Genomic DNA, 115,343 nt, shown 5'->3' with positions numbered 1-115,343 from the left:
AAGCGTTACGGCTTCTTCCGGATTTGTTTCGCTGCCGATCTCGGTTTTTTTACTGGTGAAAAACCACGCATTTCCGTCCTCGTCTATCTGGATCGTCGTCATTGGCCGGGACTCTATTTTTTCGTTTTTGTAAGTCGTGTACATACAAAAACGAATATCCTCAGCTGCTGATTTCAGTTTTTTTACCGCTTCTTTATTCTGAAGGTCCTTTTCCATGATTGTTTTATTTAATCTTTAAGATAATATTCCCCAGCTTCAATAAAACAACTGTTCCAAAACCGGGTATGCGGTGGTATAAAACAGTGGAATCCGTCATTTCAGTCAATTACGCAGCAGTTTCTCATATTCTTTTTCAGCCAGGTTCTTTTCATCCAGGCTGCCGTAAGCCGAAAGATAATGCGTTGCAAGGCCGATTCCCCACCCAAGCATCGGGAACACCGGCCACGGAAAACCGCCTCTTCCTGCATTTGGGTAAAATGTTACCAGATAAATCAGCCACAAACCGGCATTGACAACCAGATACGTACGAAGATGCATTTTGAACGATGCTCTTTGTTTTGCTTTTCTCCAGAGAAATTCATTGCGCGGCGTTTCCATAGCTTTTTGTTTTTTGGTTAAAGTCAGCGTTTTCAGCTGCTGACATACGAATATAAAGCCGTTTTCAACGGATGAACATGCGAATCCGACGGAGTTAACAATTCATATGATGAAGAAGCAAAATGCAGCGATGAACTTTTGAATGAGCCTTCTGCATGCCTACACTTCCCACTTCTCCAGCTTGTAGGCACTGTCCCAGAACACATATTCCAGCCGTGAAGCGGTAAGGTATGCTTCGGTCATCTGCTTTCTGGTTTTTTCCGAAGCCGTTTCTGCCAGCGTATCGCAAATGGCCAATGCTTTTTCAACAGAATGCGCAAAATCCTCACCTGCATAGGCATCGATCCAGTTTTGATAAGGATTGGGTGAAACCTGGCTTTCATATATGTAATCACCGATTTTTTTGTAAATCCAGAAACAGGGCAGCAACGCGGCAACGGCTACTTCATAAGATTCAAATGCGCTTACAGCCATCAAATAACTGGTATAAGCAAAGCAGCCCGGTGCCTTTTTACCGTCATATGGAATATCATATTCTTTGAAATAACTCAAATGCAGCGCACGCTCAACCAGAATGGCATTCTGCGCAAACTGAAGAAAATCGAGCAGTTCATGGCTGCTGCCGGCACGTGTTCCTGCGGTGGCAAGCGCACGGGCAAAATCGGCAAGATAAAGGGAATCCTGAAAAATGTAGAATTTGAATTTCTCAACCGGCAAAGTGCCGTTTTTCAGTTCCTGATTAAAAGGATGGAGCTTTATTTTCTCATAGATCGGCAAAGCTTCCGTCCAGAGCTGGTCTGTAAATTTCATAAAACAAACTGCATGTTTATCGGAGAAAAAGAATGATTAAGCGGTCCCGGTCCGTGGCCGGTCTTTACATCTTTGCCGGCTTCAATTGCCTCGGAAATATATTTTTTGGCAAAAATGATCGCTTCCGGAAGTGAGTTACCCAATGCCATGTACGTTGCGATGGCCGAGGAAAGGGTGCATCCGGTCCCGTGCAGGTTACTGCTTGCAATGTAGCCGGATTCCAAAATCAAAGTTTCTTCATTTTGCCGTGCAAAAACATCGGATAACGTAGGCGCCACCAGATGTCCGCCTTTGAGCAATACCGCCTTGCAGCCTTTCCGGACCATTTCTTCGGCAGCTTCTTTCAAAAGTTCGACGGAATCAATTTTTCCGGAAATAAGAATCTGACCTTCATCCAGATTGGGCGTAATCAGATCCACGCGCGGAAACAGTTCCTTCCATAAAACGGCAATGGTTTCATTTTCTATCAGTTTTGATCCGCTTGTAGAAACCATTACAGGATCAAAAACAACAAACTCCGGCTTGTAGCGGTCCAGTATTTCCGCAATGGCTACGGCTGCTTCCACAGTGTTGATCATTCCGATTTTAACGGCATCCACAATCAGGTCTTCAAAAATTGCATCGAGCTGTTCTTTCAGGAAATCCGCCGGAACGGGATGAATGGCTTTTACACCTTGAGTATTCTGGGCCGTAAGTGCCGTAATGGCCGAAGCGCCGTATGCGCCGAGCGCTGCAATGGTTTTCAGGTCGGCCTGGATTCCGGCCCCGCCGCTGCTGTCCGATCCGGCTATGGTTAGTACTGTTGGGTATCGTTTCATGCACTTTCAGCAAATTATTTGTTGGGAAATCCTGTCTGTGGAGGTAAGTGTATTTCGGATTTGGAAGCTGCAATAATGGCTCTGAGTTCTTTGGCCGCTTCATACGGAGAAGGAGAACTGCACAGGGCCGAAATAACGGCAATTCCGTCCGCTCCATTCTGAATGGCTTCTTTTGTATTGATCGCGTTCAGGCCGCCAATGACCATCAGCGGATGCCGGCTGTTTTGCTTTGCCCAGCTGATCCCGTCCATTCCCCAAGGATTTCCGGTGTCGGTTTTGGAAGGCGTTGCAAACAGCGGACTCAGTGCGAGGTAAGAAATATTCCATGCTTCCGCTTCCTGTACATTTTCCTTTGTTTCAGCAGAAATACCGATGATCCTGCCGGCAGGAAGCACGTTTTCCAGTTCATAAAACGGCATGTCGCTTTGCCCGACATGAATGCCGTCAGCATCACAAGCCAGTGCAACTTCTATGCTGTCATTGATGATCAAAGGCACTTTGTACGGCGCAAGCAGCTCTTTCAGCCTTTTCGCCTTGTCAATGAAAGCACTTGTTGACAACGCTTTTTCCCGCAGCTGAACCAAGGTCACACCGCCTTTTACAGCTTCTTCCACAACCCAGAAAAAGTCCCGTCCCATGCATGCGGCTTCGTCTGTTACAAGATAAAGTTCCATTTGAAAACAGTTAAGATGAACTGATATGCACGAATTCAGATTGATTGAAGCAACTTACAAGGAAGTAAATTTCACCTTTGACAATTCAGCCAAATGTGCCGGTGAAATATCTGCAAGCGCGTCCAGAAAGGCGATCTGGAACGAGCCGGGCAGTTTTGCACTGCGGTAAGCCAGTTCTCCGCACACGCTCATGGCCGCTGCCGCTGATACGGCAGCGTGAAAAGGATCAGAACTTACTGCCGCAAATGCGCCGGCAAGCGCAGAAGCCGTACAGCCCATACCGGTTATTTTCGTCATCAGCGGAACGCCGCCGGAGACAAATGCAGCCTGTGTGCCGCTTACAATGACGTCCGTTTCGCCGCTTACACTGATGACCGAACCGTACTTGAGGCTCAATGCTTTTGCCGCTTCCATACTTTCCGCCGAACTTGCCGTGCTGTCCACGCCTTTCGTCTGGATGTTTGTTCCGGCAAGCGCCATGATTTCTGACGCATTTCCTCTGATAATTGTCGGAGCGGCTGTTTCAAGCAATTCTGTCAGCACGGCATTGCGGTAAGGCGTTGCGCCCGCTCCTACCGGATCCAGTATAATCGGCCTGCCCGTTTGCGCTGCTTTCCGCATGGCGAGCTTCATGCCTTTCACCCATTCCGGCGACAATGTGCCAATGTTCACGACTAATGCGCCTGCAATGGAAACCATATCCTCGGCTTCCTCCGCAGCATGCGACATAACGGGTGAAGCGCCGATGGCCAGCAAGGCATTGGCCGTAAAATTCATCACCACATAATTGGTAATGTTGTGAACAAGCGGAGCGGAAGCTCTCAGGCTGTGCAGGTTATTTGCAAGGTTAAATTCCATTCTTCGGATTTAAAAGATTGACAAACGGAACGGCAAAGAGGAAGAAGCTGCGCATACAAGATCTATTGCACGACAACTAAAAGACAAAAAAGATAGTTATTACCTTGATATTGCTTTTTCCTACGACAGTATAAACTGTTTCAGGTTCAAAGGGTATGAATCTCAGTCCTTTTTGGACACCCCCAAAGCCATTCTTACCGGCGAATGTAGTAGTTTTGGGCGATTAATAAAAAATTCGGAAGACCGGAAAACCATATTATAGTATAATCCACTCACCTGATAATGATTAAAGCTGCCATATTCGATATGGACGGGTTGCTGATTGATTCGGAACCCATCTGGACACAAGCCGCGCGTGACGTCATGCGGAAAGTAAATTTTGATCTGACTGATGCGCTCAAACAGCAGACAACCGGCTTGTCGGTGAAGCTGTTCCTTGATTTCTGCCATCAGCTGCAACCCTGGAACACGCCTTCATTTGAAGAACTGGAAAGTGAAATTCTGGAACTTGCGCATAAAAACATTCTTGCCCATGCCGTTGCCATGCCCGGCGCTATTGAAATTATTAAAGACCTGAAAGCAAAAGGACTCAAACTGGCCGTTGCTTCGGCTTCGCATATGGACCTGATCGAAGGCGTGCTTAAAAGGCTTGAAATAATCGATTATTTTGATGTATGGCATTCCGGCGAACTGGAAGAATTTACAAAACCGCATCCCGCAGTTTATCTTACAACCGCTGCCAAACTGGGTGTATTGCCCGAGGAATGCATTGCGTTTGAAGATTCTCATGCCGGCCTCCGCGCAGCGCATGCCGCGGGAATGATCACGATTTCGGTTCCGGCCATGGAAGTATACGAACATTCCAAATTCAATCTGGCGCATTATAAAATTCCTTCGCTGGAAAAATATGTGCTCAGCGAAATGTCGGGCGTACCGCAGAACGTACTGGAAAACGAATAGCAAATTTCTGAATACCGGATTTAAATGGTCGGATTACGACATTTCAGCATCATGATCATGCTCAGGATAACGGTGATTATCCTGAGCGTTATTGCCGTAGCATGGCTGGCTTCAGGACATACCAACAGCATGCTTATTTATGTTCTGGGTGCCATTTTTATTTTCGTGCAGGGTTCGCTGCTTTATCAGTACGTAACGAATGTCAACAGAAAACTGACTTACTTTCTGGAATCTGTCCGTTATTCCGATTTTACAATCAATTTCCGTTCGGATAATAAAATGGGCAGGACCTTTAAAGAACTGAACCAGCAGTTCAATGAAGTTTTACACGCATTTCGTCAGGCGCGGGCCGAAAAAGAAGCCAATCTTCAGTATCTGAACACCATTGTGCAGCATATCGGAACCGGGCTCATCACTTTTGACAGCACCGGACAAGTGAATCTGATCAACAATGCGGCATTGCGTATGCTCGGCATTTACAGGCTGCATCAGCTTGGCGAACTGAAAGACAAACATCCGAGGCTTTTTGAACTGCTTTCGAATCTGGACAGCGGCGTACGTGAACTGTACCGGACTCCTTCGGATCAGCCTCTTGCCCTGCAGGGCGCATCCATTCAGCTGCGGGGAATGTGGGTCAGAATTGTTGTTCTGCAAAATATCCAGACCGAACTTCAGCAGCAGGAAGTGGAATCCTGGCAAAACCTGACGAGGGTGCTGCGCCATGAAATCATGAATTCCATGACACCGATCGTTTCGCTTGTCGGAACCATGAGACTGATTGTAAATGAAGACATTGAAAAATCCACGACGGATCAGGAAGCAGTAAATGACCTTAAGGAAGCTTTGCATACCCTTGAAAAAAGAAGCAAGGGCATGATGCAGTTTGTGAATGCATACCGGGATTTCACTACTTTGCCAAAGCCTGTTTTTGCCAACCTTAACGTTTCGGAACTTTTGCATGAAGTTCTTCAGCTTCTGCAAACGGATCTGACTCAGTCCAAGGTTTTATGGAAACTTTCTGTAAAGCCCGAAACGCTGATCGTAAAAGCCGACGCAAGCCAGATTCAGCAGGTGCTGATCAATCTCATCAAAAATGCGTCCGAAGCATTTTCCAGCCAGACTAACCGCCTCATAACTTTGTCTGCATATCAGACGGACAATGCCGTGATGATCGAGGTGGAAGACAATGGCGACGGAATTGAACCCGAAGCCATTGAAAACATTTTTATCCCTTTTTATACCACCAAAAAAACAGGTTCCGGAATCGGGTTAAGCCTTTCGCGCCAGATTCTGCAGCAGCATAACGGACAACTGAACGTTTCTTCCGAAGTTGGAAAAGGAACTGTTTTTACACTGATGATCTGACCGGCATTTTCCAGTTTACTTTTACGAATTCTGATTGCCGGCAGCCAGTTTGCTCCTGCGGTAGCCGTAACTGAAATAAATCACCAGCCCGATTGCCAGCCAGATGACGAAAATCAGCCAGTTGGAAGATCCGAGTTCTGTCATCAGGTAAAGGTTCGTAAGAATGCCTGCCACGGGAAGAATGGAAAAATTGTGCTGATAACTCATCACGGAAAGTATCGCCCATGTAATCCAGAAAATAATCGTAAGCAGCTTGTGTTCAAATATGGCCTCTGCTGAAAGAAGACTCCACTCCTGAATTACTTCCTGTCCGTACAATAAAAGTCCCATGATGGAAAGGATAAAAAGGATCCCGACCAGGTATTTTCCATTGATGTAAGGTACGCGGAATTTGGACTGCGCAGAAATGCCTTTGTGATCCAAGTAAAGAACGCCGCCGCAAACCAGAATGAAGGCAAAAAACGTCCCGACGCTCGTCAGATCGACAAAGAAATCCATTTTGAAAAACAATGCGGGAATGCCCACGACAAAGCCCGTGACGATGGTTGCGAAAGAAGGCGTCTGATATCTGGGATGGATTTTTGAAAACCGTTTCCATAAAAGCCCGTCGCGGCTCATGGTCATCCAGATCCTCGGCTGTCCGAGCTGATACACGAGCAATGCGCTTGTGATGGCAATTACTGAACTTACCGAGATGACGCCGGCCATGAAATCAAGGCCGTTTTTCTGAAAAACAAAAGCCAGCGGGTCACTTACTTTCAGTTCCTTGTAATTCACCATTCCCGTCAGGACCAGCGTAATCAGCACGTATAAAACGGTACAAATGATCAGGCAGTAAATCATGGCTTTGGGCATATCCCTTTGCGGATCTTTGCATTCTTCTGCTGTTGTTGAAATGGAATCAAAACCGATGAATGCAAAAAATACGGCGGCAACTCCGCTTAAAACACCTTTTGCTCCGTTTGGTGCAAACGGCGACCAGTTTTCCGGTTTTACATAAAATGCGCCTGCAAGAATAACCAGCAGCACCACGCCGATTTTCAGCACGACCATAATGTTGCTGGCCGTCCGCGACTCGCGTATGCCGATGTACACAAGCGCCGTAATGAACAAGGTAACCAGTCCGGCGGGAAGATTGAGAATGACGGGAAAGTCTCCGATGCGGGGCGCCATTTCATAAGCAGACGCTGCAAAGCGCTCATACTCCGTTAACTGCGCTGCGCCTGCAAGCTGCAATTTGCTGAATGCCTCGGAGGCAGATTCCTGATTCATGGTGAGCCAGCCGGGCAGCGTTATGCCGAACCCTTTGAGCATGCTTACGAAATATTCGGACCATGAAATGGCAACCACCATGTTGGAAACGGCATACTCCAGAATAAGCGCCCAGCCGATAATCCATGCAAAAAGTTCACCGAAGGCTACGTAAGCATAAGTATAGGCACTGCCGGAAACCGGAACCGTACTTGCAAACTGAGCGTACGACAAAGCAGTAAAAACACATGCAACGGCCGTAAAAACGAATAAAAGAGATACAGCCGGTCCGCCGTTGTAACTGGCCAGCCCGATTGTACTAAATATACCTGCTCCTACAATGGCAGCAATGCCCAGCGAAACAAGATCACGCACTCCAAGTACTTTAGCCAGACTGTTTTCATTTGAGTGAGCATCTTTCAGTATTTGATCAACTGTTTTTTTACGAAAGAGAGCAGAATTTTGTTTCATGAAGTAATCGAGTTATCATAACGTCAGTAAGCAATAGTTTAGCTAAAATAGCAATATTCTGGCCGCAACTTCTTTTAAGTTGATTTTTTGTACCGCAATCCGGGAAAAACGGTTTTGTAAAAAACGGGAGCCGTCCTAGAAATGAGGAGAATACATCCGTGATCGGCTAATTCTGAAACGGATACTTTTTTCAATAACAGCTGATTCTAATTTAGCATATATTTACCCGATTTTACGCCCCTTATCTTTCTGAATAATGAAGTTTACGATACTTTTTCTCCTTGGAGCCCTGCTTTTCTATCCGCAGCTGCATGCGCAAAGCATCAAGTCCTACACAACTGCACAGGCACATTCACATAATGATTATGAAAGAAGAAAAGCTTTTTATGATGCCTATGACCAGCAATTCGGTTCGATAGAAGCGGATCTTTTTCTGGTTAATGACACGCTTTTTGTTGCGCATACTATAAAAGACATCCGTCCCGAACGCACATTCGCATCGCTCTACATGCAGCCGATCTTAAAGCAGACTGAAAAGAACGGCGGCAGTATTTATCCGCAGGAAGATGTGCCTCTTCAGTTGCTTATCGACCTGAAAACTTCGGCTGAACCGACGCTGGCCGCGCTGGTCAAAGAACTGGAACCGCACAAGCATGTTCTGGCGCCGAAAGGAACAGTCCGGATCGTTGTAAGCGGCAATGTTCCGGAACCTTCGTCATTTGAAAAATATCCTGACTTTATTTTCTTCGACGGCCGGCCGGAAATAACTTACACGCCAAAGCAGCTGGAACGCATCGGACTGATCAGTCAGGCTTTCGATAAATATTCCCGGTGGAACGGTGAAGGCCCATTGCCTGAAAAGGATAAAAAGCGGATTGTGCAGGTACTTGGCCAGACGCATGGCCTTGGAAAAAAAATGCGCATCTGGGCCACTCCGGACAATATCAACTCCTGGAAAATCATGATGACGCTGGGCGTGGATTATCTGAATACAGATAAAGTAAGGGAAATGGGCGATTATCTTCGTACTGCACCCAGGTAGCAACTCCAAATAAAACAGTACTGATCTGCAACTTTCCAGAAGCATTCAATTGCATTCGGAAAGTTATAGATTATATTGTGCTGTTTTATAAACAGTCAAAAAATGCTGCATGTCTGCTGAACAATCTGCTTCCCTTAAAAAAGTTTTAAAACCAATACATCTCTGGGCCATTGCTGTCGGACTGGTTATTTCCGGTGAATACTTTGGCTGGAACTACGGATGGGGCGTTTCCGGAACCATCGGTTTTCTTATTGCCACGCTGGTCGTAACCATTATGTATGTGACCTTTATATTCAGCTTTACCGAACTGACCACGTCCATTCCGCAGGCAGGCGGCCCGTTTTCGTATTCGCACCGGGCTTTTGGCTGGTGGGGCGGCATTATTGCCGGATATGCAACGCTGATTGAATTCCTGATTACCCCGCCGGCGATCGCCTTTGCGCTTGGCAGCTATACTCATTTTCTTTATCCATCGTTACAGGTCCTTGAAGTTGCATTAGCATGCTATGCCATTTTTATCATGATCAATTTACTGGGGATCAAGGAATCGGCTTTTTTCTCGCTGGTTGTCACCATTCTTGCCGTTGCCGAACTGCTGATTTACATCGGTATCGTTGCGCCGCATTTTTCCTATGAAACGTTCGTGACCGAGCCAATGCCGTTTGGCTGGCCGGGCGTTTTTGCAGCACTTCCGTTTGCAATCTGGTTTTATCTGGCCATAGAAGGTGTGGCCATGGTGGCGGAGGAAGTGGAAGATCCGAAACGGACGATATCGCTGGGTTACATTTACGGGATTCTTACGCTGGTTGTACTTGCACTGGCCGTCATGATCTTTACCGGCGGCGTTGCACACTGGCGTCGGCTGAGTGAAATCGATTATCCGCTTCCGGCAGCGCTGGGCATTGTTCTCGGACGTGACAACAGTCTTACGCAGCTTTTTGCAAGCCTCGGCCTTTTCGGATTGATTGCTTCCTTTCACGGCACTGTGATCGGTTATTCCAGACAGATTTTTGCACTGGCAAGAAGCGGTTATCTTCCATCGTTTCTCGGCCAGCTCAACGCCCGCTTTCAAACGCCGCACTGGGCACTGATTGCGGGAGGCATTATCGGCTGCATGGCTTTGCTGCTCGGAACTACGGACCAGGTTATCATTCTTGCTGCGCTTGGAGCCGTGGTCATGTATATAATCAGTATGGTGGCCCTGTTTGTCTTACGGAAAAAAGAACCCGAACTGGAACGGCCTTTTATGGTTCCCGGATTCCCGTTTTTTCCGTTGATTGCGCTTGTTCTGTCCACAGTCTGCCTGATTGCCATCATTTATTACAATCTGGTTCTGAGTCTCTGGTTTTTTGCAGGACTTGCCGTTGTAACCATTTTCTTCGTTGCTACCGGCCGGCATAAAACGCTTTGAAATATAGCGGAAAGTCTGATCTTGTACATGTTTGAATTGCCTTTTGCAGTTGGCGAAGTTGCTGTCTGCCTCGCGCCTGATGCTTGTCTCTCGACAAGTATGGGCAGTATTCAATAGCACGTAATTATTTTTCTGAATGCCGGAGATTTCCCGGCAACTGCCGTTGCATAGACCAGTGTACACATCCGGTATTTGATTTTTTCAGCATCCGGATATTTAACGCTGCACAATCATCTTTAGCAGCTACTTTTTCGTACATAGATTTATCTCTCATTTTCAAGGTATTATTGCTACATAATAGTAATTAATAGCTTTTCAGTTTATATTTAAAAAAGTTTTACAAATAGATTGAAATCAGTAGAATTACTTCGTTCATTATACTAAATTTGTTTTTGGATAATATACAGGTCATAAATTCATTTAACACATTTAGCCTTTTCACACCAGGCTAAGCTGAACACTATAAACCAGAATGAATATCTTAATTGTTGAGGACGATTATATCATTGCGAAACATCTTCAATATCTGCTCAACGGTTTTGGTTATGAAGCCAAAGACATTGCTTCTGACTATACAATGGCGACGGAAATGCTGAGCAATAAAGTTTTTCATCTTGCCATTCTCGATATCAACCTGAATGGTTACCAGACAGGAATTGATCTTGCGGACCATATCCGGGAAAATTACCAGATTCCATTCCTGTTTCTTTCCAGCCATGAAGACATTGCAGTAATCAATGCTGCCCTGCAGTCGGCGCCGCACGCATTTTTACAAAAACCGTTTCAGAAGATTACGGTTTACACGGCGGTGAAACTAGCGCTCAAAAATTACCGGCTGGCAGCCATTGCAGGCGAGTCGGACATGGAAGAAAAACAGGATACGACGGTCATAAAAGACGCCCTTTTCATTAAGGAAAAACACATGTTTACCAAAATTCTCCTTTCCGATATCCTTTATATCCGAAGTGACGACAACTATCTGGAACTACATACGAGCAGGAAGAAATACACGATCCGGGAAACGCTGAAGAATATGCTTAACCAGCTGCCTCCCAATTTTTTCTTCCGGGTTCACAAATCGTTCATTATCAACCTGCATGCAATTACCGGAATCAATTATGTACATGTAATTATCAACGATATAGAAATACCTATTACAAACGATAACAGAAATGAGCTGCTCAGCCGGGTAAAAACGTTTTCCTGAGCAAATTTTAATGCACTTTTGGCACTATAAACCGTTGTTTTGGACACAAACCCCAAAAAACCGGGCTTTCACCACACGAAATTATAAAAGAATAAACATAGAAGTAATTTTGCATCACGTAAACCATACCTCTATCCTCCTAATAATTCCCGGCATGATTAACCCGGACTTCTGATTCAAAAAGAAGTCCGGGCACTCAATCAAAATAATTGCAGAGATGGCATTACAAGTCAATGTTTGTCGTTACTTGTCAATGTTTGTCATTTTTTGTCATTACAAGTCATTTTTTGTCATTGTTTGGAATGATCTGATTTGTTGGGTGAAGATGCAACTAATCTATTTTTTCCTTTAAGTTGCGGGCTGTGGTTTTGTGTTTTACGGATAAAGCAGGTATTTTTTTCTTATTGATTTGAAATTGGATAAACCTGGTTCCCAGCTTTTTCTGATCTCTTTTTCAGATGTTCCGGCAATAATCTGTTTTTTTAGGTTCTCGGTTCCGGCAAGTTTATCAAAACTCCCCATTTGCTTGCTCTGGCTCATGTCAAAGAATCTCTCTTTTTCCGGGTATGCTTTGTACAATTCAATAAGCCAGTCGAGATGCAGCTTCCTGCTTTTTATGATCTGCTGCATGTCGTACTTTCTTAAATCCAGCCCGTAACATTCCTGATTTTGGTGCAAAGGCGTTTCGCTCATCCCCTTTATGCTTTGCGGCTTGAATGAAAATTCGTATTTGCCTTTCAGCAACGGCGCTCCGAGTACGGTAAAAGGCATGTAAGTACCTCTTCCCTGGCTGATGATGGTGCCTTCGAACATACAGATATGCGGATACAGCATGACGGACTGCTGCGTATTAAGATTGGGTGAAGGCATTGCAGGCAAAGTGTACGGTGTGTCGTGCGTGTAATTGGCAACTTTTACAATCCGGAGTTTACATTTCACTTTGTTGGGCAGCCAGCCTTCTCCGTTGATCATCTGTGCAAATTCCGCAATTGTCATTCCGTGTGCAATGGGTATGGCGTACATGCCGATTCCCGAATGCAGATGATCTTCCAGAACCGGGCCGTCTACAAGGAAACCATTGGGATTTGGTCTGTCGAGAATCATCATTTCCTTGTCATTTTCGGCACATGCTTCCATTACATGCCCCAGCGTATTGATATAAGTATAAAACCGGGCGCCAACATCCTGAATATCAAACATCATAATGTCCAGTGCAGCCATTTGATCCTTTGTAGGCTTTTTCAGTTTGCCGTATAATGAAATGGCGGGAATGCCGGTTTTGGGATCCACACTGTCACTTACTTTGTCTCCATTGCTCGCTGTTCCTCTGAAACCATGTTCAGGCCCGAAAATAGCAACGATATTGATTCCCATTGCCACGAGGCTGTCCACAATGGGCGTATTGCCGATTATGGAGGTTTGATTCACGACGATTCCTACCTTTTTTCCTTTCAGATAACTGATGTACTCAGAAATCTGATCTGCGCCGGTAACAAGCGTAGCTGTGTTTACCGGACGGTTCAGTGTAGAATCCGTGCCGCCGGAGCTGGTGATTACCGGGTTTTTCTGAGATGAGGAATTTACACAATTACTGTTAAGGCAAATAAAAATAGTAAGGCTGATTACTGCTGATAATGATTTCATAAGATCCGGATTGAGCTTGCTAAAATAGTTTTTTTAAGCCACGAATACACCAACTATCACGGATATTCCAACTCATCAGCATGAATGGACAGCTCAGAACAATTTCATCTGGCCGCCCTTTATAAACAATGAAGTATCCAGATCCGGCAATGTTCTGTCTTTGAAATATTTTCGGCAGGCCAGCTTGTGGAGTTGCTTTATATTTTCCGCATACGGTCCTTCGCCGGTCATACGGAGTCCGAAGCGGGAATCGTTTACCGAGCCGCCATGACATGCAGCGATCTGGCTAAGTACTTTTGCAGCGCGATCCGGGAAATGCCGGTTGATCCATTCTTCAAAAATTGCACCGACAGCGCCATTGAGCCGTACAACCGTGTAAGCAGACCATACTGCGCCATTTTCTGCAGCGGCCTGTATCATGGAAGGAATTTCATGATCATTGAGGCCGGGAATAATGGGCGCCGTCATCACACCGACTGGAATGCCGGCTTCGTGCAGCGACTTGACGATCTGCAAACGTCTTTTTGCCGTAACCGTGCGAGGTTCCAGCGCAGCGCGCAGATCTTCATTTAAAGAAGTAATGGAAATAGCGGCGTGTACAAGATTCAGCGCAGCCAGTTTTTCAAGCACGTCGATATCCCTCAGAATCAATGCATTCTTGGTAAGAACACTGACAGGATTTCTGTACCGGAGACAAATCTCAAGCAGTTGCCGTGTAAGCCTGTACGTTTTTTCTCCCGGCTGGTAACAATCGGTATTTCCGGAAAGATGAATGCTTTTAGGCTGCCAGTTTTTTGAATCAAACAGCTTTTCAAGTAATTGCGGCGCATTCTTTTTTACAATGATTTTTGTTTCAAAATCCAGTCCGGCTGAAAAGCCCCAGTATTCATGCGAATTGCGTGCGTAGCAATAAACACAGCCATGCTCACAGCCGCGGTATGGATTGACGGAATAATAATGGCCAAGATCAGGACTGTCCGAAACACTGAGCAGCGTTCTGGATTCTTCTTCAATAAACCTAGTTTTAGGATTCGGAACCGGCTCTTCCCATTGCTGCCATTCTTCGGAAATGTACTCCGTTTCCAGCTTTGAAAATCTGTTGCGGGTATTTATTCCAGCTCCCCGACCTTTCGAACCGTTATCCATATTCCAGCTTATTCCAATTGTTACAATGACAAAATGCCGGCTGTGTCCTCACAGCCGCAGCCATGCCCGTTTACAAAACAAAAATTCACGCCAGCCTGTTTAAAGCGGACGTGAATTTTTCCTGTTTTCTGACCAAAAATAATCCGGTTTACCGGATGTATCTGAAATCCTCGCCGCCTTTTAGCGAAAGCAGCACATCGTACATCAGCTGAATCACATTTTTAACGTCTTCTTTATGCACCATTTCGACGGTTGTATGCATGTATTTCAGCGGAAGCGAAATCAGGGCAGAAGCGATTCCTTCGGTTGAATAGGCAAATGAGTCCGTGTCGGTTCCTGTGGAGCGGCTTACCGCCTGGCGCTGGAACGGAATATTTTTTTCTTCCGCAACCCGGATGAGCATATCGCGAACGTTGTTCTGGACTGCCGGACCGTAGCAGATAACCGGACCGTTTCCGCTTTTAAGATCGCCCTGCTCTTTTTTATTGTACATTGGCGATTGTGTGTCGTGCGTCACATCCGTACAAATGGCCAGATCCGGTTTCAATCGGCGTGAGATCATTTCAGCACCGCGCAAGCCGATTTCCTCCTGAACCGCATTTACAACATACAGCGTAAAAGGCAGTTTTACATTATTTTCATGCAGCATACGCGCCACTTCTGCGATCATGTAGCCGCCCATGCGGTTGTCGAGCGCCCTTCCGAGATAATATTTGTCGTTCAGTTCATCGAACCCGTCTGCAAACGTGGCAACGGTACCGACGTGGATTCCCATTTCCAGCACTTCGTCTTTTTTGGCAGCACCGACATCAATGAAAAGCTCATGCACTTTCGGAACCTGGTCTTTTGCTATATCACGCACGTGAATGGCAGGCCAGCCGAAAACGCCTTTCACAACGCCTTTTGCGGTATGCAGATTAACACGCATGGATGGTGCAATGGCTGCATCCGATCCGCCGTTCCGGCGCACATGAATATAGCCGTCGTCTGTAATGTAATTTACAAACCAGGAAATTTCATCCGAATGCGCTTCAATGACCACCTTGTAATCCTGGCCCGGGTTAATTACTCCGACTGCCGTGCCGTAAACATCTATAATCGTTTCTTCAATATACGGTCGGATGTAATCCAGCCATATCTGCTGTCCGGTCGACTCAAAGCCGGTCGGAGAGGCATTGTTAAGGTATTTATAGAGAAATTCTGTGCTTTGTTCAGACATATGTGATGATTAAATTATAAATCCATGTATACGCTTGATTGATCCGTCGGGATCGTATTTCAATTTTACAAATATTTCCGAAAAGCCCAGAAAGAGCGTTTTTTCAGATATTCCAGATCGGCCTGATGCTGGTATGCCTCCCTTTCAAACGAAATATGAAGATATGCCAAATAATGTTTTCTGTGCTGCACAAGCCGGATTAAATATTCCGCAAGATACCATATGTAAAAGAGAACAATCCCCATTTCAAGCTGCTGCCGCAAATGGATCTGTTCATGGTTAATGAGAAAACGGCTTGGAGCCTTGCGTCTCAGGAAAATAAAGGGAAAAATAGCCATACCTTCCACCCACAGGAATGAAATGTTCAGCAAAAATCCTTTAAATTTCATCTTTGACAACCGGCTTGTCTTGGGTAACAAAAAATTCTGAATCAATTTATCCCGTCCTTTGTAAACAAAAATGTTGGATTGTGAAATGATCTGCTCATTTTACAATCCAACATTCGGCAACCGGCACGTATTATTCCGTAAACCGGCTGATATTCAGGACTTCAAATTCCATTAATCCGGCAGGCACCTTTATTTCGGTTGTATCCCCTACTTTTTTGCCCAGCAATCCTTTTCCTATGGGCGAGCCGACGGATATTTTACCCGTTTTCAAATCGGCTTCTTCTTCCGAAACCAGCGTATAGGTTACTTCCATACCATTTTTACGGTTCTTGATCTTTACTTTAGAAAGAACTGCGACCTGCGAATTGTCCATAGAAGATTCGTCGATCACACGGGCATTGGAAAGAATTTCTTCAAGCTTTGCAATTTTCATTTCATGCATTCCCTGCGCATCTTTGGCTGCATCATATTCTGCATTTTCACTCAGATCCCCTTTATCCCGCGCTTCTGCAATTTGTCGTGCAATATCCGTGCGGCCTTTGGTTTTCATATCATTCAGCTCATTCCTCAGCTTGTTTAATCCTTCTACCGTATAGTATGAAATTTTAGCCATGACCTTGATTAAGTTTATAAGTCCTTGATTTTGAAATATTGAATAAAAAAAAAGAACGGCTCAAAGACCGCTCTACATAAGTTGGTGTTACTTGTAGTAGCAGGCTATAAGACCTTTTCTTTTCGGCTCGTATATGATTTCATCTGCATCATAATTTTCTGTTAAGAACGACAAAAATAACAATATTTGTAAATGGTAACACCATTTTTATACAAAGCAGTAACAATCTATGCCAAATCCGTTAAGAATCATATTCATGGGAACGCCGGAATTTGCAGTCCCCAGTTTGAAAAGCCTCGTCGAAAGCAATTCTAATATAGTAGCCGTTGTAACCGTTCCGGACAAGCCCTCGGGACGCGGACAAAAACAGACTGCTTCGCCTGTTAAAGTGTATGCGCAGGAAAAAGGAATTCCTGTTCTGCAGCCTGAAAAACTGAAAAATCCGGCGTTTCTGGAAGAATTAAAATCCTATAACGCCGATCTGCAGGTCGTGGTCGCTTTCCGAATGCTGCCTGAAGTTGTCTGGAACATGCCGCCAAAAGGCACATTCAATTTGCACAGCTCACTGCTGCCGCAATACCGCGGAGCCGCGCCGATCAACTGGGCAGTTATAAACGGCGAAACGGAAACGGGTGTAACAACTTTTTTCATCGAAAAGGATATTGACACGGGAAAAATCATTTTTCAGGATAAAGAAACAATTTCTGAGGACGATGACGCGGGTTCACTGCACGACCGGCTTATGCTTAAAGGGGCTCAACTGGTTGTAAAAACGGTGAAGGCAATTGAAAACGGAAGCTTTCCGCAGGAAGCGCAGCAAGAGCCGGCCGACATTAAAATGGCTCCGAAAATATTCCGTGAAACCTGTGAAATAGACTGGAACAGACCTTCATTCGAAATCCACAATTTTGTAAGAGGACTTTCGCCATATCCTGCCGCCTGGACTGTTTTGAACGGACTTTCCTGCAAAATATTCAGAACAAAAATCGTTGAAACAGAAGAAACGGCGCAGCCGGGCGAATACCGGACAGACCATAAAACTTATCTCCGCTTTTGTACCGGTGACGGTTGGCTCTCTGTTGAAAATTTGCAGCTGGAAGGCAAAAAAAGAATGGATATCAGCGATTTTCTGAGAGGAAACAAAATTTAGAATCCAGAAAAAAGGATTGTTTTCAGATACAGCCAAATTTTACAAATTACGCGTAAAAACACAATACAGATACCTTAATGACCATCTCAATTATCGTTGCAGTTTCCGAAAATGGTGTAATCGGAAAGAACAATCAGCTTTTATGGCGCCTGCCGGATGACCTCAAACGTTTTAAGAACCTGACTCTGAACCATCCGATTATTATGGGCAGAAAAACGTTCGAGTCTATCGGGAAACCGCTTCCAGGCAGAACTTCCATTGTTGTCACACGCAATTCCGACTTTTTTCATGAAGGCATAATTGTAACCCATTCATTGGAAGAAGCTTTGCAGAAAGCCCAGGAAACGGATACAAATGAAGCTTTTATCATAGGCGGCGGTGAACTGTACCGACAGGCGCAATCCTTATCGGACAAACTTTACATTACGGAAGTCAAAACTATGATAGACGGTGATACCCGTTTTGAAATTTTACAACCTGCCGACTGGAAGGAAACCAACCGTATTTCCCATAAAGCAGACGAACGTCATAATTTCCCGTTTGAATTTGCAGATTACATCCGATGGAATAAATTATAGGTATTTTTTGTTCTGGAAATACAAGTAACAATTCTCAACAAACTTCTGATGACTGTATGCGCAGGTAAGCACGGAATTACAAGGCAAATTGGCATCATACCCACAATTCATTGAAAACAGAATTATTCCCGATTATTGAGGTTCTTTCAGAAACTTTCAAGATACCTCAACTGGACAAAAGCCGGCGCATACATGTGCTGCTTCCACATGATTACTATGACAAGCCGGAAAAACATTATCCGGTTCTTTATATGACCGATGCACAAAATCTGTTTGGTGAAGGTTCTGCGTATGGAAACTGGTACATCGATTCAAGTCTGGCTTATCTTGCAGAAGAAGATAAGGCCAATATCATCATTGTTGCGATTGATCACGGAGAAGAAAACAGAATACAGGAATTTTCACCGTACGATAATCCGCGGCTTGGAAAAGGACTTGGCTACCTGTTTTTGAAGTTTGTAACAGAAACACTGAAGCCGCATGTGGATGCAACTTACCGCACCAAACCGGAAAGACTTAATACCGGTATGGGTGGAAGCTCTGTCGGCGGATTGCTGAGTATTTATGCCGCGTTGATGTTTCCGCAAGTATTCGGAAGACTGATGATATTTTCTCCTTCGCTCTGGATTTCACAACGCATTTATTTTGATGCCATCCACTTTTTCGAACCTTTTGAAACACGTATTTATTTGTATGCCGGCGGCAAAGAAGGCACCAACATGCTTCCGAATGTAGAAAGGCTTCAGAAAACATTGCAAAATCAGGGTTTTGGCTACAGCCGCGTAAAAATCAAAACTTCCATTGATCCGGAAGGCCAGCACAACGAAGAACAATGGAGCAAGGAATTTCCCGTTGCACTCAGGTGGCTATTCTTCGAAAATTGAGCAGGATGTGATTTGGGGAAGGATGGAGAAAGGGAATTATAAGTCATTTTTGGTCATTGATTGTTTTTCTCTGCCTCTAAGATCCGCAGAAGCCATTCACCGCGGAGCGGTATCCTGTTTGTAGAAATTAAATATATGTTAATCGTAGCAACCCCGGAGGGGTTTCCTTTTGCCTGGGCCAGGCTGCTCTTCCGGAGCAAAAATGTGACAAATGTGACAAAATCCAAATCTTGCTACAAAAAGAAGGCTCTGCAGGAGCCAACATCCACCGCGGAGCGGTGGCCTGCTTGTAGAAAGTTGAATATATGTTAATCATAGCAACCCCGGAGGGGTTTCCTTTTGACATGGACAGGCTGCTCCTCCGGAGCAAAAATGTACAAATGTGACAAGTGTGACAAAATCCAAATCTTGCTACAAAAAGAAGGCTCCGCAGGAGCCAACATCTACCGCGGAGCGGTATCCTGTTTGTAGAAATTAGATATATGTTAATCGTAGCAACCCCGGAGGGGTTTCCTTTTGCCTCGGCCAGGCTGCTCCTCCGGAGCAACCATGTACAAATTTGATAAATTGAAAAACAAAAAAAGGAGAAAGGAAAAACGTATTTTCTCCTTCCTGCTTAAATCCTTTTTCCTTCCTCCTTTCTTCCCTACTCCTATTCTCCTTTCTCTTTTAAAGAATATACTGACTCAGATCACGGTTTTTGACAAGTGCAGAGAGTTTTTCAGTGACAAGTTCGGCAGTGACGACAATGTGGGAATCTGCGCCGATCATGTCCGGAATGTCATACATGAAGTCATTTAATAGTAAGCTCATTACAGTCTGCAGCCTGCGTGCACCGATATTTTCTACTTCGCTGTTTACTTCAAAAGCAATTTTGGCAATTTCACGAAGTGCTCCGTCTTCAAATTCCAGTTCAACGCCTTCGGATTCCATCATGGCCACATATTGCTTGGTAAGCGCATTTTTAGGCGTTTTCAGAATCTGGTAAAAATCCGACTCCGTCAGACTGTTCAGTTCCACGCGGATCGGGAAACGGCCTTGTAACTCTGGAATCAGATCGGATGGCTTGGAGACATGGAATGCGCCCGCTGCCACAAAAAGAATGTGATCTGTATGGATTATGCCGTGCTTGGTCGTAACCGCACTTCCTTCCACGATCGGAAGCAGATCGCGCTGAACTCCTTCACGGCTTACATCCGGCCCGCTGCCGCCCGATTTGCTGGAAGCAACTTTATCAATTTCGTCAATAAATATAATCCCGAGGTTTTCCGCTTTTTTGATCGCCTCCATTTTGACTTCATCCATATCGATAAGTTTGGACGCTTCTTCGTCAAGCAGGATTTTTCTGGCTTCTTCCACGGTTACTTTCCTTTTTTTACCGCGTCTCGGCATCATATTGCTGATCATTTCCTGAATGTTCATCATCGAAACGTCATCCACGGCACCGCCGATCATGCCTACATTCGGAGACTGATTCTGCTGCACTTCAATTTCAATCTTGCGATTATCCAGCTCCCCGTTTCTGATTTTTTCACGAAAGCGCTCTCTTGTACGCTGGTTAAGCTCTCCATCATCTTCGGGAATTGCATTGGACGAGCCATTGTCCGTTCTGACTTTGGCAACGCCGGACGCATGTACAGGCGGAATCAGCGCATCCAGGATAATATCTTCCACAGCTTGTTCAGCCTTGATCTTGACTTCTTCTTTTTTTTGCGTTCTTACCATTCCAACCGCCTGTTCCACCAGATCGCGCACCATACTTTCAACATCCCGGCCTACGTAACCCACTTCGGTAAACTTGGAAGCTTCCACTTTTACAAAAGGAGCATCGGCAATTTTGGCCAGGCGACGTGCAATTTCTGTCTTGCCGACTCCCGTCGCACCGATCATGAGTATATTGTTCGGAATAATCTCACGCTGTATGTCTTCGGGGCTGTTCATCCGCCTCCACCGGTTTCTCAATGCAATGGCCACGTTTCTTTTTGCGTCATTTTGTCCGATAATATATTGGTCAAGCTCAAAAACGATCTGACGCGGGGTCAAGCGGTCTAAGTGTTCAGTCATTGTAATTTAAATGAATACGTAACTTTATTTACAATATGTACCCCGGCAACAACAGCCCGCAGAGCAGATTGCAACTGCTTGCTGTTATTGCCGGAAACAAGGTTTTACCTCTGTATTTTATTAACGTAAAGAACTATGCCCGTACAAATTGTCATGTTTTCCTGTCTTCCGGCAAATCTTTTAGCTGTTTACTTTTTGTTAGCCGGCCTTCCATTACTTTTGTTCTCTTAACCGGTTTCTCAACTATTATATACAGTAACGCATTGTTTCCGATATGAAAAAAATCCTTTCCTTTCTCTTTCTGCTTTTTACTGCCCCGACGCTTTTTGCCCAGTCTGAAACCAATAAAAATCTTGTTGATTTTGTAAATCCTTTAATGGGAACGCAGTCCAAGTTCAGCTTGTCATCCGGCAATACGTATCCTGCTATTGCTATGCCGTGGGGAATGAATTTCTGGATGCCGCAAACCGGAAAAATGGGCGACGGATGGAGTTATATGTATGATGCTGAAAAAATACGCGGTTTCAAACAAACGCATCAGCCGAGTCCGTGGATCAACGATTACGGCCAGTTCTCCATATTGCCAATAACCGGAAAGCTGAAAATTGATGAAGAAAGCCGCGCAAGCTGGTTTTCACACAAAGCCGAAATTGCCAAGCCGCATTATTACAAGGTTTATCTCGCAGATTATGACGTAACTACCGAAATAGCACCAACGGAAAGAGCCGCGCAGTTCCGTTTTACATTTCCTGAAGCTGACAGCTCCTTCGTTCTTGTGGATGCATTCGACAAAGGATCTTACATAAAAATAATTCCTGCCGAGCGCAAGATCATTGGTTATACGACCAAAAACAGCGGCGGCGTTCCTGCCAATTTCAAGAACTACTTTGTACTTGTATTTGACAAGGCATTTACGTTTTCATCCGCGTTCCGCGGCAAGGCGCTGGCAAAAGATACGCTGGAACTGAAAGCCAGTCATACCGGAGCCGTCGTTGGTTTTAAAACAAGAAAAGGTGAAAAAGTCGGCGTGAAAGTGGCTTCGTCTTTCATCAGTCCGGAACAGGCCGAGCTTAACCTTCAGCGTGAAATCGGAAAGGACAATTTTGATGCGACCATGGCAAAAGGCCAGAAAGTATGGAACGATGAACTTTCACGGATTCAGGTGGAAGGCGACAATGTGGATCAGATCCGTACTTTTTATTCCTGTCTTTACCGCGTGCTTCTGTTCCCGAGAAAGTTCTATGAGTTTGACAAGGACAATAAAATAGTACATTACAGCCCTTATAATGGCGAAACGCGTCCGGGTTACATGTTTACGGATAACGGTTTCTGGGATACTTTCCGAGCGGTATTTCCATTTTTCACTTTAATGTACCCGACTTTGAACGCGCACATTATGGAAGGACTTGCGAATGCATACGAAGAAAGCGGTTACCTTCCGGAATGGGCAAGTCCGGGGCACCGCGATTGTATGATCGGTTCCAATTCTGCTTCACTCATTGCCGATTCGTATGTTAAAGGAATCCGTGGCTATGACATTGAAAAGCTTTATGAGGCGGTTATCAAAAATACGGAAAATGCCGGCCCGGTAAGTTCTGTCGGTCGTTTCGGACATGAATATTATAACGAGCTTGGCTATGTTCCCTATGATGTAAAGGTAAATGAAAACGTGGCCAGAACACTGGAATACGCTTATGCGGACTTTTGTATCTCGCAATTGGGCAAAGAACTCAAAAAGCCGCAAAAGGAAATTGACCTGTTCCTGAAAAGAAGCCAGAATTACAAAAATGTTTTTGACCCTGAAACCAAATGGATGCGCGGTAAAAACAAAGACGGCAAATTCCAGTCGCCGTTCAATCCTTTCAAATGGGGCGATGCATTTACAGAAGGCAACAGCATTCACTATACATGGTCTGTTTTTCAGGATGTTAAAGGACTTATCGGCCTTGTTGGCGGCAGAGAAGCTTTTGTTCAGAAACTGGATACGGTATTTACATTGCCTCCAATCTTTGACGACAGTTATTACGGTTTCCCGATCCATGAAATCCGCGAAATGCAGATCATGAACATGGGAAACTATGCACACGGAAACCAGCCGATCCAGCATATGATTTATTTGTACAACTACGCAGGTGCGCCCGACAAAGCACAATACTGGCTGCGTCAGGTGATGAACAAACTGTATCAGGCAACGCCGGACGGTTACTGCGGCGATGAAGACAACGGCCAGACTTCGGCCTGGTATGTGTTCTCTTCACTCGGTTTTTATCCGGTAACGCCGGGCACCACGCAGTATGTGATCGGCTCGCCGCTTTTCAAAAAAGCAACCATGACGATGGAAAACGGCAAAAAGTTTGTTGTGCAGGCTCCGGCAAGCAGCCAGGCCAATATGTACATCAAAGCGGCAACTCTAAACGGAAAGCCTCACGGAAATACATTTCTGGAACATGCTGACATCCTAAAGGGAGGAACAATCCAGTTTACAATGGACAGCAAACCGTCCGGAACATGGGGAACCAAGCCCGAAGCGGCTCCGTTTTCATTAACAAAATAAGAAAATGCGGCAGCCGGCAAATGGCTGCCGTCAAAATCAACAAACGATGAAATACAGAAAACTAGGACATTCGGACCTTGAAGTTTCGGTCATTACTTTCGGCGCATGGGCAGCCGGCGGCTGGATGTGGGGTGGAACGGAAAGAAGTGAGGCTGTAAAGGCTATTCAGGACTCGTTTCATGCGGGTGTTACTTCCATTGACACGGCACCCGTTTACGGTCAGGGACTCAGCGAAGAAATTGTGGGTGAAGCCATCAAGGATTTCCCGCGTGACAAAGTGCAGATCCTGACCAAATACGGCATGCGCTGGGACATTGCGAAAGGCGATCTGGCGATGCACAGCAAAAACAATGAAGGCCAGGATATTGACATTTACAAATACGCAGGCAAAGAAAGCGTCATCAAGGAATGTGAAGACAGCCTGAGAAGGCTGGGAACGGACTATATCGATCTTTACCAGATCCACTGGCATGATAAAACCACGCCGATTGAGGAAACAATGGAAGCTGTTTCCACGCTTATCGAGCAGGGAAAAGTGCGCTATGCGGGTGTCTGCAATTACGATGCGGAACTGATGAAAGAAGCTGCAAAATACATCAATCTCGTTTCCGATCAGGTTCCTTACAGCATGGTGAAGCGCGAAAACGAAGCCGAACTTGTTCCTTACTGCATGGAGAACAACAAGTCCATTCTGGCATACAGCCCGCTGGAAAGAGGCTTGCTTACCGGAAAAATGAAGCCCGGGCACCAGTTTGCTCCGGACGATCACCGCGCTTCTCTGAAATATTACAAAGATGAAAACCTGAAAAGAGTCAACAGTTTTCTGGATCAGATCAGACCGCTTGCCGATGAGAAAAATGCATCGCTCGGGCAGCTTGTGCTGCGCTGGACCGTAGAACAGCCCGGTATCACCATCGCGCTTGTAGGCGCAAGGGATTCTGCACAAGCCCTTCAGAACGCTGCCGCCATTGATATCGATTTAAGTCAGAAGGAAATCAGCTTCATAACGGAGCACCTGAACAAGCTGGAACTTGTTAATTAAGAAAGAAAAGGTAGCATCCGCTGCCTTTTCTTTTTACTATCTTTGACCATGACCGTCTTAAACAACAACAAGCCTTTACTTACATTTATGAACAAAAACATTCCTTTACTAAAAAAATACATTCCTCTTGCGCTTGGAGGCGCATTGCTGATGGCATCTGCCGGACTGATGAGCAACAGCGGTATGAATCCGGATAAAAAGCCTGAAAAGAAATTTTCTGAAGCCAGTCTGCAGGTGGATACGGTTGCAACCGGACTGACCATGCCGTGGGCTTCTGCATTGCTGCCGAATGGCGATCTGCTTGTTACCGAGCGCGGCGGCAAACTTCGTCTGGTACAAAAAGGAAAACTGGACCCGCAGGAAATTTCCGGTATTCCGGAGGTTTATTATAAAGGACAAGGCGGCCTGCTCGACATTGCGCTGCATCCGGATTACAAGTCCAATGGCTGGATCTACATCAGTTACTCTTCTCCGAAAGCGGCCGGCGAAGAAGGCGACGACAATGGCGCCAATACCGCCCTGATCCGCGCTAAATTGAAAGACCACGCATTGACGGATATTCAGCCGCTCTTCAAAGCCATACCGAATGTAAAAGCCAATGTCCATTTCGGCGGACGCATTGTTTTTGACAAAAAAGGCTATGTGTTTTTATCACTCGGCGAACGCGGTCAAAAGGAAAATTCGCAGAATCTGGGCAGAGATCAGGGAAAGGTTGTACGCTTGCACGAAGACGGAAAAATCCCGACCGACAATCCTTTTGTAAAAACCGAAGGCGCACGGCCTGAAATTTGGACTTACGGCCACCGCAACCCGCAGGGAATGATTATTCATCCGACGACCGGCGTAATCTGGGAACATGAGCACGGCCCGCAAGGCGGCGATGAACTGAATATCATTGAAAAAGGCAAGAATTACGGCTGGCCGCTGATTACTTACGGAATTGACTATGATAACAGCATTATTTCAAAAGATACCGCGCGCGCAGGTCTTGAACAGCCGGTTACTTTCTGGAGACCATCCATTGCGCCGTGCGGCATGACATTTATCAGCAATGACAAGTTCAAGGAATGGAAAGGTGATCTTATTGTTGGCTCGCTGAAATTCATGTATCTGCAGCATCTTGTTGTAAAAGGCAACAAAGTAACAAGCAGAGAAATTATTTTTGATAAAATCGGTCGTGTACGCGATGTGCGTCAGGGCTGGGACGGAAATATTTATGTCGTTCTCGAAAATTCAGGAAAAGTCGTCCGCATCAGTCCGAAAAGCTGATTGCCCAATTATTTTAATATGAAAAAGTTGCTGATGTTGTTATCTGCCGGTGTTTTTTGTTCAGCCATTATGCCCGGCCAGGACGATGAACTTGCCAAAAGCATCGAGCGGGGTAAAATGATTTATTCGGAAAACTGCATTACTTGTCACATGGGAAATGGCGAGGGCGTTCCTGCCGCTTTTCCTCCGCTGGCCAAATCGGATTACTTTATTAATGCGCCTGAAAATGCAATCAGGGCTGTAAAGTTCGGTTTAATCGGGAAAATAAAAGTCAACGGCATTGACTATGACAATATGATGCCTGATCCGGGACTTGGAAAGGATGAAATCGCCGACGTTGTCAATTACATCAGCAATTCCTGGGGAAATTCTTCCGACAAGAAAATCATAACCGAGAAAATGGTTGAAGAAACCAAAGAGAATAAGTAAACCGTTTTTTCTCATCATTTTGAAAGCAGGATTTGTCAGACGACAATCCTGTTTTTTTATTGACTTATCCTGCTCTTGTACAATTCATTCTATCTTTGATTCTTATTTTAAATAAATCTAAATAAAAACTTGTATCGCAAATATTGCTGAATCATATTTGCCGGACAATTCACTATTTAGAACAATTTAAAATTACGATGAAGCAAATCTATACTCTTCTCTTGTTCATGATGGCTGCAGGCGCCGCATTCGCCCAAAACGGAAAAATAGCCGGACAAATTACCAGTTCGGACGGAAAGCCTGCCGAACAGGTTTCGGTCGGTCTCAAAGGCAGTTCCAAAGGCGCGATATCAGATGAAAAAGGAAATTTTACAATCGAAAAGATCAAAGCCGGAAATTATACCATTCTGGTCAGTTTTGTGGGCCTGGAAACGCAGGAAAAAGACATTGAAGTAATTGCCGGCGAAACCGTGAACGTACTTTTCACGTTGTCCGAAAGTGCCAATCAATTGCAGGAAGTGATCGTAAAAAGCGGCAATCTTTATAAATCGGACCAGGTTTCGTCGAGCCTGAAACTGCTCACTCCTATTCTGGAAACGCCTCAGAACGTTCAGGTTGTAACATCCAAAGTTTTGTCCGACCAACAGGTCATCAGTATGAGCGACGGACTGATCCGGAATGTGAGCGGCGCAACGCGTGTGGAACACTGGGGCGATCTTTATGCAAACATCACCATGCGCGGTTCACAGATTCAGGCCTTTCGCAACGGATTCAACGTGGTGAGTTCCTACTGGGGACCGCTTACCGAAGACATGAGTTTTGTGGACCATATTGAATTTGTGAAAGGCCCGGCCGGATTTATGCTGGCCAACGGCGATCCGAGCGGATTGTACAATGTTGTTACCAAAAAGCCGACCGGAGAAACAAAAGGCGAATTCAACCTGACGACCGGAAGTTTTGGCCTGTACCGCGCCGCGCTGGATCTGGACGGTAAACTGAGCAAAAACGGAAAACTGCTTTACAGACTGAATGCAGCCGGACAGAACAAAAATTCACATCGTGCCTACGAATACAACAACCGTTACAGCATTGCACCCGTCATTTCCTATCAGATTGACGACAAGACCAAGTTCACCGCAGAGTACACGATGCAGTATGCTAAAATGTCAGACGTGGGTTCATTCTATGTTTTTTCACCAAAAGGCTATGCGACGCTGCCGCAGGATTTTACAGTAATGCCTCCGGGACTGGAACCGACCAGAATCAAAGACCAGAGCCTTTTCCTGAACCTTCAGCATCAGATCAGCAAAGAATGGAAAGTGACTGCGCAGGTTGCTTACCTGAATTATCAGCAGAAAGGATCAAGCATGTGGCCGAATTCCGTAGCACCGGACGGAAAAATACGGCGGGCAGTAGGCATCTGGGATGCAAAAAGTGAAATGACTTTGGCGCAGGCCTTTATCAACGGCGACGTACAAACCGGCGGCGTAAAGCACCGGATTCTGGGCGGGATTGATATCGGTTCAAAAAACTATTTCGCAGACTGGTCCCAATCGCATCCGCTGGATACATTGGGCGGTTTGTTTGATCCCTTGGCTCCGGTTTATGCCGCGCCTGCAAACGGCTACCCTGTTTTTGACCGTACCTTGAATCTGGAAGCCAGAGCTGTAAAAGGCGGCGGAACAATCGATCAGAAATATACCGGCATTTACGCACAGGATGAACTTGGCTTTGTGGATAATAAAATCCGGCTAACCGTTGCCGGCCGGTATACTTATGTCAGCCAGTCAGCTTACGGCGGAACGCCGGAAAGTGCGCATCATTTTACACCGCGCCTCGGACTGAGTGTTTCGCTTGATAACAATACAGCTCTTTATGCCTTGTATGACGAAGCTTTTCTGCCGCAATCGGGAAGACTTGCAGGCGGCGGCAATGTAAAACCGATTACCGGCAGCAACCGGGAACTGGGTGTAAAAAGAGACTGGGCTGACGGAAGGTGGAACACAACCGTTTCCATTTACCGCATTGTAAAAAACAACGAACTTACGGGCGACCCGAACAGCGGACCCAATTCCGGACTGAGTGTCGTTCTGGGACAAAAACGTGCACAAGGCGTTGAGTTTGACCTTAGAGGAACCATCGTAAAAGGGCTTAATCTTACTGCAAACTATGCTTATACCAATTCGGAAGTGACGAAAGTTACCGAAGGTGTCGCGGGCATTCAGGTCGGAGAAGTTGTTCCGGGATTTGCAAAACATACGGTAAACAGCTGGCTGAGCTATAAAGTCCAGAACGGCGCATTAAAAGGTGCCGGCATTTCTGCCGGATTTACTTACCTGGCGGACAGGGCAACAGCCAACTGGAGTCAAACAAACAGCAGCATGAACCTTCCGAATTACTTTAAACTGGACGGCGGATTGTTCTGGGAAAAAGACAAACTGCGGCTTACGCTTAATGCATTCAATATACTGGACAAATACCTTTACAGCGGCGGTTATTATCAGTGGCTGAATGCTTATTACTGGCAATCGGAAGCACCGAGAAATTACAGATTGAGCCTTGCCTACAAATTTTGAAACAAAAAAGTCCCGGAACTTGCGAGCCGGGACTTTTTACTGATATCACAAAATTCATTTTACATCCTGCAAACTTCATTTTACCAGTCCTGAGTCCCTTGCGCCAGCATAAACTGCGCTCCTTTTATAAACCTTTTACTCAGCTCATCGTACTGCACATGCACTTCCGGAACAGCATCAAATTCTTTACCGACGGTTGTAAAAGATTTCATTTCTGAATATTCCCTGTAAACGCCCAGTGCTTTCAGACCCAGCATGGCTGCGCCGACAGCACCGGTTTCCACCGTTTCATTCAGCATGACCTTTTTCCCGAAAATATCCGAAAGCATCTGCACCCAGATCGGGCTTCTTGCAAAACCGCCGTTGGCAAAAATCGTATCCGTATCTTTCATCTGCATCAGGATTTTTCCGATGCTGTAAAGGTTCAGCAGAATACCTTCCATAACGGACCTTGCAAAATGTGCTTTTCCATGCTGGATATCCAGCCCTGAAAAACCGCCGCGAACCGCTGAACTCCATAACGGCGCACGCTCACCGAGCAGATAAGGATAAAACAGCAGGCCGTCCGAGCCTGGTTTGACGGAAGATGCTTTCTCAAAAACGGCATCGTATTCTTCATTTTCAAAGAACGTATTCATCAGCCATTCAAAAATTACGGCGCCGTTGTTGGAAGGACCTCCGATTATATAGTTTTTTTCATCCAGCACATAGCAGAATGTCTGCATATAAGGATCGGAATAAGGCTGGTCCGAGCATATTCGTACGGCTGCACTTGTACCGATGGTTACAGCCATGGAACTGTTTCCGACTGCACCACTTCCCAGGTTTGCCAGGCATCCGTCGCTGGCACCCATAATCAGCGCCGTGCCTTTAGGCAGCTGAACGGCATTATTCGCAGGCAGTTTTTCGATATGGTACGGAGATACGGCACTGGAAAGCTTTTCAGACTTTATACCCAGTTTTTTCAAGGTATATTCATCCCATTTCAATTCCCGGATATTGAACATTCCGGTGGCCGAGGCAATGGAATAATCTACAACAAAATTTCCTGTCAGGCGATAAATGATGTATTCCTTGATACTCAGAAACTTGCTTGCACTCTTGTAAATTTCTGGCTGGTGGCTTTTAAGCCAGAGCAGCTTGCAGACGGGCGTCATCGCGTGAATCGGCGTTCCGTTGTTATAGTATATCTTTTTGCCGGTTACGGATGACCGGAGCTTGACGGCAATGTCGGAACTTCTGTTATCGGCCCAGATGATCAGACCCGTCAATTTTTTTCCGTTCTTGTCCAGCGCCAGCACGCCGTGCATGGCCGCACTGAAACTGATCCCGAGCAAGTCGCCTTTTTCGGTACAGGAATCAGCAACTGCTTTCAATGTTTTGCATGCGGCTTCGTAAATATCGTCCGGGTCCTGCTCACTCCAGTCGGGATGAGGATGCATCATTTCATAACTTTCACTGTGTGAGTTCAGTATTGCACCGGAAACGGAATCAAAAGCAACCGCTTTCACATTTGTTGTGCCGATATCACAACCAATAATGTAAGACATTTCTCTTTGTTTTAGTAACAGCGGCTGGCACTCGATGGCAGGCCGAACTGAAAAATTTGCACGGAAGCAAATGTATGGATTCAAACCAAGAAATGAATTTATACAGGCAAATTTTAAGTCCTTATGCCTATCCTTACAAAATGGCTGAAAAGGTGTGCTTTCAAAAAATATGCAATACTGGTATAAACTTGAACCGGATTTATTATTTTAGCGGAAACAAACGATTACGATTTACCTTTTTCTGAAACCATGTCCGAAACAACGCATACAAAATCCGGCTCGCTTCCAAGTGCAGTCTATATCATAGCTTTCATCATTCTGTTCACTATACTGGCTGTATTCGGTGATCTTTTCATCTTTATTCTGGGAACAATTGGCCTTATTGTAACATTCGCAGCATTTTACAGAGACAACAGTCATGATGCCGGCCATCACTGACCCGGTGCCATCAGCAATGACCGTCACAATAATCTAGAAATTCAACGAACGGCCAGTTCCGGAATGGATTGAAGTATTTTCCATTCGAGCTGGCCGTTCTGCCTGTTTATTGTCCAAGATTCTTCAAATACGCAGGTATCTTCCAGATCGCGGTATTCAGCTCTGAGATTTTGTTCATCCAGCAGCAGCCGCACAAAGCCGTTATAACCCAGCGCATGTCTTTTGACAACCGTTCTGACACGGCGGTCATAAAAACCGATTCTTTCAAGATCGTTCGGATCAGGCATTTTTATTTCAACCGGCAACCCGCCGTGACCCAGACAGCGGCCGTATGCAAGCGGCCCGTTTCCGTTTTTTCCCTGATTATAAATGACCAGACGGTGATCATGGCCCCAGAGCCAAATAACCGGACGCTCTGCTCCTTTCAGCAATTCCTGAATCTGTTCGCCCGGCTTTGCATAATCTTCTCGAAATGCGGAAATGTACGGATGATGGCTTAAAAACAGCAATCCGCGCTTGTCGTCCGGATCGCCGATCTTTACAACATCCCGCAGCCACTCGATCTGTTCTTTTTTTAAATGACAGTCCGGCGGTGAAATGATCTCAACGAACGGCCTTCCTACGGATGTATAACCGGTGTCCAGCCCGATGATGCGCCAATGTTCATTTTCAAGACAGAAGAAACCCGCCTGCTGTGTTTTCCGGACTTCGCCTTCCTGAATGTACATGGCCGGCAGCAAATGCTTAAAAAATGCATTGCCATTGGAATACATTTCATGGTTTCCCGACAAAGCCAGGCTTCCGGAAGCGCCGTAATACCAGGAGGCGTAAGGCGCCGTAAAGTTTGCCTCCACTTCCTGCGGACTTCCTACAAAGTAAATATCGCCCATATGGACCGTGTAATCGGGAGCATAGCGTGCAACCAGATGCGCAACTTTGTCCGATTCTTCGGTATCGCTCGCCCAGTCGGAAAGCAGGGCCAGACTGATTTCATTGCGCGACGGAACGGACGATTGTAACCTGTAAACTCCGGAATCGCCGTTTCTCGGATACGATTGATACGGATGCCTCGGACCAAAACGGCTTTTGATATAATGCCATGCAAAACCGACGAGATTGGTTTTAAAAAACTCGGAAATTACATTGGTGACTGATGAAGTGTCCTTTACATGCTTTTCGTAGAGTTCAAGCTGCGTTTTGGCGTGATTTTCCGCTTCGCTATGCCCCAGATCCAGATACTTTTTTGTTCGATCCTGTGAAGTTTCAGGCATACGTTTGTTTTTCGAAGTTTTAAGAGTGACCGGTAAATAAAATAATAACTTGACAAACGCCAATGGCTGCCAGTCAAATTTATTGCGCTTGCGGGTCCAGACTTGTAACCACGCCTTGCGTTTCATTTACTAATAATTTGATCCGGGTGTTGACAATCGCATCAGTTAGAATTACCTTTCCCGTAAATATTAACCACCAAAAACAGAACCTGATGAAACGACTGACAATTACCTGCCTTATGCTTTTTGCAATCCATTCCGCTTTCGCGCAATCCATGCTTAACAAGCAGCTTGCCGACTGGGAAAGAGCCAAAACATACACAAAAGAATATCTGGACGCCATGCCGGAAGACGGCTATGCTTACAAACCAACACCGGAAATACGCAGTTTTGCAGAACAGATGGACCACATTGCCGATGCAAACTATGCATTTATTTCAGGTGCATCCGGTAAAAAAAGCCCGATGACAAGTTCCGCAGAAAAGATGCCCGATCAGTCCAAAGCTGCTGTAACCAAAGTAGTGATGGACAGTTATGATTTTGTAATTTCCAGCCTGAAAGGAATGAGCGATGCGGATATGGCCAAAGATGTAAAGATTTTCAATATGGATATGAAAGCCGGAACTGCATTTGAGAAAGCGTTTGAGCACCAGACACATCACCGCGGACAAGCTACTGTTTACATCCGGATGAAAGGCATCAAACCGCCGCAGGAAAAATTATTCTGATTTTGCGTTGTAGAACAGAATGCTGTAAAAAGCGTTGGTTTTAACAAAAATAGCCCGGCAATCTTTTATGATCTGCCGGGCAATTTTTGTTTGTAAAAACATGATTCCTGTTTATGCCCTTCCTTTTTCCTTGATGTTGTAAAGGCCCAGTGCAAGAAAACTGTAAATCTTCATGGCAAACGGAGGCATGATAAAATCGCGGATAATTTCCTTTTTTTTCTCCGGGCCGGGCTGCGCCAAAGAAAGATATTTCATGGCATATTTCATCCTCGGCCAGTACGTATGGCCGTATTCCCTTGAAAAAAGCAACTTGTAATAATAAGATGCTATATTTTTTTTAAGCTTATCGTCATACTTGTATTTCAGTTCTTTATTGATATTGCTATAAAGCTGGATCCGGTTGAAAAGGAAATCGGCACCGTAATGATTGTCTGCAAAGCTGGCTCCTCCCCTGTTTTTACGGTAAACGGACATTACTTCATCAATGTACCCGATCGGGCCGCGTGTGGCAAACATGATATTTCTCGGGATGTCGCCGCTTGTGGAAAGGTTTGTCCATTCGGGATCGGGATTTCTGGCGAAATCTTCCCGCCGGAACATCAGGCTTGAAGTCGCAATAAAGCAAAGTTCGTCTTCACCGATCAGATCATCGACGGTTATTTCCGGCTTGGACAACGTATTGACAAGGTACGGCGGTGCGGCGTTATCATCGTAAATAACGCGGGCATTGTGATAGCAGGCGGAATAATGCGGGTTGGCGTCCAGCATTTCCACTTGCTTCTGAAGCTTGTGCGGGGAAATCAGATAATCGTCGCCGTCAAACTGCGCAATGTACTCGCCTTTTGCGGCGGCAAATGTGGACAACGCATTGTACTTTCCGTTCAGACCCAGATTTTTCGGATGCAGTATCAGCCTGATCTTGTCAGGAAACTTTTGCTGATACTCTTTTAAAATAGCAACCGTATTGTCTTTTGAGCAATCGTCGCCTACAATGATTTCAAACAGAAAAGTGGTCTGCTGCATCAGGATTGAATCCAGCATTTTTGCGACAAACTTTTCATGGTTATAGGTAACTACACAAACACTCACTTTTATCATCATCCCTTTTCATTGATTAAAGCCGTCCGGCCCGCTGCAAATCTAGTTTATTTAATTGCATATAACGGAATGCAACTATTTTCCGGTTCTTTTTGCAATGGTTTTGATACTTTTAAAAACTATTTCCTGATAAATAAGTTCTCCTGATGTTTGATCAAGAGAAAAAGCTTCACTTTTGAAACTGATTTTTAAAGCATGATAACCCATTCTGACATGCCTGAAAAGCCGCTTTACAGAGCTCCCGGCATCTTTTTACAATTTCCGAACCTTATTGCAGCAGAAAGTACACGGCACGGCGGTGTGAGCAAAGGTGCATATGCGTCACTGAACCTCGGCGGTTCAACGCAGGACAAACCCGAAAATGTAGCGGAAAACGTGCGGCGTTTTTTCAATGCTCTGCAGGTGCCACTGGAGCATGTTGCAAAATCGCATCAGATTCACGGCGATGCCATTCTGAAAGTGACGGAACCGGGCCGGTTTGAAACTTTTGATGCCTTGATAACCGATAAACCTCATGTGCAGCTCGCAGTCACGATTGCGGATTGCACCCCGATTTTAATTTTTGATCCGGTTCACAATTCTGTCGCGGCCATTCATGCCGGATGGCGCGGAACGGTCAAGCACATTGTACAAAAAACGGTGGCAGCACTTCAGAAAGAATACGGAACTGTTCCTGAACATTGCTATGCATACGTCGGCACTTGTATCGACGAATGTTCATTTGAGGTCGGTGAAGAAGTTGCAGAGCACTTTGACTCGCTGCATAAACGTCCGGACGAAACCAGCGGCAAATATTTTATTGACCTGAAACTTGCCAACCGCGATCAGCTGATCCATGCAGGTCTGAAGAATGAAAATATTGAAGTATCTGCTTACTCCACGGTTCTGCACAACAGCGATTACTTTTCATACAGACATGAAAAAGGGATTACCGGCAGAATGCTGGCAACGATCGGAATCATAACCAATGATTTTCAAACAAAAAATTCAGCTTTCTGAAAAGCTGAATTTTTTTACAAATCCTTAATCAGGGTTATTCTGCAGAAGCGGTACTGTTATCTTGTGCTTCTACGGCCTGCGGCAATGTTCCTGTCGGTTTTGAATCGGCTTTAACCGCCGTTTTAGAACTTGCTGCCGGCTTGGCTGCAACCGGTTTTGCCGGAGGTGCCACCGGAACTTTGGAAGAAGCTTCGGCTACAAGGGCAGCAACTTTCTCATGCTTATGCTTTTTACCTTCTTTTTTGTCTTTCCCTTTTAATTTCCTTTCGGCATGTTTTGCTTCTTTCTCCTTTTTTTTCTGCGTTTCCTTTTCAAACTTGACGACCTTCTTGGCAAGTTTGGCAGCCGCTTTCTCAATCGATTTCTTTATTTTCTTGGAACCGGCGGATACGGAATCAATTTTCTCTGAAAGAGATTCCGCAATGTCGAGGGTCAATTTTTTCGTAGCAGATTTCATAATTTAAGTTTGTAAGTACATTAACAATATGCCGGATACAGGGTTGATTCTTGCTTTGCAAACAGAAAAACTGCATTTTTCACATTTGCTTATAAACCTGCAATTAGCACTTATAAAGTTATAAACCCCACAATTCTGTATTATATTTATGTTATTTTATTTCTTACATACTCCCAAAAAACAATGCCTGCAGAAACGGATACATTAAACGAGTGTTTTGTACCAAACTGAGGAATTTCCAGGCATCCGTCCGATGCCGCAATGACGTCATCTTCCACGCCTTCCACTTCATTCCCGAACACAAATGCATACGAGAAATCCGGTTCCGGCACGAAGTTCTGCAGCAGAACGCTTCCTTCGGCCTGTTCCACACACCAGACCCTGTAGCCCGCGGCTTTCAGTTCCTTTACTGCGCTTAACGTATCCGGCACTTTCTCCCAATTCACAGCAAGTTCAGCACCGAGCGCGCTTCTGGTTATCTCCCGATGCGGCGGACTCTGTGTATAACCGCATAGCAAAATCCTTTCTGCACGGAAAGCATCAGCCGTCCTGAAAAAAGAACCGATGTTGTTGAGACTGCGAATATTGTCAAGTACAATTGTAAAAGGAAATTTATCTGACTCTTTAAATTCTTCGACCGTCATGCGGCCCATTTCTTCAACGCCTAATTTTCGCATGAACGTTTTTTCAACCAATTAGAGATAATAAAATTTTTATCAAAGGAACCGATCCGTTTTTATACGAAAAAATCCCTGTACGCAGCACGCACAGGGATTTTTTCGTTTCATCAAAAAACTTTATTTGATTTTGGTAATGAGTTCTACAATGTTTTTAACACCCAGTTTTTCAAAAATCCGGGCTTTATAAGTACTTACCGTAGACAATTGCAAGTTTAGTTTTTCAGCAATTTTGGCAGTACCCAAGCCTTCTTTAAGCAAATTCATTACATCCGTTTCACGCGGCGACAAGCTTACAACCGGATCCGGAAGGAATTCCCTCGGATTGATCAGCCTGTTGATATTCATCTGCTGCATGTCTTCGCTCATGTATTTTTTGTTGTTCAGAACGCTCATAACAGCTGTTTTGAACTCTTCCTCGGGAGCGTCTTTGGATAAATACCCGTCTGCACCGGCCTGAAGGTACATAAGACCATAAAGCTGCTCATCGTAACTTGAAAACATCAAGATTCTTACGCCGGGAGATTTGGCGCGAATGGTTTCAACCATTTTGGTGGTATTGCCGCCCGGAATGTTAATGTCCAGAATTAAAAGATCATATGGCTTTACTTCAAGCTCCTGAAGTAATTTGTCGAAATCGTCAACATCCGAAATAGTGGATTCCGGAATAAGTGATTTGAGGAGGTGTTTCGTACCGATTCTAACCACTGCATGGTCCTCAGCAATAAGTATGTGTTTCATGTATGGGTTTGAGTCCAATTGAATATAAAATTATCCTGGTGTCAAAGTTAAATTAATCTATCAACTTTATGTAAACAGATACATATTTTTGTTAAAGTTCCTGATCATTAAACCAGAACAATTACGACATTTCCCATCAGGAAAGTTGAATAATAAACAAAAATAGTAATCAGCGTTGTATTAAACCTAAAAAAAAACAAATTAGTATATTATTATTTATCAATCGTTACAATATAAGGGCATAAATTCTAAAAAACAGCAAAAATATATGCATTGTAACCCTTATTAATTATTACTACTATCATACACACACGTAATTCTGACTATTGCTGGCCGAGTACCGGCTTCAGCATTCATCTTTTTACAGGAAATTCAAAGCACGACCAGCCATTAGGTTTTTCTCCGGATCTCTATTTCTCTTCGGAACATCTTCAGACGCAGGCTTCAGGTGAAATATACACTTTTATGCTTTTTCGTCAAAATGCTGAACATGCTGCTGCAGTATTTCATTGTACCCGCGATCCGCAGGATAACTGGCACTCACCGCTGGCCGCTCCGTTCGGTGGAATCCAGTCTGATGGGAAATGTACTGAAAAGGAGATTACTTTCCTTCTAAACTGCATAAAAAAATGGGTGAATCTATTTTCCGGAAAAAAACTGACAATCAAAACGGCTCCTTCTGCCTATGATTTGAAAATGCATATTTTTTATCATAATTGTTACATTAGTTCTGGATTTATCCCGGATCCTGTTTATCCCGATCACTTTATACCGGTTTGTTCAATGCCTTTTGCTGAACGCATCGCTGCCGCTGAAAAACGCAGGTTAAGGAAATCTGTTGCTGCAGGGTTCGTAGCCGGGCCGGATTTTACTGTTTCCTGTGAGACCGCTTACGAATTTATTCAGGAAAGCCGCCTGCAGAAAGGCTATGCCATTTCGATTTCCTTGCTGCAGATGCAATTACTGCTGCATGTATTTCCGGATCATTTTCAGATTTTCACAGTAAAAGATACGGGCCGGATTATCGCGCTTTCACTGGCCGTCCGCGTTAACGAACGTGTTTTGTACAACTTTCTTTCAGCTGATCTTGGCAGTTACCGGCATTTCAGCCCGGCAGTGATGTTACTGGAATCCATTTACCGGTTTTGCCAGGAAAAGCAGATCAGCATGCTTGATCTCGGGATTTCTATTGACGGCACGGGCATTCACAAGCCGTCGTTAAGCCGGTTCAAACAGAATGTCGGCGGAGAAGCATGTGTAAAAATCACTTATTCACAGAAATTCTAGATCAGATGCCCAGACAGTTATTGTCCCTGTAAAACACACTGGTGCAGGTTTCAATGCCTACAATCGGCGCCATTCCGATAAAATCAAGTCGCCGGAAGCCTTTTTCAGCCAGATACTCCTTTGCCTTGTTATACCATTCCCGTTCCGAGTTATCCAAGATCAGAACGCCGTCTGGTGTGAGGTAACTGGCAGCAAACACGGCGCATTTTACCCGGTTACGACCATCGACCACAATAATGTTATAAAGATCGCCCGTTGATTTTACTGCTTTGATGTAAGGTTCACCCAAAGGCTTTTCCAGCACTTTTGCATTTGCGGGAAGCTTCGGACTGATCTGTTTAATCCAGTCAGCATCGTGTTCCACAGCCGTAATGTGCTTCACACGCGCTGCATACCATCTTGTAGAATTGCCCGATCCGTATTCAAAGACGTTGAAATGGGGCTTGACGCGGGGTTTCAGGAAAAGAATAAACGGATATGTATACCACGGAAGCGGGTCGCCGTTCGCATCCACAGACTGCTTGGAATGAAAGCTTCTGAACCAGCCGTACTGCTTTAAGGCGCCATCCAGAATCAGCTGAACACTTCCGCCCAGACCCATCCCGTTCAGGACATTCCAGGCGTTATTCTTTATTTTTTTGATCATTGTATTTCAGCCAATTGCCGGTTAATTGCCACAAACGTACGAATTAATGTATTTTTCTCTTAAAACCGAAACGATCCTTTCCGCAGCTTTTCCATCCCAAAGCGCCGGAATAATGCCTTTCTTTGCATTTCCGGCAAAAATTGCCTCAGCAAGTTTTACAACATCTTTTCTGTCCGGCCTGCTTAAAAGATAATTTGTCCCCGACTCCACCGTAACCGGCCTTTCCGTGGTTTCTCGCAGCGTCATGCACGGAATCTGCAGAAAAGTCGTTTCCTCCTGAATGCCGCCCGAATCCGTGAGTACCAAAGCTGCGTGTAAAGTAAGATTAAGAAATTCCAGGTATCCTTGCGGTTGCAGCATTTTGAGGCCTGCAATGTTCTCAAATTCCTTTTTCAAACCAGCTATTTCCATATGCTGCATGGTGCGCGGATGAACAGGAAAAACGACATTTTTATGCAAGGCCAATTCCTTTACAATTTCGAGGATCTGCTTTAACCCTTCCGTACCATCCACATTGGCCGGACGGTGCATGGTCATCAGCACGTAAGCATTCGGGGCAACGCCGATGCTTTCAGGAATATTCAGCTTTCTGATTTCCGGAAAATAATAGAGCAGTGAATCGATCATGACATTGCCTGAAAAATGAATTTTGCTTTCATCCACATTTTCTTTTTTCAGATTCACAAGCGCTGCATTTTCAGTAACGAACAAGTGATCCGAAACGGAATCCGTCATGATACGGTTGATTTCCTCCGGCATGCGCCTGTCGCCGCTTCTCAAGCCTGCTTCCACATGCGCAACGGGAATATGTTCCTTCACAGCGACCAACGCACAAGCCAGCGTAGAGTTCACGTCGCCGGCCACCAGGACCAGATCGGGTTTTTCCTTGTAAATCACTTTTTCAAATTCCAGCATAATCCCGGCTGTCTGCTGCGCGTGCGAGCCTGCGCCTATGCCCAGAAAATAATCCGGCTCAGGCATTTCGAGCTGACTGAAAAATATGCCGGACATGCGTGTGTCATAATGCTGGCCGGTGTGTACGATTTTTGAGCTGATGTCCCTGTATTTCATAAATGCCCTGTGAATCGGTGCTATTTTCATGAAATTGGGACGTGCGCCAACGATATTCAGAACTTTCAAAGATTCATCATTTAAGTTTTCAGGCCCAAGTTATAATTACTGCCGTTGTAAAGTTATCGCCAGTTATCGTTAGGCTATCTTATGCTTTTTGTCTTATTTCGCCCTGTGAACCAAGTAGTACCTCAATGGGGATTATCGTACGTCAGGGATTTAAAAGCTCCATTGTTTCTTACATCGGGGTTATTATCGGCATTTTCAATATCCTGATACTTTATAACCAGTTTCTTACGCAGGAACAACTGGGCCTTTATGCTTCCACGCTGCTTACATTTCCGGTCATTTACATGTCATTTGCGCTGCTTGGCGTTCCTTCCGTGGCCGTACGTTTTCACAGCCGGTTTCAGGATCATGCATCGCGCAGGCAGCTTTTCACTTTCATTATCGTTACGCCGCTGGCCGGGCTGGCGGCTTTTGTGATCCTTTATCTTCTGTTCAAGCCGCTTTACCTGAAATTTTATCTGGATCATTCTCCGATGCTCGTCCGGTATTATTATGTTTTCATTCCGCTGACGGTCGGTATGGTTTATCTGCTGGCGCTGGAATCCTATTCGAGGATCAATCTGCGCATTGCCGTTCCTTCCTTGATCCGGGAAGTCGGACTGCGTCTGGCCAACAGCCTTGTCGTCATTCTTTTCGGCTTCAAGATCATTTCTTTTGACACCATGGTCAATCTTACGGTCGTCAGCTATGCGCTGGCCATTGTTGCCATGCTGATTTACCTTTATTTCCAGAAACGTTTGTATACCTCGCTTGACTTCGGGTTTATAAAACATCCTGCATTTTCCGAAATGTACCGCTACGGGTTGTGGGTTTTGCTGGGCGGAGCCAGTGCAGCGCTGCTTCCGCATATCGAAAAAGTGCTTTTGCCAGCCTTTAAAGGCGGACTTGGCAATACGGCCATTTTTGACATAGCATCGCGTATCGCACTGGTTATTTCCATCCCGCGGAACAGCATTGTCATGATCAGCGCACCGATTATTTCAGAAGCGTATGGGAGAAATGATCTGGCGCATATTGATACGATTTACAAGAAATCATCGCTTAACCTTTTTATCATCGGTTCTTTCCTTTTTCTCGGAATCTGGTGCAATATCGATGCCATTTTCGGGCTTATACCCAAATCAGACATCTATTCACAAGGCAAATGGGTTGTGTTGATGGTCGGCATTTCAAGGATTGCGGATATGATGACGGGCCTGAATTCCGAGATACTGACCAATTCCCGTTTTTACCGTTTCGACATTGTTTTCATGCTTTTTTTTACGGCGCTCATTCTTTTAAGCAGCCAGTTTCTCATTCCGCTTTACGGCTACAACGGCGCAGCGGCGGCGGCACTTTTTGCAACCGTAACCTATAACGTGGTCAAACTGCTTTTTATCAAATACAAAATGGGCATTCAGCCGTTTACAACGGGCACGCTGAAAGTCATTGTTCTTGCCATGATGACTTACCTTGCGGCTTCCTTCGTGCCCGAGCCTGCAAATGGAATTCTTCCGGAATCGCTTGCGGTCATGTTTGCAAAATCACTGCTGATCACGTTCCTGTTCGGAGGCGGAATTTTGCTCTGGAATGTTTCGGAAGATATCAGCGGCGGCTTTCGCTCGGGCTGGAACCTTGTAAAAGCAAGCTTTTTGAAAATGAAATAAGGCCGGCCTTTTGCCATTTTAACTTTTACTATCTTTGGGAAAATAAAACAGCCATTTACACGCCGTTTTATCATTCAATATTTATTCCGATGTCGCTAACGCAGAAAATTGTTGCCGGTATTTTAAAACAGCCTTTCAGCTTGTATCAGCTGATGACGTATGATCGTACCAAACCGGTAAATATGGTTGTAGGCTCCATGTTTTCGCTTTACAAGGGCTGGATACATTCCGATATTGAAACGCTCAACCTGTTGAAAAAGAGTGACTGGGAAAAATATTTTGAAGAAAATTCCATTGACAGGATCCTGGCTGAGCACGTTTGGGAACATCTTACGGAAGCGGAAGGAAAACAGGCATTCCAGCATTGCTACACGTATCTCAAACCCGGCGGCTTTTTACGCGTTGCCGTTCCGGACGGCTTTAATCCGAGCGAAGAGTACATTAATTATGTCAAGCCGGGCGGCACCGGGAACGGCGCAGACGACCATAAAATCCTGTACAATTACAAGCTGATGTCCGGCTTTCTTCAGGAAATCGGGTATACGGTGAAACTGCTGGAATACTTTGATGAAAACGGACAATTTCACAAAGCGCCGTGGAAACCTGAAGACGGCATGATCCGCCGTTCCGCAGACCATGACAGCCGCAACCAGAACGGCAAACTCGGTTATACTTCGCTGATTATTGATGCTTACAAAAGCTGAAATGAGCCTGTCCGGAAACCTTGCTCCTGTCGTGCTGTTTTGCTACAATCGTCCCTGGCATCTGCGCCAGACCATCGAATCCCTGCAGCTTAATTTACTTGCTTCTCAAAGTGAACTGATTATTTATTCCGACGGCCCGAAATTGCCGCCGGATGAGCCTTTTATTGCAGACATAAGAAATTACATTGCCGACTTAAAAGGATTTAAAAGTGTAAAGGTAATTGCAGCAGAAAAAAATAACGGTCTGGCCAAATCGGTGATAAAAGGCGTGAGCGACGTTCTGGAAAAATATGAAAAAATCATTGTGCTGGAAGATGACATGCTTACTACGCCCGATTTCCTCACCTTCATGAATGAAGCGCTGCATATTTATCAGGAAAGAAAAGATATTTTTTCGGTTACTGCTTACAGCCCGCCTATCGAAGTTCCTGCCGCTTACAGGCACGATCTGTATCTCGCGCCGCGAGCAAGTTCGTGGGGATGGGGAACGTGGAAATCCAGATGGCAGCACGCGGACTGGGATGTAAATGATTTTGATTCGCTGAAAAAAGATCCGGGTAAAAAACAGGCGTTTACACAAGGCGGTGAAGACCTCTGGCCCATGCTCGCCAAGCAGCAGCTCGGCACGATTGATTCCTGGGCTATCCGCTGGACTTACAGCCAGTTCAAAAACAGCGCATACGGCGTATATCCGGTCAAATCCAAGATAAAAAACATCGGAACGGACGGAAGCGGAACCAATTTTACCTTTAAAACGGGTTATTACGAAAGTGAAATGAGCGCGGGCAAAGTCCTGTTTGATCCATTGTTACAACCGGATGCGGACGTCATCAATGCTTTTCGCCGTTATTACCAACTTCCTTTTTATTTAAAAATCAAAAACCGGATCAAATACGGGATCTGAATAAAGAAATTCAATATGTACTGGCTTCGCTATTTGCTTAAAGAACCTTATCATTCCTTGCGTACAACCTCCAGTCGTGCGTTTTTAAGGTTGCTGTTGCAGTATGGAAACAGCAAAAGGCATGTGCTTACGCCGGTACAGTTCAGCAGGTTCAAACTTAAGGTACCGGATAGTATGTCGTTTTTGTGGCAGTACAAGGAAATCTTTGCGGATGAATTCTACTTTTTCCAGGCACCGGATGCCGAACCGGTCATTCTGGACTGCGGCGCCAATGTCGGAATGAGCATTTTGTATTTCAAGGAACTATATCCGGAATCAAGAATTGTTGCATTTGAAGCCGAACCTGAAATTGCCTCTTTGCTGCGTGAAAATCTGAATGTCAATCAAATCAGCGGCGTGAACATAATTGACAAGGCAGTATGGACGGATGAAAACGGCGTCTGGTTTGGAAGCGAAGCAGCTGATTCTTCTTCCATTTTTTCGAACTCAGACAAAAAGAAAATCCCTTCAATCCGTTTAAAAGATTTTTTACTGGCAGAAAAAAGGATTGATTTTCTGAAAATAGATATTGAAGGCGCAGAGCAGCAGGTTCTTGCCGACTGCCGCGAAAACCTCGGACATGTTCAGAACCTTTTTGTTGAATTCCATTCCTACATCGGAAATCCGCAGGGACTGGCCGAAACCATCAAAATCTTTGAAGAAAACGGGTTCCGGTACTTTATTGACACCAATCAGCACCGCACACGGCCATTTGCAAACCATCGTTACCGGGGAAACGATTCCATGGATCTGCAGCTGAATATTTTTGGCTGGCGGGAATAAAAATGAACGTTACTTCAGATTATCTGGCATAAGGATTCGGCGGAAAAACATGAATCTGAAAACCTTCTTTTTTCATAACTTCCATCGTTTCCTGTGAAGGGATTTTCTTGAAAATAACAGCACAAAGCACTTGCGAAGGCATTAACGAAAGTTTGGTAAGCAGGTCATGAACGGCCAGTTTCCGTTTTATCTTGCGGAATGCCTGTGAAGAATCGTCCGCTTTTTCCTTGTTGGAAGCCGGATGGTAATAATTATTGTTGATACCCTTGAAAGCAACCATCGGAAGTCCGATCCCGTTGGCAAGCTTGTCCATTTCACGCTCGGAAAGCTTGAAAACGTAATTCCCGACCTCTTCAAAAGAATACCTGTTTTTCCAGTATTTCTGTAAAAGGGAAGTATCGAACCGGTCAAAAATGTTTCTTAGAGCCAGCAGTAAAGGCATTTTGGATATCGGATCGTGCGGCTCGATCAGTATGACGGCTTCGCGCGCAACGCGCAGCATTTCATACACGCCGAGGTACGGACGCGGAAAATGGTGATATGCTTCCTTGCAGAAAATATAATCAAAACTGTTGTCTTCAAAACTCAGCTTTTCAACGTTCTCAACCGAGTATTTTTCAAAAAATCCATGCGACTGCGATAAGGGAAGAAATGTTCCGGAAATATCCGTTGCAGTTACGTCGAGCCCTTTTCTGAAAAAATAATTGGCATCAAATCCGTAACCGTCCCCAACTGTAAGCCACGATTTTTTCTCATGCACAAACGGTTCGGTAAGATCCAGCAAGCGATGATGAATCCAGTAATTGATAGTCTTGTTTGCCTCGTCATATTCCCACAGCTCAATGGCTTTATCCTTCGCTTCCTTCGAAGCGTACTGTACATCATACCAGCCGGAATGCGCCTCATAACTCCGTTTTTCGTTGAGCATCAGATTGATTTTTCGTTGAGTATTGTTACTGAAACACTTAATTTCTGATAAAGATAGTTTGAAGCTATAAAAATCAAGTATTTGCTTAAAATTAGTTGAGATTTTTAGTTTTTACAATTTGCCCTTTGTTATAACTGTTCAAAGCTAATTGCCAGCAGCTACTTATATAACCGCAGAACTATTTAATTTTACCGCAATAAGTACATTCCAATTACCCGGAAGTGATGAAACCTTCGTTTGCAGATGTCAAAACTGAACTGTAAACCGGCCGCTCATTTCCGGACACAAGCAGTAAATTCAAATGGTGCTTCACCTGAGTACTTTTCATCTGGAAGGCGGAGCCGGCGTTGCAGCAACCCGGCTGCACAGGGCATTGCTCCGTTCGGGATTCGATTCCAATATGCTTGTACCGACAGTTCAGCAGGAAGAAAATGGCGTGCACGGACTGGCGAACACCAAATGGCAGGCACGAAAAGCATGGATGCGGTTTGTTGCGGAAAGGGCATTTTTTTTACCTTACGAAAAAGATAAAAGTGTCAGGTTTGCATTTTCGCCGGCCTTAATCGGCACTGATATCCATATGCATCCATTGGTTCAGCAAGCGGACATTATTCACCTTCACTGGATCAATTTCGGGTTCCTGTCGCTTTATTCTCTTGAAAAGCTGTTTTCACTGGGCAAACCGATTGTATGGACTTTGCATGATATGTGGACGTTTACCGGCGGCTGCCATTACAGCAAGGGATGTGAAAATTTTCTTTCGCATTGCCGTTACTGCCCGTTTCTTGCCAGGCCGGAAGCGTATGATTTGTCATTTGCACAGTTTGAACGTAAAAGATCCATGTACGGCAACGCAAAACTGGCACTTGTATCGCCAAGCCATTGGCTGGATAATATGGTAAAGAATGCCGCTTTAACCCAAAATATACAGGCTCAAAGTATTCCGAACTGCATTGATACGGATTTGTTTACTTCATTGGACAAGTCAGAAATACGTGCCAGGCTGAATTTACCGATGGATAAAAAACTGGTTCTTTTTGCCGGCGCCAACACGCAGGACCCGCGAAAGGGATTTTCCTTTTTCAAAGACGCTATTGCAAAGCTGAACCGCAATTCCATGGAAACTGAAGTGCTTGTTCTGGGTAAATCACGCCCGGAAAACTTTACCGGATTTCCGGCGAACGTTCATTATCTGGGTAAAATATCGGATCAGCAGGAACTTGTAAATGCCTACAATGCAGCGGATATGATTGCCGTTCCGTCGCTTGAAGACAATTTGCCCAATACGATTATGGAAGCAATGGCCTGCGGAACGCCGGTCGCAGGATTCAATACGGGCGGCATTCCTGAAATGATCGACCATAAAGTGAATGGCTATGTTTCAGAAGCAGGATCGTCCGATTCGCTTGCGGAAGGAATGCAATGGATTATGGATAACAATACCGGTTATTCATTGTCACGGCTTGCGCGTGAAAAAGTAATCCGCTCGTATGCAGAAAATGTTATTGCCCGCCGGTATGAGGAATTATATCAGTCTTTACTTGCACGATGAACGAGACACCGCAACTTACAATCATCACGATTACGTACAACGCAGAACGCTTTCTGGAACGGACGCTGAAAAGCGTTGAACAGGCTTTGCAAGATACAGAACGTGCATTTGAAACAGAATACCTGATTATTGACGGAAATTCAACGGACGGAACGCTGCAGATTGCCGCGAAATACAAACCGATTATTTCCCGGATCGTTTCGGAACCTGACCGCGGACTTTACGACGCCATGAACAAAGGACTTGCACGTGCGACCGGAAAATACATCTGGTTTCTGAATGCGGGTGATGAAATTTACAATGTAAATGTCCTGGAAAAGCTTTTCCTGAGTTTTGAAAGCCAGGCGGATGTGTATTACAGCGATGCCATGCTTGTCAAAGACGATGGAAGTGAAGTGGGACTCAGAAGCCGGTTCACACCGCACGATCTTCCGAAAAACCTGAAATGGCAGGATTTTGCATTCGGAATGAAAGTTTGCCATCAGGCTTTTATTGCAAAAAGAGAAATTGCGCCTTATTACGATGACCAGAATCTCAGCGCGGACATTGACTGGGAAATACAAATCCTGAAACGTTCAGATCAAGTGCAGTACCTTGATTTCCTTCTTTGCAAATATCTGATGGGCGGCATTTCTGTCAAAAATCACCGTCGCTCGCTGATGGACAGGTTTCATGTGCTGCGCAAGCATTTCGGCCTCTTTCCTGCCCTTTTCAATCATGTGCTCATTTTCCAGAGAGGGTTTCAGTTTGCCCGCCGCAATGGCCGGTATTGGTAAATAATCCAATTTTTCAAATATGGAAGAAACCCTGAAATAGCGTTATTTCTGAGATTTCTTCATTCCCGCCAACGAACACGGCAATCGTTTTTCATAAAATTATATTGTAATAAAAAAAGGGATATTAGCAAATATCTTATTACAACATTTGGTTGTTATACCAATAGAGATATATTTGTTTTATAATAAAAGCAAATAACCAAATCTAACAATTATGAAAAAATTTTTGCTACCTGTAATTTTCTGCTTGTTAAGTGCATGGCTGTCCGCTTATGGGCAGAGTGTGCAGATAACCGGAAAAGTTACATCTGACGATGAAGATTCTGCACTGCCGGGTGCTACGGTCCAGCTCAAAGGGTCCACAACAGGCACACAGACGGATGCCGACGGAACGTATTCCATCAGTGTGCCATCAAATGGTTCTGTACTTGTGTTCAGCTTTGTAGGAATGCTTTCACAGGAAATAACCGTAGGCAGCCAGACCGTCATCGACGTAAAGCTTGCAAGCGATTCGCGCAATCTGAGCGAAGTGGTTGTTACCGGTTTCGGCTCGCAGATCAAGCGCGACCTTACCGGAAACATTGCGCAGGTAAAAGGCACTGAAATCCAGAACATGCCCGTTGCGAGCGTGGATGCTGCCTTGCAGGGACGTGCGGCCGGAGTTTATGTAAACAGCGGTTCGGGAAAACTGGGTCAGGGAATTAATGTGCGTATCCGGGGTAATTCATCCATCAGCGCAAGCAGCCAGCCGTTATACGTGGTGGACGGCATGCCGATCACGACCTCGGACCTGAGCAATAACGGAGGCGCGACCAATCCTTTATCCGATATCAACTCCAATGATATTGAATCCATTGAAATACTGAAAGACGCTTCTGCAGGTGCCATTTATGGTTCCCGTGCTGCAAACGGCGTGGTGCTCATCACAACAAAACGCGGAAAAGCCGGAAAAACCAACGTAAGCATCAATTACCAGCTGGGTTCATCCAAAGCCACAAGACGCGTTGACTTCCTGAATGCTGAGCAGTATGTGAAGTTTTATACCATGGCCGCCAATAATCGTGATCGTATTGATGGCGTTGAGACAACGGATCCGGATTCTTACACCCAATACATGCTGGGTCCTGGCGGATTTCTTGAATATTACAGCCTTGGTACTTACAATACGCCAAATCAAAAGGAATATTTATGGCAGGATCAGGCATTTCAGAAAGGCCCGATGCAGCAACTCGACTTTCAGCTAAACGGCGGAACAGAAAAAACAAAGTTCTTTTTGTCAGGCCAATACCTTGATCAGAAAGGTACCATCATCGGCAACAAACTGGATCGTCTTTCAGCCCGTATGAACCTGGATCATCAGGCATATGACTGGTTGCAGATCGGATTATCCATGGGACTTGCGCGTACCAATAACAAGCGTTTGCCGGGAGATAATGCTTTTTCAAATCCATTGCAGATGGCAGCACTTACGCCGTTGACGCCGTTTACCGATCCTGAAACGGGCTTGCCTACCGGAACGCCTCCGGGCGATGTAAATGTGCCCTTGTATTTTAATCCAATGATTTCAATTCAGTATGCAAGCTATGTAGCTACTTCTTTCCGGAACCTTACCAATGCATATGCTCAGATTAACTTTACTAAAGATCTGAAATTCCGCAGTGAGCTTGGTATTGACCTTTTGAACCAGAATGAGGAAGGTTACTGGCAAAGCCAGAATATCCGCAATGTAAGCAATGCAAGCAGTGGTCTGGGTGAGAATTATGCTACTTTCGTTACCAATTACAATACCAATAACTTCATCTCCTATGACAAGATACACAATGCTCATTCCTTCGGAGCGACATTGGGTATGTCCTATCAGCAGTCGCAGACGAAGTACAGCTATATTGCAGGAACCCAGTTCCCATCGGATTCTTACAAAAAAATTGCCAGTGCCGCTACCAAATCGGACGGATCTTCAACCGAAACGAATTTCCGGTTCCTGTCTTATTTTGCACGTCTGAATTACAAGTTTTCAGATAAATACCTGTTATCAGCAAGCGCGCGTATAGATGGTTCTTCCAGGTTTGGGGTAAACTCCCGCTATGGATTTTTCCCGTCTGTATCCGCCGGCTGGGTTCTTACCGAAGAGAGCTTTCTTAAAAACAACAACATCATAAGCTTTCTTAAATTCAGAGGAAGTTACGGTTCAACGGGTAATTCGGAAATCGGTGATTTCCCGCAGTTGGGCTTGTATGCAGGAGATGCAGGTTATGCAGGAGCAGCCGGACAGCGGCCTTCACAGCTTAGCAACCCTGATCTGAGATGGGAAACCACAAAGCAAACCGATTTTGGTATTGATTTTGGATTTTTCAACAACCGAATCAATGGTGAAATTGATTATTATGTAAAAAAGACCAACGGGCTTTTACTGGAAGTAAACGTTCCAAATACAACCGGTTTCTCTACTCAGGTTGCCAACGTTGGAAAACTGGAAAACAAAGGCTTTGAACTCGTACTGAACACACAGAACCTTGTAGGCGCATTCAAATGGAACACTTCCTTCAATGTTGCAAATAACAAGAATAAGGTTGTTGACATTCAGGGACAAATCATTGAAGGAGGAATGAGGAATATGAGCCGTGTTATGGAAGGACAGCCGGTCGGTGTTTTTTATACTGTAGAGTATGCAGGTGTTGATCCTGCAAACGGAGACGCGCTTTTCTATAAAAACACACCCAATCCGGACGGAACAGTGGATCGTACAACCGTAACAAACAATGGTTATAACAGTGCTACCCGCGTAGCTGCAGGCAATCCGAACCCGAAATTTGTAGGAGGTATTACGAATACTTTCTCTTATAAAGGATTTGATCTGAACATATTTTTTAACGGCGTTGCAGGAAATAAAATCAACTTTTACGGTGTAGGCCAGTATTCTTCTGCAAACGGGATTTATGAAGATAACCAGACTGCCGATCAGCTGAATGCGTGGACGCCGCAAAATCCGAACACAAATGTTCCGGAAGCACGTTTTTACCGTGGAAATGGCAATCAGGCGTCAACACGCTATATCTATGATGGCTCCTATCTCCGCCTTCGCACAATGACATTGGGATATAACCTTCCGTCCAGCCTTGTCAGCCGTATCAAAATGGATCGCATACGCATTTATGTTTCAGCATTGAACCTTGCAACTTTTACCAATTACAAAGGCTGGGACCCCGAAGTAAATACGGATGACATGAGTGAAAGGGATTTGAAATTTGCGCTTGGAAATGACTTCTACACAGCCCCTCAGCCGCGTACACTACTGCTGGGCGTCAACATTGGTTTCTAAAAGCATCAGGTTTAATTATTAAAGAAATATGAAAAAGAAAGTATTTATATATTCCCTGGCTTTATCCGCCGGATTGTTTTTCACCATTGGCTGTAATAACAAACTGGATGTACAGCCAACACAAAGTATTGATGAAAGTCAGGCACTAAGTACTTCCCGCGACGTAGAAGTGACTTTAATCGGATGTTATGATGCCTTGCAGGACATAGATGTTTACGGAGGCGCATTTCAGTATGCATCGGAACTGCTGGGCAACAGTGGCGAACTGGGATTTGGAGGAACTTTCCAGAATTTGCTTGAAATGTATAACAAGGAAATTACGACTGCCAATGTTACCGCAGCGGCAACCTGGCGGGACTCTTACATAACCATCAATCGCTGCAACAACGTCCTTTCGGCACTGGATAAAGTGGACGAAGACAAACGTGCACGTGTAGAAGGCGAAGCAAAGTTTATTCGCGGGTCTGTTTATTTTGAACTTGTAAAATTATTTGCAAAAACCTGGGGCGACGGCGATAATGCTTCCAATCCGGGCGTCCCGATTGTACTTACACCAACACGCGTGGTGACAGAGTCCAATGATATCCCGAGGAATTCAGTTGCAGAAGTGTATGCGCAGGTTATGGAAGACCTTACTGCGGCTAAAACGCTGCTGCCTGAAACCAACACCAATTATGCCACCAAGTATGCCGCTTCTGCCCAGCTTTCACGCGTTTACCTGATGCAGTCCAATTTTGCAGGGGCACGCGATGAAGCCAATGAAGTAATTTCCTCCGGTGAATTTGCTCTTGAAGAAAACTTTGAAGATCTGTTCAACACGTTTCTGAACAACGGCGGTGCGAATCCCGGAGAATATATATTTTCCATGATTGTTACGCAGCAGGACGGAGTCAATGATATGACTACTTTCTTTGGAACAACCATTTCCGACATTCCGGGTACTTCCGGACGCGGTGACATCCGGATACTGCCAAAGCATATCAGCCTTTATGAGCCTGGCGATGTCAGAGGAACTTTCTTTATAACTCCGACGAACAATACATTTACACGGAAATATCTGGACACTTTTACCAATGTGCTTGTATTCCGGCTTGCGGAAATGTATCTGACGCGTGCGGAAGCCAATTTCCGCCTGGGAACGGCAATCGGTGCGACTCCGCTGGCAGATATCAATGTGATCCGGACCCGTGCAAAGCTGAAACCGGCAACAACCGTTACGCTGGCATCCATCTTGAAGGAACGTCATCTTGAACTTGCTTTTGAAGGTCATACTTTATACGACATCAAACGCAACAAAGGCAACGTCGGAACGCTGCCGTACAACTCGCCGAAACTTATTCTTCCACTTCCGCAGCGTGAAATCGATGTGAACCCGAAACTAGTTCAGAATGAAGGTTATAACTAGGAATACTGCGTTTTAAATAATTTACTGAACAACAAAAAATCACTTCTTTACGGAAGTGATTTTTTGTTGTAGTATCTTTTACAAATTATTATCTGTACCAGCTTATCCAGGATTTGGCATCTTTGGCACTGATCATATCGTAAGTTGTTGCCGAGGTCTGAACCATATAATAACCGCTGGTATCAAACAGCAAATTGGATGTGCTTACCGCCGGTCCTGTTTTCGGGAATTCTCCGAATGTGCCGTACTTGGTAAAAATTATTCTTCCGTCAGCTGCAAAGGTTGGCGTCGCTGGTGCATCGGCATATTCCAGTGTCAATGCATTACCTACAACAAATGCAGGCCCAAACAAGTCGTATTTAGGATTAATTCCCGGCTGATAAACGTAAAACACATAAAATCCCTGATCAACTTTCAACGAACTGACATTATAGGCATCGTCCGCTCCGTTTACGTGAAATGCACTGTCCGACCGCCATTCACCGCCCGACTCTATCGGAGACTGCCACCATCTTTTTGCGGCGCCTGCATCCACTGACAAGGGTTTTGCCGCACTTTGTACAATAGCCGTGGAACCGCCGGCCGAAACGCCGAGCTGAAGAGTGGCTGCATTCCAGGTTATATTACTGAAACCGGAGATGGTTTGTGCGCCGTTTGTCAGCGGAGAAACAAAAGCAATACCTGACGAAGTATAGTAATAATTGGTTGTAAAAGTCTTTGGCGCATTGCCGTCCAGCCATGTCAGCTTCATTGTTCTGGCAATGGGGTTCGCTGTTATTTCATACGCTACACCGCCTAGTGTTACACGCTTGAAATAAGTCTGATATTTTTCTATATTATTAAACAACAATCCTTTTGCAAGATCACCTTTCAGGTATGCAGCCGATTGTTCCTGCGTGGCTTTTGTCAGCACAAGCCGGCTCTGGTTTTTTCTTCCAACCAGTGAAATCACATCCGTTTTCACAGAATCCGGAAAAATGCTGAACTCGAAATCCGCACCAAGCCCTACTCCCGTTACACCTCCATTTACATCCCGGTCAGGATCTGCAAGCACATGAAGATAGGAATACGTGTCAAAAATCAGAGTGGGTGTTTGCATGGCTTTCAGCCGGTAACTGCTTTCCTTGGAAGTCGCCGCCGCTTCATTGCTGAAATCCGAATACATGACCACGCGGTTCTTGTCGTCAAATTTGAAATAAAAGCCATAACTACCTCCGAGTGCCGGATAAACGACGGCATTCCATCCATACGGCGCTTCCACCAGCTGTTTTTCATAAGATGCAAGAGCGGCATTGATGCGAACGTCCGCTGTTTCTTCAAAAACGGTATCGTCTTTGTTTTCGCAGGAAAAGAAAGCAGTACTTAAAAACAGCAGATATAAAATGGACTTTTTCATCCGGGATAATTTTGTAATTGGAATAGCTTGCAAAAAGGTACTTGATAATTCTGTTAGAAAAGCGTGTTCATGGATTTTCTGACCTTGGTCTGAAGGCTGTAAAAATCAATTTTCCACGTATTCTTATAGTATGCCACAACGATCGCTTCTTTTTGTCTCAGCGCAGCCTGTGCCTGAGCGCGCGTTACACCCTGTTCGCTGGTTCCTTCCGGAATTTCATTAACCATTTTATCGAAACCCGCCTTGCCTTCAATCAGCATGATGGCAATCATTTCAACAAAATCCTCATCAAAGCTGGAAGAGCTGTAAGCGGTAATAAACCCGTTTCTGCGTGCGTATGCATCGTCCCAGTTGATCCAGTTACCGCCCTGATATACGCCAGCACTTATGCTTTTATACTCCACAGGATACAATACGGTTTGATGCAGGATATGGCCAAATTCATGATGTATCGTCTGAAAAAACCATTGCTTAACAAAAGAAGAATCTCTTACCGCATTGTATTCAGGCATTCCTTTTACCTTGAAAAGGTTTACGCCGTACAGAATCACCTTGCGTCCGCCTTCGGCTGTTCCCAGCGTTACGGTTCCGTTGGTATTGAACTCGTTGCTTCCGGAAAGAATGAAGAACTTGGGCGAATACTTGTTAAAAAACACTTTTCCGGCTTCTTCAACGTACGGAGCGGCCCATCCCCTTTTAATGGCGCTTAATAATGGCACAACCTGCGCTTCATCCGGCGGCACGAGGTTTTTTGTGATATTCCCGAATTCAAACTGGTCCCATTTGTATTTGGCTGAAATGTTATAAGGCATTACCAGACTGTCCAGTATCCATTTGTCCAGCGGACCCTGAGCCCATTCAACGCCGCCAAGGCCGGATATATCATCCACTTCGCCTATTTCCTCTTCTTTGCAGCCACTCAATACAAAGCTCATCAGCAATGCAGCAAAGAAAAGCCCGGGTATTTTGTTAAAAATCATATTGCAATAATTTCAAAATTTTATCTATCGTTCTGTTTTATTCCTGAAACCGTAGCAAACTGCGGTATCTGCACAACGCGCCTCGGATCATTGGCGGAAACTGTTATAACTGAACCCATTACTGTTTCATGTTCCACTTCAATGCCGTATCGCTGAATGTCAAACCATCGCATTCCTTCCTGAACGAATTCAATTCTTTTAAAAGCCAAAATGGTATTGATCAAACCTTGTCTTACATTGGAAGTTCCGAAAAAACTGCGGATACTGGCTGCCGTAATTACATGCGTTGATGCCTTGTAATTACTTACTCTTTTACTCGCAAATACGTTTAAATCAGCAAGAGCAGCAGCTGAATTTCCAAGATATGCGTTGGCTTCGGCACGGTTGAACAAGACTTCTTCGGCTGTAAATGCCGGTAGCATCACATAGGCGATACCAATTTCAGCATTCACGGATTCGCGTACAAAATACTCTGACAATTTCGGAATAAAATAATTGTTATCACCCTGATAATATAATGGATAAGCCCAGTTTGCTCCGCCTGCAATGATTCCGTCCCCCGAAGATATTTCAAGCCATTTTTGATACGTCATTCCATATCTGTACCGGGCTACAAACCGGCCAACAGTAGAAGCGGTTTCTATCAGCAAAAGATTGGCATTCTCACTTGCCCTTGAAAAAATATTGTTCAGTTCTGCCGGCGACATGGACGCATAGGTCGTGTTCCACGGCCTCAGATAATCACCGATACTGCCTCCTGAAAAAGCCTGATCGGCGTACTGCACTACTTTTGCATAATCCTTTTTGACCAGATAAAAACGGGTGGCAAATGCATATGCAGCCGCACGGTTAAAATGATACTTGGGAACCGTATAGGAACCGTCACTAATTAAAGGCAATCCTTCCAGCAGATCCTTTTCAATCATTTCATAAACGTAGGCTACTGTTTTTCTTTCATATTTTTCAAGCACAACAGTTTCCGGCTTGGTTACATACGGAATGCCGGGATTGGTGTTCGGCTGTGCCGGATCATAAAACTTGCTGAAAAAAGTAACGAGCATAAAATGCGCATAAGCTCTTGCAACAAGTGCTTCTCCGCGCTGAGCCGAAAATTCGGACGGATTTTCAACATTGTCAATGATTTCCAGCGCCTGGTTTGTAACTGAAATCGCACGATAGCATTCCGCCCAGTACAGATCAGGCGAATCCGAATCATCCACAGTCGCTTCCACATTCTGAAAAAGGTACGAAGCCCGGTTCGTCTTGTCGTCCTCGCCTACTCCTTTATCGCTCACATTGTCACTCATCGACTCGGCAAATACAACATAGTTCGCTTGTGGATAAGCAGTTGTAAGTAATTGCGAAACCTGTTTCGGCGTACTGATCGTAGCCCGCGTGCTGTCCGGTTCTGTAGACAAAAATTCGTCACAGCCTGAAAGGATCAGTATGGGTATGATCAGTAAAAATCTTTTATAAAATTGGTTCTTCATATTAGCAGATACTTAAAATCATTCTGAACTTCAACATTCCCGGTTTTGCTTTTTATAGTGTCAGTTTGATGGCAACGGTAAACTGTTTCTGGATCGGCTGCGCAACACCTCCGGAATTAAAGAATTCGGGGTCCTGTCCTTTCAGCTTTTTGTCCGCATAAATCAGCCACGGATTGATCGATGAAAACTGAATGCTGGCTGCTTTGAAACCTGCTTTTGCTGCAACCGGCAACGGAACTCGGTACAGTAGCGAAACAGACTTAAGACGAATAAAATCACCTTTGGCAACGCGTTCTGTGGAGTAATTAAAAATATTATACGGATAAGTTCCTGAAAGATATTGCTGTTCAAGCATATCGCTAATGTTCGGGATTGTTGTGCTCGCCTCCTCTCCGGACAGTACCCAACGGTCGAGAAATTCTCTTGGCATGGCATCCAGATCGCTGAATACATTGCTGCTCGACGTCGTACCTTTGTATAACGGGTTCATCCTGATCTTGTTTCCGGCCTGATAAGTCAGAAATACATTTAATGTAAAATCCTTGTATGTAAGCGTATTATTGAAACCGCCTGTAATCGGCGGATCCACCGGGCCTTCGTATTTTAAATATCTCAGATTCTGATCCTGCAGATATACATCCGAATTGACTTCTCCGTTTTCGTTTACAAAAATCGGAACGCCTGTTTTTGGATCAAGCGATTTGAAATCGATGGAAAACAAACTTCTTACCGGCCTTCCCTGCACATTGGCGCCCTCGGCTTTCACAAGTTCAAAAATATTCGGGCTGTTGTCCACTTTGGTTATCCGTGTTTTAGCATAGCCAACAGTAATTCTGGACCGGAAATCCCAGTCTTTATTTTTGAAAAGCACGCCGTCCAGCGAAAGGTCAACGCCATGCGATTCCATATCAGCATAGTTGGCGACTTTATTAATCTGTCCGCCGATTCCCGACGTTCTGATTTCATCAATCAGATCGAAACTGTTTCGAATATAGCCGTCTACAGACAGATTAATGCGATTGGAAAGAAATCCCAAATCCATTCCTACGTTGCCGCTGTAAAGTTTTTCCCACGTAAGCTCCGTATTTTCCAAAGAAGCCAGCTGCGTTGCCGATTCTTTTTCGTCGGTATACGGCCTTCTTGTAATAATGCTCTGAAACAAAACGGCTGTATTCGTTGCCGGACCTGTATCCGCAGAAAGCCCGTAGCTTGCACGAAGGCGTCCCATGCTCAGCCATTTGAAGTTCTTGAAGAAATTTTCACGGTCAAAATTCCACGATCCCGCAACGGTATAAGTTGGCAGCCAGCGGGCCCTTGCCGATTTCCCAAATCCGTTGGAACCGTCGTAGCGAATGTAACCTGTAAAGTTGTACTTGTCATCGAGCGTGTAGCCGGCACTTCCATAAAATGCTGCAAACCGTTCGTAATCCATCTTCATGCCGTAATATTGAAAATTGCTTTCAATCGTCTGCTTCAGAATCCGGTAATCCACAAACGGCGTTCCGCCCTGATCATACTGAAATCCGTAGCCTGTATTATTTGAGTTCTGCCGGTTTGTATATTTGATTTCAGAACCTGCAAGCAAGTTAACCGCATGCCGCGCAGCGAAAGTGCGATTGTATCTCAAGTTGTTACGGATGTTATAAAACAGCATCTGATCTTCATTCCGGTTGTAAAAACCACCGCTCGGCAATACGACAACCGGATTTGCATTGGGCACGTCAGGATCGGTATAAAGGTACTTGTTGGCTGCTGCAATCGTTGAATTGTCTGCTGCACGATACGCATTTGCCATATTTGAATTCTCCGTAATGATATGCTCGCGCCCGGTTTGTGTGTAGCGCAATGCACCCAGAAAATCGTAAGTCAGATGATCCGTAATTTTGTAGGACAATTCTCCCTGTAATTTGATATCCACCAGATTCAGATTGATCTTGTTATTTGCCAGTTCGTGAACAATGTTGAACGGAGCAAAATTTCTTCTAAAAAACTCAAGATTACCGTTTTCATCATACGCAGTGAGCGTACGGCTGGTGTTGAGTGCATAACTGAATGGATTTATGTCGAAATCCCGGTCAAATTTGCCTTCGACCGGATTGCTTCTGCGGTTTACCGAACCCGGCACCTGCTGCCTTCGGACGGATGCCAGCGTGGAAGTCACTAGGGTAATTTTGTCGGTAAGATTGTACGTATTTTTAAAGTTAAGCGTATACCTTTTTACTTTATCGGCAATCGTCCAGCCGCTATCATCCAGATAACTAGTTGAAAAATAAGAATTTGATTTATCGGTTCCGAAAGAAACACTTACTGAATGCTCCTGAATTAAGTTCTGCTTGAAAAGCACGTCAAACCAGTCTGTATTAACTTTTGCATATCCGAGAAGAAAATCTCTTTTTGCTTCCGGCGTGTTTGCTATCGGAAAATTTCCCTCGTTATCACCGGTTAAAGAGTTGTAATATTTACCATAAATACCATAATCAGGCTTGGACAAAATGGAAGAAGTCAAATAACCTTTTCTTTCCAGCTCGCCCAGAACCGACATTTGCTGAGCCGAATTCAGGATATTGAAATTCCTGTAAGAAGGCGTCAGCTGCGTACTGAAATTACCGGAATAAGTAATAACCGGCTTGCCGCTTTTACCGCGCTTGGTTGTAATAACAATAACGCCGTTCATGGCGCGTGCACCATATAATGCCGCCGCTGCCGCGTCTTTCAGAATATCAAAGGTTTCAATATCATTGGGATTGATCCCTGCAACGGCAGAACCAAGCAAAGTAGTCGGGTCGCCGCTGGAAAGCTGGTCATTGGAAATATTGACGATATCTTCCAGCACAACGCCGTCCACAACCCACAAAGGCTTGTTGTCGCCGTTCAGTGAAGTGGCGCCCCGGATCCTTACTTTCGGCGCTGCGCCGAAAGTACCGGAAACGTTCTGAATGGAAACACCCGCAGCGCGGCCTTCCAGCATGCGGCTTACATCCGGCAGACCATCGATTTTCACATCGTCCGTTTTAAGGGTGACGGCCGAACCGGTAAATTTATCCTTGTCAATTTGCTGAAAACCCGTAACCACGACATCCTGAAGACCAACGGCATCTTCGGCAAGTTCGATACTCAGGCTTCGGGCAGCTTTTACTTCTTTCGGTAAAAACCCGATCATCGATATCACCAGCGTAGCACCTTCGCTCACACCTGTAAGTACGAATTCACCCTTTTCATTACTGACGGTTCCCTGCTGCGTTCCTTTTACGCGGATTGTAGAACCAATCAGCAATTCACCGGAACTGCTTTTGACAACGCCTTTCACATCAATAGCCGCCAGAGGCAATGAAAATGCAGGAAAAGAAAGCTGGAGGAGAATTAAACTTAAGCACAGCACTAGAAGCCGATTCAGGCCACTGATCCGATAAAAAACATCCATATAAATAAGTATAAGTCTGACTCTGGATTAACGGGCTTTAAATAATCATGAATTCAATAATACGAATTATCAAGGTAAAAAACGAAAAGTATTTTAACAGGAATGTCGATATACCTTTTCAATAGCATTTACACAAAAAAATAAAATAGCCGTAGTCGGTAATGACTAAAGTACGCAGAATAAATTACTGAGGTGGAGAGGCCGGCAAATGTGACCAGTTTTAATTTAAAACAATGCAAAACCCTGAATTATTGTACTCACAACGTGCGTATTTTACAACATTTCAGGGAATTACAGACACTTTAAAAAAGTAAGGTATTTTTTAGCCGACGAATATAAAATCCGTTAGCCGGCATTGTTTTTTGTGGTCAATACGGCTGTAATGCGGTTCAGTTCTTCTACTTTGTATGCAAAATCGCCTTTCAGCATATCCCTTACCGCTTTCAGCTGTTCCATTGCCGTATCCAAATTATCCGGAAGCGCATCGCCAAGCACTTCTTTCAGGCGTTTGGCAAAAGTCGGCGACATGCCGTTGGTTGAAATGGCGACTTTCAGATTTCCTTTACGGACGACGGACGAAAGATAAAAGTCGCAAATGGCAGGCGTATCGGCCACATTGGCCAGTATATGTTTGGTCCGCGCCAGTTCCCATATCCTTTTATTTTCCTCCTTGTCGTTTGTAGCCACAATCACGAGGTCTTTTCCTGAAAGATCTTCATCTTCAAACCGGCGCAGGATTAAATTAATCCGTGAATTCTGCTCAGCTATATCCAGGATTTCCTTCTTGATTTCGGGCGAAACCAAAGTGACTTTTGCCATCGGGGAATTATCCAGAACAGCCGTCAGTTTTTCCAGGCCGACATAACCGCCGCCGACAAGGAGCGTATGCAGGTTTTCAAGTTTCAGGAATATGGGAAACAAATGGTTCATATACCAAATTTACATGAAAACTTGCAAATACTGCACCGTACCTGTTACTTTATAACTATTCCAACAACTACACTTTTACTATCTCCATCTTTCCCCGTACCTTTGCGGTATGATCGCGATTACAAACCTCAGTTACTTTCTTGGCGACCGTGCGCTTTATGACGGTGCTTCGCTGCATATCAAGCCCAAACAGAAAATCGGCCTTATCGGCCTGAACGGCACCGGAAAGTCAACGCTCCTCAGAATGATAAACGGAGAATTCCAGCCTGACGGCGGAAATATCTCCAAAGCAGGCGACTGCACCATCGGATTTCTGAATCAGGACCTGCTTTCTTACCAAAGTGACGATTCGATTCTTTCCGTAGCCATGCAGGCGTTTGAACGCCAGAACCAGCTTCAGATTCAGATTGACAAGATCCTGCACGATATGGAGCATAACTACACGGATGCACTTGTTGACAAGCTGGCCAAAGTTCAGGATGAATTTGACGCGCTGGACGGTTATACCATTCAGTCCAAAGCCGAAGCCATTCTGGAAGGTCTGGGATTTTCGACAGATGACCTTCACCGGCCGCTTAGGCTGTTTTCAGGAGGATGGCGCATGCGCGTCATGCTTGCCAAGCTGCTTTTGCAAAAGCCTTCGCTGCTGATGCTCGATGAGCCGACCAACCACCTTGACTTGCCTTCTATTCAATGGGTAGAAAAATATGTGCAGAGTTATGAAGGCGCTGTGATTGTGGTTTCTCACGACAGGCAGTTTCTGGATAATACCATTGATACAACCGTTGAGGTTTCAGGCGGCAAGCTGAATTATTACGCGGGAAACTATTCTTACTATCTGGAGGAAAAAGAAGAACGCAATGAAATCCAGCGCGGTGCATATGAAAACCAGCAGGCTAAAATCCGCCAGACGGAACGTTTCATTGAACGTTTTAAAGCAAAAGCAACCAAATCCCGCCAGGTTCAGAGCCGTGTAAAAGCATTGGACAAAATGGAAGTTGTGGATCAGGTAGTGGATGAAAATGCAAAAGTCCATTTCCGCTTTCAGTTTACAACACAGCCGGGAAGACATGTTTTCCAGCTGGAAGATGCGTCCAAGGCTTACGGTGACAAAGTCATTCTGGACAGCACGAACATCAGCATGGAACGGGGCGACAAGATTGCTTTGATCGGGGCAAACGGACGAGGAAAGTCAACGGTTCTGCGCGTTGTTGCAGGAACGGAGCCCATTGAAGGAAAAAGAAGACTCGGACATAATGTATCTTTTACATTTTATGCACAGCATCAGCTGGAATCACTGAATGTACAGCATAACCTGATCGAAGAACTTAAATACGCCAATCCGAACAAAACAGAAACCGAGTTAAGGACTGTTCTTGGCTGCTTCCTTTTTTCGGGCGATGACGTGTTCAAGAAAATCAAGGTGCTTTCAGGAGGTGAAAAATCACGGGTTGCACTGGCCAAAGTATTGCTTTCACAAGCCAATTTTCTGCTTCTGGATGAGCCTACGAACCACCTTGACATGCAATCGGTAAATATCCTTATTCAGGCATTGCAGCAGTATGAAGGCAGCTATATTGTCGTTTCTCACGACCGTTATTTTGTTGAAAACATAGCCAACAAAATCTGGTATATTGAAGATCACAAGATAAAAGAATATCCGGGCACGTATGAGGAATATGAAATCTGGGTGGAAGAACGCGGATTGCAGTCTGCTGTCAGTGAAAAAGCAGTTGTGAGCAGCGCGCCGCCGCAAGTGAAGAGCAACCCGCAGCCAGCAGCCAGCAGCAATGCTCAGAAAAGCAACGGAAAGCCGGTTTCCAATGAAGATGCCCAGAAACTGAAAAAGGTACAGAAGCAGATTGAAGAACTGGAAGCGAGTATTGAAAATCTTGAAATAAAGAAGACAGAAACGGAAACGAAACTGGCCGATCCGAAAATCTACAACGACAATGCTGCGCTTGCCGAACTGAACTTTTCTTATTCAGACATTAAAAAGAAATTGGAACAAAGTACCGAAACGTGGGAAAACCTCATGCTTGAAGTCGACGAGCTGGCAGGCAAATAATCTAAGTAAAAAAGGAGATCCGGCGGTCTTCTTTTTTACTATATATCCGCTATTTATATTGAATCAGCCATTGATCAAATCCTCTGTTTCAGCGTAGATATCCGACAGCTTCAAACTTAAATCTACGCTTTGTAAACGAATACTTTCATCTGAATTATAAGCTTCGGAAGCCAGAAACCATGTTCCCTGTTCATCTTTCCTGAAAACTTCAGCCGCTACGGATTGGGAGTTGATCAGAACATATTCCGACAACGAAGGAATGCTGCGGTAGAAATGGAATTTTTCACCCCGGTCATAAGCGGCAGTACTTTCGGAAAGTACCTCGATAATTACGCTCGGATTCAGGATCGTATCTTTTTTTGCATCCAGAAATTCGTTTTTGCCGCATACAATTAACAGGTCAGGATAAGTGTAAATACCATTCGCAGGAATATGCAGCCGCTGGTCGCTGGAATAAGTCCGGCAGGATTTGCCTTTGAACATAATATAACATTCGCCGGACAGGTTTTCTACAATGCGGTTGTGATTATGACCGGCTCCGGCCATTGCAAAAATTTCACCGCGGTAATACTCGCTTTTGTACGGTGCTTCCCTTTCCAGCTCGAGATATTCTTTTTCTGAATACATTTTAATAGGTTGTGCAGACATTTATACGTAGCAGTTAAAACAAAAATAATTAATTCTCATCAAATACCTTTTATTAACTATACGTACCTTTCATTAAATAGTAACGTTAATATCTTAAAAATCTGTTATGCGTTTATTACTTCTGCTTTGCGTAATATCCTGTTTGTTAGCATCATTTACAAATGCACAAAATGTCCGCCTTGAGGATCACATTTACAATGAGCAAATCAAAACGGTATTGCTTTATCCCGCACTTGAAGATCCGGAAAATCCTGCACGACTTTTAACGCCCGCTATCAAACCGCTGAACAGCGATGCTCCGCTTGTTCTTGAATTTGATGATCTTTCCGGTCAGTTTGAAGGTTATCGCGCAAAAATTATCCATTGCAATGCGGACTGGAGCAAGTCCAACCTGAATGACATTGAGTTTACTTTTGAGTACAATGAATACCCGATCCACAGTTCCGAACAGTCTTTCAGCACCAAAGTGCCGTATTTTCATTACCGGCTTGAATTACCCAAACTGAAATTATCTGGCAATTATGTAGTTTATGTATATGCCGAGCGCGGTCGGAAAGTCGTTCTGAGCCGACGGTTTATGCTGTATGAAAACCGGGTAAATATTGATGCGAAAGCACGCTTTTCACAAGGTATCCAGCAGCAGTTTACAGACCAGCAGATTGATTTTAACATTGATTACAAAGGGTATCCCCTGAATGCGCCGCAGACTGACCTGAAAGTTGTTTTGAGAAAAAACTTTCGCTGGGATCAGATCCGCTCAGGTTTCAAGCCAACCAATGTAAGGCCTTTTGACCAGATTCTTGAATATGCCTTTTTTGACCTCGAAAATACGTTTCCCGGCGGCAATGAATTCCGCTACTTTGACAGTCGTTCGCTGACCGGACGCGGATACGGGATTACGGAAATTGAAAGAACCGATGCATTTACAAGACTGATCCTTTTTCCCGACAAGTTCCGCTCTAACGGTTCTTACATTCAGATTGATGATTTTAACGGCCAGTATGTTGTGGATCAAAAGGAATCCGGACGGGGAAGCATTGAGGCTGATTATACGCCGGTGCTCTTTAACTTGCACATTCCGGAGGAGCCCGGCACAGAGTTTTATGTAAACGGTGCTTTTAATCTCTGGCAGCTGAACGACCGCAACCGGATGACTTACAATCCGGTTACAAATGCCTACGAAGTGGAAATCATGCTAAAACAAGGCGTGATCAATTATGACTATACGATGGTGAAAGAAGCGGGTGCAAAAGCGGATGAAGCCTACATTGAAGGCAATTATGCACCCACAGAAAACGATTATGATATCCTGGTTTATCACCGTCCGCCAGCTGGCCGCGCCGATCTTCTGGTTGGTTACAGAACAGTAGAATGGAACCGAAGAAGGTAAATCTGTAAAGGATTTTCTGACAACTAAATTGCTCGTTATGAAATTACTTCCAAAGAAGACTTGCCTTGCTCCGCATTTATGGATTACCAATGATGAAAGTCTGATCGTTGATTTCCTTGCAGACCATGAAGAAATGCCCTCGGATTTTGAGCGCGGTCATGTAATTTCATTTTACGAAAAAGAAGACCTGTACCTTGTTTTATACTTCTCCAATCCTGAAGACCGCGGATTTCAGATGTATATCGTTGAAGACTTTTCCGTAAACATTGATCAGCTTTTTTGCCTGAGAGAAATTTTTGCCCGGCTTGTCCGTGAAGGATTAAATGCCGAAGTTCTTAAAAAAGCGCATTACCGCGTGGATTCCATTTTGAGAATGGCCAAGACCTTGCGCGCCGTTATATACAATGACCTTGCCGATTTTCAGGAGGACTGACTTTATATCAATAAGAAAGGAGCAGCGCCAAAGCTGCTCCTTTCTTGTATATAGGCTGAATATATAGGCTTATACATTGAACCGGAAATGCATGATGTCGCCATCTGCAACAACGTACTCTTTGCCTTCAACGGCCATTTTCCCAACTTCCTTTACACCTGCTTCCGTTTTATATTGTTCGTAATCGGCAATTTTGATTACTTCTGCTCGGATAAACCCTTTTTCAAAATCACTATGGATTACGCCGGCCGCCTGCGGTGCTTTCCAGCCTTTTACAATCGTCCACGCGCGCACTTCCTTAACGCCCGCTGTAAAATAAGTAATCAGATTCAAAAGCGCATACGAAGCTTTGATCAGTTTGCTCAATCCCGATTCTTCCAGCCCGTATTCACCCAAAAACATGGCATGCTCTTCCGGATCTTCGATTTCCGAGATCTGCGATTCGATGGCGGCACAAAGGATTATGACATCAGCACCTTCATGCTTTACAGCTTCTTTCAACTTCTCGGAATATTCGTTTCCGGTAAGCATGGAACCTTCGTCCACATTGGCAACGTACAAAACCGGCTTCGCCGTAAGCAACTGCAGATCGCCGATTACAGCTTCTTTGGTTTCCTCGTCAATTTGCAGGCTTCTTGCATTCTTGCCGGCTTCGAGTGTTTCCTTGTACTTTTTCAGCCATTCCAGTTCTGCTTTTGCTTTGGCATCACCGGCTCTGGCTCCTTTTTCGGTACGCTGGATTTTCTTTTCTATAGATTCAAGATCTTTCAGCTGAAGTTCGATATCAATAATTTCCTTGTCAAAAACCGGATCGACACGTCCTTCGACGTGCACGACATTTTCATCCTGAAAACAGCGTACAACATGCACGATGGCGTCTACTTCCCGTATATTGGCCAGAAATTTATTTCCGAGACCGGCGCCTTGGCTTGCGCCTTTCACAAGCCCGGCTATATCGACGAATTCTATGATGGTCGGTATTACTTTCTGCGGCTTCACCAGTTCGGTTAAAATATCCAGACGTTCGTCCGGCACTGTAACGACGCCAACGTTCGGTTCTATAGTACAGAAAGGATAATTTGCAGCTTCGGCTTTACCGGTAGAAATGGCATTAAAAAGAGTGGATTTCCCTACGTTCGGCAATCCAACAATCCCACATTGAAGACTCATATTATAAAGGTATGCAGTGAATAGCAGGCAATCTTCAATGCACAGGCAAAGAACTCCTGACTGCTAAATGATATTTTTGACAAAATTACCATTTAGCGGGTACAAAAACCAAAAGCCTTCGTAAGAGATTGCGAAGGCTTCCATTTTTAGCATCATTTTTTTAATCCCACTTAAGATCCGATTCTCCGACTACATCGACTTCATCGGCTTTGGTTTCGAACTGAGAGAAGTCAACCTCTGGCATCAACTCAGTTTTGACGTGATCCACTGCATCCTTTAACGCATCTACGAACTTATCAAAGTCTTCCTTGTACAAAAACATCTTGTGTTTTTCGTACGTAAAGCCATCGCCCTGAGGATGCCGGCGACTTTCAGTGATCGTTAGATAATAATCGTTGGATCGCGTAGAGCGAACATCGAAGAAGTAAGTCCGTTTTCCTGCCCTGACCCTTTTGGAGTAGATTTGCTCTCTGTCTTCCACTATGATTAGTTTAAATAGGTTTTCAAACGCTAAAATATAAAGTTTATTGCTGCGAACAAAAAAACCTCGGGATATTAGCAATTTGTTAGCATTGAACATCTTAAATTTTCACACCGATTTGCACTTTCACCTTAAAAATTATACGTTTCTTCGAATTTTGTATTACTTTTGAAATTCCCGGGTTTCAAATTCCGCGAAATTCCAGGGCAAACAGGATCCATATAAGGTTGTTCAGCCTTATTCAGTTTCACCTAAATCCAGCGATATGACTTATTATCGTATTCTGATTCTCATCATTTTAGCTTTTGCTGCACAGCCGGACACATTCGCTCAGGTTAAACTAGGCAAAACGGAAACCGGAAATGCATCGTATTACGCAACCCGGTTCAATGGCAAGAAAACTTCATTTGGTGAAGTCCATAACAGCACCGAATTGCTTGCCGCTCACAAGAGTTATCCGCTTAATACAATGCTGGAAGTGACGAATCTTGATAACGATGAAAAAGTAATCGTAAGAGTGAATGATCGGGGGCCTTTTTCCAAAAACCGTGTAGTTGATGTCAGCAAGGAAGCCGCAAGACTGCTTGGAATCATTGCAAAAGGCGTTGCCAATGTTTCGATTCGCGTAGTCGGTATGGAAGGAATGGTTTTACTGGGTTCCAATGAAGACATAGATCCGAAATCCGGCAAGGTAATAACCATGAGAACCAAGCATTAAAATCTTTCCGATGAGCAGCAGGCAGCTTGATTTAGCGAAAGTAAGAGAATTCGGAAATCTGGAATTTCTTGCCAAGCAACTGGTTGAAGGATTTATTACTGGCCTGCACAAATCGCCATTCCACGGCTTTTCTGTCGAATTTGCCGAGCACCAGCTTTATAATACCGGCGAATCCACCCGAAATATTGACTGGAAAGTTTTTGCAAAAAGTGACCGGCTTTATGTAAAACGCTACGAAGAAGAAACCAATCTGCGCTGCCATATTTTACTGGACACATCTTCTTCCATGTATTATCCGGAAGAAAATAACGGCAAAATGACATTCAGCGTGATGGCTGCCGCCAGCCTGACTTATTTGTTGCAGAGACAGAAAGATGCTGTGAGCCTGTGTACATTTTCCGAAAACATTGAAATTCAGACAGCTGTAAAATCCACGCCTTCGCACGTTCATAAAATCATGCTTGAACTGGAAAACCTGCTCCAGTCCAGACGTCCGCTTCTCAAAACTTCCGTTTCTGAAGTACTCCATCAGATCGCAGAAAAAATTCATAAGCGTTCGCTTGTGGTTATTTTCAGTGACATGTTTGACAATCTGGAAAATTCAGACAAGATTTTTTCTGCTTTGCAGCATTTGCGGCACAATCTGCATGAAGTGCTTCTGTTTCATGTTACCGACCGGAAAACCGAAGAGAATTTTTCTTTTGAAAACCGGCCTTACGAATTTATAGACCTTGAAACCGGCGAAAAAATAAAAGTTCAGCCGGATCAGGTCAGAGATTCTTACAAGGAATTTGTCGGCAATTTTTACCAGCAACTCAAATTAAAATGCGGTCAGTACAAAATAGACTTTATTGAAGCGGATATCGCCAAAGGCTTTGATCCGATTCTGATGGCATATCTGGTAAAACACTCCAAAATGCGGTAATTTTTGTCCTGCTTTTTTAAACTTCATTGGTAATTATAAAGATCAGGTATTCAGAAAGAGCGACATAAATAACTGATCCAAATGCGCGACCGGAATAATCTCAATCTTTGACTTTTTCAGATCCAGTCCCTTGCTGTTATACTTCGAGATATAAATCTTCTTGAATCCCAGCTTTTCCGATTCTGAAATCCGGCTTTCAATCCGGTTTACCGCACGCACTTCACCGCCCAGCCCGACTTCGGCAGCAAAACAGACCGACGGCGCAATGAATTTATCTTCATAAGATGAAACAATGGAAGCCACAACGGCAAGGTCTATAGCCGGATCTTCCACTTTTAACCCGCCGGCAACATTCAGGAAAACATCCTGCACGCCCAGCCGGAACCCGCCGCGTTTTTCAAGTACGGCAAGCAGCATCTGCAGCCGCTTGGCGTCAAAACCCGTACTGCTCCGCTGCGGCGTTCCGTAAGTAGCCACACTCACAAGCGACTGGATTTCAACGAGCAGCGGCCTGTTGCCTTCCATCATGGAGCCGATCGCAATTCCGCTGACGGGTTCGTCGCGCTGAGAAATAAGGATTTCGGACGGATTGCTTACCTGCCGGAGACCGGAGCCCAGCATTTCATAAATTCCGAGTTCGGAAGTACTGCCGAAGCGGTTTTTAATGGTACGTAAAATCCGATACGTATTATGCCGGTCACCTTCAAACTGCAAAACGGTATCCACCATATGTTCCAGCACTTTTGGACCTGCAAGCGAGCCGTCTTTGGTGATATGGCCGATCAGAAATACGGGAACACCCGTTTCCTTTGCATATTTCATGAATTCCGCCGTACATTCCCGCACCTGTGAGACACTCCCCGCACCCGATTCAATGTATGTCGATTGCATCGTCTGAATGGAATCCACGATCAGGATTTCGGGCTGGAAATCTTCAATCTGCCGGAAAATATTCTGTGTATGCGTTTCTGTAAAAATATAGCAGCGGTCACTTTTGGAAGTCATTCTTTCCGCCCGCATTTTAATCTGCTGTTCCGATTCCTCACCGGAGACGTACAAAACCTTTTTGTTGGCAAGCGTCAGAGCGATCTGAAGCATCAACGTAGACTTTCCGATTCCAGGTTCTCCGCCGATCAGCACAAGAGAACCCTGAACGATACCTCCGCCCAGAACCCGGTTCAGTTCGCCATCAAGCGTTTCAATTCTTGGTTCGTTCTCGTATTCTATTTCGGCAATGGCCCGCGGCCGGCTAGCGAGGTTTACGCCTTTAAAAGTGACTGTCGGCTTTTTATCTTCTTTTTCAATAACTTCCTGAACAAACGTATTCCATTCACCGCAGGCCGGACAGCGCCCCACCCATTTAGGAGAATTATATCCGCATTCTTGGCAAAAATATGCTGTTTTGGCTTTGGCCATAAGTAGAAAAGTATAATTTAGATTAGCTTATTAATAACAAGAATCGAGACATAAATATCCAAATATTCGCATGTTTTGGCCATCATTTCAAAAAAAATAATGGCAAGGTACAGTTTTCTTCCTTTCAGCGTTATTATCCAGTTTTACTTAAAAAATGATATTATCCATGAACATCCTGAAAAAAGTAGCCTGCATCTGTTTGTTGTGCATTTTTGCGGCTTCAACCGTGAAAGCGCAGAAAAAAGGCTTTGCATTTGGAATTAAGGGAGGTGTAAATCTTTCACGCCTGACGATGGGAGATGTTTTTACGACACGCTATGACGACAACGGAAACCCGTATCTGGGCTATGATGGAAAGGAAGTAAAGGATAATCTGAAACAAAGCTTCAGTACAAGAACAGGTGCCGTTGGTGGAATTTATATGCGATTCGGCCGTACGATATTCATTCAGCCCGAAGTACTGGTTTCTACCAAAGGCGGCTCTTTTGAAATCGTACAAATGGATCGGGAACAACCAGTAAGCAAAACAGTTGATATCAAATACAGCAATATTGATGTTCCGTTGCTGATCGGGCTTAAAGGCGGGCCGATCCGGATTCTGGCGGGGCCGGTTACTTCTTTCAGGATCGGGGACAATCAGCGTTTAAGGGATGCTTTCAAACAATATACTTCGGATTTGAACAATGCATTGTCCGAAGCGAGTTTCGGGTATCAGCTCGGTGCCGGTATTGATATAGGAAATATAAGCCTGGATGTAAGAAAAGAGGGCTCATTTACAAACCTTGCCTCTTTTCAGGTAAATGGCCAGTCCGTTGGAGGAGGCAATGCGTCCGTAAAACAGAAAATCAGTTCGTGGCAGGTTACTTTGGGGCTCAAGCTGCTATAAAACTCATAAAGGTTATAAAACAAAACAAGCAGCCTTCGATCAAGCGATGGCTGCTGTTTTTATGAATAACCCACTAATTTAATTCACTATAAGACTTACGCGCTGATACGAAGGTTGGAATGATCCAGCAATCCGGTGATTTCTTTTATTTTACGGCGAGAAACCACTACTTCTTTTCCGCAGGATAATTTGAGCAGACGGTCATCTTCCAGACGTTCCACAACGTAATCCACATTCACAAGGTACGATTTGTGTACACGCATGAAGTTGGGATTCAATTGTTCAGCAAGCGATTTTAAAGTTCTTGAAACCAGGTATTTTTTCCCGGTATTTGTATATATATACGTATAGTTTCCCTCACCTTCCAGGAAGATGATTACGTCAGGAGTCAAAAAAACAGTTCTGCCCATCGACTGAACCGAGATGGAAGCCTTGCTGTCATTCAAGCTTTTTTCTGACAGATTAGGGCGAACGATACTTGTAAAATTTTTCATGTTAAGTAAGGCTAATAAATGTTTTTGTTTCTTGTATCAAAATTAACATTTAGCCTAAATGTAAGAAATACGTAAAAATACTTACATATCAACAATGTGCTGAATTACAATTACTTAACATGGATGAACATTACAAAAAGGCGTAACTGAACTTACTAAAACACGTAATTTTACCTACTCCGGAAACCATGGATTTGAAGCAAAGTCCACCGAAACGGACATAAGAATACGGGTTCTCTCCGATGTAGGCTCAACTTTAATTATCTTTGCCGTGTTTTAGTAAGCATGCTGCGTATAAATTGCGTCATGAAGCATGACTGAACAAAATGCTGTTACCGTCTTTAAGACAGACAGCTTACTTGCAACTGATACAAAAAAAGTGATATGATTACCGAACGGGTAAAGGAATTAATCTCGGAAATTGAACAGGTTACAATAACCAGCAAAGAACAGCTGGAAGCGTTCAGATTGAAATACATCAGTAAAAAAGGTGTTGTTACAGAACTTTTTGAAGGTCTGAAAAATGTACCGCAGGAAGACAGGCGTACGGTTGGGCAGGAACTGAACACGCTTAAAAACCTGGCGCAAAACCGCTTTCAGGAATTTTCAGCCATTCTCGAAAATACTCTGGAAGAAAATTCGGTTACGGCTCAGGACCTTACTTTGCCCGTGGTTCCCAATCTTCAGGGCAGCCTGCATCCGCTGACCATCGTACGCCGCAGGATCATTGAAATATTCGAACGCATGGGCTTCAATGTTTCCTACGGGCCCGAAATCGAGAAAGACTGGTATAATTTCAGTGCGCTGAACTTTGCAGATAACCATCCCGCGCGTGAAATGCAGGATACATTTTTTATCTCGAAAAGTGAAAATGACGTAAAAGAAGATGTTTTACTGAGAACGCATACGTCCAATGTTCAGGTGCGCCTGATGGAAAGGCAGAAATTACCGATCCGGTCCATCATGCCAGGAAGGGTATTCCGGAACGAAGCGATTTCGGCTCGTGCGCACTGCGTTTTTCATCAGGTGGAAGGCTTGTATGTGGATAAAAATGTGAGCTTCAAAGACTTGAAAGATACTTTATACCATTTTGCCAAGGAAATGTTCGGGAAAGACTCGAAAATCCGTTTGCGTCCCTCCTACTTTCCGTTTACAGAGCCAAGCGCTGAAATTGACGTAACCTGTTTTATATGCAAGGGCGTAGGCTGCAACGTATGCAAGCATAGCGGCTGGGTGGAAATTGCCGGATCAGGCATGGTGGATCCGAACGTACTTGAAAACTGCGGAATAAACAGCGAGGAATATACCGGATTTGCCTTCGGAATGGGAATTGAAAGGATTACAATGCTGCGTTACGGAATCAATGACCTCCGATTGTTTACCGAAAACGACGTAAGATTCTTAAGACAGTTTGAAGGTGCCTGACTTTTTCATCAGAGCAGATTCCAGTGATCTGCTCTGATGAAAAAACCCATATTAAAATCTTGTTTCCAGATAATAGGGAAGCATTCTTTGCCATACCCACCAATCATGCGGCATGTCGCTTCCCCAGATATCAAGTTCATGCGGCACATTTTTGGATGTCAGGATCATGGAAATCTGCCTTGAATATTCCGGCACTTCGTACGCGCCCGAGCCGGTTATAAAATGAATGTGACGGCTTTCTCTGTACATGGACAAGTGCCATTCTGCTTTCAGCTGCGGCAGATAATGAACAGGCGAATTGAAATAGACATTATCGTCGTGATAACCTTCAGTATAAACACTCAGATCGTAACATCCGCTCATTGCAATTACGCCATGGATATAATCCGGATGCTTAAAGAAAAGATTGGCCGCATGCATGGCTCCGAATGACGCACCGCCTGCAATGATTTCGTTCGTTGGACTTGAATTTTCCTTAATAAACGGAATCACTTCCCGGATCACATAATCATTAAAAAGCTGATGTCTGATTGCCTTGTCATAACCATGCATGTACGGATTGAGCCAGCTTTCCGAATTAATGCTGTTGATACAGTATACCTTTACTTTTCCTGAATCGATAAACGGCTGGATACTTTCTATAAGTCCTTTTTCTTCATATTCCAGGAAGTTTGAAGCTGCAGTCGGGATCAGCAGCAATGCAAACCCGTAATGTCCGTATACTGCAATATCCATATGTTCATTCAGTGACGGACTAAACCAGCCTGTTACCTCACGTTGCATTTTGTTTTCATTTAAGTTGCTGTAATTCATTTAAAATCAGGAATGTCCATTCCCGGATTTCTGAATCGGAACAATCATTTTCCTTGATGTTTACAGCAACAAGCATGATCATTTCAATACAAAACCCAGGTATCCTTCCCTCCTCCTCCTTGCGACGAGTTAACAACCAGCGAACCCTTTCTCAGGGCTACTCTCGTCAAACCGCCCGGTATTACGCTGATATCATCTCCATATAAAATATAAGGGCGCAAATCCACATGCCGCCCTTCTGCGTGTCCGTCCACCATGCACGGCACGCGTGAAAGGGAAATGGTGGGCTGTGCAATGTAATTACGCGGATTGTTTCTTATTTTTTCCCTGAACTGCTCATGTTCCTCTTCAGTCGCCTTCGGACCGATCAGCATGCCATATCCGCCGGCTTCATTGGCTTCTTTTACAACCAGCTGCGAAATATTTTCCAGAACATAATTGAAGTCTTCTTCTTCTCCGCATATGTAGGTTTTCACATTGGGTATGATGGCTTCTTCTCCAAGGTAATATTTGATAATCCGGGGAACATATGCGTACACTACTTTATCGTCGGCCACACCGGTTCCGGGCGCGTTGGCCAGCGCCACGCGACCTTTTTTATAAACCTCGAAAATGCCCGGAATGCCGATCAGCGAATCGGGATTAAATGCATCCGGGTCCATAAAAGTGTCGTCAATACGACGGTAAATCACATCCACGATCTGAAGACCGTTGGTTGTACGCATTTTCACATAGCCGTCCGAAACCACAAGATCACGCGCGTCCACCAGTTCAACGCCCATTTGCTGCGCAAGATAGGAATGCTCGAAATAAGCGGAATTGTAAATACCCGGCGTCAGCACCGCAACGGTCGGATTTGGCCTGTCGGCCAGATGCTGCAACATCTGCAACAGCCTTGTCGGATAATCGGAAACCGGCCTTACGCCCGTACGCGCCAGCACATCCGGAAAAATCTGCTTTGAAAGCTCCCGGTTTTCCAGCATGTAGGAAACGCCGGAAGGACAGCGGAGGTTATCTTCCAGAACCATAAACGTGCCGTCTTCGCCCTTGATAAGATCCGTACCGGTAATATGGCACCAGATTCCCTTTGGCGGTTTCAGGCCGATACAAGGCCGTAGAAAACATTTGCTGGATTCGATCAGTTCACGCGGGACAACGCCGTCGTTGAGTATATTCTGTTCATTGTACACATCGTCAATAAACATGTTCAGTGCCTTGATCCGCTGTTTCAATCCTTTTTCCAGCCATTCCCATTCGGCATTGGAAAGTACACGCGGAATGATGTCAATCGGCATGATGCGCTCGGTTCCTTCCCCTTCAGAATAAACATTGAAAGTAATCCCCATTGAAAGCAGGGCACGCTCCGTTGCAAGCTGGCGGTTTGTAAGATCTTCGTGTGTCAGGTTTTCAAATTTGTTCTTTAAATGTTCATAGCCCGGCCGTATTTCTCCCTCTGGGGTGAACATCTCATCGAAGAAATTTTCGCTTTGATAATTTGAAAATGAAAAATTCATACAATACAAAATTTGAATAAGTATATTTCAATTATTTACAGAACAATATATGGTCAATGTTTGACTATACAAAACAATCTGCACTTACATTCCTTTTCCGATTCTGTAATCTCATCTTTATTTATACACTTATACTTTCATCCTGACTTTGAAAAAAAGCTGAACACACGAGCCGGCCAGCCGCCAATGCTTTTGTTTTAAATGTTAAAATCAGGCGGTTGGTTCCTGCTCCATATTATTTTTCTGACCGGCAAATACGCATTACAGAAACGTTTGCACTTTCTTTGTACACTGAAATGACTGGAAAATAGCAAATGTCATTAATCCACTATGCACAAAAACTGGTTACTTGCACTCGGAATGGTTTTCGGCTGGACACTTACAGGCTGGTCGCAGCACTTGCCGGGAGCTTCCATGGGAAATTATGCGGGGACCAACGCGCTATACCATAATCCGGCATTTGTTGCCGACAGCAGGTACCGGGCTTATATCAATGTGGCTGCAACACAGCTTTATACGGCCAATAATCATGTCAGGTATGAAGCACCTTTTTCATTTCTGAATCTACTGACCAATACGGTTTCTGCCAAATACCGCAGCAACCGGGGCGTAGTACAGTTTCCACGCTCCTATCTCGGCGAAAAACTGAACGGCAATTTTAAGTACATGAATGCAGGCGGCGATACGCGGCTTCCATCCGTTATGTTCAACATGCTGAAAGGAAAACTGGGTGCTGCTGTACTGCTGCGGGCAAGATATATCCTGAATGCTTCCGGAATAACTGAAGATCTGGCCAGACTGATCAGCAAGACGACGCAGCTGAAAGCATTGCAGGGCCCGGTTTTCAATAACCAGTCCGGACAACTTCATTTTAACGGACTGGGCGAAATTGCTTTTACACTGGGCGGCGTGGTGATGGACAATGAAACCGATTTTCTGAAAGTCGGTGTAACGCTGAAAGGACTGCTGGGACTTTACAACGCACATGCCATCATTGAAAATTCATCTTTCAACGTTTTGCCCGATTCATCCTGGGAAAACAAGCGCCAGTATATCAATATCAATGAGATCAATGTGCGCTATGCCATGACGCGCGACGAAGGCCTGGCTCCAAGCGGCAGGCCGCCCGGTATAGGCTGGGGCTTTGATGTCGGTGCAGTGTACGAATACCGGCCGGATGTCAGCAAATACAGTTATTACGAAAAAGGAGAACGTAAAAAGGATCATTCAAAAAACAAATACCTGTACCGCATCGCGGTTTCATTAACAGATATCGGCCGTGTCCGTTTCAACAATCCGGCATATCTGTTGCAGCAGGAAACGCACACAACCAACAAGGAATTCAGGTTTGATGATTTTCAGAAACTGGACGGATCGGAAGGATTTTTCAATGCCATCAATAATTCACTGGACGGCGGCCCGACGATTGCACCGGATTTCCGTTCCGTTCTGCCGGCAGCATTTCAGGCGAGTGTGGATTACAACGTCAAACCCAATGTATATGTAAGCGGATTGTGGGTGCAGAACCTTGTTCCGCAAAAGGCATTTGGCATGAAAGCTGAATCCACTGTTTCGGTAACGCCGCGTTATGAGCATAAATGGTACGAATTATCGGTTCCGCTTTCGCTGATGAACCGCTACCGTTCGCCGGCAATCGGATTGGCAGGCCGCGCCGGGCCGCTGTGGATCGGGACGGATCATCTGGCCGGCTTGTTGAATATCGGAAATCCGAAAGCGTTTAACGTTTACTTCGGAATAGCGGCAGGCATTTACCACAAATCGCCGGAATCGCAGAACAAATGCTGGCCGCCGCAGGATTCGTGGCTGAGGCGCATTTTCAGCAAACGATAAATGCCCGTAATTCGTTGATGCTATAAGTGGCATAATTTTGCTAATTTATGCCATTGATAATAAAAATATTTTGACAATGAGAGAAATAGAAAAAACCAAGGAAGAATGGCGGAAAGAACTCACCGGGCAGCAATGCTTTGTTCTTTTTGAAAAAGGTACGGAAAGACCGTTTTCGCATCCATATAATGACAATAAAGAAAATGGAACTTACGTTTGTGCAGCATGCGGAACGCCATTGTTCAGTTCGGAAACCAAATTTGATTCCGGAACAGGATGGCCAAGTTTTTTTCAGCCTGTAGCTTCCGGCAATGTGGAAGAAATAGTGGATAAAAGCCACGGCATGACGCGCACCGAAGTAGTTTGCCGTACATGCGGCGGACATCTCGGCCATGTTTTTGACGACGGCCCGCGTCCTACCGGCCTGCGTTACTGCATGAACGGCGCTGCCCTGAAATTCGAGAAAGCGGAATAGCATCATTACACAAAAGCCGGATCTGGTCAGATATATCCGGCTTTTGCTATCTTTGAATTCCAGCGAACAGGAAAGTTGGCAGGAAATTATACCGATCAATTTATTATAAATTACAGGCAATGTTCCAAAACCTTGGGAATCAGCTTTCGACATTCATTAACCGTACTGCCTACAAGCTAACTTCGTTAATAACCGGCAAGGAACGAGCTGACTCATTTTTTTTGTCATACCGTAGAAAGAAACAAGCATTCAGGAACTGGCGGGAAGAAACCATAGATGTACATTCTGCTTACTACCGGCCGATCAAGTTTATCTGGAAAACTTTCATTTACGGTTTTCTGACGTTTGCTGCTTATATTTTCTGCGTTGAAACCAATTTTCTCTGGCTGATGGGCAGCATGCCCAGCGTGGAAGATCTTCAGAACCCGAAGGTGGCGCAGTCTTCCGAAATTTATACCGCAGACGGCGTGATGATCGGTAAATTCTATACGGAAAACCGTACGCCCGTCACCGCAAAAATGATTTCCCCGAACCTGATCAAGGCACTGATTGCAACTGAAGACGTTCGTTTTTACAAGCATTCCGGAATTGATTACAAGGCCATGGCCAGCGTTGCGGTCGGAATTATAACCGGCGCAACGGATCGCGGCGGCGGAAGTACGATCACGCAACAGCTGGCAAAAAAACTTTTTAAAACCAGGAAAACGGATGCACGCGGCTTTCTGGGTTACGTTCCGGGATTTGGTACGCTGATTTATAAAACCAAGGAATGGCTTACGGCGATCAAACTGGAACGGAATTTCACTAAAGAAGAAATTCTGACCATGTATTTCAATACCGTTGATTACGGCAACAATACGTATGGAATCAATACGGCCGCACAATCCTATTTCAGCAAATCGCCCGACAGCCTCAACATTCAGGAATCTGCTGTGCTCGTCGGATTACAGAAAGCAACAACAACTTATAATCCGATCCGAAACAAAAAGCGCTCGCTGGAACGCCGAAACGTTGTAATCGGGCAAATGCAGAAGTACGGATTCATCAGCGCCAGACAGGCCGATTCCATCAGTGCATTGCCGATTGAGCTGAAAACAAAGTTTGAAACGCCGTACGACGGAAACGCCAATTACTTTAAAAACGCCGTTGTCGATTTTGTAAGAAAATGGGGCGACGAAAATGGATACGACCTTTATACCGACGGTCTTCGAATCTACACGACTATCGATTCCCGCATGCAGGCGGATGCGGAAGAAGCCATGACGCAGAAAATGAAACAGCTTCAGCGCGTATTTGAAGCACATTGGGGCAAGCAAAATCCATGGATTGACGAACAGGGAAAGGAAATCCCGGACTTTCTTGAAAATGTCGTTAAAAGAACAAGCAAGTATAAAAATCTCGCAGCCAAATTCCCAAACCAGCCCGACAGCATCCGACATTATCTTAACAAAAAGGATACCATGACGGTTTACGACTGGAAAAACAGCAGCGAAATGAAGAAGTACTGGAGTTCCATGGATTCGCTGGATTATTACAAAAGAGTGCTAAGAGCCGGCATGATGGCCATGAGCCCGCAAACCGGGCAGATCAAAGCGTGGGTGGGCGGTCTGGATTATAACTATTTCAAATACGATGCAGTAAAACAAGGCAAAAGACAGCCAGGCTCTACTTTCAAGCCATTTGTTTACACGACTGCGATTGATGATCCGAACTTCAATATGACCCCGTGCGATCAGATTGTGGACAAGCCATTTGAAAAGAAATACATGGAAGACGGCGTGGAAAAAGAATGGAAGCCAAGAAATGCAACCGGCACCTTTTCTTATTCCAACATGACGCTGAAACGTGCGCTTGCGCAATCCATCAATTCCGTCACTGCTCAACTGACCGATCAGGTCGGGCCGGCCAATGTTGCCAGTTATGCCAAAAAAATGGGGATTACAACCCCGCTGGAACCGCTTCCTTCCATTGGTCTGGGGCCGTTTGATGTTTCGCTTTATGATATGGTTGCCGCTTATTGCGTATTTGTAAACAGCGGAACTTACACGCAGCCTATCCTGGTCACCAAAATCGAAGACAGTAACGGAAAGGTTATTGAGGAATTTCAGCCGGAGCACCGGCAGGCAATCAGTCCGGAATCTGCATTTCTGATGGTTCAGATGCTGAAAGGCGGCGTGGAAGAGCCGGGCGGAACGTCCGGAAGTATCCGCTGGAAATTTGACGTAACCAAAAACGGAAACGAAATCGGCGGCAAAACCGGAACTACATCCAATAACTCCGACGGCTGGTTTATGTGCATTACCCGTGACCTTGTCGTTGGCGCATGGGTGGGCGGCGATGACAGAAGCATTCACTTCCGGACAACAAATCTGGGCGAAGGCGCAAAAACCGCTTTGCCGATTGTCGGCAGTTTTCTCGAAAAGATTTACAAGGATAAATCCAATGGTATTGAACCCGGGCCGTTTCCAAAACCGAGTTTCAAAGTTGCAAAAACGTACAATTGCCCGACTTATTACCAACGTTACGAAAGTGATTCGCTAGGCTCAGAAGGCGACAGCACGCCTGCCAAAAGAAACGACGAAGATGAATTTTTGATCGGGCCGCCGCCGATCCCGCTGGATACCGGCAGTGCCAACTGATCAACTAGATTTTAAGAACTTCTTTATACTGCATACGGTACAAATTGGCGTAGAAGCCTTCTTTTTCAAGCAATTGAAGATGATTGCCTTCTTCGACAATTTGTCCTTTATCCACCACAATGATTTTATCCGCTTCCTGAATCGTTGAAAGCCTGTGCGCAATGACAATGGCCGTCCGGCCCTGCATTAACGTTTCAATCGCTTTCTGAATAAGTTCTTCCGTTTCACTGTCTACCGAAGAAGTCGCTTCGTCCAGCACAATGATTTTCGGCTCGTGCACCATGGCTCGCACAAAGGAAATAAGCTGACGCTGCCCGACAGAAAGCGTGGAACCTCTTTCCATGACATTATAGGCATAACCGCCCGGAAGCCTTTCAATGAAATCATGAACGCCGACGAGCTTGGCTGCTTCTACAATTTTTTCATGCGTTATGGAAAAATCTCCCAGCCGGATATTGTTTTCGATTGTATCGGAAAACAGAAAAACATCCTGAAGGACGACACCGATGTTCTTGCGCAATGCATTCAGTTCAAAATCATGAATTTCAATGCCATCGACGTAAATGCTTCCTTTGTTGATATCGTAAAAACGCGATAACAGATTGATAATGGATGATTTTCCGGCACCGGTCGCGCCTACAAACGCGATGGTCTCGCCTTCTTTTACCGTAAAATTGATGTCTTTCAGTACATATTCTTCTTCATTGTAAGCAAACCAGACGTTTCTGAATTCTACGTTCCCTTTGATCGTTTCCGGCGCAATGGTTCCTTCATTGGAAGTATACTCGTCACTGTCAAGCAGTTTCAGGATTCTGTCCGTACTTACAATTCCCATTTGCAAGGTATTGAAACGGTCTGCAAGCTGGCGGATCGGACGAAAAAACAGGTTGATAAACATAACGAATGCAGTAACTGTACCAAAAGTCACTTCTGCATCAAGAATTTGCCGCGAACCATACCAAACGACAAGGCCCGTTCCTGCCGCTGCAATCACATCGGCAACCGGATAGTAAATGGAATAATACAGAATAGACCGGATATTGGCATCCCGGTGAACTTTATTGATTTCCTGAAATTTCCTGTACTCAATATCTTCACTGCTGAAAATCTGGACAATCCCCATTCCCGTCAGATGTTCCTGAACAAACGAGTTGAGGTTGGAAACCGCCGCACGCACTTCATTGAATGAATCCTTGATATTTTCCTTGAAAACATACGTACAGTACAGCATAACCGGAATCATGGACAAACTGATCAGTGACAGCTTCCAGTCGGTATAAAACATCACGGCAATAATGAGCGTAAGCTGCAAGATATCGCCTGCAATGGCGGCCATTCCGTCACTGAATACATTGGAAAGCGTTTCCACATCGGAAATCGTGCGCGTCACAAGACGTCCGATTGGCGTGTTATCAAAAAATTTGAGCCTCAGCCCGATGATTTTCTGGTAAAGCTGCACACGGATATCACGAATAATATACTGCCCGAGCCAGCCCGACATATACGTATTCCAGAACTGCGCGAGGCCCTGAATGACTGTAACGACAATCATTACAACCAACATGACCGTCAGCTGCGAATAATCGCCGTTTGCAATCGGCGTATCAATCGTGTATTTGATTAAAAGAGGCGTAAGCGGCGCAAGCAATGCATTCAGTAAAATAATCCCGATCAGCAGATAAAACTGCTTTTGATACGGACGAACGAATGTATAAAGACGTCTTAATGTAGGAAGATCGAATATCTGGCCGCTTTTGGTTTCCTGCTTCACCTTGTATTTTGGATTATGGCTTTTCTAGATCAACAATGTAAATGTAAAAAATGTCACCCGCAGATTAAAAAAACCTTTCCCGGGAATGCATTTTGAACAAATTACTTACCTTACATGCTCGTCACTTCACACAAATGAATATGAATTTACTGCTTAGCCTTTGCGTAGGACTGGGCCTGAGCGCCAGCTGCGGTTTCAGGGTTTTTCTGCCCATGCTTGCGGCCAACGTGGCGGCCATGAGCGGATGGATTTCGCCGGGTGAGCAATTTGCCTGGCTGAGCACCTGGCCGGCTTTCTTTGCATTGCTTTCCGCTACAATCGCTGAAATCGGCGGTTATTACATTCCGTTTGTTGACAATCTGCTGGATACCATTGCCACGCCCGCCGCAGTAATTGCCGGAACCTTACTCACAACTTCAGTAATTGAAATCAATAATCCGGTTCTGCATTGGGGTCTTGGCCTGATGCTGGGCGGCGGCACAGCCGGGATTGTGCAGGCGGGTACGGGTTTACTCCGGCTGTTATCTTCCAAAACAACGGCGGGTTTTGGAAATCCGGTTGTTTCCACGGCCGAAAACGTTGCTTCGTTCAGCTTGTCCGGTCTGGCAATTTTCCTGCCTTTCCTGGCGATCGTGCTGGTAGTTTTGCTGGTTATCTGGCTTTTAAAAAGGTTGATGAGTCTGAAAAAGTTATAACTGACCCTGTTTGCAATGTGCAATACCATTCCTGTTCATTCTCTTCCCAAAACAACAGATCAGGTTCCGGCGCTGAAAATATACAGATTCAAAAACAGCAGCACCGCACAGAAGGAATCGCCGTTATCGCTGCCGATTACCCCGCTGCCTACGAATACGCCGCACCGCCATACCTATTACGAGATCCTTTTTATAGAAGAAGGCCAGGGCTTTCACGAAATTGATTTCCGTTCCTATCCGGTTCAGGGTGCCGGAATGCATTTCCTTACGCCCGGCCAAGTTCATTTACTCACATTTTCCACTTCATTCCAGGGTTACATCGTAGCGTTTTCCGAGGATTTTTATACTTTTTACAATCCGGTAAATCCATCCCTTTCTTCACTCCCGTTTTTTCAGCCTCAACGCCGTCAGCCTGTTTTAACCATTTCCGAACCTGAAAAGAAGTATTTTCACAATATTCTGGAAAATATGGTTTCTGATCATTTGCATGCCGGTGCAGACCAGACCATGATTGGCAAATACCTTGGCATTTTACTTCAGAAGTGCAGTTCACTGGTCAGGGAAAAGGACAATCTGCCCGAATCACCGGTGCATACCGTTCCGGAACTGGCCGGCAGATTTCAGGAAATGGTTGAGAAAAATTTCAGGCAAATGCATGAAGTACAGCAATATGCGCAGGCACTTTCGGTTTCTCCCGATTACTTGGGAAAAATGGTCCGGAAACATCTCGGCATTTCTTCACAGGAATATATTCTGGATAAGTTACTGCTTGAAGCCAAGCGGCTGCTTGTTTTTACAAGCCTGAGCAGCAAGGAAATCGGTTATCACATCCATCTGGAAGATCCATCGTATTTCAGCAGAATATTTAAAAAGAAAACCGGTCTGACGCCGAATGAATACCGGGACCATGTTCGGAAAAGTACCATTTAATAGCAAAAATGTACCTTGCCGCAGCATTTTGACCAGAATATATTTGCGATATACTTATAAAAAATGGCTAAATAGTACCATACTTATAACTTATGCAAATCCGAAACGATCTTACTGCTGCCGCAATCCAGCCGAAAATTGATAAACTCTGGCAGCTTTCTGCCGAGAAAATCAATCTTATTTCCAGAGAATACGACAACTCCAAAGGTACGCCGGTATTTACCGTAGACGGAAAATACACATTGCGCGGCTGGACCGAATGGACGCAGGGGTTTCAGTACGGCGCGGAAGTATTGCAATTTGACGCAACGGGTGAAACCGCTTTTCTGGAAAGTGCGCGAAAAAACACCATTGGCAACATGGCGTCGCACGTCAGTCATTTCGGTGTACACGATCATGGTTTCAATAACGTAAGCACGTACGGAAATTTACTGAGACTGATGAATGAAGGCCGTATTCCGGAAAATGAATGGGAACGCAACTTTTATGAGATCGCGCTTAAAGTATCCGGCTCTGTTCAGGCTAAACGCTGGACGGCTACAAAGGACGGACAAGGTTTTATTCATTCGTTCAACGGTCCGCATTCTTTATTCGTTGACACGATCCGCTCCGTTCGTGCTTTGATGGTTTCTCACTTGCTGGGCCATAGCCTGATGGGTGAAAACGACGTAAAAACCAGTTTGCTCGAACGCGGAACGCTGCATTCCATTGCAACTGCGAATTATTCGGTTTACTACGGAGAAGGCCGTGACAGTTATGATTTGTGGGGAAGAACGGCGCATGAAAGTGTGTTCAATACAAACGACGGAAATTACCGGTGCCCGAATTCACAACAAGGATTTTCAGGATTTACAACCTGGACACGCGGACTTGCCTGGGCTATGGCCGGATTTGCAGAACAGCTTGAATCGCTGCCGCTGTTTTCCGATGAAGAACTGGCTTCCCTGGGCGGACGCGCTGAAATCGAACGCATTTACCTGAAAGCAGCCAAAGCAACCTGCGATTTTTACATCGAAAATACAGCTTCGGACGGCATTCCATATTGGGATACAGGCGCTCCGCAACTATACAAACTGGGCGATTACACGAACCGCAGTTCCGATCCTTACAATGAATTTGAACCCGTTGACAGCTCGGCAGCAGCCATCGGTGCGCAGGGATTGCTTCGTCTGGGAAAATACCTGAATGACAAAAACCAGTCTGAAGAAGGAAACCGTTACTGGCAGGCAGGACTTACTGCGCTAAACACGCTTTTTGACGAGCCATACCTTTCCACAGACCCGAATCATCAGGGACTGATCCTGCATTCCATTTATCACCGGCCAAATGGCTGGGACAATATTCCGGCCGGACAAAAAATCCCGAACGGAGAATCCAGCATGTGGGGCGATTATCACGCCCGCGAGGTCGCTTTGTACCTGCACCGGATTAACAAAGGACTGCCTTATTATGCCTATACTGCCAGTGTGAAGTAACCTGAGACGATCCATTTCATTTACCTGAAAAATCATTTAACATTGGAGAACATCACACTTGATCGCTGCTGCATTCATACGATTACAACCAAGCCGTGGAGCCTTCCGCAAGCCGTTGAAAATTATGCAGCCATGGGTATAAAAGGCATCAGCGTATGGCAGAATGCTACGGAAGGCATCGGGCCTCATCGTGCGGGTGAAATCATCCGCGAGGCTGGTCTTGAAATAGTTTCTTATGTCAGAGGCGGCTTTTTTACGCATACCGGCAGCGCCGGAAGAGCACAGGCAATTGAAAACAATAAAAAGCTGCTGGAAGAAGCCGCTGCACTGGGCGCTTCCATGCTCGTACTGGTTTGCGGTGCATCGCCCGGCCAGTCATTGGAAACATCCAGACAACAGATTAAAGAAGGAATTACGGCAATTCTGCCTCTGGCCGAAAAGCTGAAAGTCAAGCTTGCCATTGAGCCTTTGCATCCGATGTACGCTGCGGACCGTTCGGCAATCAATACGCTGGCGCAGGCCAATGACATGGCGGAACACTTTAATTCTCCGTTTGTAGGCATTGCTGTGGATGTATATCATTTATGGTGGGACGGAAATCTGGAAGGTGAAATTGCACGATGCGGCGCAAACGGAAATCTTTTTGCTTATCACGTCTGCGACTGGAAAGTAAATACGATCGATATGCTCAATGACCGCGGGTTGATGGGCGAAGGCTGTATTAATCTGAAGCAAATCCGCAGCTGGGTCGAAAACACCGGCTTTAAAGGTTTCTGCGAAGTCGAGATTTTTTCAAATATCCACTGGGCAAAAGATCAGCATTTGTTTTTGGAAGAAGTTGTTGAGGCGTTTGTTTCGAAAGTTTAATATTTCCTGGCGATTAGCCATTAGCTTTTAGCTATTAGCTGTTAGCTTTTAGCGATTGGCAATTTGTCTTTGCGAAAGTCAAACCTTTAAATATTCAATAGCTGAAAGTTAAATACTAAAAGTCAAAACCAAATCCTAAAAGCCAAAAGCTAACCGCTAAATGCTAATTAGCTAATGGCTAATAGCTAAAAAAAAACCACCATGACAACACATACCATTGGCATCATCATGAACGGCGTAACCGGCAGGATGGGAACAAACCAGCATTTATTACGATCCATAAAGGCAATAATTGAACAAGGCGGCGTCAGGATTTCTGCCGAAGAAACCATTATGCCCGACCCGATTCTTGTAGGCCGGAACGAAAGCAAACTGCAGACGCTCTGCAAACAAGCCGGCATTCAGAAATATACAACGGACCTTGATTCGGTACTTGCCGATCCGCAGTATCAGGTTTATTTTGACGCTCAGGTTACGGGAAGACGGGCCGAGTCTGTGAAAAAGGCGATTCTTGCCGGAAAACATATTTACTGTGAAAAACCGACGGGAACTTCTGTGCAGGAAGCACTTGAATTGTATGAACTGGCGACTTCGGCCGGACTGAAAAACGGCGTTGTGCAGGATAAGCTTTGGCTTCCCGGACTGCTGAAACTGAAACGTTTGATGGAGAATGACTTTTTCGGAAAAATCCTTTCGGTACGCGGAGAATTTGGTTACTGGGTTTTCGAAGGACACAGTATTCCTGCCCAACGGCCGTCCTGGAATTACCGGAAGGAAGATGACGGCGGAATTATTGTAGACATGCTTTGCCACTGGCGCTATGTGCTGGATAATCTTTTTGGCAATGTAAAAGCCGTTTCCTGCCTCGGAGCCACGCACATTCCCGAACGCATTGACGAAAACGGAAATCCTTACAAATGCACTGCCGATGATGCCTGCTACGCGACTTTCGAGCTGGGAAACGATGTCATTGCCCATTTCAATTCTTCCTGGACCGTCCGCGTCCGCCGCGATGATTTACTGACTTTGCAGGTTGACGGGACAAAAGGCTCTGCTGTTGCCGGATTGCGCGACTGTTATATCCAGCATTACGGAAATACGCCGAAACCCGTCTGGAACCCGGATATTCCGCAGCCGATTCCGTTTTTTGAAGGTTGGGCAAAAGTACCTGAACAGGAAATTTTTGACAATGCCTTTAAAGCGCAGTGGGAATTGTTTTTAAAACACATTGTAAAGGATACGCCTTTTCCGTGGGACCTGAAAGCCGGAGCAAGAGGCGTTCAGCTTGCTGAAAAAGGAATTGAAAGCTGGGAAAAACGTCAATGGGTCAACATCGAGGAATTATGAAAAAAACAGCCCTGATCACCGGAGGAAGCCGCGGAATCGGTTTTGGCATTGCAAAAGCTTTGGCGAACGAAGGTTACAATCTTGCTATTAACGGCGTGCGTGATGAGGAGAATGCCGCCGCCGCGTTGGACGAACTCCGACAGCTTGGCGCCGAGGTGTTGTATTGTCAGGGAAATGTTGCGAGTTCCATTGACCGTGAACTCGTTATAGAAAAAGCATATGGTGTTTTCGGGCAGATTAATGTGCTCGTAAACAACGCCGGAATTGCACCGCGCGAACGACTGGATATTCTGGAAACTTCCATAGAAAATTATCATGAAGTCATGAAAACGAATCTGGAAGGACCGTTTTTCCTGACGCAGGCCATTGCAAAAAGAATGGCGCATATCAAGCAGAACAATCATGCTTTTGAAGCTGCGATCATTTTTGTAACCTCCATTTCAGCAACTGTTGCATCGGTAAACCGCGGTGAATATTGTATTTCCAAAGCCGGACTCGCCATGACAAACCTGCTTTTCGCAGTCAGAATGGCCGAGTTCAACATTCCCGTTTATGAAGTACGGCCGGGCATCATTGCTACGGACATGACGTCCAAGGTCCAGGAAAAATACGACAATTTATTTCAGAACGGCATTGCACTGCAACCGCGCTGGGGAACGCCGGAAGATGTAGGAAAAGCCGTTGCTTCGCTTACAAGAGGCGATTTCCCCTACTCCACCGGACAGGTTATCGGCGTGGACGGCGGAATGCTGATTGACAGGTTGTGATGAGCTGTTGGCGATTAGCTTTTAGCGTTTGGCTGTTTGTTGTTAAAAGTGAGATGTGAAATGTAGTTTTTTGAATTCGAACTTTCAGCTATTTTGCTTGTTATCAGGAAATTAAATATAAGTATCAAAATAAAAGATTTACTCCATTGTAACTCTCAAAAATAGTTAATCAAATCCCCAAGAAGCTAACAGCTAACAGCTGGTAGCTAATCGCCAACCACCATGCTACAAACAACCGAATCACGCCCTTCTTTGCTTTCGCAACTTCTACAAGTGCCGGTTATTGTGGCGGCATTGGGTTATCTGGTCGATATGTATGACCTTTTTCTTTTCAGCGTTGTGCGTGTTCCTAGTCTTAAGGCACTGAATGTTCCGGCTGAAAGATTGCTTACTGAAGGAATCAGTCTGCTTAATTACCAAATGGCCGGAATGCTGATCGGCGGTGTTCTCTGGGGAATCATTGCAGATAAAAAGGGACGGTTATCGGTCCTTTTCGGTTCTATTATCATGTATTCACTGGCCAATATCGGCAATGGATTGGTGACATCGCTGGAACAATATGCATTACTCCGTTTCATTGCGGGCGTAGGACTTGCAGGCGAGCTTGGAGCAGGCATTACGCTGGTCACAGAAGTACTTCCGAAAGAAATCCGCGGTTACGGCACTACGCTTGTTGCAACATTGGGCGTTCTGGGCGCCATACTTGCCTATTTTGTGGCGGATCTTTTTGCATGGCGGATTTCCTATTTCGTAGGCGGCGGAATGGGCTTGCTGCTTTTGGTGCTGCGGTTCAATGTTTTTGAATCGGGCATGTTCCGACAAATAAAAGAACAGACTGCGGACCGGGGAAATATTTTGATGATCCTGACAAACGGAAAACGTTTCGGAAAATACCTGATGGCCATACTCGTCGGCTTACCGATCTGGTTTGTAGTCGGAATTCTCATTACATTTTCGCCGGAGTTCGGTGCAGCTAAGGGAGTTGAAGGAATCAATGCAGGAAAAGCAGTGATGCTGGCATTTTCCGGACAGGTTTTGGGAGATATCGGAAGCGGGCTGCTCAGTCAGTATCTGAAAAGCAGGAAACGGGTGATCGGCTTGTTCATTATGCTTTCACTGGCTATGGTGATCGGCTATCTGATGATTCCGATGCAGGATCTGTTTTCCTTTTATCTGATGTGCACTTTACTTGGATTTTGCAATGGCTACTGGACCCTGTTCATCACCATTGCGGCTGAGCTTTTCGGGACAAACCTGCGTGCGACCGTTGCAACGACGGTTCCAAACTTTGTCCGAGGCGCCACAATCCCGCTGGCTGCATTGTTTGTAAACTTCAAACCCGATCTGGGTGTAATACAAAGCGGATTACTGATCGGAGCCACAACGAGCCTTGTCGCGCTGACTGCACTTTACTTTCTGGAAGAGACTTTTACAAAAGACATGAATTTCATCGAAAAGGAGTAATGTCCGATTTCATAAAACGAAAAAAGCGGCTTTGGAGTGAAAGCCGCTTTTTTCGTTTTATAAGCCTTTATAATGAGATTTCAGGACTTTTTCACAAGAAAGCAATCCAACAACTCCGTACCGTTTAATTGCTTATTTTACATAATTGCCACTCAGCATTTCCATTTCTCCGCTCATGTACTTTGTATAACATAGTACCAAGCATAACATATACATTTGTCATGTTCTTTTAGTTACAACAACAGCAAATCATAAATAAATATAGCCATGAAAAATTCAGTAAAAACCTTCGCATTCGCATTAGTTCTTTTAGCAACTGCCACTTTCACTGCCAGCGCAGAAGACAAGGAAACCAAAAAAGCATCGACGTTCGGAACAGGCATTTATCCGACAAAATCCGGCAAAATCAATGTTCTGGTAGACAAAGTCAATAAAGATGCCAGCACAGTGCTTCTGGTCAAAAATGAAAACGGTGATGTTGTTTATCGTGAAAAGATTAACAAGAACGAGCAAAAATTCGGCCGCTCACTGAACCTGGATGAAATGGAAGCCGGTAAGTATCGTCTGGAAGTAATCAGCGGCAATGAAATGCAGTCTAAAACATTCCAGTTATCTGCACAAAAAACAGAAAGAATGCTTACTGTGAAGTAATCGTTTTCTGCATCAAATTTAAAAGCAGGCTTCCGCTGATCCGGAAGCCTGCTTTTTTGCGTTACGATGTGACTTCAATGCAGCTTGTGAGTCTAATGTACAAAGCTACATTTCCAAAAGTTCTGTTTTTAATAGAACTTTTATTTAAATTTGACCATTCATGCTGATAGAAGGAACAAGAATCCTGATTAAATTAAAGCTTAAAAATCAAGGAAATACAAAGTTGACTAAGGCTATTGAAAACCTGATTGCAGATTTTGAAAGTATCGAATGTATTTCAACAGAAAACTTTCAGACGCTAAGAAAAGATGCGGATAAAGTTCATAGCAATGGCATTTACTTTCTTAATATTCATCATCACCGGGTATTGGTATTGATTGAATTTGAAGAAAATGAAGCAACTGTATTATGGGCTGGCTCACATGACGAATATGTAAGCATTTTTAAGAACAACAAAAGAAGTATTGAAAAATGGCTCAAAAGCAACAATATTCTGAAATGAAAGAAACAGATATTTTATCCATAATCCGGAAAGGTGAAATAACTTCTGAACTCGATCTGGAAAGAGCCGTCTTGGCTGAAAGATCTTTACGCATGCTGAGTGAAGAACAACCAGAACTGAAACCGATGAGAAAAGAACTTAGAGCTTTAATCATCCAATACGAATCTGCTCATTGGTCGGATGAAAGCTTGGTTACAGAAGCTCAGGTTGCGGAAAGCGATGCGGCAGAAATCCAGGCTGCCACAGAATTTAAATTTTTCAGACGGAGAAGAGCGTTGATCCTGGAAAAGCTAAAAAGCCTTGGCCTCAAACAGAATGACCTTGGAATATTGCTGGCTCATAGCAAATCCTATACTTCTGAACTGCTGAACGGAATCCGTGCTTTTTCAGCCAATGACCTTCTTTTGATCCATAAATTACTGGACATTGATATGGAAGATTTGTTTTTTACCGAAATCCCGGCTGCTACTTTAAACAGAATTCAAGGCTCATTGCAAAAAATGGCAGAAAGAAATATCAAACTGGATAAAAATGGACTGAAACTTGTTCCGCCGGCAAAGAAGCGTTTATCTGAAAGTACTTTGTGAACAATAATACTTTTATCTACTTGACCCGAGATTTTACGGCCAATCATTTTCTAAAAACAGCCTGATATAAGGAGATAACTCTTCAATGCCTCTTTTTAATTATCCGAGAATCAATCGCTTTAATCTGCAAGCAGAAACACGGAATTGAAAACAAAAATGGCTATCATTACGAAAACATGCACCGGCTTAAATTTAATCCGTGCATTGATCCTGAAAAATGACTCAAAAATCTTTATCAATAAATAATTCAGATCTTACTCACATGGATTCTCGTCGGGACTTTCTTCAGAAACTTTCATTTGGAATTGGTGCAACGGCCATTTCCGGCTTGCCTGCTTATGCCGGCGCATCATGTGCCAGCCCAAAAGCTGACAAACAATTACGGGTCGCCATTATGGGACTTGGAAGTTACGGTACGCGCGTTGCGGAGGCAATGAAAGATTGTAAAATGGCCACGTTGGTCGGGGCTGTTTCGGGAACGCCTTCCAAGCTGGAAACCTGGAAACAGAAATACAACATTCCGGAGAAAAATACTTATAACTACGAGAATGTAAGTAAAATAAAAGACAATCCGGATATAGATCTTGTTTATGTAGTTACACCCAACTCGCTGCATCACAAGCATGTACTGCAAATTGCCGCTGCAGGAAAACATGTACTTTGCGAAAAACCGGTTGCTGACAATGCAAAGCAAACGCGCGAAATGATCGCAGCCTGCGAAAAGGCGGGTGTAAAATTCTATATCGGTTACCGCATGCATTTTGAACCGCATACCCGCGAGCTGATCCGGATGCGCGAAGCCGGCGAATTTGGCAAAATTATGCACGTCAACAATTACATGGGTTTCAAATCCGGCGATCCGAATCAGTGGAGGCTCAAAAAAGCATTGGCTGGCGGCGGTGCAATGATGGATGTGGGCATTTATGCACTGAACGGCGCAAGATATGCAACGGGCGAAGAACCGATCTGGGTCACTGCGCAGGAAAGCAAAACGGATCCCGTAAAATTCAAGGAAGTGGACGAAACCATTATGTTCCAGCTTGGCTTTCCGAGCGGTGTAATCGCCAGTTGCGGAACCACTTACAATTTCAATAATTATGAAAGACTATATGTGGTCGGCGAAAAAGGTTTTGCGGAACTAAGCCCGGCTTTCAGTTACGGCCCGATTAAAGGCCATACGCATTTGGGTCCGATGAACCAGCCGGTTGTAACGCATCAGACTCTGCAGATGGACGGTATTGCAGACATTATCCTCAACAACAAACCCGACCCGAACGTAAGCGGAGCCGAAGGTTTAAAGGATATGATTGTTGTGGATGCAGTTTATGAATCGATCCGGAAAAATGGCGCAAAAATTATGTTGACAGGTAAATAACAGCACTTTCATGCAGGCAAGAATCACCATGGCAGTTCCGAATCTGTTTAAATTATGCATTTTCGCCGCTCTGGTGATTTTTGCGTTTAATACCGGTTGCAGCAGAAAAAATAGTTCTGTTTCCAAAAGTGAAAGTCCGGAAAACCGATTTAAAATAATTGGTTATTTACCTAATCAGGCTAATCTTCTTGCATCCGCCGACCAGGTCGATTTTGCTAAGATTACGCATTTGTATATTGCATTTGTAAATCCGGATTCATTGGGAAATCTGATGGGAACGGCAAACCTGAGAGCAATGGCAGAACGGGCGCATTCCAGAAATGTAAAGATCATGGCTTCCATCGGCGGAGGCGGTGCTCCGCATTACTATCCTTCTTTTCTGACCGGAGAAAAGAAAGCAAAACTGATTGATGATCTTGTAAATCTGGCTGTTGACAATAAACTGGACGGAATTGATGTGGATCTCGAAGGAGCATTGATTGATGCCAATTATGAGAATTTTGTAGTGGATCTTGCAGCGGCGTTGAAACAGAAAGACAAGCAGATTACCGCAGCCATTGCCACGGTTTACAAAGATCAGTTTACCGATAAAGCTTTGGCGCAATTTGATTTTGTAAACATTATGTCTTACGACCGTACCGGTCCGTGGCGGCCTGAAAAACCCGGCCCGCATTCGCCTTATGAAATGGCCGAAGAAGATCTGGATTACTGGCTTGATACGCGCAAAATCCCGAAGGAAAAACTGACATTAGGCGTTCCCTTTTACGGTTACGGCTTTGGAGGCACCGCTCCGGAAAGCATTTCCTTTAAAAATATCCTGCAACAATATCCCGACTCAGTCATGCAGGACGAAATGAAAATAAACGGCGGCGCTGTATACTATAACGGAATACCGACCATCCGAAGAAAAACAGAACTGGCTTTACAAAAAGTCAGCGGCATAATGATCTGGCAATTATTGCAGGACAGCACAGGAAAAAAGTCGCTGCTTGGAGAGATTGATGAAATGGTGAAAAAGAAAAAATGAGTTGATGCGGGCAATTTTGTTATTAATCTTGCTCAGAAAATTATTTGAAATACACACACATACATATTGAATGAAAATTGAAAAATATTCGATTAAAACGGATAATGATTCTACCATTTTTCAATTTACAAGTATTGGGCCAAAAGGCTCCATTGAGAAACTTATCCAGTTTCAAAAAATTTATGATGGGGTTTATAACTTAGCCTTCGGTGACAAAAATCAGGACACAGGTAATCTTGATGATCAGGTTATTTCTGATAATGGAGATAGCGAAAAAGTTCTTGCAACGGTTGTATCTGCATTATATAAATTTTTTGACGCTTATCCCGATTCAGTAGTTTATGCTGTTGGCAGTAGCACATCACGAACAAGGCTCTACCGAATGGGAATTTCCAAGTTTTTTAGGGAAGTAACCGAAGACTTCCATGTTTATGGCGAAATTGGAGATGAATTTTGTGACTTTGAACTAAACAAAGAGTATACTTCGTTTTTGGTTCGACGAAGATTTAGTTAAACTGCATACTATGAAAACTAATCAACAACGCTGGAAAAATAGAGTACCAAAAGTTGAAATTGATCCTTCTCTGGACAACTACCAAAATGTTGTGCTTTTTCCTGAAAAACTTGCCCAGGCTATTACAAGCTTGAAAAAAGCAAAATTTCCAAAATCCATGCAGTTAAGACAAAACCAAGATTAGCTTCATTAGTTTGCTATTTATGTTATAATTATAATGTTACAAGTTCACTGATTGGTATTTCCAGCGCGACCGAAATCTCGTATAACAAGTAAATGGAAGGTGCTACTTTCCCGTTTTCCATACGTTCAATAGACTGCCGATCCTTGTTACATGCACGTGCAAGATCCGACTGACTCCATCCTTTTTGCGTTCTGAGCTTAACAATGCGTTGACCAATAAGTCTTTGAAGTTCAGATTTAGTCATTACATACATATTGCTTTTTAGCTAAGATCTGCTTAGTTCAACATTCTTAAATAGCGCATTCAGCAAATCGCAAGGAGCTACATCCATTGCTAAGGCAATAAGGTAAAGTTCCTTTGCACGCAAATGCGCGCCATCATTTAATGTCAACTCGCTCAGCCGCGAAGCACTGATTCCTGTCTTTCTAGAAATTTCGGCTTTATTAATTGATTTTCTACCCAAGTAAAGACCTAATTCTGTCATGATTTCCAGCTTTTTCAAATTATAAATTTAGATAGGCTGACGATCCTTCAAGAATTCTTGATTACTAATTAGCAAACTAACCAGAATATCAATATATTTATACAGAAATTCTATATAAATATATTAAAATCCAGATTATTTTTTCATTGATCATTTATACTACTATGAAGCAAGTTCAGTCCTTCACACGGCAATTAAAAATCTATTATAAATTTCAGACAACTTCTTCTTATCAATTCAAGATTGTTCCCGAAATACGACTTTGCGGTAAATGGTTGCAGGAAATTGGTTTTGATCACGGGCAACTTATAACGGTGCGACTGGAAGATAACAGGCTTATTATTGAGCATACAATGTAAAAATTGAAACCGGAATTCTTATTGTTAGCAAGTATGGATTACTAACTCGTGGACTTTATAAGCAAACCGGACCTCAACTCTGCCCGGCATTGTTTTAATATGAAAAGATCTGCAGTTATTCATTCAATCATTATAAGTGTGACAGCGATGCTATTGCCGCTTTCACTTTCTGCTCAAATTATGGATTCTAAATCAATCGTAGCACCCGGAGCTCAGGTTGAAAAAATTGGTGACGGCTATAAATTCACGGAAGGTCCGGTTGCCGATAAGGACGGAAATGTGTTTTTCACAGACCAACCAAATAATAAAATCATTCGATGGGATGCGGAAACAGGCAAATTCAGTACTTTTTCTGATAGTCCCGGCCGTGCAAACGGCATGTATTTTGACAATAAAGGCAATCTTGTAGCATGTTCGGACGAAGAAAATCAGGTTTGGTCATTTGATAAAAACGGAAAGCCGACTGTTTTGGTAACCGATTACGAAGGCAAACTTCTGAACGGCCCAAACGACATCTGGATTGATCCGAAAGGCGGCATTTACCTGACTGATCCACTGTATAAACGGGATTACTGGAAACGCAATCCGGAAATGCAACAGGAAGGTGAGCATGTTTATTATTTAAGCCCAGGAAGTAAAAAGCTTGTCCGCGTTGATGAAAAGCTAAAAAAACCGAATGGAATAATCGGAACTGCTGACGGCAAAAAACTTTATGTAGCCGATATTGGTGACAATAAAACCTACGTATATGACATTGCTCAGGACGGATCGCTGACAAACAGAACTTTGTTTGTTTCAAAAGGTTCGGACGGAATGATTCTGGATGAGGAAGGCAATCTTTACATTACCGGTGACGGCGTTACGGTTTTTGATAAAAAAGGTGAACAAATTGCTCATTTTCCGGTGCATAAAGGCTGGACAGCCAACTTGTGCTTTGGAGGAAAAAATCGTGATTTGCTTTTTGTAACGGCTGAAACAGCAGTTTATGGCTTGAAAATGAAGGTTAAAGGAATTAAGTAAGAGCCCCGGCAGAGACTTTCTGTTTTTACATATAGTCGAAACGGAATGCAGGAAAGCTCCAGCCGGAGCCATTGGTTTGTTATTCCATGCTGTGTTGCTACAAACAGAGGGCTCCTCCAGAGCCAATTATGCGAGCTCCGGCAGGGGCTTTCTGTTTTTATATATAGTCGAAATGGAATGCAAGGAGGCTCCGGCCGGAGCCATTGGTTTGTTATTCCATGCTGTATTGCTACAAACAGAGGGCTCCTCCGGAGCCAATTATGCGAGCCCCGGCAGGGGCTTTCTGTTTTTATATATAGTCGAAATGGAATGCAAGGAGGCTCCGGCCGGAGCCATTGGTTTGTTATTCCATACTGTATTGCTACAAACAGAGGGCCCCTGCCGGAGCCAATTATGCGAGCCCCGGCAGGGCTTTCTGTTTTTACATATAGTCGAAATGGAATGCAAGGAGGCTCCGGCCGGAGCCATTGGTTTGTTATTCCATGCTGTGTTGCTACAAACAGAGGGCTCCTCCGGAGCCAGTTATGCGAGCCCCGGCAGGGGCTTTCTGTTTATAGAAATGGATGATTTGAATTGAAAAATCAAACTCCGGAGGAGTTGCCTTTTTAGTTTACAAAGGGCTCCGGCCGGAGCCTTGTTGCCGTTCACACAATAACATCTCCCGATTGCAACTTCTGTAATAAATTCTGGTTCTCTGATTATTATCCAAAATCAAAAAACCAGCCATGAACACCTGTTTCACAAACAATCTTTTTAGTACCCGATTACTCCTCTTCGCCACCTTTGTTTCACTTGCTTTTTCATCCTGCCGAACTGCTGAACTTGCGGTAAACGGCGAGCTTAGAAATGGATCCGAGATGTATGATGTCAAAGGAAAACAAGGTTTTCAGATTGGTCAGACGTTATCTTTTGGCGCGTACAAAACCGGCAAGGTAAAACGTGGCTGGACATTCAATTATGCAGTTCCGTTTATTATGAAGTTTAACGGAGCAAAGCAAAAACTAAGCTTTCAGCAATTTGGAGCAAACAACAAAACAGCTGACATAGCTTTGGTAAGCCGGTTTAAGGAAACGGAATTCGAACCTATCAAAGATTATTTCTCAATTGCGCTTCAATACAAAAATTACTTTGCGGGAACTATAAAGCTGAATTCCGAAGAAGATTCCTGGGATTTCATCGTGCACAATGTAGATGGCACTAGCCGGAGTATCAGAAACAATCAGACCATCGGATTCGCAAGAAACCGTCAAACCCGGATTGACATCATTGGCATTCGCGAGCTGGAAGGATCCTCTGCACTGATCACACAAGGTGATGTTTACGGATATGAGTTTCAGATGCAGGGAAAAGTCATTGGAGCAGTTTCCACAATAAATAACGGAAAAGTATGGATCAGGAAAGAACTTGATGATGATCTTAAACTGGTACTTGCAAGTATTTCTTCCGGATTGATGTTGCGGAATAGCCTGGAAGACGATGCATTGAGCATGAACTGAGATTCAATTATTGCTCCATAAGATTCAATTGATAAATTGCGGTTTGAAAAGAAAATTTTCTGACATATGAAACGCTTTACTCAGGCTATAATTATAACCGCCAGCATGACCTTATCAATCAATGAAGCCGCTGAGGCACAACAAAGTAACAATCCTTTTTTATCCGAGTACAACACGCCGTTTCAGGTTCCGCCTTTCAATAAAGTGGAACCTGAACATTTTATGCCTGCATTTGCAGAGGGCATGAAAGAACAGCAAAAAAGAATTGAGGCAATTTGCAAGCAGCAGTCTGCTCCGAACTTTGAAAATACCATTACTGCGCTTGAAGAAAGCGGCGACTTGCTGAAAAATGTGAGCACCGTTTTTTTCAACCTTTCTTCAGCCCATACAAATCCTGAAATTGAAAAGATATCAAAGGAAATTGCGCCCCGGTTGTCTCAGCACAGCGATGACATTTACCTGAATGCCGAACTGTTTAAAAGAGTAAAAACAGTCCATGAAAAGCAGGCAGGTGAAAACCTTTCCTCTGAACAAAAGCGGCTCCTCGAAAAAATGTACAAGGCATTTGTCCGAAGTGGAGCCAATCTGAATGGTGCGCAGCAAGCCCGGACGCGGGAGATCAACAAAGAGCTTTCGGTACTTACCGTGCGTTTTGGCCAAAACCTGTTGGCCGAAACAAATAATTTTGAGCTGATTGTTGACAAAGAATCGCAGTTGTCGGGATTGCCTGTTTCGCTGAAATCCACTGCGGCACAATCTGCGAAAGAGGCCGGACAGGATGGAAAATGGAAATTCACCTTACACAATCCGAGCGTAATGCCTTTTTTACAATATGCGGACGACAGGCAGCTCCGAGAAAGGATGTACACGGCTTATATCAACCGCTGCAATTACAACGATCAATACGACAACAAGGAAATCATAGCGCAGATTGCAACCTTGCGTGCTGAAAAAGCTGATTTGCTTGGCTATAAGTCGCATGCCGATTACGTACTCGAAGAAAGCATGGCCAAAAGGCCCGCACAGGCTTATGAACTGCTTAACAGTCTTTGGAAAGCGGCACTTCCTGTTGCCAAAATGGAAGCGCTGGAAATGCAGAAAGTTATGGGCAAAAACGGCAAAGGTGAACAGCTGGAAGCCTGGGACTGGTTTTACTATGCCGATAAAGTGCGGAAAGAGAAATATAACTACAATGCAGAAGAACTGAAACCGTACTTCAAACTGGAAAATGTCAGAGACGGTATTTTTACGGTTACTGAAAAACTTTACGGGTTGACTTTCAGCGAGGTTAAAGATATTCCCAGATACCATGAAGACGTAGTCGCCTATGAAGTAAAGGAAGCGGACGGCACACATGTGGGAATATTTTACATGGATTTTTTCACACGCAAATCCAAACGCGGCGGTGCGTGGATGACATCATACCGGAAGCAGGCGATCAAAAACGGAAAGCGCATTGCACCGGTTGTATCCATTGTCTGCAATTATGCAAAGCCTGCTGCCGGTGAACCCGCCTTACTGACGCCCGATGAAGTTGAAACGTACTTTCATGAATTCGGACATGCATTGCATGGCTTGCTGTCAAACGTGAAATTTGAAACATTGTCCGGAACTTCCGTTCCGCGCGACTTTGTGGAATTGCCGTCGCAAATTATGGAACACTGGGCTTTTGAACCCGAAGTTCTGAAATTTTATGCGAAACATGATCAGACCGGCGAAGTGATCCCGAACGAACTGATTGAAAAAATGAAAAAGGCTTCCAAATTCAATCAGGGATTTGCAACGGTGGAATATCTTGCGGCGTCCCTGCTGGATATGGGTTATCATACAATACGTTCCGGTACGAAAGTGCAGACGACATCATTTGAAAAGGAACAAATGAACGAACTCGGATTGATCAGGCAAATTGCACCGCGTTACCGCAGCACCTATTTTCAGCATGTATTTTCGGGCGGCTACTCAGCCGGATATTACAGTTACATCTGGTCGGAAGTATTGGACAGCGATGCTTTTGCAGCTTTCAAGGAAACCGGAAATCTGTTTGATCCTGCCACTGCCAAATCTTTCCGGAAAAATGTTCTGGAAAAAGGTGGAACCGAAGAGCCGATGAATCTGTACAAATCCTTCCGGGGCCGTGAACCGGATGTGAAATACCTGCTCGAGAACCGCGGACTTGACAAAGCACTCTGATCCGAATATGATTTAAACCGTTTTTTCAATAACATTATTTTATTGCTGCAGTTTCTACATAAATGCCAATATGAGGTGCTTTGACCTCATATTGGCATTTATGTTATTTGCCAGCAACTGAACATAGGCCGTTATAAAGTGCATAATGGCAAAGAACGGGCAGTAACTTAAATCGATTGGTTACAGCATTTTGCATCACTTTTAACAACGGTCTGCATAGCATTTTTAAATGAACAAACTGAATATTCCTGCACATGAAATGTTGCGTATGTTCGGCATAGTTTTTTCTTGTAATCCGTTTATTGAATCAATCAGTACGGTTTATTTTATTATAGCATAAGCCGGAATCTGGTTTTCTGTATTTGTGAAATGGAATCGACAAACGTCAGCCAGACTGATTATATAAATATCAATAACCTAAATTATTTTCATTATGGATTTGCAACACACCGATAAGGATAACGAAAACAAACCGCATCCATCGAACAAAAATATGAGTGAGCCGGATACTCTGGTAGAAACACTTGAAAGTTTGCAGGAACAAGGTTATACATACGATTTCAACATGACCGCGCATTCGTTGGAATTCCATAAAGAAGATGGCATCAAGCTGTCGCTTTCCCCGGATGATTTTGACATTGTAAAAGTTTTCAGGTTTGAAGGTATGACAAACCCTTCGGACATGTCCATACTTTATGCGATTGAATCCAAAGATGGCCTGAAAGGTACGCTTGTCAGCAGCTACGGGGTTTATGCCGATGCGATGTCTGCAGAAATGATTAAGAAACTGGATACAAGAAGCTCGCTGATCGTTCATCCGACCGATGATCAGAATGCGGAGTAAACAATATTGCACTTCATCAATAAATTAGTTAAGATCAAGATGTTATTTGACCAGATTCTGGTTTGAATAACATCTTTTCTTTTGAGGCCCGTAATTAAAAACGTCTGAGAACTTACTTTATATCCTGTACTATGCCAATATTTTTTCCTTTATGAAAGAAATTTTCGAGTGGGATCGTGTGCTTTTTAATGAAATGCCAGTTGCTTTTCTGCTGGAAGTAATGTTACGGTCCACCGTCATGTTTACTTTCCTGCTCATTGCGTTGCGCATTACCGGAAAAAGAGGCGTAAAACAGCTGTCGATTTTTGAAATCGTTATCATTATTTCGCTGGGCTCTGCTGCGGGTGATCCCATGTTTTACGAAGACGTAGGCATTATTCCTGCTCTTGTCGTGTTTTCGACCGTCATTGCACTGTACAGATCGGTAACATGGCTGACCGGGAAAAACACTTGGTTTGAAAAACTGATTGAAGGCAAAACGGTTTGTCTCATCCATAATGGCAGATTTTCAATAACCGAATTTGCAAAAGAAAGCCTGGCGCAGGACGAATTTTTTTCTGAACTGCGCGTCAAAAGCATCGAGCACCTCGGACAAGTGCGCAATGCTTATCTTGAACCTTCCGGCGAGGTCAGCGTTTTCTTTTTCAAGGATGAAGATGTAAAATACGGCTTGCCTCTGCTGCCTGAACTCTACAATAAGAAAAGCAAGTCTATTTCAAAAGACGGTTATCACGCATGTTCATTTTGCGGCCATACAGAAGAACACCAGGCAGGAACCGCCATATGCCCGGTTTGCGAAAAAGACGAATGGGTTACAGCCATAAACAATTTGCGGCTTGCCTGATTTTTTCTCTTGGAAATTCTTGAAATAAGGCCCTAATTGGGTATTTTACGTTAAAATATCAAAGTATTACTATGGAACTGATTGAATTGACAGAAGATCTTATTAAGTCTGTGGAGCAGCGTTCACAGGGACAATCTTATCCTTATTTTGTAAAAAGTCTTAAATCCTTTGGTGTTGACAATTATGAAGTAAAGGTCAAGAACAATAAGAGAACTTACACCGCTATGAACGGGGAAAAACTGATTATTCCCGGCGATTTTCCTGAATTTGAGTGTGCCGAAGCGTTTGTACTGGAAGATGTCAAAGCTGCAATCAAGCGTAATCAGGAAGGCGCCACGGATTACCCGACATTCCTGAGAGAAATCGGAAATGCCGGGATTCATACGTACGTTGCAGACCTGACCGGAATGAAGGTAATTTATCAGGGGCCCAATTCTGAATACGAATACGAGGAAATTATTCCAGAAGTTTGAGCCTTTTATTCATTTCCTCCAGATGATCGTCGTTAAAATCAAGATGCGTGATAAAACGGACCAGATTTTTGCCGAATGCAACAGCCAGAATACCAACATCTGCCAGCTTTCTGACATAGGCGGATTCTGAAATCGTTTCATCCACTTCTATAATGACAATATTGGTATCAACAGGAAGTATATTTCTGACTTCCGGCCTGGCACGGAACATTTCTCCGATCTTGCGTGCCCTGCCATGATCTTCTTTGAGACGTTCTATATGATTGTCCAGCGCGTAAATTCCTGCGGCAGCCAGAAAACCGGCCTGCCGCCAGCCGCCACCCATTACCTTACGGAAGCGACGCGCTTTGCTGATTACTTCCCGGGTTCCGAGCAGCAGTGAACCGACCGGGCAGCCAAGCCCTTTGGAGAGACAAATGCTGATGCTGTCGAAAACCTGCCCGTACTGTTCCGGTGACTCGCGGGTTTCCACCAATGCATTGAAAAGCCGGGCGCCATCCAGATGCAGCGGAATGTTGTTTTGTGAACAAACCTCCCGGATCGCTTTTATCTCCTGAAAATCATAATAGCAGCCTCCGCCTTTGTTCATGGTGTTTTCCAATGATACAAGCCGCGTTACCGTTGAATGAATATCATGGACAGGACTTATGGCACCGGCAACCTGAGCAGCAGAAATGCGGCCTCTGTCACCATCCAGCAGCTTCACGGACGATAGTGCGTTCAGCATAATGCCACCGCCTTCGTAAAGGTAAATGTGAGAATATTTGTCACAGATCACATCGCTTCCGGGCTGTGTATGCACACGGATTGCAAGCTGGTTGGTCATGGTTCCGGAAGGACAGAACAAGGCATCTTCCATTCCAAAAAGCCTGGCTGCTTTTTCCTGCAGAGCATTCACCGTCGGATCGTCGCCCAGTACATCATCGCCCACTTCTGCCGCCCACATGGCCTGCTGCATTTCCGGCGTAGGTTTTGTAATCGTATCGCTTCGTAAGTCTATTTTCATTTTCAAAAATACCTTTGCCATTCAGGCCCAATTCTTTTTTTTCAACATTTCTATAATGCAAATAACGGAATGTTCATTTTAAAGAACCTGTATATTTTGGTAAAAACGCAGGCAGAAATGAAATTTCAAAGCTGTACGCCTGAAATTTTAAACTGATATATTGCAGTAAAAAAGAAAGAATGGAATTTGAAGAATTTTTGAAACAGAAAAAAATTGATGCTACTGCATTCAGAGAAGCTGATGAAACCCGGTTTTCAGAATGGAAAGAATTGTTTCCAAACATGCACCCTGAAAGCTTTACAGCCCAGAAAAAATTCCTGATCAATGAAATACGGAGAAGGTATCACCTCAAGGAGGATGTTGCATAGTGCAATTTTACAAACTACATTTTGGCATAAAGTAGTTGAATATGGATATGGTTTCTGTTGATTCTTCCAGTCTGGCTGCTATTGGCTATGATTATCCGAAACGGACTTTGCGCGTGAAATTTTTATCAGGGCGGATGTACGATTATAAGGAAGTGGACCCGGAAATATTTCAGCTTTTTCTGAAATCGCCGTCCAAAGGTTCTTTTTTTGACCGGAACATCAAGGATTGCGGCTATCCTTTTATCCGGCTTGAATAACGCTTTCTTTCTTTCAGAGTAGCTTGATGTCTGCATCCGTAACTTTCAAAAGCTAAAAGCTAACAGCCAACAGCTAAATTAACCTTTCCCGCAGGTCTGAGTTTTTTGTACAGTATTTTCCTGAACAGAAAACCAGAAATTTCATGAAAGACAATTTTTCAAAACAGGCCGATGCATATGCAAGGTTTCGTCCTACGTACCCGGACGAAGCTTTTGACTTTATACTTTCCACGGTTAAAACCAAAGATGCTGTATGGGATTGCGGAACAGGAAACGGTCAGCTTGCAGCAAAACTTTCCGGATATTTCAATACGGTATTTGCAACCGATATCAGCGAGAAGCAGCTTAGTAATGCGGTTAAAAGAGAAAATATCCGGTATATCGTTGCGAGTGCTGAAGAAAACAGCTTTACTGAAAACCAGTTTGACCTTGTTACCATAGCGCAGGCCATTCACTGGTTCAACTTCGACAGATTTTACGCCAAAGTACATGCTGTACTGAAAGATGAAGGCATTATTGCAGTCATTGGCTACGCACTTCTCGAAATTGACGAAGCAACAGACAAAGTAGTTCAGAAATTATACATAGATGTTCTCGGGCCATACTGGGACAAAGAGCGGGAATATATCAACCAGAGATATGCTACCATCCCGTTTCCGTTTGATGAAATAAAATCAGGGCAACAATTTGTTCAGGTTATGCAATGGAGCGCAGATGATCTGATCGGGTACTTGAATACCTGGTCTGCTGTGCAGCATTACATGGAACAGAACAAAAGCAACCCTGTTGAAGAGATAGCCGAGGAACTTCGCCAGTTGTGGGGAAATGAAGATAAAAAAACTGTCCGTTTTCCTACACTGCTGCGGATCGGAAGAAATGTAAAACAGCCACGCAAAGCCTGAGAAGACTCAGGCTTGAAGTCAGGCACAATAATTGATAAGGCAATTAATGTAATACTTAATTCTTCAATCGACTATAATCTCTAAAATCAATGAAAAACATCTTTTGTACGTTTGCACTTATGCTGCTTGGCAGCATTTTGTACGGCCAGGCTTCTGCCCAGCCTTCCATTTCTTTACACGGATCATACGGATTCTCGGATCAGGGAGATATTTCAAACGGACTTTATGGCGGCGGAGCACAGCTTCGTTTTTTTCTTGGACCCAGAGTAGCGGTGGGTGCTACTGCAAAAGTATTTACTGAAAACCTGGAAATTACCCCAAGTACAGCAACTGTGGAATCGTCCAGCTCTATTATTCCGATTTCCGGATTACTTGAGTATTATTTTACAGATAAAGGAATCCGTCCATACGTGGGAACAGAAGCCGGCGTTTACTTCCTTAAGCTGAAAAGCGGTGACCTGACTGCCAATGCATCCAACTTTGGTATTGCACCAAAAATAGGTCTTCAGATTCCTCTGGGAAAAACGTTCGGGATATTTGCGGAAGGCGCTTATAACGTTGTTTTTGGTAATGACAACACGCTGACTGTCGGCAATGCCAATAATGTAGACTTCAACAATTCTACCAAATACTTTACACTTCAGGCCGGTATCATCATTGGTCTCGGAAGTTCATTCTGATTACCGCTGATTTACATTCCCGGATATGTTCCGGGAATGTAAATCAATTATTGATATCATTTTCTTCTGAATCTTCTGAATCCGTCCGGATCATCCTTTCATTTCTTCCATCAGTTTTTGCAGAATACCTACTGTTTTTTCAGTTTGCTCTTTACTCGGCGTAGTGTCCCAGTTTCCGACTATGCCGTTGCTTCCAATGAATATGCCGTCTTTTCTTGAAATAAAATTGGCACCTTGCGTATAGAGTTTGTAATGGATGTCACTTTGCGGGATAAGGCATGAAAGCTGACCGGAAACCGGCGTAAGTTCCTCGTCATTAAACACAGGCTTTGCACCCAGTCCCATGCAGTTGACAACCACGTTTTCCTGCAGCGCATCAATATCTTCCGGTTTTCTGATTTCCTGAATTTTTACTTTTCCGCCAAACATCACAAAATCAGTTAACTGATGTCGCAGGTAAGCCGGAATGTTGAACATCAGATTGGAACGCCGCGTAACATGATTTGCTTTAAACGGATGTTCTCTGGAATCCAGTTTTACACGTTCCGGCAGCAATCCTTCAATCTCAAAATCTTCGCCGCCGGCACCCGGCGTGTAAACCGGCATTTCCCTGAAAACGCCGTATTCCTCCGCCCAGCATGCAATTTCATTCATACCCAGCAGAAACTGAAACCTGCGGAATGAAAATCTTGTAGCTTCTTCCCAGACCGTGCGAAATTCCGGTTTGGCTACTTTCACATCACATACACGCGATGCCGGCGACCAAGTGCCTGTTGCCAGATTACTCGTGATATTGGGCGGAACGTCTTTTGTATAAATGGTCACTTCGCAGCCGCTTTCCTGCAACAGCCGCGCCGTAGCAATGCCGACGGTACCGCAGCCCAGAACCGCAATTTTCTTTTCGTTGGTAGCAAGCACATTTTTCCTTGCAATATTGCCCGTTCCCCATGACAGCGACCAGCCACTGCCTCCGTGTCCGTAATTGTGAACAATTGTTTTATTTCCAAGTTTTTCAACATCCAGTCTCGGACCGGAAGCACGAAACGGCCTTAAACCAACCGTTTCCTTTACAATACGATCGGTGGAAAGCCTTAGTTTGGGAATCTGGTGATAACCACGACTGATGTGAAAGTGCTTGTCGGGATATAATTGCTGAGATTTCGGCGCACAGGAAGCTGCAACCGCACCTATTGCAAAACTTGCAGGAACGGCCCTGGCAAAAAAACTTCTACGATTCATCGGACTGGATTTAGAGAATAGATACAGACGGAAATTAAGCAACACAGCAAAGTATTACAAATTTTATATCGTATTTGTAGTTATTAACCATATATCATTCCAACTATTCAAGCAAAATCCAATTATTAATGCACATATTTCAATTATAAGCCAATAATCATCATTTCAATTCAATTTGATTTTTGAAACAGAGAAAGGTTCGTCCTCCGGTTTGGCACCCCGGGTTTTATTGGGTTCTGTGCCCATTTGCAAAATCAGTTTTCCGCCATTGACAATTTCAGCATGCGTGAGGAAATTTCTTGTAAAAACCTTGCCGTTCAAAGTAGCCGACTGAATATAATACGCTGACTCAGAAACGCCTTTTGCTTCAATAACAAACTTTTTACCGTTACCCGAATGGATTGTTACTTCTTCAAAAACCGGACTTCCCAACACATATTCCGGCGTACCCGGAGCAACGGGATAAAAACCGATCATACTGAACGCCAGCCAGGCCGACATTTGTCCGCCATCTTCGTTTCCGCTTAGCCCGCCGTTTCCGGTGTCATATTCCTCACGGATGATTTTCCTTGTCAGCTTCTGCGTTTTCCAGGGCTGGCCTGCATATGCATACAAATACGAAATCTGATGATTTGGCTCGTTTCCATGCCAGTAGTGACCTTGTTCAAATAGTGTGTCCAGCTTGCTGGTCAATGCATTTCTGCTGCCCATCATGTTCTGAAGTCCGGCAATATCCTGCGGTACAAACCAGGTATACTGAGCCGGAGAGCCTTCGGTAATAAAGCTGGAACGCTTCACAAACGGATCGAAGTCAGCGATCCATTTTGCATTTGCATAGCGCCCGCGCGCATAGCCCGTTCCCGGATCAATGACGTTTCTGTAATTCATGGCTCTTTTTTTCAGCTTCGCGGCATCGTCTGTGAATCCCAAACCAGATGCCAGCACCGACAGGCAGAAATCGTCATAAGCATATTCCAGCGTGCGTGAAACCTGTTCGCGTTTGTGATAAGCCTGCCATACGCTGTCTTCCAAAGGAATATAGCCGTATTGAAGATACGAATTCAGCGCTCTCCTGCCCTTTCCCGCATCGTAGCTTTTCGGATCGGCATTGACTTCAAATGCATTTTTTCTCAGATAACTATAAGCCGTTTTCAAATCAAAATTCCGCACGTTCTTGATGTAAGCGTCTGCCATCACCGACATCGCATGGTCGCCGATCATGGCAGCGGTATAATGGTTCCAGCAGGGAAAAATCGGCATCCAGCCGCCTTGCTCCGCTTTTTTGACGAGCGACTGCATCATATCGCCGGTTTTTTTCGGTTCCAGAAGAATATTCAAAGGCATAGCCGCCCGGAAAGTATCCCACAAGCTGAAATCGCAGTAATAATCAAATCCTTCTGCAAGCTGAACGGGCGTTCCGCCGGCAAAAGAAGGATATTTCCCATCTGCATCTGAAAAAAGCCTCGGCGACAGCTTGGTACGATACAAGGCGCTGTAAAATAGAACTTTATCCTTTTCACTTCCTTTTACCTTTACTTTTCCCAAAGCCTCGTTCCATGCTTTTTCAGCCGATTTCCTTATTGTTTCAAAATCCTGACTTCCTATTTCTTTTTCCAGATTCAGCCTTGCACCTTCCAGACTTGTAAAAGAAGTACCGATTTTTACCGAAACGACTTGCTTGCCAGATCCAAAACCAAGGTACGCTCCGGATTTTACCTTGTCCCCGTTTCCGGTCACGGACCTTCCAGCCGGTGAAACCGTATCGCCGCGCCAGACGCCAAACTGCTTGATCGGACGGTCAAATTTCAGGACAAAATAGCCGCTGATTCCCGCCGGCTGGCCTGCTCCCTGATAAATCCTGTGCACCGGATTATAGCCTGTAATTTCTCCTTTTTCCTTGGAAACTTCGATAAAAGCTTCTCCTTCATCGCTATTTGGCTCAATAACAACAAATGATTCTTCCCCGCTTTCAAAGCTGAACCGCATCATTGCCGCGCGCGCAGTCGCCGTTACTTCGGCATGGATCTGATATTTTTCCAGCCATGTTCCGTAATACGCCGGCGATGTTTTTTCCTTTTCATGCATGAAAGCAGAAGCCCGCTGTTCAGCATCCGTAATCAGTTCGCCGGATAATGGCATTACAGTAAACGAGCCGTAGTCCTGCACGCAGGAACCGTTGAGCCAGTGCGTACCGCGAAATCCCTGAAAGCTGGTGTCGTTGTAATAATAGGGCGCAATGCATTTTGCTTCGGAAGCTCTCGTTTGCGGCGTCCAGTGCGTCATGCCGTTCGGAACGCCGGCGACAGGAATGGTTTGTCCCTTCAACTCACTGCCAGCTTCGCTGTGCATGCGTGCGCTTTCCGTTGCGGACGGAGCCGTTCCGATTCTGGTTTCCACGTAATCAATCAAAGGCTTTTCCTGCGCAGCAACATTCCTGATGCCGAACAACACGCATAGCAGAAAAGGAACGGGCAGCAAAGAAAACCGGAAATGCATGATCATTTTTGTTCGTTTTAATAGGGCAAAAGATTCCGAAAATATGTTATGTTACGCATCGCTTTTTGAAGTGCGCAATGTTTAAAGGTGATAAAAATCAACTTTTACCTTATGAAATTAAATATCATTGAAACCGGCTATTTCAAGCTGGACGGCGGCGCCATGTTTGGCGTCGTACCCAAAACATTATGGAACAGGCACAATCCGGCTGATGAAAACAACCGTTGTACCTGGGCGATGCGCTGTCTGCTTGTGGAAGACGAAGGAAAACTTATTCTGATCGATACGGGACTTGGCGACAAACAAGATCCGAAATTTTTCAGTCATTACGATCTTCACGGCGATGCCACGCTGTTTTCTTCTATTACAAAATGCGGTTACCGGCCTGAGGATATTACCGATGTCATTTTAACGCATCTGCATTTTGATCATGCCGGAGGCGCAGTCATTTATAATCCCGACCGTACGAAGCTGCTGCCGGCTTTCCCCAATGCTGTTTACTGGTCCAATGAATCGCACTGGAACTGGGCCGTAAATCCGAATCCGAGAGAAAAAGCGTCCTTTTTTAAGGAAAACATCATTCCGTTGCAGGATTCAGGAAGTCTAAGGTTTATAGAAAAAGGAACTTCGCCGTTTGCGTCCATTGATTTTATCCATGTGGACGGGCATACCGAGCAAATGATGCTTCCGGTGATCCGCTATAACAATCAGAAAATCATTTATGCTGCCGATCTTGTCCCGTCTTCCTTTCACATTGCGCTGCCCTGGGTTATGGGTTATGATGTGCGGCCGCTTCTGACGATGCAGGAAAAAGAACAGGTTCTAAAAACAGCCATTAAGGAAAATCATATACTGTTATTTGAACATGATCCGTTTTACGAAGCAGCGGTTCTGGAACAATCTGAAAAAGGCATTGTTATCCGCAGGCGTGGCGCATTAAGTGATTTTATTTAAATGAATGTATGAAAACCGGACTGGTTTTATCGGGCGGCGGGGCGCGGGGAATTGCGCATATCGGTGTTATAAAGGCACTTTTGCAAAATGGAATCCGGCCGGATATCCTCAGCGGCACGAGTTCCGGAGCCTTTGTCGGGGCCATGCTGGCTTACGGCCATTCGCCGGACGAAATTTTGGAAGCTGTTATCCAGACAAGTTTTTATCCTTATCTACGATTTGGGTTTGGCGCAAAAGGCTTGTTACGGATGAGCCGAATGGAAGCAATTTTGTGTAAATACATTCCGGAAAACAGTTTTGAATCGCTGAAAATACCGCTGATTGTAACTGCAACGGACATTGTCTCAGGCGAAGAAATCCATTTCAGAAAAGGCATGCTGGCTACACCCGTGCTGGCTTCGTGTTCGATTCCGGGCTTGTTCAGCCCGGTGCCATTTCAGGGACATTCACTTGTAGATGGCGGCGTGCTCAATAATCTGCCCGTTGAGCCGGTCCTGAATGAAGCCGAATTTATTATCGGTATGCACTGCAATCCGTTTGCATTGGACAAACCGCTGAAAACCACGTCTGAAATCGTGTACAGAAGCATGATCCTTGCGATGCACAGCAAAACAAAAGAACGTTTTAAAAAATGCAATCTCCTGATCGAACCGCCGGAACTCAGCCGTTACAGTATCTTCGACTTCCGAAAAGCACGCCAGCTTTTTGATGTCGGCTATCGTTATACAACGGAATTACTGCAGGAAAGAGCGGCTGAAGAAATGCGTTCAGGCGGTTTTACAAAATAAATTTACTGAGCTTCCAATGCAGCTTTGGCCATCAGTTCGTCAGCAGATTGCTCTGGCTTGTTTCCCAAAGTTTGCAACACCCAGTTCCCGACCTGAAAACCTTGCTTCTGACCGTTTACAACAGCGTCCATAAAGTGAATGCCGCCATAAAACCGCGACATGCCCGATTCCTGTGCCGCTGCCAGAAACGATTTGAACTTACGCGGTTTCAGGCCAAAAGGCTCTTCCACGGTGTCGGTATAGGCAAAATGGTCTCCAAGATAATGCGTGAGGATCAATGCAGCCGCAGAGGAAATTACCGAATGGCCGCTGAGATATTCCGGAAAAGGCGGTGTCTGTAAAAACGGCTGCCACGACGGATCGATGTATTTGCGGATCGCAGTTTCAGGGCGGATGCGATTACTTCTGTATTTTTCGTCCCAGCAAGCCATGAACCCGTCCATTAAACCGATGGCTACTGAAGTCGTTACCAGCATTGTTCTGGAAAAATCCGATTGGGCCTGTTTGCATGCAATAGCCGTAATTCCCATCCAGTGAGCACCGGGTGATATCTTTTTCATCCCGACGAGCAAATGGCCTTTGTTTTCAAGTGCAAACGGATTACAATCCCAAAATGCAGCCATCACACGATGTTCAGGTTGTTTCTGATCGTCATAATTCATTTTCATCAGCCTGAAAAATTCCGATTTTTTGCTTTCGGAAAATGCTGCAGGCGGGGCCGGACGAAACTGGGATGAAGAATCCAGCGTAAATGCACGTATTGTTTTAAAGAAAGGTTCTACCGGCGGAAAATATCCCGGCGGTGTAGGGTACCAGCTTCCCGCTTCTTTTTCAGGCTCATAGCGGGGAAAATTACTGATCCGGTTGTAACGGTCGGCCTTGGCATATTTGAGAATCTGCATGGTTATGGCGGATGCATATTCCTGTGAGCCGGCAATCACTTCATCACTGAATCCCGCATGACGGCACGAATCGATCAGCTGATCCTGAAATTTCTGGTGAAGCGCGCCCGAAGGCTGCATTTTTTTGGCCGTTTCAATCATGGCCAAGGCTGCTGCGAGCTGATAGGAATAAGCTTCAACTGACGGCTTCTGTATTTCAGGAAACTCGTTCAGAACACCATGCATACTTTTGTAAGCCGTGTCATTTTGCGCTACAACTTCATAGCCGGCCAGACATGCGTAAGCGAAAAAACGTGCACTGAGCGGCGGATTAGTAACATCGTGTATCATTACGTCCGTCATTCGTGAAGTAACCTGCCCAATGGCCTGGGGACTTACATAATCCGGTTTTTCATTCTTTTTACAACTGCCAAGCAAATAGATAGCCGCAATAAGAAAAGCAGCTTTACTGAACTTTATCAATTTTATACGCTTTTATTTCCTGCTGATTAATCCCGAACAACAATTTATTCCCGATTGGAAGCACGCTTCTTACATCGCCTTTCAGGCCAAGCCCGGATTTGTTCTGATCCATATACGTGAACTTTCCATTGCCGTTTCCTTTTAACAAAACGCCGTAATTGGCATCGTATTTGCCGAACCTTAATCTTGCCCGGCTTACATTGCCGCATAACAGCAAATCTTTCTTCCCGTCCTGATCGTAATCCAGCGATGTAATGGTGTAAACCGGTGAAATCTGGGCCTGCAGAGGAAGGCTCTTTTCAGCGAACTTGCCATTTGGGCTTCTTTCAAAATAAGCCGTTTTCAGGTAATTCGACTTTAATTCTTTTGCACCTTCCAGTTCCTCGGGTGTGAATATTTCCTTTACTGTAGCATCCGCATAGCTTTTGTAATCCTGAAAACGTGTACGCATGATGCTCATCTGATCCAGCAGTTCGTCTCTTGTCACGTACGGATAACTTTTCCCCTGAATATAAAAACTCATGATCGGATCAATCGCGCCGTTATCGTCAAAATCCTTGTAAATCATTTCAACAGGTTCCGAATCACTGGCTTTGCATTGCGTGTTCAATCCCATATTGCCAAGAACCAGATCCGGTTTGCCGTCGCCGTTCAGATCCTCCGCCAGGATTTTATTCCACCATCCGCTGTATGTTTTATCGAAATAGTCAGTCGTTTTATTTTCCAGCTTTCCGTTTGTGTTGGTAAAAACCGTAACCGGCATCCACTCTCCGACTACGACCAGATCTTGCTTTTTATCCCCGTTCAGATCCATCCATGCTGCATCCGTCACAAGCCCGATCCTTTCAATTTCCGGAGCCAGTGCCGAAGTCTGATCTGAAAACCTGCCTTTTCCGTCATTGATCAGTATATAACTTCTTGGCGTTTCCGGGTAACGGCCGGGAATGACGCGCCCGCCCACAAAAAGATCAGGTTTCCCGTCGCCGTTTACATCGGCAGAACGTACGCAGCTTGTACTGGTGAGCATTTTCGGCAAGGCAGCAACGTCCTTTGTGAAATTTCCCTTTCCATCATTGATATACAAACGGCTTTGCAGCAACAGATCCTCAGGCATGAAACTGGCATAACCGCCGCTGCACACAAACAAATCCTGAAATCCGTCGCCATTTACATCCAGGAACAATGCGTCAGTATCTTCACTTTGCTTGTCTGCTTCCAGCGCCGGTACCGGTTTATCGGTAAAAGAACCATTTTTCTGCTGTAAATAAAGTTTTCCAGCTTCGCCCGATCCGCCGCCTGCAAATACATCTTCAAGCCCATCGCCGTTCACGTCGCCTTTTACCAAACAAGGCCCTGAAAACGAAATAGGATTGATCATTAAAGGCTGGCGCTTGAAATCGTTTGTCCTGATACCCGGATTTTTATACGCAACCGGCGACTGAACTGGCGTAAATACGGGCTCAGATGTATTGATTATGCTTTTCACAGACTTTGCTTCACTTTCAGAAAGTGTGAGCAACTGATTTATTTTCGGAGCAGTAATTTTCTGTTGTTTGCCACCCAGCCAGACTATTATTAAAGAATCAATTGCACTTTCTTTCCCCAAACCAAAATGCAGAACAGGCGAAACGCTGGACTGATAACCGCGCGTAGGCATTTGTTCGAGATATTGCTTCTTTCCTTTTTGGTAAATTGTGATTTTTGATCCGAGACCCAGTGTGTTGTTTCCTGCTCCGTTCAGTTTTATTTTCAGGAAATTGTTATTCAGTAATTTATCGCCGTCATTCTGATAAATGAATGCAGGTTTGTTGATGTTGTTGACAATCAGATCCAGATCACCGTCATTGTCCAGATCGGAATAAGCCGCTCCGCCACTGCTCGAAATGTCGCCCGTTCCCCATTTGTCGGCAACATTCGTAAAAGTGAGATTTTTATTATTCCGGAAAAGGTAGTTTTTCATATTGGAAGAAGGCATCTGATACACAAGGTTCAGTACATCTTCTCTTTTCACCTGACCTTCAATCCTTTTCAGATGATCGCCCATGAATTTGACAAAATCCATATTGGTAAAATCGCGGAGATTACCGTTGGTTATATACAGATCCTTCCAGCCGTCATTGTCATAATCTGCAAAAAGTGCTGCCCAGCTCCAGTCGGTATTCGAAACGCCGGACAACTGCCCGACTTCGGAGAACAAAGGCGCTTTTGTATTTTTTCCCAAGCCTTCGTTCAACTGCAGCATATTCCGCATATACTGGTGATGAAAGCCGACCTTTACATTGAAGTCAAAAAGTTCGTAATTATCCAGCCCGGAAAGCAGTTTCTGTCTGCGGTTATCTTCCGGCAGCATGTCCAGCGTAAAAATATCCGGCAGCCCGTCGTTGTTAAAATCGGCAATGTCATTTCCCATGGAAGAATGAGAAGTATGTCCGATACCTGCTTCCATGACATCCGTAAATGTTCCGTTGCCGTTATTGATGTATAGAAAATCCGGAACGGAGTAATCATTGGAAATATACATGTCCTGCCAGCCATCCTGATTTACATCGGCAATCCCGATTCCGAGGCCGTAAGTCAAAGGTGAACTGTGGATGCCTGCTTTCTTGGTTATATCCGTAAAGTATGGCTCGCTTTTTCCTTTCTGATCATTGCGAAACAACCTTACGCCGGTTACAGGATCATCTTTTTTCAGCAGATCGGCCGTACTCGCCTCGTCCAGAATCGGTAATGATTTCGGATTGTGATTCAATAGAAACATATCCAGGTCACCGTCTTTGTCAAAATCAAAAAAAGCCGCCTGCGTACTGTTGCTCGGATTGCCAAGGCCGTATTTTTCAGCGGATTCTTCAAACTGCGGAATGCCCGCAGCGTTGTTGCCTTTATTGATGAAAAGTTGATCTTTCAGGCTTTCGGGCGAGACATTCCCGGAGTAACAGACATAAATATCCAGCTTTCCGTCACCGTTCACATCCGCCATGGTTACGCCCGTTTTCCATGGCCTTTCCCTTCCTCCGACAGCCGCAGCCATGGTAATATCCTCAAAAATCATCTTTCCTTTGTTCAGATAAAGTTTGTTGGAAACCATATTTCCGGTAAAGTAAATATCATCCAGCCCGTCGCCATTGAGATCGCCGACAGCTACGCCGCCTCCGTTATAAAAGTATTCATACATCAGCACGTTGGTATTAAGGCCTTCGGTTAATGTATTTGCAAAGTCAACTTTTGTTTTCTCGGGTGGCAAAAGCGTAAAAAGGTGCGGGCCGTCATTTGCTTCTTCCGGTTTATCGTTATGCGAAGATTTGTCACAGCTTGTAAGAATTGAAACGCTTGTCAGTAGAATGATTCCTGCTTTCAAAAGTTGCATTCGCTTCATATCGGAAAAACGAAGGGTTGAATAGAAAAAAGAAACTATGCCTTCTTAACGGAAGGCATAGTTTCAGGTAAAATTAGTCAATAAAAGATAACTATTTATCGTAACCGGGATTTTGCACGAGCTGTGCATTTCGGTTAATCTCGTCACGGCTGAACGGACGGAAGTACATCTTGTCGATCCAGGTCCGGTTCTCATGCGCTTTTTCCTCCACCGGCGTGTAAGTATAGTCATACACGGCCGGATCGTAGCGGTAAGGTTCCTTCATCGACTTGCCCGCCTTGAACTTGCCCAGTACGGTAATGTAGGTCAATGGTCTTCCCAAAGTTTCCTTGGCGATCATCCAGCGGCGTGCATCATGGTAACGCTGCTCTTCATAGGCCA

At 44.6% G+C, this 115,343-nt stretch carries 105 protein-coding genes and 1 riboswitch (1 of these 106 running past the window's edge); of the genes, 62 read left to right on the top strand and 43 right to left on the bottom strand.

Going from position 1 to position 115,343, the window contains the following annotated elements; genetic code table 11:
* The 6 genes from FEM55_RS12940 to thiM all read right to left on the bottom strand — a co-directional run.
* Positions 1 to 216 carry the start of a pyridoxamine 5'-phosphate oxidase family protein gene (locus FEM55_RS12940; RefSeq protein WP_138281797.1) on the bottom strand. Its footprint begins 285 nt before the window's first position, so 216 of the gene's 501 nt are visible here — the first part of the coding sequence; its start codon is at positions 214 to 216; its stop codon lies beyond the left edge, outside the window.
* Between the two features lie 105 nt (positions 217 to 321).
* Positions 322 to 597 (bottom strand): 2TM domain-containing protein, encoded by a 276-nt coding sequence (locus FEM55_RS12935; protein WP_138281796.1) that lies wholly within the window; start codon positions 595 to 597, stop codon positions 322 to 324.
* Positions 598 to 756: 159 nt separating this feature from the next.
* Entirely contained in the window at positions 757 to 1,407 is a 651-nt protein-coding gene (tenA, locus tag FEM55_RS12930; protein ID WP_138281795.1) for a thiaminase II, read from the bottom strand.
* Positions 1,404 to 2,225 carry a bifunctional hydroxymethylpyrimidine kinase/phosphomethylpyrimidine kinase gene (thiD, locus tag FEM55_RS12925; protein WP_138281794.1) on the bottom strand — a complete coding sequence of 274 codons (822 nt, stop codon included), beginning with the start codon at positions 2,223 to 2,225 and terminating at the stop codon, positions 1,404 to 1,406. The genes tenA and thiD overlap by 4 nt, the downstream gene beginning before the upstream one ends.
* Before the next feature lie 14 nt (positions 2,226 to 2,239).
* Positions 2,240 to 2,899, bottom strand: coding sequence for a thiamine phosphate synthase (thiE, locus tag FEM55_RS12920; RefSeq protein ID WP_138281793.1), 660 nt, complete (start codon positions 2,897 to 2,899; stop codon positions 2,240 to 2,242).
* 54 nt (positions 2,900 to 2,953) lie between these two features.
* Positions 2,954 to 3,757 carry a hydroxyethylthiazole kinase gene (gene thiM, locus FEM55_RS12915; protein WP_138281792.1) on the bottom strand — a complete coding sequence of 268 codons (804 nt, stop codon included), beginning with the start codon at positions 3,755 to 3,757 and terminating at the stop codon, positions 2,954 to 2,956.
* Positions 3,758 to 3,857: 100 nt separating this feature from the next.
* Positions 3,858 to 3,951, bottom strand: a riboswitch (TPP riboswitch).
* Positions 3,952 to 4,039: 88 nt separating this feature from the next.
* Here thiM and hxpB point away from each other — a divergent pair.
* Positions 4,040 to 4,717, top strand: a complete 678-nt coding sequence (hxpB, locus tag FEM55_RS12910; protein WP_138281791.1) for a hexitol phosphatase HxpB — start codon at positions 4,040 to 4,042, stop codon at positions 4,715 to 4,717.
* 24 nt (positions 4,718 to 4,741) lie between these two features.
* Positions 4,742 to 6,082, top strand: a complete 1,341-nt coding sequence (locus tag FEM55_RS12905) for a sensor histidine kinase (protein WP_138281790.1) — start codon at positions 4,742 to 4,744, stop codon at positions 6,080 to 6,082.
* 21 nt (positions 6,083 to 6,103) lie between these two features.
* On the opposite strand, the gene FEM55_RS12900 is transcribed toward FEM55_RS12905, so the two are convergent.
* On the bottom strand, positions 6,104 to 7,804 hold the full coding sequence (locus FEM55_RS12900; protein WP_138281789.1) for an amino acid permease: 1,701 nt from the start codon (positions 7,802 to 7,804) through the stop codon (positions 6,104 to 6,106).
* A gap of 256 nt (positions 7,805 to 8,060) precedes the next feature.
* Between FEM55_RS12900 and FEM55_RS12895 the strand changes: the two genes are divergently transcribed.
* The 3 genes from FEM55_RS12895 (at position 8,061) to FEM55_RS12885 (ending at position 11,464) form a co-directional block, all read left to right on the top strand.
* The gene (locus FEM55_RS12895) at positions 8,061 to 8,846 is read left to right on the top strand and encodes a phosphatidylinositol-specific phospholipase C/glycerophosphodiester phosphodiesterase family protein (protein ID WP_138281788.1); all 786 of its coding nucleotides are present in this window, start codon (positions 8,061 to 8,063) and stop codon (positions 8,844 to 8,846) included.
* Positions 8,847 to 8,955: 109 nt separating this feature from the next.
* Positions 8,956 to 10,257 carry an ethanolamine permease gene (gene eat, locus FEM55_RS12890; protein WP_138281787.1) on the top strand — a complete coding sequence of 434 codons (1,302 nt, stop codon included), beginning with the start codon at positions 8,956 to 8,958 and terminating at the stop codon, positions 10,255 to 10,257.
* 472 nt (positions 10,258 to 10,729) lie between these two features.
* Positions 10,730 to 11,464: a LytR/AlgR family response regulator transcription factor gene (locus FEM55_RS12885; RefSeq protein ID WP_138281786.1), complete on the top strand. Its 735-nt coding sequence runs from the start codon at positions 10,730 to 10,732 to the stop codon at positions 11,462 to 11,464.
* 375 nt (positions 11,465 to 11,839) lie between these two features.
* Here the strand turns inward: FEM55_RS12885 and FEM55_RS12880 are convergent, their stop codons facing one another.
* The 5 genes from FEM55_RS12880 to greA all read right to left on the bottom strand — a co-directional run bounded on the left by FEM55_RS12880 (position 11,840) and on the right by greA (position 16,475).
* Entirely contained in the window at positions 11,840 to 13,108 is a 1,269-nt protein-coding gene (locus FEM55_RS12880; protein WP_138281785.1) for an exo-beta-N-acetylmuramidase NamZ family protein, read from the bottom strand.
* A gap of 93 nt (positions 13,109 to 13,201) precedes the next feature.
* Positions 13,202 to 14,254, bottom strand: coding sequence for a PA0069 family radical SAM protein (locus FEM55_RS12875; protein ID WP_138281784.1), 1,053 nt, complete (start codon positions 14,252 to 14,254; stop codon positions 13,202 to 13,204).
* 148 nt (positions 14,255 to 14,402) lie between these two features.
* On the bottom strand, positions 14,403 to 15,473 hold the full coding sequence (locus FEM55_RS12870; protein WP_138281783.1) for a M42 family metallopeptidase: 1,071 nt from the start codon (positions 15,471 to 15,473) through the stop codon (positions 14,403 to 14,405).
* Positions 15,474 to 15,538: 65 nt separating this feature from the next.
* A complete protein-coding gene (locus FEM55_RS12865) occupies positions 15,539 to 15,862 on the bottom strand; it encodes a hypothetical protein (RefSeq protein WP_138281782.1) in 324 nt (107 codons plus the stop codon).
* Positions 15,863 to 15,992: 130 nt separating this feature from the next.
* Entirely contained in the window at positions 15,993 to 16,475 is a 483-nt protein-coding gene (gene greA / locus FEM55_RS12860) for a transcription elongation factor GreA (protein WP_138281781.1), read from the bottom strand.
* Positions 16,476 to 16,704: 229 nt separating this feature from the next.
* Here greA and fmt point away from each other — a divergent pair, with 229 nt between their 5' ends.
* The 3 genes from fmt (at position 16,705) to FEM55_RS12845 (ending at position 19,087) form a co-directional block, all read left to right on the top strand.
* Entirely contained in the window at positions 16,705 to 17,625 is a 921-nt protein-coding gene (fmt, locus tag FEM55_RS12855) for a methionyl-tRNA formyltransferase (RefSeq protein WP_229209241.1), read from the top strand.
* A gap of 77 nt (positions 17,626 to 17,702) precedes the next feature.
* Positions 17,703 to 18,203 (top strand): dihydrofolate reductase, encoded by a 501-nt coding sequence (locus tag FEM55_RS12850; RefSeq protein WP_138281780.1) that lies wholly within the window; start codon positions 17,703 to 17,705, stop codon positions 18,201 to 18,203.
* 110 nt (positions 18,204 to 18,313) lie between these two features.
* Positions 18,314 to 19,087 carry an alpha/beta hydrolase gene (locus FEM55_RS12845; RefSeq protein WP_138281779.1) on the top strand — a complete coding sequence of 258 codons (774 nt, stop codon included), beginning with the start codon at positions 18,314 to 18,316 and terminating at the stop codon, positions 19,085 to 19,087.
* 669 nt (positions 19,088 to 19,756) lie between these two features.
* Here the strand turns inward: FEM55_RS12845 and hslU are convergent.
* A complete protein-coding gene (gene hslU, locus FEM55_RS12840; RefSeq protein WP_138281778.1) occupies positions 19,757 to 21,151 on the bottom strand; it encodes an ATP-dependent protease ATPase subunit HslU in 1,395 nt (464 codons plus the stop codon).
* A 274-nt stretch (positions 21,152 to 21,425) separates the two neighbouring features.
* On the opposite strand from hslU, the gene FEM55_RS12835 reads away from it, so the two are divergent.
* The 5 genes from FEM55_RS12835 (at position 21,426) to FEM55_RS12815 (ending at position 29,021) form a co-directional block, all read left to right on the top strand.
* A complete protein-coding gene (locus FEM55_RS12835) occupies positions 21,426 to 23,705 on the top strand; it encodes a GH92 family glycosyl hydrolase (RefSeq protein ID WP_138281777.1) in 2,280 nt (759 codons plus the stop codon).
* A 46-nt stretch (positions 23,706 to 23,751) separates the two neighbouring features.
* Complete coding sequence (locus tag FEM55_RS12830; RefSeq protein ID WP_138281776.1) at positions 23,752 to 24,747, top strand: aldo/keto reductase; 996 nt, start codon at positions 23,752 to 23,754, stop codon at positions 24,745 to 24,747.
* Positions 24,748 to 24,795: 48 nt separating this feature from the next.
* A complete protein-coding gene (locus FEM55_RS12825; RefSeq protein WP_229209240.1) occupies positions 24,796 to 26,016 on the top strand; it encodes a PQQ-dependent sugar dehydrogenase in 1,221 nt (406 codons plus the stop codon).
* A 33-nt stretch (positions 26,017 to 26,049) separates the two neighbouring features.
* Positions 26,050 to 26,445 (top strand): c-type cytochrome, encoded by a 396-nt coding sequence (locus FEM55_RS12820; RefSeq protein WP_229209239.1) that lies wholly within the window; start codon positions 26,050 to 26,052, stop codon positions 26,443 to 26,445.
* A gap of 197 nt (positions 26,446 to 26,642) precedes the next feature.
* Positions 26,643 to 29,021, top strand: coding sequence for a TonB-dependent receptor (locus FEM55_RS12815; protein WP_138281774.1), 2,379 nt, complete (start codon positions 26,643 to 26,645; stop codon positions 29,019 to 29,021).
* An 80-nt stretch (positions 29,022 to 29,101) separates the two neighbouring features.
* Here the strand turns inward: FEM55_RS12815 and FEM55_RS12810 are convergent, their stop codons facing one another.
* The gene (locus tag FEM55_RS12810; RefSeq protein ID WP_138281773.1) at positions 29,102 to 30,571 is read right to left on the bottom strand and encodes a gluconokinase; all 1,470 of its coding nucleotides are present in this window, start codon (positions 30,569 to 30,571) and stop codon (positions 29,102 to 29,104) included.
* Between the two features lie 249 nt (positions 30,572 to 30,820).
* Here FEM55_RS12810 and FEM55_RS12805 point away from each other — a divergent pair, with 249 nt between their 5' ends.
* The gene (locus FEM55_RS12805; RefSeq protein WP_138281772.1) at positions 30,821 to 31,009 is read left to right on the top strand and encodes a hypothetical protein; all 189 of its coding nucleotides are present in this window, start codon (positions 30,821 to 30,823) and stop codon (positions 31,007 to 31,009) included.
* A 41-nt stretch (positions 31,010 to 31,050) separates the two neighbouring features.
* On the opposite strand, the gene FEM55_RS12800 is transcribed toward FEM55_RS12805, so the two are convergent.
* Entirely contained in the window at positions 31,051 to 32,280 is a 1,230-nt protein-coding gene (locus FEM55_RS12800; RefSeq protein ID WP_138281771.1) for a metallophosphoesterase family protein, read from the bottom strand.
* 212 nt (positions 32,281 to 32,492) lie between these two features.
* Here FEM55_RS12800 and FEM55_RS12795 point away from each other — a divergent pair, with 212 nt between their 5' ends.
* On the top strand, positions 32,493 to 33,008 hold the full coding sequence (locus FEM55_RS12795; RefSeq protein ID WP_138281770.1) for a DinB family protein: 516 nt from the start codon (positions 32,493 to 32,495) through the stop codon (positions 33,006 to 33,008).
* A gap of 111 nt (positions 33,009 to 33,119) precedes the next feature.
* Here the strand turns inward: FEM55_RS12795 and FEM55_RS12790 are convergent, their stop codons facing one another.
* Positions 33,120 to 34,109, bottom strand: a complete 990-nt coding sequence (locus FEM55_RS12790) for a glycosyltransferase family 2 protein (RefSeq protein WP_308420223.1) — start codon at positions 34,107 to 34,109, stop codon at positions 33,120 to 33,122.
* A 192-nt stretch (positions 34,110 to 34,301) separates the two neighbouring features.
* Here FEM55_RS12790 and pgeF point away from each other — a divergent pair, with 192 nt between their 5' ends.
* A complete protein-coding gene (gene pgeF, locus FEM55_RS12785; protein WP_229209238.1) occupies positions 34,302 to 35,105 on the top strand; it encodes a peptidoglycan editing factor PgeF in 804 nt (267 codons plus the stop codon).
* Positions 35,106 to 35,139: 34 nt separating this feature from the next.
* Here the strand turns inward: pgeF and FEM55_RS12780 are convergent, their stop codons facing one another.
* The 3 genes from FEM55_RS12780 to FEM55_RS12770 form a co-directional block, all read right to left on the bottom strand.
* Positions 35,140 to 35,562 carry a histone H1/H5 family protein, HCT subfamily gene (locus FEM55_RS12780; RefSeq protein WP_229209237.1) on the bottom strand — a complete coding sequence of 141 codons (423 nt, stop codon included), beginning with the start codon at positions 35,560 to 35,562 and terminating at the stop codon, positions 35,140 to 35,142.
* 146 nt (positions 35,563 to 35,708) lie between these two features.
* The gene (locus tag FEM55_RS12775; protein ID WP_138281769.1) at positions 35,709 to 36,239 is read right to left on the bottom strand and encodes an RNA methyltransferase; all 531 of its coding nucleotides are present in this window, start codon (positions 36,237 to 36,239) and stop codon (positions 35,709 to 35,711) included.
* 120 nt (positions 36,240 to 36,359) lie between these two features.
* Positions 36,360 to 36,980, bottom strand: a complete 621-nt coding sequence (locus FEM55_RS12770; RefSeq protein ID WP_138281768.1) for a response regulator transcription factor — start codon at positions 36,978 to 36,980, stop codon at positions 36,360 to 36,362.
* 783 nt (positions 36,981 to 37,763) lie between these two features.
* Here FEM55_RS12770 and FEM55_RS24960 point away from each other — a divergent pair.
* Positions 37,764 to 38,267 (top strand): GNAT family N-acetyltransferase, encoded by a 504-nt coding sequence (locus FEM55_RS24960; protein WP_171036544.1) that lies wholly within the window; start codon positions 37,764 to 37,766, stop codon positions 38,265 to 38,267.
* Position 38,268: 1 nt separating this feature from the next.
* Here the strand turns inward: FEM55_RS24960 and FEM55_RS12760 are convergent, their stop codons facing one another.
* Positions 38,269 to 38,913, bottom strand: a complete 645-nt coding sequence (locus FEM55_RS12760) for a class I SAM-dependent methyltransferase (protein WP_138281766.1) — start codon at positions 38,911 to 38,913, stop codon at positions 38,269 to 38,271.
* Positions 38,914 to 38,934: 21 nt separating this feature from the next.
* Complete coding sequence (wecB, locus tag FEM55_RS12755) at positions 38,935 to 40,053, bottom strand: non-hydrolyzing UDP-N-acetylglucosamine 2-epimerase (protein WP_138281765.1); 1,119 nt, start codon at positions 40,051 to 40,053, stop codon at positions 38,935 to 38,937.
* A gap of 125 nt (positions 40,054 to 40,178) precedes the next feature.
* On the opposite strand from wecB, the gene FEM55_RS12750 reads away from it, so the two are divergent.
* The 4 genes from FEM55_RS12750 (at position 40,179) to FEM55_RS12735 (ending at position 44,129) form a co-directional block, all read left to right on the top strand.
* Positions 40,179 to 41,699, top strand: coding sequence for a lipopolysaccharide biosynthesis protein (locus FEM55_RS12750; RefSeq protein ID WP_138281764.1), 1,521 nt, complete (start codon positions 40,179 to 40,181; stop codon positions 41,697 to 41,699).
* Between the two features lie 89 nt (positions 41,700 to 41,788).
* Positions 41,789 to 42,403: a class I SAM-dependent methyltransferase gene (locus FEM55_RS12745; protein ID WP_138281763.1), complete on the top strand. Its 615-nt coding sequence runs from the start codon at positions 41,789 to 41,791 to the stop codon at positions 42,401 to 42,403.
* 1 nt (position 42,404) lies between these two features.
* On the top strand, positions 42,405 to 43,307 hold the full coding sequence (locus tag FEM55_RS12740; protein WP_138281762.1) for a glycosyltransferase: 903 nt from the start codon (positions 42,405 to 42,407) through the stop codon (positions 43,305 to 43,307).
* Between the two features lie 15 nt (positions 43,308 to 43,322).
* Entirely contained in the window at positions 43,323 to 44,129 is an 807-nt protein-coding gene (locus FEM55_RS12735) for an FkbM family methyltransferase (RefSeq protein WP_138281761.1), read from the top strand.
* 19 nt (positions 44,130 to 44,148) lie between these two features.
* Here FEM55_RS12735 and FEM55_RS12730 read toward each other — a convergent pair whose 3' ends face one another.
* Positions 44,149 to 45,057, bottom strand: a complete 909-nt coding sequence (locus FEM55_RS12730; protein WP_138281760.1) for a class I SAM-dependent methyltransferase — start codon at positions 45,055 to 45,057, stop codon at positions 44,149 to 44,151.
* 301 nt (positions 45,058 to 45,358) lie between these two features.
* Here FEM55_RS12730 and FEM55_RS12725 point away from each other — a divergent pair, with 301 nt between their 5' ends.
* The 4 genes from FEM55_RS12725 to FEM55_RS12710 all read left to right on the top strand — a co-directional run bounded on the left by FEM55_RS12725 (position 45,359) and on the right by FEM55_RS12710 (position 52,109).
* The gene (locus FEM55_RS12725) at positions 45,359 to 46,609 is read left to right on the top strand and encodes a glycosyltransferase family 4 protein (protein ID WP_138281759.1); all 1,251 of its coding nucleotides are present in this window, start codon (positions 45,359 to 45,361) and stop codon (positions 46,607 to 46,609) included.
* Positions 46,606 to 47,385, top strand: coding sequence for a glycosyltransferase family 2 protein (locus FEM55_RS12720; RefSeq protein WP_138281758.1), 780 nt, complete (start codon positions 46,606 to 46,608; stop codon positions 47,383 to 47,385). Before FEM55_RS12725 ends, FEM55_RS12720 begins: the two co-directional genes overlap by 4 nt.
* Before the next feature lie 214 nt (positions 47,386 to 47,599).
* Positions 47,600 to 50,704 (top strand): SusC/RagA family TonB-linked outer membrane protein, encoded by a 3,105-nt coding sequence (locus FEM55_RS12715; RefSeq protein ID WP_138281757.1) that lies wholly within the window; start codon positions 47,600 to 47,602, stop codon positions 50,702 to 50,704.
* A 28-nt stretch (positions 50,705 to 50,732) separates the two neighbouring features.
* Positions 50,733 to 52,109, top strand: a complete 1,377-nt coding sequence (locus tag FEM55_RS12710; protein ID WP_138281756.1) for a RagB/SusD family nutrient uptake outer membrane protein — start codon at positions 50,733 to 50,735, stop codon at positions 52,107 to 52,109.
* A gap of 88 nt (positions 52,110 to 52,197) precedes the next feature.
* On the opposite strand, the gene FEM55_RS12705 is transcribed toward FEM55_RS12710, so the two are convergent.
* From FEM55_RS12705 to FEM55_RS12685, 5 genes are all read right to left on the bottom strand, one after another.
* Positions 52,198 to 53,505 (bottom strand): DUF4302 domain-containing protein, encoded by a 1,308-nt coding sequence (locus tag FEM55_RS12705; RefSeq protein ID WP_138281755.1) that lies wholly within the window; start codon positions 53,503 to 53,505, stop codon positions 52,198 to 52,200.
* Positions 53,506 to 53,558: 53 nt separating this feature from the next.
* Positions 53,559 to 54,485: a zinc-binding metallopeptidase gene (locus FEM55_RS12700; protein ID WP_138281754.1), complete on the bottom strand. Its 927-nt coding sequence runs from the start codon at positions 54,483 to 54,485 to the stop codon at positions 53,559 to 53,561.
* A 20-nt stretch (positions 54,486 to 54,505) separates the two neighbouring features.
* Entirely contained in the window at positions 54,506 to 55,975 is a 1,470-nt protein-coding gene (locus FEM55_RS12695; protein WP_138281753.1) for a RagB/SusD family nutrient uptake outer membrane protein, read from the bottom strand.
* Between the two features lie 52 nt (positions 55,976 to 56,027).
* Positions 56,028 to 59,354, bottom strand: a complete 3,327-nt coding sequence (locus FEM55_RS12690; RefSeq protein WP_229209236.1) for a SusC/RagA family TonB-linked outer membrane protein — start codon at positions 59,352 to 59,354, stop codon at positions 56,028 to 56,030.
* Between the two features lie 387 nt (positions 59,355 to 59,741).
* A complete protein-coding gene (locus tag FEM55_RS12685) occupies positions 59,742 to 60,326 on the bottom strand; it encodes a precorrin-2 dehydrogenase/sirohydrochlorin ferrochelatase family protein (protein WP_138281751.1) in 585 nt (194 codons plus the stop codon).
* A 109-nt stretch (positions 60,327 to 60,435) separates the two neighbouring features.
* Between FEM55_RS12685 and FEM55_RS12680 the strand changes: the two genes are divergently transcribed.
* Positions 60,436 to 62,394 carry an ABC-F family ATP-binding cassette domain-containing protein gene (locus tag FEM55_RS12680; protein WP_138281750.1) on the top strand — a complete coding sequence of 653 codons (1,959 nt, stop codon included), beginning with the start codon at positions 60,436 to 60,438 and terminating at the stop codon, positions 62,392 to 62,394.
* 63 nt (positions 62,395 to 62,457) lie between these two features.
* Here the strand turns inward: FEM55_RS12680 and FEM55_RS12675 are convergent, their stop codons facing one another.
* The gene (locus FEM55_RS12675; protein ID WP_229209235.1) at positions 62,458 to 63,021 is read right to left on the bottom strand and encodes a Uma2 family endonuclease; all 564 of its coding nucleotides are present in this window, start codon (positions 63,019 to 63,021) and stop codon (positions 62,458 to 62,460) included.
* 127 nt (positions 63,022 to 63,148) lie between these two features.
* On the opposite strand from FEM55_RS12675, the gene FEM55_RS12670 reads away from it, so the two are divergent.
* Both FEM55_RS12670 and FEM55_RS12665 read left to right on the top strand, forming a co-directional pair.
* A complete protein-coding gene (locus FEM55_RS12670) occupies positions 63,149 to 64,432 on the top strand; it encodes a type IX secretion system plug protein (RefSeq protein ID WP_138281748.1) in 1,284 nt (427 codons plus the stop codon).
* Between the two features lie 37 nt (positions 64,433 to 64,469).
* Positions 64,470 to 64,865 (top strand): hypothetical protein, encoded by a 396-nt coding sequence (locus FEM55_RS12665; RefSeq protein ID WP_138281747.1) that lies wholly within the window; start codon positions 64,470 to 64,472, stop codon positions 64,863 to 64,865.
* 69 nt (positions 64,866 to 64,934) lie between these two features.
* On the opposite strand, the gene ychF is transcribed toward FEM55_RS12665, so the two are convergent.
* Positions 64,935 to 66,035 (bottom strand): redox-regulated ATPase YchF, encoded by a 1,101-nt coding sequence (ychF, locus tag FEM55_RS12660; protein WP_138281746.1) that lies wholly within the window; start codon positions 66,033 to 66,035, stop codon positions 64,935 to 64,937.
* A gap of 160 nt (positions 66,036 to 66,195) precedes the next feature.
* Positions 66,196 to 66,516: a DUF3276 family protein gene (locus tag FEM55_RS12655; RefSeq protein ID WP_229204180.1), complete on the bottom strand. Its 321-nt coding sequence runs from the start codon at positions 66,514 to 66,516 to the stop codon at positions 66,196 to 66,198.
* Between the two features lie 265 nt (positions 66,517 to 66,781).
* Between FEM55_RS12655 and FEM55_RS12650 the strand changes: the two genes are divergently transcribed.
* A complete protein-coding gene (locus tag FEM55_RS12650) occupies positions 66,782 to 67,234 on the top strand; it encodes a septal ring lytic transglycosylase RlpA family protein (RefSeq protein ID WP_138281745.1) in 453 nt (150 codons plus the stop codon).
* A gap of 10 nt (positions 67,235 to 67,244) precedes the next feature.
* A complete protein-coding gene (locus FEM55_RS12645; protein WP_138281744.1) occupies positions 67,245 to 68,159 on the top strand; it encodes a DUF58 domain-containing protein in 915 nt (304 codons plus the stop codon).
* A 42-nt stretch (positions 68,160 to 68,201) separates the two neighbouring features.
* Here FEM55_RS12645 and radA read toward each other — a convergent pair whose 3' ends face one another.
* On the bottom strand, positions 68,202 to 69,575 hold the full coding sequence (gene radA / locus FEM55_RS12640; RefSeq protein WP_138281743.1) for a DNA repair protein RadA: 1,374 nt from the start codon (positions 69,573 to 69,575) through the stop codon (positions 68,202 to 68,204).
* Positions 69,576 to 69,741: 166 nt separating this feature from the next.
* Here radA and FEM55_RS12635 point away from each other — a divergent pair, with 166 nt between their 5' ends.
* Positions 69,742 to 70,461, top strand: a complete 720-nt coding sequence (locus FEM55_RS12635) for a porin family protein (protein WP_138281742.1) — start codon at positions 69,742 to 69,744, stop codon at positions 70,459 to 70,461.
* A gap of 95 nt (positions 70,462 to 70,556) precedes the next feature.
* On the opposite strand, the gene FEM55_RS12630 is transcribed toward FEM55_RS12635, so the two are convergent.
* The gene (locus tag FEM55_RS12630) at positions 70,557 to 70,955 is read right to left on the bottom strand and encodes a LytR/AlgR family response regulator transcription factor (RefSeq protein WP_229209234.1); all 399 of its coding nucleotides are present in this window, start codon (positions 70,953 to 70,955) and stop codon (positions 70,557 to 70,559) included.
* A gap of 384 nt (positions 70,956 to 71,339) precedes the next feature.
* Here FEM55_RS12630 and pheS point away from each other — a divergent pair, with 384 nt between their 5' ends.
* Positions 71,340 to 72,380 carry a phenylalanine--tRNA ligase subunit alpha gene (gene pheS / locus FEM55_RS12625; protein WP_138281741.1) on the top strand — a complete coding sequence of 347 codons (1,041 nt, stop codon included), beginning with the start codon at positions 71,340 to 71,342 and terminating at the stop codon, positions 72,378 to 72,380.
* Positions 72,381 to 72,431: 51 nt separating this feature from the next.
* On the opposite strand, the gene FEM55_RS12620 is transcribed toward pheS, so the two are convergent.
* Together FEM55_RS12620 and FEM55_RS12615 are read right to left on the bottom strand one after the other, a co-directional pair.
* On the bottom strand, positions 72,432 to 73,163 hold the full coding sequence (locus tag FEM55_RS12620; RefSeq protein ID WP_138281740.1) for an esterase family protein: 732 nt from the start codon (positions 73,161 to 73,163) through the stop codon (positions 72,432 to 72,434).
* 113 nt (positions 73,164 to 73,276) lie between these two features.
* The gene (locus FEM55_RS12615; protein ID WP_138281739.1) at positions 73,277 to 74,707 is read right to left on the bottom strand and encodes a circularly permuted type 2 ATP-grasp protein; all 1,431 of its coding nucleotides are present in this window, start codon (positions 74,705 to 74,707) and stop codon (positions 73,277 to 73,279) included.
* A 330-nt stretch (positions 74,708 to 75,037) separates the two neighbouring features.
* Between FEM55_RS12615 and FEM55_RS12610 the strand changes: the two genes are divergently transcribed.
* The 3 genes from FEM55_RS12610 to FEM55_RS12600 all read left to right on the top strand — a co-directional run bounded on the left by FEM55_RS12610 (position 75,038) and on the right by FEM55_RS12600 (position 79,669).
* Entirely contained in the window at positions 75,038 to 76,558 is a 1,521-nt protein-coding gene (locus FEM55_RS12610; RefSeq protein WP_138281738.1) for a DUF5723 family protein, read from the top strand.
* A 76-nt stretch (positions 76,559 to 76,634) separates the two neighbouring features.
* On the top strand, positions 76,635 to 77,030 hold the full coding sequence (msrB, locus tag FEM55_RS12605) for a peptide-methionine (R)-S-oxide reductase MsrB (protein WP_138281737.1): 396 nt from the start codon (positions 76,635 to 76,637) through the stop codon (positions 77,028 to 77,030).
* Between the two features lie 119 nt (positions 77,031 to 77,149).
* Positions 77,150 to 79,669 (top strand): penicillin-binding protein 1A, encoded by a 2,520-nt coding sequence (locus FEM55_RS12600; RefSeq protein WP_138281736.1) that lies wholly within the window; start codon positions 77,150 to 77,152, stop codon positions 79,667 to 79,669.
* A 4-nt stretch (positions 79,670 to 79,673) separates the two neighbouring features.
* Here the strand turns inward: FEM55_RS12600 and FEM55_RS12595 are convergent, their stop codons facing one another.
* On the bottom strand, positions 79,674 to 81,440 hold the full coding sequence (locus tag FEM55_RS12595) for an ABC transporter ATP-binding protein (protein ID WP_138281735.1): 1,767 nt from the start codon (positions 81,438 to 81,440) through the stop codon (positions 79,674 to 79,676).
* Positions 81,441 to 81,580: 140 nt separating this feature from the next.
* Here FEM55_RS12595 and FEM55_RS12590 point away from each other — a divergent pair, with 140 nt between their 5' ends.
* From FEM55_RS12590 to FEM55_RS24955, 14 genes are all read left to right on the top strand, one after another.
* Positions 81,581 to 82,135 (top strand): DUF4126 domain-containing protein, encoded by a 555-nt coding sequence (locus FEM55_RS12590; protein WP_229209233.1) that lies wholly within the window; start codon positions 81,581 to 81,583, stop codon positions 82,133 to 82,135.
* Between the two features lie 15 nt (positions 82,136 to 82,150).
* A complete protein-coding gene (locus tag FEM55_RS12585; RefSeq protein WP_229209232.1) occupies positions 82,151 to 83,065 on the top strand; it encodes a helix-turn-helix domain-containing protein in 915 nt (304 codons plus the stop codon).
* A 92-nt stretch (positions 83,066 to 83,157) separates the two neighbouring features.
* The gene (locus FEM55_RS12580; RefSeq protein ID WP_138281732.1) at positions 83,158 to 84,540 is read left to right on the top strand and encodes a glycoside hydrolase family 88 protein; all 1,383 of its coding nucleotides are present in this window, start codon (positions 83,158 to 83,160) and stop codon (positions 84,538 to 84,540) included.
* Positions 84,541 to 84,582: 42 nt separating this feature from the next.
* Positions 84,583 to 85,407 carry a sugar phosphate isomerase/epimerase family protein gene (locus FEM55_RS12575; RefSeq protein ID WP_138281731.1) on the top strand — a complete coding sequence of 275 codons (825 nt, stop codon included), beginning with the start codon at positions 84,583 to 84,585 and terminating at the stop codon, positions 85,405 to 85,407.
* A 201-nt stretch (positions 85,408 to 85,608) separates the two neighbouring features.
* Positions 85,609 to 86,754: a Gfo/Idh/MocA family protein gene (locus tag FEM55_RS12570; RefSeq protein WP_138281730.1), complete on the top strand. Its 1,146-nt coding sequence runs from the start codon at positions 85,609 to 85,611 to the stop codon at positions 86,752 to 86,754.
* Positions 86,751 to 87,521 (top strand): 3-ketoacyl-ACP reductase, encoded by a 771-nt coding sequence (locus FEM55_RS12565; protein ID WP_138281729.1) that lies wholly within the window; start codon positions 86,751 to 86,753, stop codon positions 87,519 to 87,521. Before FEM55_RS12570 ends, FEM55_RS12565 begins: the two co-directional genes overlap by 4 nt.
* 222 nt (positions 87,522 to 87,743) lie before the next feature.
* Positions 87,744 to 88,985 (top strand): MFS transporter, encoded by a 1,242-nt coding sequence (locus tag FEM55_RS12560; protein ID WP_138281728.1) that lies wholly within the window; start codon positions 87,744 to 87,746, stop codon positions 88,983 to 88,985.
* 267 nt (positions 88,986 to 89,252) lie between these two features.
* Complete coding sequence (locus FEM55_RS12555) at positions 89,253 to 89,636, top strand: hypothetical protein (RefSeq protein WP_138281727.1); 384 nt, start codon at positions 89,253 to 89,255, stop codon at positions 89,634 to 89,636.
* A 160-nt stretch (positions 89,637 to 89,796) separates the two neighbouring features.
* The gene (locus FEM55_RS12550) at positions 89,797 to 90,138 is read left to right on the top strand and encodes a type II toxin-antitoxin system HigB family toxin (RefSeq protein ID WP_138281726.1); all 342 of its coding nucleotides are present in this window, start codon (positions 89,797 to 89,799) and stop codon (positions 90,136 to 90,138) included.
* The gene (locus FEM55_RS12545) at positions 90,135 to 90,725 is read left to right on the top strand and encodes a helix-turn-helix transcriptional regulator (protein WP_138281725.1); all 591 of its coding nucleotides are present in this window, start codon (positions 90,135 to 90,137) and stop codon (positions 90,723 to 90,725) included. Before FEM55_RS12550 ends, FEM55_RS12545 begins: the two co-directional genes overlap by 4 nt.
* A gap of 262 nt (positions 90,726 to 90,987) precedes the next feature.
* Positions 90,988 to 92,100, top strand: a complete 1,113-nt coding sequence (locus FEM55_RS12540) for a Gfo/Idh/MocA family protein (protein ID WP_138281724.1) — start codon at positions 90,988 to 90,990, stop codon at positions 92,098 to 92,100.
* A 10-nt stretch (positions 92,101 to 92,110) separates the two neighbouring features.
* The gene (locus tag FEM55_RS12535) at positions 92,111 to 93,127 is read left to right on the top strand and encodes a glycosyl hydrolase family 18 protein (RefSeq protein WP_138281723.1); all 1,017 of its coding nucleotides are present in this window, start codon (positions 92,111 to 92,113) and stop codon (positions 93,125 to 93,127) included.
* A gap of 70 nt (positions 93,128 to 93,197) precedes the next feature.
* On the top strand, positions 93,198 to 93,641 hold the full coding sequence (locus tag FEM55_RS12530; protein WP_138281722.1) for a DUF6934 family protein: 444 nt from the start codon (positions 93,198 to 93,200) through the stop codon (positions 93,639 to 93,641).
* A gap of 10 nt (positions 93,642 to 93,651) precedes the next feature.
* Positions 93,652 to 93,825, top strand: a complete 174-nt coding sequence (locus FEM55_RS24955; protein ID WP_171036543.1) for a hypothetical protein — start codon at positions 93,652 to 93,654, stop codon at positions 93,823 to 93,825.
* Between the two features lie 28 nt (positions 93,826 to 93,853).
* Here the strand turns inward: FEM55_RS24955 and FEM55_RS12525 are convergent, their stop codons facing one another.
* Together FEM55_RS12525 and FEM55_RS12520 are read right to left on the bottom strand one after the other, a co-directional pair.
* Entirely contained in the window at positions 93,854 to 94,069 is a 216-nt protein-coding gene (locus FEM55_RS12525; RefSeq protein ID WP_138281721.1) for a helix-turn-helix domain-containing protein, read from the bottom strand.
* 21 nt (positions 94,070 to 94,090) lie between these two features.
* Positions 94,091 to 94,309, bottom strand: coding sequence for a helix-turn-helix domain-containing protein (locus FEM55_RS12520; RefSeq protein ID WP_138282550.1), 219 nt, complete (start codon positions 94,307 to 94,309; stop codon positions 94,091 to 94,093).
* A gap of 164 nt (positions 94,310 to 94,473) precedes the next feature.
* Here FEM55_RS12520 and FEM55_RS12515 point away from each other — a divergent pair, with 164 nt between their 5' ends.
* From FEM55_RS12515 to FEM55_RS12485, 7 genes are all read left to right on the top strand, one after another.
* Positions 94,474 to 94,668 carry a SymE family type I addiction module toxin gene (locus tag FEM55_RS12515; RefSeq protein ID WP_138281720.1) on the top strand — a complete coding sequence of 65 codons (195 nt, stop codon included), beginning with the start codon at positions 94,474 to 94,476 and terminating at the stop codon, positions 94,666 to 94,668.
* A 180-nt stretch (positions 94,669 to 94,848) separates the two neighbouring features.
* Positions 94,849 to 95,688 (top strand): SMP-30/gluconolactonase/LRE family protein, encoded by an 840-nt coding sequence (locus FEM55_RS12510; protein WP_229209231.1) that lies wholly within the window; start codon positions 94,849 to 94,851, stop codon positions 95,686 to 95,688.
* A gap of 725 nt (positions 95,689 to 96,413) precedes the next feature.
* Positions 96,414 to 97,184, top strand: coding sequence for a hypothetical protein (locus FEM55_RS12505; RefSeq protein ID WP_138281718.1), 771 nt, complete (start codon positions 96,414 to 96,416; stop codon positions 97,182 to 97,184).
* 105 nt (positions 97,185 to 97,289) lie between these two features.
* Positions 97,290 to 99,374, top strand: a complete 2,085-nt coding sequence (locus FEM55_RS12500; protein ID WP_229209230.1) for a M3 family metallopeptidase — start codon at positions 97,290 to 97,292, stop codon at positions 99,372 to 99,374.
* 433 nt (positions 99,375 to 99,807) lie between these two features.
* The gene (locus FEM55_RS12495) at positions 99,808 to 100,218 is read left to right on the top strand and encodes a hypothetical protein (RefSeq protein ID WP_138281716.1); all 411 of its coding nucleotides are present in this window, start codon (positions 99,808 to 99,810) and stop codon (positions 100,216 to 100,218) included.
* A gap of 151 nt (positions 100,219 to 100,369) precedes the next feature.
* Complete coding sequence (locus FEM55_RS12490; protein WP_138281715.1) at positions 100,370 to 101,062, top strand: DUF421 domain-containing protein; 693 nt, start codon at positions 100,370 to 100,372, stop codon at positions 101,060 to 101,062.
* A 71-nt stretch (positions 101,063 to 101,133) separates the two neighbouring features.
* A complete protein-coding gene (locus tag FEM55_RS12485; protein WP_138281714.1) occupies positions 101,134 to 101,535 on the top strand; it encodes a DUF1398 family protein in 402 nt (133 codons plus the stop codon).
* Here the strand turns inward: FEM55_RS12485 and FEM55_RS12480 are convergent.
* On the bottom strand, positions 101,519 to 102,541 hold the full coding sequence (locus FEM55_RS12480) for a threonine aldolase family protein (RefSeq protein ID WP_138281713.1): 1,023 nt from the start codon (positions 102,539 to 102,541) through the stop codon (positions 101,519 to 101,521). The genes FEM55_RS12485 and FEM55_RS12480 overlap by 17 nt on opposite strands.
* A gap of 179 nt (positions 102,542 to 102,720) precedes the next feature.
* Between FEM55_RS12480 and FEM55_RS12475 the strand changes: the two genes are divergently transcribed.
* The 4 genes from FEM55_RS12475 (at position 102,721) to FEM55_RS12460 (ending at position 104,748) form a co-directional block, all read left to right on the top strand.
* Positions 102,721 to 102,909 (top strand): hypothetical protein, encoded by a 189-nt coding sequence (locus FEM55_RS12475; RefSeq protein WP_138281712.1) that lies wholly within the window; start codon positions 102,721 to 102,723, stop codon positions 102,907 to 102,909.
* A 41-nt stretch (positions 102,910 to 102,950) separates the two neighbouring features.
* The gene (locus FEM55_RS12470; RefSeq protein ID WP_138281711.1) at positions 102,951 to 103,166 is read left to right on the top strand and encodes a KTSC domain-containing protein; all 216 of its coding nucleotides are present in this window, start codon (positions 102,951 to 102,953) and stop codon (positions 103,164 to 103,166) included.
* A 143-nt stretch (positions 103,167 to 103,309) separates the two neighbouring features.
* On the top strand, positions 103,310 to 104,068 hold the full coding sequence (locus FEM55_RS12465; RefSeq protein ID WP_138281710.1) for a class I SAM-dependent methyltransferase: 759 nt from the start codon (positions 103,310 to 103,312) through the stop codon (positions 104,066 to 104,068).
* Between the two features lie 89 nt (positions 104,069 to 104,157).
* Positions 104,158 to 104,748, top strand: a complete 591-nt coding sequence (locus FEM55_RS12460) for an outer membrane beta-barrel protein (protein ID WP_138281709.1) — start codon at positions 104,158 to 104,160, stop codon at positions 104,746 to 104,748.
* Between the two features lie 90 nt (positions 104,749 to 104,838).
* Here the strand turns inward: FEM55_RS12460 and FEM55_RS12455 are convergent, their stop codons facing one another.
* Together FEM55_RS12455 and FEM55_RS12450 are read right to left on the bottom strand one after the other, a co-directional pair.
* Positions 104,839 to 105,987 (bottom strand): FAD-dependent oxidoreductase, encoded by a 1,149-nt coding sequence (locus FEM55_RS12455; protein WP_138281708.1) that lies wholly within the window; start codon positions 105,985 to 105,987, stop codon positions 104,839 to 104,841.
* Between the two features lie 165 nt (positions 105,988 to 106,152).
* Positions 106,153 to 108,489, bottom strand: a complete 2,337-nt coding sequence (locus tag FEM55_RS12450) for a GH92 family glycosyl hydrolase (RefSeq protein WP_229209229.1) — start codon at positions 108,487 to 108,489, stop codon at positions 106,153 to 106,155.
* Between the two features lie 105 nt (positions 108,490 to 108,594).
* On the opposite strand from FEM55_RS12450, the gene FEM55_RS12445 reads away from it, so the two are divergent.
* Positions 108,595 to 109,437 carry an MBL fold metallo-hydrolase gene (locus FEM55_RS12445; RefSeq protein WP_138281707.1) on the top strand — a complete coding sequence of 281 codons (843 nt, stop codon included), beginning with the start codon at positions 108,595 to 108,597 and terminating at the stop codon, positions 109,435 to 109,437.
* Between the two features lie 8 nt (positions 109,438 to 109,445).
* Positions 109,446 to 110,225 carry a patatin-like phospholipase family protein gene (locus tag FEM55_RS12440; RefSeq protein ID WP_138281706.1) on the top strand — a complete coding sequence of 260 codons (780 nt, stop codon included), beginning with the start codon at positions 109,446 to 109,448 and terminating at the stop codon, positions 110,223 to 110,225.
* A 2-nt stretch (positions 110,226 to 110,227) separates the two neighbouring features.
* Here the strand turns inward: FEM55_RS12440 and FEM55_RS12435 are convergent, their stop codons facing one another.
* The 3 genes from FEM55_RS12435 to FEM55_RS12425 form a co-directional block, all read right to left on the bottom strand.
* Positions 110,228 to 111,589, bottom strand: a complete 1,362-nt coding sequence (locus tag FEM55_RS12435; protein ID WP_229209228.1) for a vanadium-dependent haloperoxidase — start codon at positions 111,587 to 111,589, stop codon at positions 110,228 to 110,230.
* Positions 111,573 to 114,962: a VCBS repeat-containing protein gene (locus FEM55_RS12430; protein WP_138281705.1), complete on the bottom strand. Its 3,390-nt coding sequence runs from the start codon at positions 114,960 to 114,962 to the stop codon at positions 111,573 to 111,575. The genes FEM55_RS12435 and FEM55_RS12430 overlap by 17 nt, the downstream gene beginning before the upstream one ends.
* 91 nt (positions 114,963 to 115,053) lie before the next feature.
* On the bottom strand, positions 115,054 to 115,343 hold a 290-nt coding region (locus FEM55_RS12425; RefSeq protein ID WP_138281704.1), incomplete at its 5' end, for a RagB/SusD family nutrient uptake outer membrane protein.

Origin of the sequence: Dyadobacter sediminis (assembly GCF_005860765.1) — a bacterium.
Classification (GTDB): Bacteria; Bacteroidota; Bacteroidia; order Cytophagales; family Spirosomataceae; genus Dyadobacter; species Dyadobacter sediminis.
The sequence above is the reverse complement of the archived record's forward strand: the minus strand, read 5'-3'. Positions and strand labels throughout refer to the sequence as shown.

Bases quoted from the DNA above. Each gene is read 5' to 3' on its own strand.
- FEM55_RS12715 (WP_138281757.1), top strand. From the start codon at position 47,600: ATGAAAAAATTTTTGCTACCTGTAATTTTCTGCTTGTTAAGTGCATGG.
- FEM55_RS12650 (WP_138281745.1), top strand. From the start codon at position 66,782: ATGACTTATTATCGTATTCTGATTCTCATCATTTTAGCTTTTGCTGCA.
- FEM55_RS12485 (WP_138281714.1), top strand. From the start codon at position 101,134: ATGGAACTGATTGAATTGACAGAAGATCTTATTAAGTCTGTGGAGCAG.
- FEM55_RS12705 (WP_138281755.1), bottom strand. From the start codon at position 53,505: ATGAAAAAGTCCATTTTATATCTGCTGTTTTTAAGTACTGCTTTCTTT.
- FEM55_RS12555 (WP_138281727.1), top strand. From the start codon at position 89,253: ATGAAAAATTCAGTAAAAACCTTCGCATTCGCATTAGTTCTTTTAGCA.
- FEM55_RS12615 (WP_138281739.1), bottom strand. From the start codon at position 74,707: ATGAATTTTTCATTTTCAAATTATCAAAGCGAAAATTTCTTCGATGAG.
- FEM55_RS12780 (WP_229209237.1), bottom strand. From the start codon at position 35,562: ATGAAATCTGCTACGAAAAAATTGACCCTCGACATTGCGGAATCTCTT.
- FEM55_RS12530 (WP_138281722.1), top strand. From the start codon at position 93,198: ATGAAAATTGAAAAATATTCGATTAAAACGGATAATGATTCTACCATT.
- eat (WP_138281787.1), top strand. From the start codon at position 8,956: ATGTCTGCTGAACAATCTGCTTCCCTTAAAAAAGTTTTAAAACCAATA.
- FEM55_RS12570 (WP_138281730.1), top strand. From the start codon at position 85,609: ATGACAACACATACCATTGGCATCATCATGAACGGCGTAACCGGCAGG.
- FEM55_RS12585 (WP_229209232.1), top strand. From the start codon at position 82,151: ATGTGCAATACCATTCCTGTTCATTCTCTTCCCAAAACAACAGATCAG.
- FEM55_RS12835 (WP_138281777.1), top strand. From the start codon at position 21,426: ATGAAAAAAATCCTTTCCTTTCTCTTTCTGCTTTTTACTGCCCCGACG.
- hslU (WP_138281778.1), bottom strand. From the start codon at position 21,151: ATGACTGAACACTTAGACCGCTTGACCCCGCGTCAGATCGTTTTTGAG.
- FEM55_RS12850 (WP_138281780.1), top strand. From the start codon at position 17,703: ATGACCATCTCAATTATCGTTGCAGTTTCCGAAAATGGTGTAATCGGA.
- thiD (WP_138281794.1), bottom strand. From the start codon at position 2,225: ATGAAACGATACCCAACAGTACTAACCATAGCCGGATCGGACAGCAGC.
- FEM55_RS12680 (WP_138281750.1), top strand. From the start codon at position 60,436: ATGATCGCGATTACAAACCTCAGTTACTTTCTTGGCGACCGTGCGCTT.
- FEM55_RS12695 (WP_138281753.1), bottom strand. From the start codon at position 55,975: ATGAAGAACCAATTTTATAAAAGATTTTTACTGATCATACCCATACTG.
- FEM55_RS12670 (WP_138281748.1), top strand. From the start codon at position 63,149: ATGCGTTTATTACTTCTGCTTTGCGTAATATCCTGTTTGTTAGCATCA.
- FEM55_RS12635 (WP_138281742.1), top strand. From the start codon at position 69,742: ATGAACATCCTGAAAAAAGTAGCCTGCATCTGTTTGTTGTGCATTTTT.
- FEM55_RS12520 (WP_138282550.1), bottom strand. From the start codon at position 94,309: ATGACAGAATTAGGTCTTTACTTGGGTAGAAAATCAATTAATAAAGCC.
- FEM55_RS12820 (WP_229209239.1), top strand. From the start codon at position 26,050: ATGTTGTTATCTGCCGGTGTTTTTTGTTCAGCCATTATGCCCGGCCAG.
- FEM55_RS12610 (WP_138281738.1), top strand. From the start codon at position 75,038: ATGCACAAAAACTGGTTACTTGCACTCGGAATGGTTTTCGGCTGGACA.
- FEM55_RS12675 (WP_229209235.1), bottom strand. From the start codon at position 63,021: ATGTATTCAGAAAAAGAATATCTCGAGCTGGAAAGGGAAGCACCGTAC.
- FEM55_RS12700 (WP_138281754.1), bottom strand. From the start codon at position 54,485: ATGATTTTTAACAAAATACCCGGGCTTTTCTTTGCTGCATTGCTGATG.
- hxpB (WP_138281791.1), top strand. From the start codon at position 4,040: ATGATTAAAGCTGCCATATTCGATATGGACGGGTTGCTGATTGATTCG.
- FEM55_RS12770 (WP_138281768.1), bottom strand. From the start codon at position 36,980: ATGAAACACATACTTATTGCTGAGGACCATGCAGTGGTTAGAATCGGT.
- FEM55_RS12450 (WP_229209229.1), bottom strand. From the start codon at position 108,489: ATGATCATGCATTTCCGGTTTTCTTTGCTGCCCGTTCCTTTTCTGCTA.
- FEM55_RS12895 (WP_138281788.1), top strand. From the start codon at position 8,061: ATGAAGTTTACGATACTTTTTCTCCTTGGAGCCCTGCTTTTCTATCCG.
- FEM55_RS12665 (WP_138281747.1), top strand. From the start codon at position 64,470: ATGAAATTACTTCCAAAGAAGACTTGCCTTGCTCCGCATTTATGGATT.
- FEM55_RS12445 (WP_138281707.1), top strand. From the start codon at position 108,595: ATGAAATTAAATATCATTGAAACCGGCTATTTCAAGCTGGACGGCGGC.
- FEM55_RS12775 (WP_138281769.1), bottom strand. From the start codon at position 36,239: ATGCGAAAATTAGGCGTTGAAGAAATGGGCCGCATGACGGTCGAAGAA.
- FEM55_RS12470 (WP_138281711.1), top strand. From the start codon at position 102,951: ATGGATATGGTTTCTGTTGATTCTTCCAGTCTGGCTGCTATTGGCTAT.
- FEM55_RS12600 (WP_138281736.1), top strand. From the start codon at position 77,150: ATGTTCCAAAACCTTGGGAATCAGCTTTCGACATTCATTAACCGTACT.
- FEM55_RS12565 (WP_138281729.1), top strand. From the start codon at position 86,751: ATGAAAAAAACAGCCCTGATCACCGGAGGAAGCCGCGGAATCGGTTTT.
- FEM55_RS12455 (WP_138281708.1), bottom strand. From the start codon at position 105,987: ATGAATCGTAGAAGTTTTTTTGCCAGGGCCGTTCCTGCAAGTTTTGCA.
- FEM55_RS12730 (WP_138281760.1), bottom strand. From the start codon at position 45,057: ATGCTCAACGAAAAACGGAGTTATGAGGCGCATTCCGGCTGGTATGAT.
- FEM55_RS24960 (WP_171036544.1), top strand. From the start codon at position 37,764: ATGCCTTTTGCTGAACGCATCGCTGCCGCTGAAAAACGCAGGTTAAGG.
- FEM55_RS12905 (WP_138281790.1), top strand. From the start codon at position 4,742: ATGGTCGGATTACGACATTTCAGCATCATGATCATGCTCAGGATAACG.
- FEM55_RS12480 (WP_138281713.1), bottom strand. From the start codon at position 102,541: ATGAAAATAGACTTACGAAGCGATACGATTACAAAACCTACGCCGGAA.
- FEM55_RS12490 (WP_138281715.1), top strand. From the start codon at position 100,370: ATGAAAGAAATTTTCGAGTGGGATCGTGTGCTTTTTAATGAAATGCCA.
- msrB (WP_138281737.1), top strand. From the start codon at position 76,635: ATGAGAGAAATAGAAAAAACCAAGGAAGAATGGCGGAAAGAACTCACC.
- pgeF (WP_229209238.1), top strand. From the start codon at position 34,302: ATGATAACCCATTCTGACATGCCTGAAAAGCCGCTTTACAGAGCTCCC.
- FEM55_RS12795 (WP_138281770.1), top strand. From the start codon at position 32,493: ATGAAACGACTGACAATTACCTGCCTTATGCTTTTTGCAATCCATTCC.
- FEM55_RS24955 (WP_171036543.1), top strand. From the start codon at position 93,652: ATGAAAACTAATCAACAACGCTGGAAAAATAGAGTACCAAAAGTTGAA.
- ychF (WP_138281746.1), bottom strand. From the start codon at position 66,035: ATGAGTCTTCAATGTGGGATTGTTGGATTGCCGAACGTAGGGAAATCC.
- FEM55_RS12745 (WP_138281763.1), top strand. From the start codon at position 41,789: ATGTCGCTAACGCAGAAAATTGTTGCCGGTATTTTAAAACAGCCTTTC.
- greA (WP_138281781.1), bottom strand. From the start codon at position 16,475: ATGGCTAAAATTTCATACTATACGGTAGAAGGATTAAACAAGCTGAGG.
- FEM55_RS12830 (WP_138281776.1), top strand. From the start codon at position 23,752: ATGAAATACAGAAAACTAGGACATTCGGACCTTGAAGTTTCGGTCATT.
- FEM55_RS12505 (WP_138281718.1), top strand. From the start codon at position 96,414: ATGAACACCTGTTTCACAAACAATCTTTTTAGTACCCGATTACTCCTC.
- FEM55_RS12815 (WP_138281774.1), top strand. From the start codon at position 26,643: ATGAAGCAAATCTATACTCTTCTCTTGTTCATGATGGCTGCAGGCGCC.
- FEM55_RS12825 (WP_229209240.1), top strand. From the start codon at position 24,796: ATGACCGTCTTAAACAACAACAAGCCTTTACTTACATTTATGAACAAA.
- FEM55_RS12710 (WP_138281756.1), top strand. From the start codon at position 50,733: ATGAAAAAGAAAGTATTTATATATTCCCTGGCTTTATCCGCCGGATTG.
- FEM55_RS12935 (WP_138281796.1), bottom strand. From the start codon at position 597: ATGGAAACGCCGCGCAATGAATTTCTCTGGAGAAAAGCAAAACAAAGA.
- FEM55_RS12880 (WP_138281785.1), bottom strand. From the start codon at position 13,108: ATGAAATCATTATCAGCAGTAATCAGCCTTACTATTTTTATTTGCCTT.
- FEM55_RS12500 (WP_229209230.1), top strand. From the start codon at position 97,290: ATGACCTTATCAATCAATGAAGCCGCTGAGGCACAACAAAGTAACAAT.
- radA (WP_138281743.1), bottom strand. From the start codon at position 69,575: ATGGCCAAAGCCAAAACAGCATATTTTTGCCAAGAATGCGGATATAAT.
- fmt (WP_229209241.1), top strand. From the start codon at position 16,705: ATGCCAAATCCGTTAAGAATCATATTCATGGGAACGCCGGAATTTGCA.
- FEM55_RS12550 (WP_138281726.1), top strand. From the start codon at position 89,797: ATGCTGATAGAAGGAACAAGAATCCTGATTAAATTAAAGCTTAAAAAT.
- FEM55_RS12885 (WP_138281786.1), top strand. From the start codon at position 10,730: ATGAATATCTTAATTGTTGAGGACGATTATATCATTGCGAAACATCTT.
- FEM55_RS12630 (WP_229209234.1), bottom strand. From the start codon at position 70,955: ATGAAAAATTTTACAAGTATCGTTCGCCCTAATCTGTCAGAAAAAAGC.
- FEM55_RS12870 (WP_138281783.1), bottom strand. From the start codon at position 15,473: ATGTCTGAACAAAGCACAGAATTTCTCTATAAATACCTTAACAATGCC.
- FEM55_RS12685 (WP_138281751.1), bottom strand. From the start codon at position 60,326: ATGAACCATTTGTTTCCCATATTCCTGAAACTTGAAAACCTGCATACG.
- FEM55_RS12510 (WP_229209231.1), top strand. From the start codon at position 94,849: ATGGATTCTAAATCAATCGTAGCACCCGGAGCTCAGGTTGAAAAAATT.
- FEM55_RS12620 (WP_138281740.1), bottom strand. From the start codon at position 73,163: ATGCAACGTGAGGTAACAGGCTGGTTTAGTCCGTCACTGAATGAACAT.
- FEM55_RS12590 (WP_229209233.1), top strand. From the start codon at position 81,581: ATGAATTTACTGCTTAGCCTTTGCGTAGGACTGGGCCTGAGCGCCAGC.
- FEM55_RS12760 (WP_138281766.1), bottom strand. From the start codon at position 38,913: ATGATCAAAAAAATAAAGAATAACGCCTGGAATGTCCTGAACGGGATG.
- FEM55_RS12645 (WP_138281744.1), top strand. From the start codon at position 67,245: ATGAGCAGCAGGCAGCTTGATTTAGCGAAAGTAAGAGAATTCGGAAAT.
- FEM55_RS12440 (WP_138281706.1), top strand. From the start codon at position 109,446: ATGAAAACCGGACTGGTTTTATCGGGCGGCGGGGCGCGGGGAATTGCG.
- thiM (WP_138281792.1), bottom strand. From the start codon at position 3,757: ATGGAATTTAACCTTGCAAATAACCTGCACAGCCTGAGAGCTTCCGCT.
- FEM55_RS12580 (WP_138281732.1), top strand. From the start codon at position 83,158: ATGCAAATCCGAAACGATCTTACTGCTGCCGCAATCCAGCCGAAAATT.
- thiE (WP_138281793.1), bottom strand. From the start codon at position 2,899: ATGGAACTTTATCTTGTAACAGACGAAGCCGCATGCATGGGACGGGAC.
- FEM55_RS12720 (WP_138281758.1), top strand. From the start codon at position 46,606: ATGAACGAGACACCGCAACTTACAATCATCACGATTACGTACAACGCA.
- FEM55_RS12810 (WP_138281773.1), bottom strand. From the start codon at position 30,571: ATGTCTTACATTATTGGTTGTGATATCGGCACAACAAATGTGAAAGCG.
- FEM55_RS12865 (WP_138281782.1), bottom strand. From the start codon at position 15,862: ATGAAATTTAAAGGATTTTTGCTGAACATTTCATTCCTGTGGGTGGAA.
- FEM55_RS12430 (WP_138281705.1), bottom strand. From the start codon at position 114,962: ATGAAGCGAATGCAACTTTTGAAAGCAGGAATCATTCTACTGACAAGC.
- FEM55_RS12875 (WP_138281784.1), bottom strand. From the start codon at position 14,254: ATGGATAACGGTTCGAAAGGTCGGGGAGCTGGAATAAATACCCGCAAC.
- FEM55_RS12750 (WP_138281764.1), top strand. From the start codon at position 40,179: ATGGGGATTATCGTACGTCAGGGATTTAAAAGCTCCATTGTTTCTTAC.
- tenA (WP_138281795.1), bottom strand. From the start codon at position 1,407: ATGAAATTTACAGACCAGCTCTGGACGGAAGCTTTGCCGATCTATGAG.
- FEM55_RS12495 (WP_138281716.1), top strand. From the start codon at position 99,808: ATGGATTTGCAACACACCGATAAGGATAACGAAAACAAACCGCATCCA.
- FEM55_RS12900 (WP_138281789.1), bottom strand. From the start codon at position 7,804: ATGAAACAAAATTCTGCTCTCTTTCGTAAAAAAACAGTTGATCAAATA.
- FEM55_RS12740 (WP_138281762.1), top strand. From the start codon at position 42,405: ATGAGCCTGTCCGGAAACCTTGCTCCTGTCGTGCTGTTTTGCTACAAT.
- FEM55_RS12735 (WP_138281761.1), top strand. From the start codon at position 43,323: ATGTACTGGCTTCGCTATTTGCTTAAAGAACCTTATCATTCCTTGCGT.
- FEM55_RS12515 (WP_138281720.1), top strand. From the start codon at position 94,474: ATGAAGCAAGTTCAGTCCTTCACACGGCAATTAAAAATCTATTATAAA.
- FEM55_RS12540 (WP_138281724.1), top strand. From the start codon at position 90,988: ATGGATTCTCGTCGGGACTTTCTTCAGAAACTTTCATTTGGAATTGGT.
- FEM55_RS12535 (WP_138281723.1), top strand. From the start codon at position 92,111: ATGCAGGCAAGAATCACCATGGCAGTTCCGAATCTGTTTAAATTATGC.
- FEM55_RS12800 (WP_138281771.1), bottom strand. From the start codon at position 32,280: ATGCCTGAAACTTCACAGGATCGAACAAAAAAGTATCTGGATCTGGGG.
- FEM55_RS12790 (WP_308420223.1), bottom strand. From the start codon at position 34,109: ATGATGATAAAAGTGAGTGTTTGTGTAGTTACCTATAACCATGAAAAG.
- pheS (WP_138281741.1), top strand. From the start codon at position 71,340: ATGATTACCGAACGGGTAAAGGAATTAATCTCGGAAATTGAACAGGTT.
- FEM55_RS12560 (WP_138281728.1), top strand. From the start codon at position 87,744: ATGCTACAAACAACCGAATCACGCCCTTCTTTGCTTTCGCAACTTCTA.
- FEM55_RS12805 (WP_138281772.1), top strand. From the start codon at position 30,821: ATGTCCGAAACAACGCATACAAAATCCGGCTCGCTTCCAAGTGCAGTC.
- FEM55_RS12465 (WP_138281710.1), top strand. From the start codon at position 103,310: ATGAAAGACAATTTTTCAAAACAGGCCGATGCATATGCAAGGTTTCGT.
- FEM55_RS12725 (WP_138281759.1), top strand. From the start codon at position 45,359: ATGGTGCTTCACCTGAGTACTTTTCATCTGGAAGGCGGAGCCGGCGTT.
- FEM55_RS12460 (WP_138281709.1), top strand. From the start codon at position 104,158: ATGAAAAACATCTTTTGTACGTTTGCACTTATGCTGCTTGGCAGCATT.
- FEM55_RS12475 (WP_138281712.1), top strand. From the start codon at position 102,721: ATGGAATTTGAAGAATTTTTGAAACAGAAAAAAATTGATGCTACTGCA.
- FEM55_RS12545 (WP_138281725.1), top strand. From the start codon at position 90,135: ATGAAAGAAACAGATATTTTATCCATAATCCGGAAAGGTGAAATAACT.
- FEM55_RS12525 (WP_138281721.1), bottom strand. From the start codon at position 94,069: ATGACTAAATCTGAACTTCAAAGACTTATTGGTCAACGCATTGTTAAG.